The organism is Salinarimonas chemoclinalis (genome assembly GCF_041514305.1).
GTDB classification, from domain to species: domain Bacteria; phylum Pseudomonadota; class Alphaproteobacteria; order Rhizobiales; family Beijerinckiaceae; genus Salinarimonas; species Salinarimonas chemoclinalis.
Window position 1 is genome coordinate 55,725 of sequence record NZ_JBGMWH010000009.1, and the last position, 99,715, is coordinate 155,439.

103 protein-coding genes, 2 tRNA genes and 1 pseudogene are annotated in these 99,715 nt (G+C 72.0%); 54 read left to right on the forward strand and 52 right to left on the reverse strand.

All coding sequences use genetic code 11. The features are described from left to right. Nucleotides 1-7: 7 nt before the first annotated feature. From AB9M23_RS14800 to rsfS, 5 genes are all read right to left on the reverse strand, one after another. Nucleotides 8-1,267 (reverse strand): divergent polysaccharide deacetylase family protein, encoded by a 1,260-nt coding sequence (locus tag AB9M23_RS14800; RefSeq protein ID WP_372425329.1) that lies wholly within the window; start codon nt 1,265-1,267, stop codon nt 8-10. Nucleotides 1,268-1,416: 149 nt separating this feature from the next. Beyond that, complete coding sequence (locus AB9M23_RS14805) at nt 1,417-2,742, reverse strand: S41 family peptidase (RefSeq protein ID WP_372425330.1); 1,326 nt, start codon at nt 2,740-2,742, stop codon at nt 1,417-1,419. After that, entirely contained in the window at nt 2,742-4,139 is a 1,398-nt protein-coding gene (locus tag AB9M23_RS14810; RefSeq protein WP_372425331.1) for a murein hydrolase activator EnvC family protein, read from the reverse strand. Before AB9M23_RS14810 ends, AB9M23_RS14805 begins: the two co-directional genes overlap by 1 nt. After that, nucleotides 4,136-4,624, reverse strand: a complete 489-nt coding sequence (gene rlmH / locus AB9M23_RS14815; protein WP_372425332.1) for a 23S rRNA (pseudouridine(1915)-N(3))-methyltransferase RlmH — start codon at nt 4,622-4,624, stop codon at nt 4,136-4,138. Before rlmH ends, AB9M23_RS14810 begins: the two co-directional genes overlap by 4 nt. Nucleotides 4,625-4,630: 6 nt before the next feature. Continuing rightward, nucleotides 4,631-5,050 carry a ribosome silencing factor gene (rsfS, locus tag AB9M23_RS14820; protein WP_372425429.1) on the reverse strand — a complete coding sequence of 140 codons (420 nt, stop codon included), beginning with the start codon at nt 5,048-5,050 and terminating at the stop codon, nt 4,631-4,633. Nucleotides 5,051-5,429: 379 nt separating this feature from the next. Between rsfS and rpsT the strand changes: the two genes are divergently transcribed. Continuing rightward, nucleotides 5,430-5,708, forward strand: a complete 279-nt coding sequence (rpsT, locus tag AB9M23_RS14825) for a 30S ribosomal protein S20 (RefSeq protein ID WP_372425333.1) — start codon at nt 5,430-5,432, stop codon at nt 5,706-5,708. A gap of 847 nt (nt 5,709-6,555) precedes the next feature. Continuing rightward, nucleotides 6,556-8,124: a chromosomal replication initiator protein DnaA gene (gene dnaA, locus AB9M23_RS14830; RefSeq protein WP_372425334.1), complete on the forward strand. Its 1,569-nt coding sequence runs from the start codon at nt 6,556-6,558 to the stop codon at nt 8,122-8,124. Between the two features lie 351 nt (nt 8,125-8,475). On the opposite strand, the gene AB9M23_RS14835 is transcribed toward dnaA, so the two are convergent. Further along, nucleotides 8,476-9,645, reverse strand: coding sequence for an aminotransferase class V-fold PLP-dependent enzyme (locus tag AB9M23_RS14835; RefSeq protein WP_372425335.1), 1,170 nt, complete (start codon nt 9,643-9,645; stop codon nt 8,476-8,478). Nucleotides 9,646-9,735: 90 nt separating this feature from the next. Here AB9M23_RS14835 and kynA point away from each other — a divergent pair, with 90 nt between their 5' ends. After that, nucleotides 9,736-10,554 (forward strand): tryptophan 2,3-dioxygenase, encoded by an 819-nt coding sequence (gene kynA, locus AB9M23_RS14840; RefSeq protein WP_372425336.1) that lies wholly within the window; start codon nt 9,736-9,738, stop codon nt 10,552-10,554. A gap of 10 nt (nt 10,555-10,564) precedes the next feature. Here the strand turns inward: kynA and AB9M23_RS14845 are convergent, their stop codons facing one another. From AB9M23_RS14845 to AB9M23_RS14855, 3 genes are all read right to left on the reverse strand, one after another. After that, the gene (locus AB9M23_RS14845) at nt 10,565-12,409 is read right to left on the reverse strand and encodes an ATP-dependent nuclease (RefSeq protein WP_372425337.1); all 1,845 of its coding nucleotides are present in this window, start codon (nt 12,407-12,409) and stop codon (nt 10,565-10,567) included. Between the two features lie 85 nt (nt 12,410-12,494). After that, nucleotides 12,495-12,902 carry an acyl-CoA thioesterase gene (locus AB9M23_RS14850; RefSeq protein ID WP_372425338.1) on the reverse strand — a complete coding sequence of 136 codons (408 nt, stop codon included), beginning with the start codon at nt 12,900-12,902 and terminating at the stop codon, nt 12,495-12,497. Nucleotides 12,903-12,985: 83 nt separating this feature from the next. Beyond that, a complete protein-coding gene (locus tag AB9M23_RS14855; protein WP_372425339.1) occupies nt 12,986-13,477 on the reverse strand; it encodes a YciE/YciF ferroxidase family protein in 492 nt (163 codons plus the stop codon). A gap of 435 nt (nt 13,478-13,912) precedes the next feature. Between AB9M23_RS14855 and AB9M23_RS14860 the strand changes: the two genes are divergently transcribed. The 3 genes from AB9M23_RS14860 to AB9M23_RS14870 all read left to right on the forward strand — a co-directional run bounded on the left by AB9M23_RS14860 (nt 13,913) and on the right by AB9M23_RS14870 (nt 16,206). Beyond that, the gene (locus tag AB9M23_RS14860) at nt 13,913-14,260 is read left to right on the forward strand and encodes an ArsR/SmtB family transcription factor (RefSeq protein ID WP_372425340.1); all 348 of its coding nucleotides are present in this window, start codon (nt 13,913-13,915) and stop codon (nt 14,258-14,260) included. 308 nt (nt 14,261-14,568) lie between these two features. Beyond that, complete coding sequence (locus AB9M23_RS14865) at nt 14,569-15,936, forward strand: condensation domain-containing protein (RefSeq protein ID WP_372425430.1); 1,368 nt, start codon at nt 14,569-14,571, stop codon at nt 15,934-15,936. Nucleotides 15,937-15,960: 24 nt separating this feature from the next. After that, the gene (locus AB9M23_RS14870; protein ID WP_372425341.1) at nt 15,961-16,206 is read left to right on the forward strand and encodes a hypothetical protein; all 246 of its coding nucleotides are present in this window, start codon (nt 15,961-15,963) and stop codon (nt 16,204-16,206) included. Between the two features lie 45 nt (nt 16,207-16,251). On the opposite strand, the gene AB9M23_RS14875 is transcribed toward AB9M23_RS14870, so the two are convergent. Continuing rightward, nucleotides 16,252-16,326: transfer RNA gene (locus tag AB9M23_RS14875), tRNA-Glu, on the reverse strand. A 154-nt stretch (nt 16,327-16,480) separates the two neighbouring features. Between AB9M23_RS14875 and AB9M23_RS14880 the strand changes: the two genes are divergently transcribed. The 3 genes from AB9M23_RS14880 to AB9M23_RS14890 are packed head-to-tail and all read left to right on the forward strand — an operon-like array spanning nt 16,481 to nt 18,871. Further along, entirely contained in the window at nt 16,481-16,753 is a 273-nt protein-coding gene (locus AB9M23_RS14880) for a zinc-finger domain-containing protein (RefSeq protein ID WP_372425342.1), read from the forward strand. A gap of 7 nt (nt 16,754-16,760) precedes the next feature. Further along, nucleotides 16,761-17,987, forward strand: coding sequence for an FAD-dependent oxidoreductase (locus AB9M23_RS14885; RefSeq protein ID WP_372425343.1), 1,227 nt, complete (start codon nt 16,761-16,763; stop codon nt 17,985-17,987). A gap of 56 nt (nt 17,988-18,043) precedes the next feature. Further along, nucleotides 18,044-18,871, forward strand: coding sequence for a metallophosphoesterase (locus tag AB9M23_RS14890; protein WP_372425344.1), 828 nt, complete (start codon nt 18,044-18,046; stop codon nt 18,869-18,871). Between the two features lie 91 nt (nt 18,872-18,962). Here the strand turns inward: AB9M23_RS14890 and AB9M23_RS14895 are convergent, their stop codons facing one another. Further along, nucleotides 18,963-20,060 (reverse strand): peptidoglycan DD-metalloendopeptidase family protein, encoded by a 1,098-nt coding sequence (locus AB9M23_RS14895; protein WP_372425345.1) that lies wholly within the window; start codon nt 20,058-20,060, stop codon nt 18,963-18,965. Between the two features lie 128 nt (nt 20,061-20,188). Next, nucleotides 20,189-20,893: a protein-L-isoaspartate O-methyltransferase family protein gene (locus AB9M23_RS14900; protein WP_372425347.1), complete on the reverse strand. Its 705-nt coding sequence runs from the start codon at nt 20,891-20,893 to the stop codon at nt 20,189-20,191. 172 nt (nt 20,894-21,065) lie between these two features. Between AB9M23_RS14900 and AB9M23_RS14905 the strand changes: the two genes are divergently transcribed. From AB9M23_RS14905 to AB9M23_RS14920, 4 genes are all read left to right on the forward strand, one after another. After that, nucleotides 21,066-21,584: a hypothetical protein gene (locus AB9M23_RS14905; protein ID WP_372425348.1), complete on the forward strand. Its 519-nt coding sequence runs from the start codon at nt 21,066-21,068 to the stop codon at nt 21,582-21,584. A 70-nt stretch (nt 21,585-21,654) separates the two neighbouring features. Further along, nucleotides 21,655-22,500, forward strand: a complete 846-nt coding sequence (locus AB9M23_RS14910) for a 23S rRNA (adenine(2030)-N(6))-methyltransferase RlmJ (RefSeq protein WP_372425349.1) — start codon at nt 21,655-21,657, stop codon at nt 22,498-22,500. 79 nt (nt 22,501-22,579) lie between these two features. Then, nucleotides 22,580-23,179 (forward strand): glutathione S-transferase family protein, encoded by a 600-nt coding sequence (locus tag AB9M23_RS14915; protein ID WP_372425350.1) that lies wholly within the window; start codon nt 22,580-22,582, stop codon nt 23,177-23,179. Between the two features lie 88 nt (nt 23,180-23,267). After that, nucleotides 23,268-24,032, forward strand: a complete 765-nt coding sequence (locus tag AB9M23_RS14920) for an SDR family oxidoreductase (RefSeq protein ID WP_372425431.1) — start codon at nt 23,268-23,270, stop codon at nt 24,030-24,032. Between the two features lie 16 nt (nt 24,033-24,048). Here the strand turns inward: AB9M23_RS14920 and pgeF are convergent, their stop codons facing one another. Genes pgeF through lgt form a run of 3 tightly spaced genes read right to left on the reverse strand, consistent with a single transcriptional unit; the run spans nt 24,049 to nt 26,776 of the window. Beyond that, nucleotides 24,049-24,819, reverse strand: a complete 771-nt coding sequence (gene pgeF, locus AB9M23_RS14925; protein ID WP_372425351.1) for a peptidoglycan editing factor PgeF — start codon at nt 24,817-24,819, stop codon at nt 24,049-24,051. Next, nucleotides 24,813-25,916, reverse strand: a complete 1,104-nt coding sequence (locus AB9M23_RS14930; RefSeq protein WP_372425352.1) for a class I SAM-dependent methyltransferase — start codon at nt 25,914-25,916, stop codon at nt 24,813-24,815. Before AB9M23_RS14930 ends, pgeF begins: the two co-directional genes overlap by 7 nt. Continuing rightward, nucleotides 25,913-26,776: a prolipoprotein diacylglyceryl transferase gene (gene lgt, locus AB9M23_RS14935; protein WP_372425353.1), complete on the reverse strand. Its 864-nt coding sequence runs from the start codon at nt 26,774-26,776 to the stop codon at nt 25,913-25,915. Before lgt ends, AB9M23_RS14930 begins: the two co-directional genes overlap by 4 nt. 179 nt (nt 26,777-26,955) lie before the next feature. Here lgt and AB9M23_RS14940 point away from each other — a divergent pair, with 179 nt between their 5' ends. Then, nucleotides 26,956-27,219, forward strand: coding sequence for an accessory factor UbiK family protein (locus AB9M23_RS14940; RefSeq protein WP_372425354.1), 264 nt, complete (start codon nt 26,956-26,958; stop codon nt 27,217-27,219). A gap of 2 nt (nt 27,220-27,221) precedes the next feature. Here the strand turns inward: AB9M23_RS14940 and AB9M23_RS14945 are convergent, their stop codons facing one another. After that, nucleotides 27,222-27,692, reverse strand: a complete 471-nt coding sequence (locus AB9M23_RS14945; RefSeq protein ID WP_372425355.1) for a hypothetical protein — start codon at nt 27,690-27,692, stop codon at nt 27,222-27,224. Nucleotides 27,693-28,064: 372 nt separating this feature from the next. Here AB9M23_RS14945 and AB9M23_RS14950 point away from each other — a divergent pair. After that, nucleotides 28,065-28,259: pseudogene (locus AB9M23_RS14950) on the forward strand (DUF6894 family protein); the annotation flags it as partial. Between the two features lie 34 nt (nt 28,260-28,293). Here AB9M23_RS14950 and AB9M23_RS14955 read toward each other — a convergent pair. Beyond that, nucleotides 28,294-29,682, reverse strand: coding sequence for a glutamate--cysteine ligase (locus tag AB9M23_RS14955; protein WP_372425356.1), 1,389 nt, complete (start codon nt 29,680-29,682; stop codon nt 28,294-28,296). Between the two features lie 146 nt (nt 29,683-29,828). Further along, on the reverse strand, nt 29,829-30,410 hold the full coding sequence (locus AB9M23_RS14960) for a YqgE/AlgH family protein (protein ID WP_372425357.1): 582 nt from the start codon (nt 30,408-30,410) through the stop codon (nt 29,829-29,831). 239 nt (nt 30,411-30,649) lie between these two features. Here AB9M23_RS14960 and AB9M23_RS14965 point away from each other — a divergent pair, with 239 nt between their 5' ends. Further along, on the forward strand, nt 30,650-31,489 hold the full coding sequence (locus tag AB9M23_RS14965; RefSeq protein ID WP_372425358.1) for a protein-disulfide reductase DsbD domain-containing protein: 840 nt from the start codon (nt 30,650-30,652) through the stop codon (nt 31,487-31,489). A 36-nt stretch (nt 31,490-31,525) separates the two neighbouring features. Here AB9M23_RS14965 and AB9M23_RS14970 read toward each other — a convergent pair whose 3' ends face one another. Beyond that, nucleotides 31,526-31,912, reverse strand: coding sequence for a DUF4168 domain-containing protein (locus AB9M23_RS14970; RefSeq protein ID WP_372425359.1), 387 nt, complete (start codon nt 31,910-31,912; stop codon nt 31,526-31,528). Nucleotides 31,913-32,058: 146 nt separating this feature from the next. Between AB9M23_RS14970 and AB9M23_RS14975 the strand changes: the two genes are divergently transcribed. Together AB9M23_RS14975 and AB9M23_RS14980 are read left to right on the forward strand one after the other, a co-directional pair. Further along, complete coding sequence (locus tag AB9M23_RS14975; protein ID WP_372425360.1) at nt 32,059-32,553, forward strand: RNA polymerase sigma factor; 495 nt, start codon at nt 32,059-32,061, stop codon at nt 32,551-32,553. 50 nt (nt 32,554-32,603) lie between these two features. Continuing rightward, a complete protein-coding gene (locus AB9M23_RS14980) occupies nt 32,604-33,104 on the forward strand; it encodes a hypothetical protein (RefSeq protein ID WP_372425361.1) in 501 nt (166 codons plus the stop codon). A 29-nt stretch (nt 33,105-33,133) separates the two neighbouring features. On the opposite strand, the gene AB9M23_RS14985 is transcribed toward AB9M23_RS14980, so the two are convergent. After that, complete coding sequence (locus AB9M23_RS14985) at nt 33,134-34,351, reverse strand: MFS transporter (protein ID WP_372425362.1); 1,218 nt, start codon at nt 34,349-34,351, stop codon at nt 33,134-33,136. A 204-nt stretch (nt 34,352-34,555) separates the two neighbouring features. Here AB9M23_RS14985 and AB9M23_RS14990 point away from each other — a divergent pair, with 204 nt between their 5' ends. Further along, complete coding sequence (locus AB9M23_RS14990; protein WP_372425363.1) at nt 34,556-34,978, forward strand: universal stress protein; 423 nt, start codon at nt 34,556-34,558, stop codon at nt 34,976-34,978. A 10-nt stretch (nt 34,979-34,988) separates the two neighbouring features. Here AB9M23_RS14990 and AB9M23_RS14995 read toward each other — a convergent pair whose 3' ends face one another. The 4 genes from AB9M23_RS14995 to AB9M23_RS15010 form a co-directional block, all read right to left on the reverse strand. Beyond that, entirely contained in the window at nt 34,989-35,621 is a 633-nt protein-coding gene (locus AB9M23_RS14995) for a hypothetical protein (protein WP_372425364.1), read from the reverse strand. A gap of 41 nt (nt 35,622-35,662) precedes the next feature. Further along, the gene (locus tag AB9M23_RS15000) at nt 35,663-37,051 is read right to left on the reverse strand and encodes an ABC1 kinase family protein (RefSeq protein WP_372425365.1); all 1,389 of its coding nucleotides are present in this window, start codon (nt 37,049-37,051) and stop codon (nt 35,663-35,665) included. A 229-nt stretch (nt 37,052-37,280) separates the two neighbouring features. Continuing rightward, complete coding sequence (gene dksA, locus AB9M23_RS15005; RefSeq protein WP_029031665.1) at nt 37,281-37,700, reverse strand: RNA polymerase-binding protein DksA; 420 nt, start codon at nt 37,698-37,700, stop codon at nt 37,281-37,283. Between the two features lie 211 nt (nt 37,701-37,911). Continuing rightward, complete coding sequence (locus AB9M23_RS15010) at nt 37,912-38,346, reverse strand: flagellar assembly protein FliX (RefSeq protein ID WP_372425366.1); 435 nt, start codon at nt 38,344-38,346, stop codon at nt 37,912-37,914. Between the two features lie 259 nt (nt 38,347-38,605). Here AB9M23_RS15010 and AB9M23_RS15015 point away from each other — a divergent pair, with 259 nt between their 5' ends. The 4 genes from AB9M23_RS15015 (at nt 38,606) to AB9M23_RS15030 (ending at nt 41,097) form a co-directional block, all read left to right on the forward strand. Next, complete coding sequence (locus AB9M23_RS15015) at nt 38,606-39,748, forward strand: flagellar basal body P-ring protein FlgI (RefSeq protein ID WP_372425432.1); 1,143 nt, start codon at nt 38,606-38,608, stop codon at nt 39,746-39,748. Continuing rightward, on the forward strand, nt 39,748-40,101 hold the full coding sequence (locus tag AB9M23_RS15020) for a rod-binding protein (protein ID WP_372425367.1): 354 nt from the start codon (nt 39,748-39,750) through the stop codon (nt 40,099-40,101). Before AB9M23_RS15015 ends, AB9M23_RS15020 begins: the two co-directional genes overlap by 1 nt. A 1-nt stretch (nt 40,102) precedes the next feature. Continuing rightward, nucleotides 40,103-40,609 carry a hypothetical protein gene (locus AB9M23_RS15025; protein ID WP_372425368.1) on the forward strand — a complete coding sequence of 169 codons (507 nt, stop codon included), beginning with the start codon at nt 40,103-40,105 and terminating at the stop codon, nt 40,607-40,609. 101 nt (nt 40,610-40,710) lie between these two features. Continuing rightward, on the forward strand, nt 40,711-41,097 hold the full coding sequence (locus AB9M23_RS15030) for a flagellar protein FlaG (protein WP_372425369.1): 387 nt from the start codon (nt 40,711-40,713) through the stop codon (nt 41,095-41,097). 51 nt (nt 41,098-41,148) lie between these two features. Here AB9M23_RS15030 and flaF read toward each other — a convergent pair whose 3' ends face one another. The 13 genes from flaF to AB9M23_RS15095 form a co-directional block, all read right to left on the reverse strand. Beyond that, nucleotides 41,149-41,517, reverse strand: a complete 369-nt coding sequence (flaF, locus tag AB9M23_RS15035) for a flagellar biosynthesis regulator FlaF (protein ID WP_372425370.1) — start codon at nt 41,515-41,517, stop codon at nt 41,149-41,151. A 90-nt stretch (nt 41,518-41,607) separates the two neighbouring features. Further along, nucleotides 41,608-42,003: a flagellar biosynthesis repressor FlbT gene (locus tag AB9M23_RS15040; RefSeq protein WP_372425371.1), complete on the reverse strand. Its 396-nt coding sequence runs from the start codon at nt 42,001-42,003 to the stop codon at nt 41,608-41,610. A 152-nt stretch (nt 42,004-42,155) separates the two neighbouring features. Beyond that, entirely contained in the window at nt 42,156-43,001 is an 846-nt protein-coding gene (locus tag AB9M23_RS15045) for a flagellin N-terminal helical domain-containing protein (protein ID WP_372425372.1), read from the reverse strand. Between the two features lie 197 nt (nt 43,002-43,198). Continuing rightward, complete coding sequence (locus AB9M23_RS15050) at nt 43,199-44,446, reverse strand: glycosyltransferase family 2 protein (RefSeq protein ID WP_372425373.1); 1,248 nt, start codon at nt 44,444-44,446, stop codon at nt 43,199-43,201. Between the two features lie 19 nt (nt 44,447-44,465). Next, nucleotides 44,466-45,878 (reverse strand): GlcNAc-transferase family protein, encoded by a 1,413-nt coding sequence (locus tag AB9M23_RS15055; RefSeq protein WP_372425374.1) that lies wholly within the window; start codon nt 45,876-45,878, stop codon nt 44,466-44,468. Between the two features lie 52 nt (nt 45,879-45,930). Further along, entirely contained in the window at nt 45,931-46,782 is an 852-nt protein-coding gene (locus AB9M23_RS15060; RefSeq protein ID WP_372425375.1) for a flagellin N-terminal helical domain-containing protein, read from the reverse strand. A 130-nt stretch (nt 46,783-46,912) separates the two neighbouring features. After that, nucleotides 46,913-47,488, reverse strand: a complete 576-nt coding sequence (locus tag AB9M23_RS15065) for a transglycosylase SLT domain-containing protein (protein WP_372425433.1) — start codon at nt 47,486-47,488, stop codon at nt 46,913-46,915. Continuing rightward, nucleotides 47,424-48,770: a flagellar hook-length control protein FliK gene (locus AB9M23_RS15070; protein WP_372425376.1), complete on the reverse strand. Its 1,347-nt coding sequence runs from the start codon at nt 48,768-48,770 to the stop codon at nt 47,424-47,426. Before AB9M23_RS15070 ends, AB9M23_RS15065 begins: the two co-directional genes overlap by 65 nt. Continuing rightward, nucleotides 48,767-50,083 (reverse strand): MotC family chemotaxis protein, encoded by a 1,317-nt coding sequence (locus AB9M23_RS15075; protein ID WP_372425377.1) that lies wholly within the window; start codon nt 50,081-50,083, stop codon nt 48,767-48,769. Before AB9M23_RS15075 ends, AB9M23_RS15070 begins: the two co-directional genes overlap by 4 nt. After that, complete coding sequence (locus AB9M23_RS15080) at nt 50,080-51,555, reverse strand: MotB family protein (RefSeq protein ID WP_372425378.1); 1,476 nt, start codon at nt 51,553-51,555, stop codon at nt 50,080-50,082. Before AB9M23_RS15080 ends, AB9M23_RS15075 begins: the two co-directional genes overlap by 4 nt. Before the next feature lie 13 nt (nt 51,556-51,568). Continuing rightward, nucleotides 51,569-52,327 (reverse strand): hypothetical protein, encoded by a 759-nt coding sequence (locus AB9M23_RS15085; protein WP_372425379.1) that lies wholly within the window; start codon nt 52,325-52,327, stop codon nt 51,569-51,571. Between the two features lies 1 nt (nt 52,328). Beyond that, entirely contained in the window at nt 52,329-53,999 is a 1,671-nt protein-coding gene (fliF, locus tag AB9M23_RS15090) for a flagellar basal-body MS-ring/collar protein FliF (protein ID WP_372425380.1), read from the reverse strand. 115 nt (nt 54,000-54,114) lie between these two features. Further along, nucleotides 54,115-54,378: a SemiSWEET transporter gene (locus AB9M23_RS15095; protein WP_372425381.1), complete on the reverse strand. Its 264-nt coding sequence runs from the start codon at nt 54,376-54,378 to the stop codon at nt 54,115-54,117. Nucleotides 54,379-54,562: 184 nt separating this feature from the next. Here AB9M23_RS15095 and AB9M23_RS15100 point away from each other — a divergent pair, with 184 nt between their 5' ends. From AB9M23_RS15100 to AB9M23_RS15115, 4 genes are all read left to right on the forward strand, one after another. Then, a complete protein-coding gene (locus tag AB9M23_RS15100; protein ID WP_372425382.1) occupies nt 54,563-54,952 on the forward strand; it encodes a DUF3775 domain-containing protein in 390 nt (129 codons plus the stop codon). A gap of 120 nt (nt 54,953-55,072) precedes the next feature. Further along, nucleotides 55,073-55,978, forward strand: coding sequence for a TIGR01459 family HAD-type hydrolase (locus AB9M23_RS15105; RefSeq protein WP_372425383.1), 906 nt, complete (start codon nt 55,073-55,075; stop codon nt 55,976-55,978). Between the two features lie 58 nt (nt 55,979-56,036). Next, nucleotides 56,037-56,417: an MbcA/ParS/Xre antitoxin family protein gene (locus AB9M23_RS15110; protein ID WP_372425384.1), complete on the forward strand. Its 381-nt coding sequence runs from the start codon at nt 56,037-56,039 to the stop codon at nt 56,415-56,417. Further along, entirely contained in the window at nt 56,377-57,147 is a 771-nt protein-coding gene (locus tag AB9M23_RS15115; RefSeq protein WP_372425385.1) for an RES family NAD+ phosphorylase, read from the forward strand. Before AB9M23_RS15110 ends, AB9M23_RS15115 begins: the two co-directional genes overlap by 41 nt. Before the next feature lie 7 nt (nt 57,148-57,154). Here the strand turns inward: AB9M23_RS15115 and AB9M23_RS15120 are convergent, their stop codons facing one another. The 3 genes from AB9M23_RS15120 to AB9M23_RS15130 are packed head-to-tail and all read right to left on the reverse strand — an operon-like array spanning nt 57,155 to nt 58,372. Beyond that, nucleotides 57,155-57,784, reverse strand: coding sequence for a GNAT family N-acetyltransferase (locus AB9M23_RS15120; RefSeq protein ID WP_372425386.1), 630 nt, complete (start codon nt 57,782-57,784; stop codon nt 57,155-57,157). A gap of 32 nt (nt 57,785-57,816) precedes the next feature. Beyond that, a complete protein-coding gene (locus AB9M23_RS15125) occupies nt 57,817-58,131 on the reverse strand; it encodes a hypothetical protein (RefSeq protein WP_372425387.1) in 315 nt (104 codons plus the stop codon). Next, nucleotides 58,073-58,372 carry a BrnT family toxin gene (locus AB9M23_RS15130; protein ID WP_372425434.1) on the reverse strand — a complete coding sequence of 100 codons (300 nt, stop codon included), beginning with the start codon at nt 58,370-58,372 and terminating at the stop codon, nt 58,073-58,075. The genes AB9M23_RS15125 and AB9M23_RS15130 overlap by 59 nt, the downstream gene beginning before the upstream one ends. A gap of 192 nt (nt 58,373-58,564) precedes the next feature. Here AB9M23_RS15130 and motA point away from each other — a divergent pair, with 192 nt between their 5' ends. The 7 genes from motA to AB9M23_RS15165 are packed head-to-tail and all read left to right on the forward strand — an operon-like array spanning nt 58,565 to nt 63,969. Next, nucleotides 58,565-59,467 carry a flagellar motor stator protein MotA gene (gene motA, locus AB9M23_RS15135; RefSeq protein ID WP_372425388.1) on the forward strand — a complete coding sequence of 301 codons (903 nt, stop codon included), beginning with the start codon at nt 58,565-58,567 and terminating at the stop codon, nt 59,465-59,467. 1 nt (nt 59,468) lies between these two features. Then, nucleotides 59,469-60,413 carry a flagellar motor switch protein FliM gene (locus AB9M23_RS15140; protein ID WP_372425389.1) on the forward strand — a complete coding sequence of 315 codons (945 nt, stop codon included), beginning with the start codon at nt 59,469-59,471 and terminating at the stop codon, nt 60,411-60,413. Continuing rightward, nucleotides 60,394-60,858 carry a hypothetical protein gene (locus AB9M23_RS15145; protein WP_372425390.1) on the forward strand — a complete coding sequence of 155 codons (465 nt, stop codon included), beginning with the start codon at nt 60,394-60,396 and terminating at the stop codon, nt 60,856-60,858. The genes AB9M23_RS15140 and AB9M23_RS15145 overlap by 20 nt, the downstream gene beginning before the upstream one ends. Before the next feature lie 46 nt (nt 60,859-60,904). Continuing rightward, complete coding sequence (fliN, locus tag AB9M23_RS15150; protein ID WP_372425391.1) at nt 60,905-61,330, forward strand: flagellar motor switch protein FliN; 426 nt, start codon at nt 60,905-60,907, stop codon at nt 61,328-61,330. A 14-nt stretch (nt 61,331-61,344) separates the two neighbouring features. Then, complete coding sequence (locus AB9M23_RS15155; protein ID WP_372425392.1) at nt 61,345-62,382, forward strand: flagellar motor switch protein FliG; 1,038 nt, start codon at nt 61,345-61,347, stop codon at nt 62,380-62,382. 27 nt (nt 62,383-62,409) lie between these two features. Further along, a complete protein-coding gene (flhB, locus tag AB9M23_RS15160; RefSeq protein ID WP_372425393.1) occupies nt 62,410-63,486 on the forward strand; it encodes a flagellar biosynthesis protein FlhB in 1,077 nt (358 codons plus the stop codon). A gap of 15 nt (nt 63,487-63,501) precedes the next feature. Beyond that, the gene (locus AB9M23_RS15165) at nt 63,502-63,969 is read left to right on the forward strand and encodes a BspJ family T4SS effector nucleomodulin (protein WP_372425394.1); all 468 of its coding nucleotides are present in this window, start codon (nt 63,502-63,504) and stop codon (nt 63,967-63,969) included. Between the two features lie 25 nt (nt 63,970-63,994). On the opposite strand, the gene AB9M23_RS15170 is transcribed toward AB9M23_RS15165, so the two are convergent. Further along, the gene (locus AB9M23_RS15170) at nt 63,995-65,047 is read right to left on the reverse strand and encodes a threonine aldolase family protein (protein ID WP_372425395.1); all 1,053 of its coding nucleotides are present in this window, start codon (nt 65,045-65,047) and stop codon (nt 63,995-63,997) included. Between the two features lie 569 nt (nt 65,048-65,616). Between AB9M23_RS15170 and gltB the strand changes: the two genes are divergently transcribed. From gltB to AB9M23_RS15215, 9 genes are all read left to right on the forward strand, one after another. Further along, nucleotides 65,617-70,314, forward strand: a complete 4,698-nt coding sequence (gene gltB, locus AB9M23_RS15175) for a glutamate synthase large subunit (protein ID WP_372425396.1) — start codon at nt 65,617-65,619, stop codon at nt 70,312-70,314. A gap of 5 nt (nt 70,315-70,319) precedes the next feature. Beyond that, a complete protein-coding gene (locus AB9M23_RS15180) occupies nt 70,320-70,535 on the forward strand; it encodes a hypothetical protein (RefSeq protein ID WP_372425397.1) in 216 nt (71 codons plus the stop codon). A gap of 3 nt (nt 70,536-70,538) precedes the next feature. After that, a complete protein-coding gene (locus AB9M23_RS15185; protein WP_372425398.1) occupies nt 70,539-70,859 on the forward strand; it encodes a BrnT family toxin in 321 nt (106 codons plus the stop codon). Then, the gene (locus tag AB9M23_RS15190) at nt 70,771-71,073 is read left to right on the forward strand and encodes a BrnA antitoxin family protein (protein ID WP_372425399.1); all 303 of its coding nucleotides are present in this window, start codon (nt 70,771-70,773) and stop codon (nt 71,071-71,073) included. The genes AB9M23_RS15185 and AB9M23_RS15190 overlap by 89 nt, the downstream gene beginning before the upstream one ends. A gap of 14 nt (nt 71,074-71,087) precedes the next feature. Beyond that, on the forward strand, nt 71,088-71,285 hold the full coding sequence (locus AB9M23_RS15195; protein ID WP_372425400.1) for a hypothetical protein: 198 nt from the start codon (nt 71,088-71,090) through the stop codon (nt 71,283-71,285). A 56-nt stretch (nt 71,286-71,341) separates the two neighbouring features. After that, on the forward strand, nt 71,342-72,769 hold the full coding sequence (locus AB9M23_RS15200) for a glutamate synthase subunit beta (RefSeq protein ID WP_372425401.1): 1,428 nt from the start codon (nt 71,342-71,344) through the stop codon (nt 72,767-72,769). A gap of 135 nt (nt 72,770-72,904) precedes the next feature. Next, the gene (locus AB9M23_RS15205) at nt 72,905-73,573 is read left to right on the forward strand and encodes a DUF1007 family protein (protein WP_372425402.1); all 669 of its coding nucleotides are present in this window, start codon (nt 72,905-72,907) and stop codon (nt 73,571-73,573) included. 13 nt (nt 73,574-73,586) lie between these two features. Continuing rightward, a complete protein-coding gene (locus AB9M23_RS15210; protein ID WP_372425403.1) occupies nt 73,587-74,615 on the forward strand; it encodes a nickel/cobalt transporter in 1,029 nt (342 codons plus the stop codon). 156 nt (nt 74,616-74,771) lie between these two features. Beyond that, nucleotides 74,772-75,479, forward strand: coding sequence for a hypothetical protein (locus tag AB9M23_RS15215; RefSeq protein WP_372425404.1), 708 nt, complete (start codon nt 74,772-74,774; stop codon nt 75,477-75,479). 355 nt (nt 75,480-75,834) lie between these two features. On the opposite strand, the gene AB9M23_RS15220 is transcribed toward AB9M23_RS15215, so the two are convergent. After that, complete coding sequence (locus AB9M23_RS15220) at nt 75,835-77,436, reverse strand: gamma-glutamyltransferase family protein (RefSeq protein ID WP_372425405.1); 1,602 nt, start codon at nt 77,434-77,436, stop codon at nt 75,835-75,837. A 203-nt stretch (nt 77,437-77,639) separates the two neighbouring features. Between AB9M23_RS15220 and AB9M23_RS15225 the strand changes: the two genes are divergently transcribed. The 3 genes from AB9M23_RS15225 (at nt 77,640) to amtB (ending at nt 81,187) form a co-directional block, all read left to right on the forward strand. Then, complete coding sequence (locus tag AB9M23_RS15225; RefSeq protein WP_372425406.1) at nt 77,640-79,085, forward strand: NAD-dependent succinate-semialdehyde dehydrogenase; 1,446 nt, start codon at nt 77,640-77,642, stop codon at nt 79,083-79,085. Between the two features lie 369 nt (nt 79,086-79,454). Next, nucleotides 79,455-79,793: a P-II family nitrogen regulator gene (locus AB9M23_RS15230; RefSeq protein ID WP_372425407.1), complete on the forward strand. Its 339-nt coding sequence runs from the start codon at nt 79,455-79,457 to the stop codon at nt 79,791-79,793. A 47-nt stretch (nt 79,794-79,840) separates the two neighbouring features. Continuing rightward, nucleotides 79,841-81,187, forward strand: a complete 1,347-nt coding sequence (gene amtB, locus AB9M23_RS15235) for an ammonium transporter AmtB (protein WP_372425408.1) — start codon at nt 79,841-79,843, stop codon at nt 81,185-81,187. Nucleotides 81,188-81,279: 92 nt separating this feature from the next. Here the strand turns inward: amtB and AB9M23_RS15240 are convergent, their stop codons facing one another. The 5 genes from AB9M23_RS15240 to AB9M23_RS15260 all read right to left on the reverse strand — a co-directional run bounded on the left by AB9M23_RS15240 (nt 81,280) and on the right by AB9M23_RS15260 (nt 87,952). Next, complete coding sequence (locus AB9M23_RS15240; RefSeq protein ID WP_372425409.1) at nt 81,280-82,881, reverse strand: peptide chain release factor 3; 1,602 nt, start codon at nt 82,879-82,881, stop codon at nt 81,280-81,282. 827 nt (nt 82,882-83,708) lie between these two features. Then, entirely contained in the window at nt 83,709-85,229 is a 1,521-nt protein-coding gene (ggpS, locus tag AB9M23_RS15245; RefSeq protein ID WP_372425410.1) for a glucosylglycerol-phosphate synthase, read from the reverse strand. Further along, entirely contained in the window at nt 85,226-85,987 is a 762-nt protein-coding gene (locus tag AB9M23_RS15250) for an HAD family hydrolase (RefSeq protein WP_372425411.1), read from the reverse strand. Before AB9M23_RS15250 ends, ggpS begins: the two co-directional genes overlap by 4 nt. Beyond that, nucleotides 85,984-87,117 (reverse strand): NAD(P)H-dependent glycerol-3-phosphate dehydrogenase, encoded by a 1,134-nt coding sequence (locus AB9M23_RS15255; RefSeq protein WP_372425412.1) that lies wholly within the window; start codon nt 87,115-87,117, stop codon nt 85,984-85,986. The genes AB9M23_RS15250 and AB9M23_RS15255 overlap by 4 nt, the downstream gene beginning before the upstream one ends. Nucleotides 87,118-87,451: 334 nt before the next feature. After that, complete coding sequence (locus AB9M23_RS15260) at nt 87,452-87,952, reverse strand: MarR family winged helix-turn-helix transcriptional regulator (RefSeq protein WP_372425413.1); 501 nt, start codon at nt 87,950-87,952, stop codon at nt 87,452-87,454. 178 nt (nt 87,953-88,130) lie between these two features. Here AB9M23_RS15260 and AB9M23_RS15265 point away from each other — a divergent pair, with 178 nt between their 5' ends. Then, nucleotides 88,131-89,123, forward strand: coding sequence for a DMT family transporter (locus AB9M23_RS15265; protein WP_372425414.1), 993 nt, complete (start codon nt 88,131-88,133; stop codon nt 89,121-89,123). 7 nt (nt 89,124-89,130) lie between these two features. Beyond that, a complete protein-coding gene (rnd, locus tag AB9M23_RS15270; RefSeq protein WP_372425415.1) occupies nt 89,131-90,285 on the forward strand; it encodes a ribonuclease D in 1,155 nt (384 codons plus the stop codon). 6 nt (nt 90,286-90,291) lie between these two features. On the opposite strand, the gene AB9M23_RS15275 is transcribed toward rnd, so the two are convergent. Further along, a complete protein-coding gene (locus AB9M23_RS15275; protein ID WP_372425416.1) occupies nt 90,292-90,585 on the reverse strand; it encodes a hypothetical protein in 294 nt (97 codons plus the stop codon). A 91-nt stretch (nt 90,586-90,676) separates the two neighbouring features. Here AB9M23_RS15275 and AB9M23_RS15280 point away from each other — a divergent pair, with 91 nt between their 5' ends. Continuing rightward, nucleotides 90,677-91,069 (forward strand): MGMT family protein, encoded by a 393-nt coding sequence (locus AB9M23_RS15280; RefSeq protein ID WP_372425417.1) that lies wholly within the window; start codon nt 90,677-90,679, stop codon nt 91,067-91,069. Nucleotides 91,070-91,210: 141 nt separating this feature from the next. Here AB9M23_RS15280 and AB9M23_RS15285 read toward each other — a convergent pair whose 3' ends face one another. Genes AB9M23_RS15285 through tsaD form a run of 3 tightly spaced genes read right to left on the reverse strand, consistent with a single transcriptional unit; the run spans nt 91,211 to nt 93,718 of the window. Beyond that, nucleotides 91,211-91,624 (reverse strand): EVE domain-containing protein, encoded by a 414-nt coding sequence (locus AB9M23_RS15285; RefSeq protein WP_372425418.1) that lies wholly within the window; start codon nt 91,622-91,624, stop codon nt 91,211-91,213. A 28-nt stretch (nt 91,625-91,652) separates the two neighbouring features. Next, on the reverse strand, nt 91,653-92,642 hold the full coding sequence (locus tag AB9M23_RS15290) for an NAD(P)H-dependent glycerol-3-phosphate dehydrogenase (RefSeq protein WP_372425419.1): 990 nt from the start codon (nt 92,640-92,642) through the stop codon (nt 91,653-91,655). After that, nucleotides 92,639-93,718 carry a tRNA (adenosine(37)-N6)-threonylcarbamoyltransferase complex transferase subunit TsaD gene (gene tsaD / locus AB9M23_RS15295; protein ID WP_372425420.1) on the reverse strand — a complete coding sequence of 360 codons (1,080 nt, stop codon included), beginning with the start codon at nt 93,716-93,718 and terminating at the stop codon, nt 92,639-92,641. The genes AB9M23_RS15290 and tsaD overlap by 4 nt, the downstream gene beginning before the upstream one ends. Nucleotides 93,719-93,866: 148 nt before the next feature. Between tsaD and hemC the strand changes: the two genes are divergently transcribed. Continuing rightward, the gene (gene hemC / locus AB9M23_RS15300; protein ID WP_372425421.1) at nt 93,867-94,832 is read left to right on the forward strand and encodes a hydroxymethylbilane synthase; all 966 of its coding nucleotides are present in this window, start codon (nt 93,867-93,869) and stop codon (nt 94,830-94,832) included. Then, nucleotides 94,829-95,593 carry a uroporphyrinogen-III synthase gene (locus tag AB9M23_RS15305; RefSeq protein ID WP_372425422.1) on the forward strand — a complete coding sequence of 255 codons (765 nt, stop codon included), beginning with the start codon at nt 94,829-94,831 and terminating at the stop codon, nt 95,591-95,593. The genes hemC and AB9M23_RS15305 overlap by 4 nt, the downstream gene beginning before the upstream one ends. 80 nt (nt 95,594-95,673) lie before the next feature. Here AB9M23_RS15305 and AB9M23_RS15310 read toward each other — a convergent pair whose 3' ends face one another. Continuing rightward, nucleotides 95,674-96,168: a hypothetical protein gene (locus tag AB9M23_RS15310; protein WP_372425423.1), complete on the reverse strand. Its 495-nt coding sequence runs from the start codon at nt 96,166-96,168 to the stop codon at nt 95,674-95,676. A gap of 157 nt (nt 96,169-96,325) precedes the next feature. On the opposite strand from AB9M23_RS15310, the gene AB9M23_RS15315 reads away from it, so the two are divergent. From AB9M23_RS15315 to AB9M23_RS15325, 3 genes are all read left to right on the forward strand, one after another. Further along, nucleotides 96,326-97,333 (forward strand): hypothetical protein, encoded by a 1,008-nt coding sequence (locus tag AB9M23_RS15315; RefSeq protein WP_372425424.1) that lies wholly within the window; start codon nt 96,326-96,328, stop codon nt 97,331-97,333. A gap of 13 nt (nt 97,334-97,346) precedes the next feature. After that, a complete protein-coding gene (locus AB9M23_RS15320; protein WP_372425425.1) occupies nt 97,347-99,518 on the forward strand; it encodes a heme biosynthesis protein HemY in 2,172 nt (723 codons plus the stop codon). 113 nt (nt 99,519-99,631) lie between these two features. Beyond that, nucleotides 99,632-99,707 (forward strand) — tRNA-Thr (locus tag AB9M23_RS15325). Nucleotides 99,708-99,715: the final 8 nt, after the last annotated feature.

Consider the following 99,715-nt stretch of genomic DNA (forward strand, 5'->3'; position numbering starts at 1 on the left):
CGATCGATCATCCACCCGGCGTCGCCAGCGCGGCGGAGACCGGCACGAGCCGCACGCCGCGCTGCTCGGCCCGCGCGGCCCAGGCCGCGATGCGATCGACCGTCATCGGCAGGGCGCTCGCCGTCGCGACCGCGATGCCGCGCTCGCGGGCGAGCCGCTCGAGCCGGGCGAGCTCCGCGTCGATGCGGTCGGGATCGGGCACCGTGTCGAGCACCACGTCGCCGACGGCCAGCGGCATGCCGGCCTCGGCGGCGAGCGCCGGCGCGCGGCTGCGCGAGGACGTGCCGTCGTCGACCCAGGCGAGCCCGCGCCCGCCGATCTCGGCGACGATCGGCTGGAGACTCGCCGCGTCGCCGGTGAGCTTCGCGCCCATGAAGTTGACGACTCCGACATAGCCGGTGAACCGCCCCATCACCCAGTGCAGCCGATCGCGGTTGTCCTCGACGGACGCCTCGGTCGTGAGCGTGTGCGGGCCGGGGTCGCTGCGGGGATAGTCGAAGGGCTCCATCGGCACCTGGAGGAAGACCTCGTGCCCGTTCTCCCGGGCACGCGAGACGTGGCGGTCGAGATCGCCGCCGTAGGGCGCGAAGGCGAGGCTCACGTCGGGCGGCAGGCGATCGACGGCGCGGGTCGTGCCGGACTGGCTGATGCCGAGCCCCGTGACCAGGATGGCGACGCGGGCGCTCTCGGAGAGGCTCATCGGCGTCGGCGGGCGGGCGTAGACCCGCGCGGGCGTCGACCCGTCCTCCCCGACCCGCGGCAGGAGACCGTAGCGGGTGCGCTCGACGAGGCGCGGGTCCGGCGCGGGCGCGAGCCCGCCGGACGGCGCGGCGCCGGAGGGGGTGGGCGGGGTCCCCTCCCCCGGCGGCACCTGGATGATCAGCGCGCCGGGCTCCGTCGCGCCACCGGGCCGCGTCACGGAGACGCCGGACGCCCGCTCCAGCTCGGCCGCGGTCGTTCCCGCGCCGGAACCGGGGGGCGGCATGTCCTGGATGAGGGCGAGACCGCTCTGTGGCGCGCCACCGGCGGCCGGACCGCCCGGCAGGGGCGTGGCCGGAGGCGGGCCGTCGCGGATGTCGACGACGACCTGCGGGTCTCCGCCGCCGGGGTCGTTCACCAGCGCGAGATAGCCGCCGATCAACGCCGCGAGCACCATGGCCGCGCCCGACGCGACGCGCCCGAGCGGCAGGCGCGCGAGCAGGGACCGCCCGCGCTCCTTGCGCTCGGTGCCGAGCGGTGTCGTCAGGTCGTCGGACGCGCTGGACACGTACCCCGTCTCCGATCCTCGTCTCGAGACATCCGTCTCGGAATGCCCGTCTCGAGATGCCGCCCGCCCGAATCGCGACGGCCCGCCTCCAATGTCGAGCATCGGAGGCGGGCCGTCGAGTGGCGGATCGCGTGCCGCGAGGCCCGATCTCAGTTCGGGACCGTCTCGGCCGGGGGCGCGGGCCGCGCGGCGGAATCGACCCGCTCACCGCGCAGGAGCGCGAGGGCGGCGGCGATCTGCACGTCGTCGGCCGGATCCGGCGGCACGTAGGCGGAGGACGCGCTGCGCTCCTCGTCCTCGTTGGCGAGATGGCCGCGCAGGCCGGCCTCGCCCTCGACCGCGTCGCGGCCCCGGAGTTCCTCGGGCACGTCGGGCAGGACGATGATGTTCGGCTCGATGCCGCGGGCCTGGATCGAGGTGCCGCTCGGCGTGTAGTAGCGCGCCGTCGTCAGGCGCAGGGCGCCCGAGCCGCCGAGCGGGATGATCGTCTGGACCGACCCCTTGCCGAAGGACCGCGTACCGATCACCGTCGCGCGTTGGAGGTCCTGGAGCGCGCCGGCGACGATCTCCGAGGCCGAGGCCGAGCCGCCGTTGATGAGCACCACGACGGGCTTGCCGTCCGTCAGGTCGCCGGAGCGGGCGTTGAAGCGCTGCGTCTCCGACGCGTTGCGGCCGCGCGTCGAGACGATCTCGCCGCCGTCGAGGAAGGCGTCCGACACGTTGATCGCCTGGTCGAGCAGGCCGCCGGGATTGTTGCGCAGGTCGAGCACGAAGCCCCTCAGTCGCTCCTCGCCGATCTCGTCGGTCAGCTCGGCGATGGCGCGCTCGAGGTTCGGCGAGGTCTGCTCGTTGAACTGGGTGATGCGCACGTAGCCGACGTCGTCCTCGACGCGCCAGCGTACCGGGCGGACGCGAATCACGTCGCGGGTGATCGAGACCTCGATCGGCTGGGCGCCGCTGCCGCGCCGGATGCGCAGCTCCACCGCCGAGTTGACCGGGCCGCGCATGCGGTCCACGGCCTGGTTGAGCGTGAGGCCCTGGACCTCCTCGCCGTCGATGTGCGTGATCAGGTCGTTGGCGAGCACGCCCGCCTTGGCGGCCGGCGTGTCCTCGATGGGGCTCACCACCTTGACGAGCCCGTCCTCCATCGTGACCTCGATGCCGAGCCCGCCGAACTCGCCGCGGGTCTGCACCTGCATGTCGCGGAAGCTCTTGGGGTCGAGATAGCTCGAATGCGGGTCGAGCGAGGTGAGCATCCCGTTGATGGCCGCCTCGACGAGCGCGGCGTCCTCGGGCGCCTCCACGTAGTCGGTGCGGACCTTCTCGAAGACGTCGCCGAACAGGCTGAGCTGGCGATAGGTCTCCGCGGAGGCCGCGATCGCGCTCGAGCCCGGGAGCAGCTGCGGCTGCGAGACCACGGTCGCCGCGCCGGCGCCCATCGCCGCGCCGATCATCAGAAGTGAAAGCTTGCGCATTATCCGCGAACCTCTTCGCCTTCGGTTGCCTGCCACCAGGGAGACGGATCGATCGACCCGCCGTCCTTCTTGAACTCGACGTACAGAACCGGGTCCGTCGTCTCCACCACACCGGCGGCCGGCGAGAGCGCGGACGTCGCGCCCATCGTCCCGATCGGCTCGCCCGCCAGCACGAACTGCCCGACCTCCACCGTGATCGTCTCCATGCCCGCGAGCAAGAGATAGTAGCCCTCGCCCGCGTTGATGATCAAGAGACGCTCGAACGAGCGAAACGGCCCCGCGAAGGCCACCCACCCGTCCGCGGGCGCGCTGACGATCTCACCCGGACGTGTCGAAACTGAGATTCCCCGGGTGCGTCCGCCATAGCCGTCGGGTGCGCCGAATGCGCGCAGCGTCTCCCCCGCCACCGGCCTCGGCAGCAGGCCGCGGGCCTCGTCGAAGGGCAGCGCCGGCGCGAGCCGGGCGGGATCGCGGAAGGCGGCCTCCTCGAAGCGGGCGCGGGTGCGCGCGACCCGCGCCTCGCTCGCCGCCCGCGCCGACGCCGCGGCCTCGCGGGCCGCGGCGATCTCGCGCTCCATGCCGGCGATCAACTCTTCGAGAGTGGCCGCCCGCTCGGCGAGACCCGCGGCGCGGGCGCGCTCGGCCGCGGCGTCCTGGCGCGCGGCGGCGAGCCGCGCCTGGCGGGCGTCGACGAGCGCGGTCAGCCGCGTGCGTTCGGCGGCGAGCGCCTCGAGCTCGGCGGCGAGCGTCGCGCGGTCGGTGGCGATCGCCTCGCGCAGGCGCACGAGTTCGGCGAGGTCGGCGGCGAGCGCCTCCGTCTCCGCGCGCAGCTCGGGCACGACCGAGCCGAGCAGCATCGAGGTGCGCACCGCGGCGAGGATGTCCTCGGGCCGCACCAGGACCGCGGGCGGCGGGCGGCGCCCCATGCGCTGGAGCGCGGCGAGCACCTCGACGACGACGTCGCGCCGGCTCTCCAGCGAGCGGCGGATCGCCGCCTCCGAGCCGAGCAGGACGGAGAGCCGCTCCTCCAGCTCGCCGGCCCGGCCCTCCAGCCCGCGGATGCGCGCCGTCGTGTCGATCAGCGCCTGGGCGAGGCGCGCGCGGTCCTCACCGAGCCTGGCGATCTCCTCTTCGAGGGCGAGACGCTGCGAGGCGGCGCCGTCGAGCGCCGAACGCAGCGCCTCGAGCTCGGCCGCGCGCGCGTCGCGCTCCGCCCGTGTTTCCTCCGCACGCGTCTCGAGCGTGCCGGGATCGACGGAGGGCGTCTCCGGCGTCGCCTCCGGAGCCTGCGCGCGGGCCCCCCCCGCGCCGGGGGCGAAGGCGAGAGGGAGCACGAGGGCGAGCACGAGGACGAGCGCGAGCGCGCCGGGACGTCGGGGCGGGCGGCGCGTGGTCATCGTTCGCCCCCGCGGTGATACGGATGGCAGGAGAGGATGGTGAGCGCCCGGTAGATCTGCTCGGCGACGAGGCCACGCACGATCTGGTGGGGAATGGTCAGGGCCCCGAACGAGAGCACGAGGTCTGCGCGCGCGCGGATCGCCTCGTCGAGCCCGTCGGGACCGCCGACGACGAAGCTCGCGGCGGGGCGTCCCGCGTCGCGCCAGCCGCCGAGGCGGTCGGCGAAACCCGGGCTGTCGAGCGCGCGGCCGCGCTCGTCGAGGACGACGAGCACGCCGTCGGGCAACCGCGCGGCGAGCGCCCCGGCCTCCTCGGCGCGGCGATCGGCGTCGCGCCGGGCGCGCGACTCGGGCAGCTCGGCGACCTCGGGTCCCGACAGCCCGAGCGGGCGGGCGAGCGCGCGGGCGCGCTCGACGTAGCGATCGGCGAGCGCGCGCTCGGGGCCGGCCTTCAGCCGGCCGATCGCGACGAGCCCGAGCCGCACCCGCGCTCAGCCGTCGACGCGCTCGGCCGGCCGGTCCGCGCCCCACATCTTCTCGAGATTGTAGAAGGAGCGGACCTCGGGGCGGAACACGTGCACGATGACGTCGCCGGCGTCGATCAGCACCCAGTCGCACGCGGGCATGCCCTCGACACGCGGGGTGCCGAGACCGTTGTCCTTGAGCGTCTGGATGATGCGGTCGGCGATCGCGTTCACGTGGCGATCCGAGCGACCCGTGGCCACCAGCATCGTGTCGGCCACCGACGTCTTGCCGACGAGATCGATCTCGACGACCTCCTCGGCCTTCATGTCGTCGAGACACGTGCGGGCCACGGACAGGATTTCCCCGTCGGCCGAGGCGGAAACCTCGGGACGGGCGGGAAGCGGCGCGGTTTCCGCTTCGCGCGGAGACACTTGAGCCAGCGTCATGTCCTCTCTGCGTTCGCGACGGCAGGAATTGCCGACGCCCCCAAGATGCGCCTCCGAGCCCCGGATTTCAACGACGATCTCGGACGATCTCGGACGATCTCGGACGATCTCGCCGCTGCCCGCCGTCGCCATATATAATGACTCGACCCACTCTCCGGAGGGGCCGCGCCCCGGCGGCCCCGACGCCGTCCCCTCCGCCTGCGCGGCGCATCGATGGGGCGTTGACGCGGGAGCCGTGCGCGACTATACACCCGGCTTCACGGGCGCGCGCCGGTTCCGCGGCGGGTCGCCCATGGGTTCCTGAGACATCAGCCGATCCCTGCTGCGCGGGCCTCCACGGCCTCGCCGATCGGCGCATCCGAACGGGGTTCTACAAGCCATGGCCAATACGCCCTCGGCCAAGAAGATGACGCGCAAGATCGCCCGTCGCACGGCGGTCAATCGCATGCGTCGCTCGCGCATGCGCACCTTCATCCGCAAGGTCGAGGAGGCCCTCGGCTCCGGTGACGCCGCCGGTGCGCGCAGCGCGTTCGCCGTCGCGGAGCCGATCATCATGCGCTCCGCCCAGAAGGGCGTCACGCACAAGAACACCGCCTCCCGCAAGGTCTCGCGCCTCGCCAAGCGCGTGAAGGCTCTGGAGGCCGGCGCGAGCGCCTGATCCGCAAGCGCCGCCGACGCGCGAGCGTCGACTCCCCCGACCTTCGATGGACTGCCCGAAAGCCCGGCCTCGTGCCGGGCTTCGTCGTTCGTCGCGTGGTCGCGGCTATTTTGCGACGACTTAGCGAGACTTGATGGGCGACAGAAGACGTTCGGGCACGGCATGCGGTCGAATGCGGAGTTGAAAGCGGTTCTTCTAACGTTCTGCTTGACTCCGGTGCGCGAATTCCGGGTGGAAACCTTCGACTGCCGGCACTCGAGCGCGCAGACAAACGCTTTAGCCGTCAGTATCTTAGGGGGCAAAGCACGGGAGGCCCCGGAATCGTGGCGACCCGGAGGCGGAAACGAGGTCGCGATACAATGCAGGCGACGCGCCCCGAATCACGGCCGCAGGGGCCGGCATCCTCAACAAAAGGTTAAGAGCGACAGCGACTTATCGGCCCTCAGACGGGTCCACCGAGGCCCGCACGCCCCCCCGCGTCGCACGAGGCGACTCCTTTCTGTTGCGCCCCCCGGGGGGCCTGTGTAAGGTCTCAGGACTTCGGGGGCTCCTCGAAGTAACTCTTCAGAAATCCAAGGTCCAACCTCAGGAGCGGGGGGTCACGCGGTGTCTATCGTCGGCAAAGATATGCAAAAGCGCCTGATGATGACGCTCGCCCAGACCACGCACGACGCCCTGTAGCACGACCTCGACATACCAAACATCACGAAGACTTTCGGTGCCTCGGATCGTTTCGGGGCAGCGCGGCGGTATTTCGTCGCGCGATACGGCAATTACTGGACGGGACGGGCGGTGTCGGCTTGCGGCGGCGGTCGACGTGCCCGAGGCGCGGAAGAGGAGGGCTGAGATGTTCCATGGGGGCGAGGAGCGCGCGAAGGCACTCGCGGCGGCGATCGGGGCGGAGCCCGGTGCGCGCATGAGCTGCGCCGCGGGCGAGCCTGGGTCGGACGCGCCCGGCGCGGCTCCGGTCGCAGCGCCGGCCGGGACCGACGCCAGGACCGGGGAGGCCTGGGCTCGCGTGCGCCGGCGCCTGCGCGCGGAACTCGGCGAGGACGTCTTCACCTCCTGGTTCGCCCGCCTGGAGCTCGAGACGCTCGCCGACGGCTGCGCCCGCCTCACGGTTCCCACCCGCTTCCTCAAGAGCTGGATCGAGGCCCACTACCTCGACCGCGTCCTCGACATCTATCGCGCCGAGGAGCCCGCGGTGGAGCGCATCGCGCTCGCCGTGCGCGGCACGACCTCCCGCGACGGCCCGCGGCGCATGGAGCCTACCCCGGCGACCCGCTCGGACGCCGCGCCACGCCGCGAGGCGCCCGCCGCCGCAACACCCGCCGCGGCACCCGCGCCACAGGCCTCGATCGGCCCGGCCGACGGCGACATCGCCGGCGCACCGCTCGACCCGCGCCTGTCCTTCGAGAGCTTCGTCGTCGGCCGCTCGAACGCGCTCGCGCACGCCGCCGGCGACCGCGTCGCCCGCCACGACGGCCCCGCGCTCTACAATCCGCTCTACCTCCACGCCGGCGTCGGCCTCGGCAAGACGCACCTGCTCCACGCCGTCGGCCACGGCGCGCGCGCCCACGGCAAGCGGGTGATCTACCTCACCGCCGACCGCTTCATGTACGGCTTCGTTTCGGCCCTGAAGGCGCAGACCTCGCTCGCCTTCAAGGAGAAGCTGCGCGGCATCGACCTCTTGATCATCGACGACGTGCAGTTCATCCAGGGCCGCACCATCCAGCAGGAGTTCGGCCATACGTTGAACGCCCTGATCGACGCCGGCCGCCAGGTCGTCATCGCCGCGGACCGCCCGCCGGGAGACCTCGAGAGCCTCGACGAGCGCGCCCGCTCGCGGCTCGCCGGCGGCCTGGTGGTCGAGGTCGGCAACCTCGACGAGGATCTGCGCCACGCGATCCTCGGCGCGCGCATCGCCGCCGTGCGCCAGGCGCATCCCGGCTTCGACGTCGCGCCCGACGTGATCGCCTGGGTCGCCCGCCAGATCACCACCAACGGCCGCGACCTCGAAGGCGCCGTGAACCGCCTCCTCGCCCACGCCACGCTCACCGGCGCGGCGGTGACACTCGAGACCGCCGAGACCGCGATCCGCGATCTCGTCAGGAACCGCGAGCCCAAGCGCGTGAAGATCGAGGAGATCCAGAAGCTCGTCGCCTCGCGCTACAACGTCTCGCGCTCCGACATCCTCTCCGAGCGCCGCACCGCCGCGGTGGTCCGCCCGCGCCAGATCGCCATGTACCTCTCCAAGACCCTGACTCTGCGCTCGCTGCCCGAGATCGGCCGGCGGTTCGGCGGCCGCGACCACACGACGGTGCTGCACGCCGTGCGCAAGATCGAGAAGTGCATCGGCGAGGATACCACGCTCGGCGAGGAGGTCGAGCTCCTCAAGCGCATGCTCCAGGAGTGAGGACCGGGGGCATGCGCCCCCGCGCCTACCGCCGTCTCGCACCGCTCGCGCGACGATGCTCATGCCTCGGGCACGTGTCGAAGCCGGTCTTGCCGGACGTCTGGTGCAGGCCTTCTCCTTCCCTGCAGGGGAAGGTGGATCGACGGCGCAGCCGGCGAGACGGATGGGGCGCGGCGCGCGAGCGACGCGTTCCGCGAAGCGGAAACCTCCGCGTCCGGCATTGGTCCGGCCTTTCGGCTCCGCCGAACGCGCGTTCCGCGCGCCCCATCCGTCTCGGCTTCGCCGAGCCACCTTCCCCTACAGAGAAGGACCAGGGGGCGTTTGCGTGCCCCGGACCTCTCCGCAGCCCTCTCAAGCGAGCGCCGCCGCCACCCGCCGCGCGGCTTCCGGCATCTCCCGCTCGGCGTGGTACAGCCCGAAGCCGAAGCGCAGCACGTCGGCGCGCACGTCCGTGACGATGTCCGCCGCCTTCAGGCGGGCGTGGAGGTCCGCCGCGTCGGGGCGCCGGAAGGCGAGGAAGTTGGCGCGGCGCGGATCGTCGAGGCCGATCAGCAGGTCGGCGCGCGAGAGCGGCGCGCCGGCCTCGTCCAGCGCCGCGACGAAGGCCCGCTGGCAGGCGTGGGCATGGGCGTGCGCCGCCGCGGCGTCGATGCCGAGGCCCGCGAGCCAGTCCATCACCGCGTTCAGCCGGTAGAGCGCCGTCGGGTCGAAGGTCGCGCCCATGAAGCGGAAGCCGTCCCGCGCATACGCCACGCCCCCGTCCTGGCGCGCGGCGAGCGTGCCGAAGGCGGCGTACCAGCCGGTGGCGCGGGGCCGTGTCCCGTAGCCGGGCGGGCAATGCATGAAGGCCGCCCCCTCGCCGCTCATCACGTACTTGTAGCCGCCCGACATGTAGAACACACGGTCCGCGAGCCGCGACAGGTCCGTCGGCAGGGCGAGGAAGCCGTGGTAGCCGTCGATCACGACGAAGGTCTCCCGGTCCGGCACCGCGGCGACGAGCCCCTCGAGATCCGCGACCACGAATCCCGAGCCGAACAGGACCTGGCTGAACAGCACGATATCCCACCCGCCCCGCGCGGCCTCCTCGGCGAAGCGGGCCTCGAAGGTCGCGAAGGGCTCGACGGGGACGGTGACGAGCGTGATCAGCCCGTCCTCGGCGAGGCGGCGCGACAGCCGGGTGAAGGAGTGGAACTCCCCGTCCGTCGCCAGCACCCGTGCGGGGCGGTCCGTCGGCATGCAGGAGAACAGGCGCAGCCACAGCTCGAACGTGTTCTGCGCGAAGACGACCGTGCGCGGGTCGGACAGGCCGAGCACGCCCGCGACGTGGCCCTGCGCCTGCGGCCAGACGGTGCCGAGCACGTGCTCCCACTTGTGGTCCGCGAGCCGTGCGGCATCGTCCCACGCCGCCTCCTGCGCCGCGCGTGTCACGTCCGGCCAGGCGTGGTGGCTGTGCGCGGCGAGATGGAGGCGCTCCGGCGCCGCGGCGCGGGTGCGGGCGAAGTGGTCGCGCAGGTCGAGCATGGGCCGTTTCGTCCTCGTGAAGCGTCGGGGGAGCTTGTGCCGGCGCGCGAGATATTTCAAGCTTCAACCATTCAGCGGAGGGCCACCGCGATGGCGGACGACGGCGTCAAGACCGACTTCTCGAACGACATGTCCTACGGCGACTATCTCGGGCTCGACACGCTCCTGTCGGCCCAGCGCCCACAATCGTCCGAGCACGACGAGCCCCTGTTCATCGCCATCCACCAGGTGCAGGAGCTCTGGATGAAGCTCTTCATCCACGAGCTCGACGCGGCGACGGCGGCGGTGCGCGCCGACCGGCCACGCCCGGCCTTCAAGGCGCTGGCGCGCTGCGGGCGCATCCAGGAGCAGCTGGTCAGCGCCTGGGACGTGCTCTCCACCATGACGCCGGCGGACTACCTCGCCTTCCGCGAGCGGCTCGGCGCCTCCTCGGGCTTCCAGTCCTTCCAGTACCGGATGATCGAGTTCAAGCTCGGCGCCAAGAACGCCGGCCTGATGAAGCCCCACGCCCACGCGCCCGCGCGCCACGCGCCGCTTCTCGCGGCCCACGAGGCGCCCTCGATCTACGACGAGGCGATACGGCTCATCGCCCGCCGCGGCCTGCCCGTCCCCGCCCATCAGCTCGAGCGTGACCTGCGCGAGCCCCACGTCTACGATCCGGCGCTCGAGGCCGCGTGGGAGCAGGTCTACCGCAAGTCGGAGGAGCACTTCGACCTCTACGAACTCGCCGAGGAGCTCGTCGACCTCGAGGACCTGATGCGCCAATGGCGCTTCCGCCACGTGACGACGGTGGAGCGCATCATCGGCTTCCGCCGCGGCACGGGCGGCTCGGCGGGGGTGTCGTATCTCAAGGGCGTGCTGGAGAAGCCGTTCTTCCCGGAATTGTGGCAGCTGCGGACGAAGCTTTGAGGACTTGCCCTTAAACCGCCCTTGCTTTTCCAATCAACCTAAAGTCACTCGAAACACCATTTGCTTCTGCCCAAGCGGTCAATTCGCTAAGTAAACATGTTAAACAATCAGGATCTTTTAGATTGATGTGATCAAACTCACCATCCCTCAGCTCTTCAAATAGCTTCTGAACGTTCACTGATAGAGTTTCATCGCTGCTCACACGCAGGTAGGCCTGCAATGGCTTATCTTTCCCCAGCTCACTACCACCAAGCCATCTTTCAAAGTCGGGAAAGCTAATCCTATGCCTCACCGACAATCCATCGTTGCGACAAGCTTCTACAGATTCCCTGATAGTCCGATTTACGGTCCACATTGGATTTGAGTTTTCTCCGTTGTTTGTGAAAGGGTAATCAGAATCGTGGACGACGCCGAAATTGACCTTAAAATGCCGAAGCATCCCGATAATAGCAGGAATTATTGCCTTGCCTCGTGCTCGCAAAATCGAAACCTGAGTCGTCAAGATGTGCTCTATCTCTACAACGGCCGCGATAAACGACGCATGTTCTGTGTCGCCCTCGACAATAATTGGGTAAGAACCGAAGAATACCTCAGAGAAAGAGGGATCCATTGTTTGTAAAGCTTGAAGCTGGCGCTTTTCGTCTCCCCTAAACGTTATCTCATCAGCTCTATATATTTGCGGCGAAACCTTGTTGCTTTCACGATGAAGGCGCACGATCGTTGTATGATCTGCGAATGGATCAACGAAATACGGTGAGTGAGTGGTGAGCATCACCTGCCAGTTTTCGTCTTCAGCGAGCTTATAGAGGTACTTCTGAGCCGCTCTCGCTGCCATTGGATGAAGTGCATTTTCAGGCTCATCAATCAAGAGAATGTACCCAGGGAGGGCTGGATCATCTGCATCCAATGCGGCGGACGCACACGCACTCGCGCCTTCTGTCTTTCCCCTTGAGCCTCTTTTGCTGGCTTTTGCAGAAGTATCTTCCTTTCTTTTAAGGTCATTGTAAGCTTGAAGTACCGACCAGAAAAGGGCTCGTCGAGCACCTGAGCCTTGTTGATCTAGGCCGCCTTCATGCGCTCCATCTGAAATGATTATCTTCGAACCAGACTTAATCAAATCTTCAAATTTGAGAGTCGGAGTGCCAACACCGGGACGCACTGATGCGGAAAGGTCGGGGAAGACGCCCTTGAACGCCTGATCAATAGCTGATGATACCTGCTCGACTTGTTCATTTAATTGCGTGAACTCATCGGAGACGGCAGTTCGCAGTGCAGCGAGAGCCTTTCCGATTGGATGATCGAGCTTGTCCTTAGCTTGGTTAAGTCCCTTCCCAAGCGAAGAAAACACTAATGATATTAGATTCTTTTCTGCTTCGTCTGCGTCTTGCAACGATCCTATCCTGATGGGAATCGGTAAGCGACTCTTGAAAACTGTGTCAGCACCACCGGCTTTGCCGTCGTCCGACCAGCCTGCCACCTTTGGGGACCAAGTCTTTCTAGTTGCCTTTCCGTCAGCTCCCCAGGTCCAGAGGCTCCTTACCACGAGATACGGACCTTCTGCTGCCTTCCACTCAGCAGCGATGTTCGCGATTCCTTCAGGAATGTGTATTGCCAGCTCCACCTGCGTCTCGGCTTCCGGTGGTGAACTCTGGCAAAAGTCGCGTCCTCGATCATAACTGACATAGCCCTGCGCCAGCTCATAAGCGCGAAGGACGTTCGACTTGCCCGAATTATTGCGTCCTACCAAACATACAATGTTGTCTAGCTCGACCCGCAATCCTCTGGGCCCCACGCAGCCAAGATTGCGGATCTCCATCCAAAGCAGCTTAGAACGGTCAGCCATCATCGCCCCCATGCTTGGAAGCGAACATTCCTTATGGATCACAAATATGCAAGTTATAGGGGCGTCAGTATAAATACCGTTCGTTCCGGTAGCGCACTCACACCGCCGGTATCGCCCGCGGCCGCCCCTCGTCGTCGATCGCCACGAAGGTGAACGTCGCCACCGTCACCTTCTCGCGCCGGTTGGTCATGAAGCGGCGGGCCCAGGCCTCGATGTGGATCTTCATCGAGGTGCGGCCGATCCGCTCGATCTCGGTGTAGACGCACAGGACGTCGCCGACCTTCACCGGACGGATGAAGGTCATCGCCTCGACCGCGATCGTCACGACGCGGCCGCGGGCGCGCTCGACGCCGGCGATGCCGCCGGCCTGGTCCATCTGCGAGAGCACCCAGCCGCCGAAGATGTCGCCGTTGGCGTTGGTGTCGGAGGGCATCGCCAGCGTGCGGACCGTCAGCTCGCCGCGCGGCGCCTCGGCGCCCTCCGTCTCGATCGTCTCGTCCGCCATGTCCGCCTCCAGCAGCGCATTCCTGATGCGCCACCGGAGGCGGGTTGGCAAGAACGACCGATGAGCTCGCGCGCGCGCGCGCTTCAGGCGGCCTTCTGGTTCGCCGCGGTCTCGGCGAGCTTCGTCAGCATCGCGTCGGTGCGGCTCTCCTCCTCGAGGGTCTCGCCGAGGAGCTTCGCCGCGTCCTTCATGCCGAGCGCGGTCGCCCAGGCGCGCAGCGTGCCGTAGCGCGAAATCTCGTAGTGCTCCATCGCCTGCGCGGTGCCGATCACGCCGGCGTCGAGGGCGATCGAGCCCTTGAAGTCGGAGAGGATCTCCTTCGATTCCTCGACGAGCCCCTGCATCGCCTCGCAGGGCTTGCCGCGGGCGGGCTTGCCGAGCATCTCGAAGATCTTCTCGAGCCGCTCGACCTGCGTCTCGGTCTCGTCGCGGTGCTGCTCGAGCGCCGCCTTCAGTTCGTCGGACGCGACCGCCTTGACGATGCGCGGGTAGGCGCGCAGCGCCTGCTTCTCGGCGTGGTAGACGTCCTTGAGCGTGTCGAGGAAGAGATCCTCGAGGGTCTTGTCGTTGGCCATGGAAGCTGAACTCCGGTTGCGGGAGCCTTCGCAACGGCGCTCGCGCGACGAGGTTCCGGCGCCCGCACTCGCCCGCACTCGCCCGCGCCGCGAGGCGCACGAGATGCTCGTTCGCGCGCCCAGCTCGTTCGCGCGCGAACCCCGGTCGCGCACCCCCGGCATGCCCGCGAGGGCGGCATCCTGCCTCGTGGGAAGCAGTCCCGGGCCGGCGGCTGCGCCGTCTCGACCTCGGGTCGGCGGCGAACCGGTGCGGACGGTCTTCGGCATGCTTCGTGCTTCATCGCCTCGGGCTCCGAGAACGCCCGACCGCGGCGGGGTTCGGGCCACCGGCCGCGATCCGCACCCGCACCGCCCGCGCCCTTCCCAAGCGCTCGCTGGCGCGTATATACGAAAGGGTTCCCCCGGAACCGTTCGACCGAGCCGAAAGACGCATCGATGACCGCCGTCCCGAAGATGCTGGATGACACCGCCCCGGCGGCGATCGACGTGGACCGGCTGCTCGCGAACGCCCGCCAGGCGAGCGAATTCCTCAAGGCGCTCTCCCATGAGACGCGGCTCATCATCCTGTGCGTGCTCATCGAGGGCGAGAAGTCGGTGACGGAGCTCGAGGAGATGCTCAACATGCGCCAGCCGGCGGTGTCGCAGCAGCTCGCCCGTCTGCGCGCGGACGACCTCGTGGCGAGCCGCCGCGACGGCAAGAACATCTACTATTCCCTCGCGCGCCCCGAGGTGATCGAGGTGATCGGCGCCCTCCAACGCGCCTTCTGCCCCCCGGAACCCTGAGACGTCGGCGCGCGCGGCGCCGAGCCGGCCGACACGACGCGGTGGCCGCGAAGCGCGGCCTCGCGCGGGACGCGCGCGCGGCCCCGAAACGGCGTGGGATCTGCCCGTCGTTGACACCTCTAGTGGCATGATCTAACCTTACCCTTGGTTGATAACAACACGCGAGAGACATCGACAGCTGTCGATACGGCTTCGTGTCCGGGAGGCGGGGTTTCCCCTCGCCTGGGAGGATCGTTCATGGGCCATCCGACGGACGTCGCGCCGGCGACGTCCGAATCCTGCCGCTCGGGATCGCGCGCGTGACGGAGATGGCGGCCGTCCCGACCGGATCCGGCCACGACGACTCGCGGCGCAGGTTGCTCGCGCGGCGCCTCGCGGGACTCGCCACGGTCGGGCCCGCCATCCCGCGCCGCGCCGCGAGCGCCGCCGAGGCGCCGCTCTCGCCCCAGCAGCTGCGGCTCTGGCGGCTCCACCGCCGCGACCCGAGCGATTCGGCACTGGTGGCCGCGCGGGCCTTCCTGCTGGAGGGTCGACTGCGCGGGTCCCTGGCCGCGGCGCTCGCCGCGGTCGTCGGGCGCCACGAGACGCTGCGCACGCGCTACGTCCTGCGCGGGGACGGGCCGGTGCAGGCGATCGATCCCGCGGCCGCGCCCGACCTCGAGATCCGCGATGCCGCCGCGCACCCGCCGCGCGCCGACGCGCTCGCCGATCGGGTCTCGACCTGGGCGCGGCGGTCCTTCGACCTCGCACGGGAGCATCCGATCCGCGCGCTCCTGCTGCGCCTGGGCGCGGAGCGGCACGTGCTGGCGATCGCCGTACACCGCATCTGCGCGGATGCGCGCGGGCTCGATCGGCTGGTCGAGGACCTGCGGCTCGCGTGGGAGGCGACCGCCTCCGGTGCCGCGCCGGACACGGGCACGCTTCCAGCCCTTCCGGTGCGCTATGCGGACTACGCGGCGTGGCGGGTCGACGATCGACGGGAGGCGGTCGCGGATGCGGGGGACGACGCGGGCCTCGATCCGCCGATCGCCGGAGACCCGCCGGACGGGCCTCGCGCCGGCGTCTCGTCGAGCCGACCGCTCGCACCCGCCCTCCTCGCGGACCTGCGCGCCTCGGCGCGCGCCCGGCACACGGTGCTGGCGGTGCCGCTGCTGGCGGCCTTCGGCGCCCGGCTCTGCCGGACCGGCGGCACCGAGGAGGCGATCGTCGGCCTCGTCCGCCACACCCGCGAGCGCGCGGAGCTCGACCCGCTCGTCGGTGCGTTCGCGCAGACGATACCGATCCGCATCCGCCATGCGGCGGGCGAGCCCTTCGAGCGGCTCGTCGATCGCCTCGCGACATGCGTCCCGCTCCGCCTCGCCGGCATGCCGTCGCCGGAAGAACCCGTTGCCGGACCCGCGACCCCACCGCTCCGGGCCGTCCTCGACGTCCGGCCGCCGGCGGCGCCCTGGCCTTCGCGCCGGGACCTGCGCGTCACGCCGCTCGACCTAGGCCCCGGCGCGACGGAGCACGACCTCGAGCTGCGGGTGGTGCCGGGGGCCGAGGCGTGGAGGATCACCTCGATGAGCCGTCGGGGCCTGCCCTCGGCTTTTCGTTCGAACGCGCTCGCGGACGGCCTCCAAGCGACGCTGCGCGCGGGCGCGTGCGGCGCTGGACGGGATGCCGACGGCTTGTAACACTCCCGGACGAGGGAGGGCCGCATGTTCGTTCGATCGGGGTTCGTCATCGCCTGGCTGGCGATGGTTTTCGGTGCGATCAGGATCACCATCGGCCTCTTCGTCGCCAGCATTGGGGACGCCGCGGAGCGTGCGGCCGCAGCAGCGTACCGGCTCGGGTCGAGGTCGTCGGGCGAAGCGATAGACCAGGGGATCATGGTCTTCGTCTTCGGCGTCGCCCTCGGCCTCCTCGCCGAGATAGCCAAGGCCGTGAAGCAGAAGCAGCCGTGATGATCGCCTGCGGGAGGCGGAACCCCGCCTCGGCGAAGGACCCGATGGCGCGCCCTGCGGGAATCGAACCCGCCTCTTCAGCGTGAAAGGCTGATGTCCTAACCGATAGACGAAGGGCGCCCGGGCCGCGGGGGAGCCTGTCCGCCGCGGTTCGGCCCTCATAGAGGGCTTCGGCGCGGCTCGCAAGCCTCCCGTGCGCCGCATTCGCGCTGGCCCTCGTCGCCGCGGCGCACTATGGTCCGCCGCGCCGAGAGACCGGGACCACGGACACGAGATGGCCGAGAAGACGACCCCCCACTTCGCCAACGACGCGGGCGTGCCGATCATCCACATCGGGGCGAAGGAGTTCATGTGCATCGGGGCCGAGCCCCCCTTCGACCACCCCCACGAGTTCCTCGACATGGGGGCCGAGGACGAGATCATCTGCCCCTACTGCTCGACGCTCTTCCGCTACCGGGGGGACCTGACGGTTCGGCAGTCCGACCCGCCGGAATGCCTCTGGACCGGCGGCGCGCGCGACACCGCCGCGGCCCGGACCGGCCCTTAGCGCCGAGATGACCCGCCCGTCGGTCGCGGTCGCCGGGGCCGGCATCGCGGGCCTCGCCGCCGCGCTCGCGCTCTCGCGCGCCGGCCATCCGGTGACGCTGGTGGAGCGGCGCACTGGATTCTCGGAGGTCGGCGCCGGCCTGCAGCTCTCCCCGAACGCGAGCCGCATCCTCGTCGATCTCGGGCTCGGCTCGGCCCTGGCGCGGCGCGTCGGCGAGCCGCGGCGGGTCGTCGTGCGCGACATGGCGCGCGGCCGCACCCTCGCCGAGATGCCGCTCGGGGAGGCGATGCGCACGCGTTTCGGCGCGCCCTATTGGGTGATCCACCGCGCCGACCTGCAGACGATCCTGCTCGACGCCGTGCGCGCGCGCCCGGACGTGCGGCTCGTCGTGGGCCGCACCGTCGAGGACGTCGAGGAGACGCACGGCGGCGTCGCGCTGTCCCTCGCCCGCGAGAACGGTACGCGCGAGACGCTGCGCGCGGACCTCGCGCTCGGCGCCGACGGGGTCTGGTCGAAGCTGCGGCGCGCGGTGGAGGGGCCGACCGGTGCGGTTCCCCCGCGCTACCAGGGCTACGTCGCCTGGCGCGCCACCGTGCCGCGCGACGCCGCACCCGAGGCGCTCGCGGGAGACGAGACCGGGCTGTGGCTCGGGCGGCGCGCGCACGTGGTGCACTATCCCGTAGCCGCGGGGGCGCTCGTGAACGTCGTGTGCGTCGTGCAGCGCGCCGAGCCGGTCGATGGCTGGGCGACGCCGGGCGAGGCGTCGGCGCTGCGCGCGGCGCTTCCCGCCACGGCCGCGCCGCTCGCCGCGCTGATCGACGCCGCGACCGGCTGGCTGCTGCGGTCGCTGCACGATCGCCCGGCGGGGCGCATGGCGCGCGGGCGCGTCGCGCTCCTGGGGGACGCGGCGCACCCGGTGCTGCCCTTCCTCGCGCAGGGCGCGGCCCTCGCCATCGAGGACGCCGCCTGCCTCGCGCGTGGGCTGTCCGCTGCCGAAGTCGCGGGCGCCGCGGATGGCGGACGGCCCGCGGATCCGATCGCCGCCGCCCTCGCCGGCTTCGCGGCGGCGCGCGCCCCGCGGGCACGGAGGGTCCAGGACGCGGCGCGGGCGAACGGACGGATCTACCACGCCGGCGGCCCGATCGCGCTCGGACGCGATCTCGTCCTGCGCCGGATGGGCGCCGCGGGGATGGCGGAACGCTACGCATGGCTGTACGGCTGGCGTGACGGCTGAGCCTTGGCGCGCTTCTTGCTGCCGGGACGCGGACGGATGCGACGGCCCGGGACACGATGCTCATTGCCCATATCAGCGACCTCCACGTTCCCGCGACGGGCGAGCCCGTCCCCGGGGCCATGGACGTCAATGCTGCACTGCACAAGGCTTTCGTGGCCCTGCAGGCGCTCTCCCCCCGGCCCGATCTCGTGATCGTATCCGGCGACGTCGCCGATGCCGGCCGTGCGCGGGCCTACCGCCGGGCCGCCGAGATGCTGAAGGGCATGCGTCGATCCGTGGTTGCGGTCCCCGGAAACCACGACGATCCGGCGGAATTCGCCGCCTTCCTACGCCTGATCGGCGGGGAAAGCCGCCTGCCCGCCCCCGACCTGTGCAGCGTGCGCGACTTCACGGCGCTCAGGGTCGTCGGTCTCGCCTCGAACCTGCCCTACACCAGCGCCGGCGGGCTCGACGACGCGCAGCTCGACTGGCTCGACGCGACGCTCGCCGACGCGCCGGCGCGCCCGACGCTGATCGCCGTGCACCACCCGCCCTTCCGCTGCGGCGTGGGCTTCATGGACCGGATCCGGCTCGTGGAGGGCGCGGCGCGGTTCGAGTGCATCGTCGCCGCCCACCCGCAGGTGCTGGCCGTCCTGTGCGGCCACCATCACCGCGCGATGGAGACGCTGTTCGGCGGGCGGCCCTGCTATGTCGCGCCCTCCCTCGCCTACGGCGTGAGCCTCGACATGCGCCCCGGCGGCGACGGCGGCTTCGCCCCCGAGCCCGCCGCCTACCGGCTCCTGCACTACGACGGGCGCCGCCTCGTCTCCCACCTCGCCTTCGTCGAGGGCGCGGGCGCCGCGCGGCCGTTCCGGCTCGCGGAGGTGGTGGGGGCGCGGGCGTGAACGAAGAACGGGCGGAGGGGCTGCCCCCTCCGCCCGCCCGAGCCGTACGACGGGTCTCGAGGCGACGTCGCCGGTCGGTTCCGGAAAGGCTTCAGTTCGTCAGGTAGGGCATCGGGTCCACCGGGTCGGCGCCCTGGCGGATCTCGAAGTGGAGCTGGGGCGAGGTGACGTTGCCGGTGCGCCCGGAATGGGCGATCACCTGGCCGCGCCGCACGGCATCGCCGCGGTTCACCAGGAGCTCGGAATTGTGGGCGTAGGCGGAGACGTAGCCGTCGTCGTGGCGCACGAGGACGAGCTTGCCGTAGCCGCGCAGCTCGTCGCCGGCATAGGCGACGGTGCCGCTCTCGGCGGCGCGCACCGGCGTGCCTTCCGGCACGGCGATGTTGATGCCCTCGTTGCCAGCGGTGCCGAAGCCGGAGATCACCCGCCCGCGCGCCGGCCAGCGGAAGTCGAGCCCGGTCGCGGCCGGCAGGCTCGCCACCTGCGTGGGCGCCGCCGCGGGCGCGGAGGGCTGCTGCGCCGGCGCCTGCGCGACGGGCTGGGTGGGCTGCAGGGCGGGAGACTGGGCGGGAGATTGGGCGACGGGCTGGCCCGCGGACGCGACCGGGGCCGCGCTGCGCGCCGGTGCACGCGGCGGCAGCGGCGCGCTCGCGACGACGGTGCCGGTCTGGATCGGGACGGGGCCGGCCGCCGTCCGCGGCGGCGACGGCTGGGCGGACGGGGCGATCGGCGCCGCGGATGCGACCTGGGTTCCGCCCGCCGCGTTGAAGACCGGGACGACCACGGCGCGGCCCGGCTGGACCTCGGCCGCCGAGGCGAGGCCGTTCACCCGCAGGAGGGCGTCGACCGGCACGTTGTAGCGTCCCGCGAGCGAGGCCGCGGTCTCGCCCTGGCGCACGATGATCGGCGTGCCGCCGAGGGCGCTCCAGCCGGGCGGGCCGCTCGGCGCGGGCGCCTGCGTCGCGGCGACCGTGGCGGGCCCCGTCGGCAGCGGGGCGACGGCGCCGGGCGCCGCCAGCGGCGCGCTCGCCACCGCCGTCGTCGGCGCCGCCGCGGCGGGATCGACGCTGCCGGTCATCACCGGGTCCCGGCCCTGCGTGGCGAACGGATTGCCGAAGGGATCGGCGAAGCGCATCGTGTCGGCGCTGCACGCGCCGAGCGCGCCCGCCGCCAGCGCGACGAGAGCCACCCTCGCAGCGCGGGAGGAACGACCGTGACCCTGGAGAGCCTGGGGGTAGCGCATCGACGCACCTGATACTCGAAACGACCTGATACTGCGATTAAAAGGGCATTCAGGTTAAGCAAGCGTTGCGCGCGTCACGCTCCTGTCGCGCGCCCCCCGGACGCCCCGCCCGCCACCAACGGCGCGATGCGCACGCTGGCGCCGAGCCGGCGGTGCATCACCCCGTCCGCGTCCTTCTCGACGATCGCCAGACGCGGGAATCCGTCGATGCTCAGCGCGCCGACGAGGCGCCCGGCGGGGGCGAGGCGCTCGAGCAGCGTGTCGGGGAAATCCGCCAGCGCGCCGTTGACCAGGATTCGCGGGAAGCGCTCGCGATTGCGCCGCGGGGTGAGCCCGTCGCCGACGCCCAGCGCGATCCGGTCCGCGATCTCGAGCTGGCCGAGCCGCAGGGCGGCGGCGTCCGCGAGCGCGTCGATGCGCTCGACGCTCTCGACCGCGCCGCCGAGCCGCGCCATCAGCGCGGCGACGTAGCCGGACCCGGTGCCGACCTCGTAGACGGCCTGGCCCTCCTCCAGGCCGAGCGCGACGAGCATCGCCGCGACCGTGGTCGGCGAGGACATCGTCTGCCCGAAGGGCAGCGGCAGCGCGACGTCGGAGCGGGAGAGATCGGCGAAGCGGGGCGGCGCGAACAGCGTGCGCGGCACGCGCTCCATGGCGCCGAGCACGGCCTTGTCGCGGAAGCCCTTGGCGCGCAGCGCCAGCACGAAGGCGGCCGTCTCCACCGCCTCCGCGTCGAGCGTCGGATCGCCCTCGCTGAGCCCTTGCCGATCGACGCGCATTTACCCTCCGTCGGCGCCAGCATAGAGCGATCGGGTTAACCGATCCTTCACCCTGTCGCCCGGCGGACACGCCCGGCGTCCACGTGACGCGCGGCGGGCCGGCCCGCTTGATTTCGCGGCGCGCCTTGCGCATCGTCGCGCACGATCGGGACGACGGCGGAGGAGCGCGGCGATGCGCGGGACGATGACGGCGGTGACGGCGGCGCTCGCCGCGACGGTCGCCGGCATGACCTTCGCGGGGGCCGCGATCGCGGCGGATTACGGCGCGCGGGGCGCGCCCGACGATCGTCTCGGCGGCTGGTTCTCCGGCGCGCCGCCGGCGGAGGAGCGGGTGAGCCCGTTCTCCGGGGCGGTACCCGCCTGCGACGCGCCGACGGTGCTCGCGACGATCTCGGCGGAGTTCGACCGGCGCGAGGCGCGCTTCTGGGATTCGGAGCTGCGTGTCGTCGGCATCGAGCGCGTGCGCGACGTCGCCTTCCGTCCCTGGTCCCAGAGCTTCGTCCCCCGTCGCTACTGCACGGCCACCGCCGCCGTCGCGCACGGGCCGGTCGTGCGGCATCACCGGGTGAACTACCTCATCCGCGAGGAGCTCGGCATCTTCGCCACCTCCTCGCACGATGTCGAATGGTGCGTCGTCGGCGTCGAGCGGCACCTGCACGCCGCCCCCAATTGCGAGATGATGCTGCCCTGAGCGCGCCCCTCCCTTCGCCGCCGCGCCGACGCGCGCGCGGCGCCGGCGCATCGGGTGCGAGAGCGGCCCCATGAACTATCGCCACGCGTTCCACGCCGGCGGCTTCTCCGACGTGATGAAGCACGCCGTCCTCGCCCGCCTCCTCGCCTACCTGGCGCGCAAGGAGGCGCCCTACCGCTACATCGACACGCATGCCGGCATCGGCCTCTACGACCTCTCGGCCGACGAGGCGCGCCGCACCGGCGAGGCGGATGGCGGCATCGGACTGATGGACGCGCCCTTCGCGCCGGAGGTGGAGGAGATGCTCGCGCCCTGGCGCGCCGCGCTCGCCGCCGTGCGCGCCCGCCACGGTGCGACCGCCTATCCCGGCTCGCCGGCGCTCGCGCGCGAGATGCTGCGCCGGCAGGACCGCGGCGTCTTCGTCGAGCTCCATCCCGCGGACCATGCGACGCTGTCGGCGCGCTACAACGCGGTGGCGAACCTCAAGACCCTCGCGCTCGACGGCTGGACCGCGCTCGGCGGGCTGATCCCGCCCAAGGAGAAGCGGGGCCTCGTGCTGATCGACCCCGCCTTCGAGGCGCAGGGCGAGCTGGAGCGGCTCGCCCGCACGCTCGCGGCCGCGCAGAGCAAGTGGCCGACCGGCGTCTATGCCGGCTGGTACCCGATCAAGGATCCGCGCGAGATCGACCGCGCGGCGGCGCTGCTCGAGGGAATCGCGCGCCCGGTACTGCGGCTCGAGCTCCACGTCGACGACGCGCGCCGCGTCGATCGGCTCAACGGCTGCGGCCTCCTCGTGATCAACCCGCCCTTCACGCTCGAGGCCGAGGCGGGCCTCCTCCTCCCCGCGCTCGCGGAGCGGTTGGGGCGCGCGGGGAAGGGCGCGGCGCGGGTCGTGCGCATCGGCGCAGCGCCCTAGCCCGCTTCCCCGGCTTGCCCATCGATGGCGCCGCGTGGGAGACATGGGACGACGCGCAACAGAGCCAAGGACGAGACCCATGATCCTGCGTACGTCGCCGGCCTCCCCGTTCGGCCGCAAGGTGAAGATCGCCGCCGCGGTTCTCGGCCTGTCCGAGCGCATCGAGATCGTGCCCGCCGACACGACCGACCCGTCCGACGACCTGCGCGTCCACAACCCGCTCGGCAAGATTCCGGTGCTCGTCACCGAAGACGGCACGGCGCTCTACGATTCGCCGGTGATCGTCGAGTATCTCGACCACCTGGCCGGAGGCGGGCGGCTCATCCCCGCGGGCACCGCGCGCTTCGAGGTCCTCACGCTGCAGGCGCTGGCCGACGGGTTGATCGACGCCGCGATCATGCAGGTCTACGAGGTGCGCTTCCGGCCGGAGGAGCGCCGCGAACCGACCTGGGTCGACTATCAGGCGCAGAAGGTGACTCGCGCGCTCGACCGGCTCGAGAGCCGCGCAGGCGCCATCGGCGACGCCCTCGACGCCGGCACGATCGCGCTCGCCTGCGCACTCGGCTATCTGGACTTCCGCTTCGAGGGGCGCTGGCGGGAGAGCCACCCCGCCCTCGTCGCCTGGCTCGACGGCTTCGCCGCCCGCGTCCCGGCCTTCGAGAAGACCCGCCCGAACTGAAGGCCGCCGAGGCCTGCCGGGGAAGCGCCCGGCGGGTCCCCGCGCATCCGTTCGCGCCGCTCGCGCGTAGATCTCCGCGATCATGGAGGTGCGGATGACCCCGAAGGCGGCCCTGGTGACCGGCGGTGCGAGGCGGATCGGGCGGGCGATGGTGGAGCGGCTCGCGCGCGAGGGCTGTCGCGTCGCGATCCATTGCAATACGTCCGTCGGCGAGGCGGAGCGGCTCGCCCACGACATCGGCGCGGCGGGCGGGCGGGCGTGCGTGGTGCGGGCGGACCTCGCGGACGCCGATGCGGTGGCCGGGATGGTCGCGGCGGCGACGACCGCGCTCGGGCCGCTCGACCTCCTCGTCAACAGCGCGAGCGAGTTCGAGGACGACCGTATCGAGAGCCTCGACCTCGCCCGCTACGGGCGCACGCTCGCGGTGGACCTCACGGCCCCGCTGATTCTCGCGCGCGACTTCGCCGCGCAGCTGCCCGAGGGCGCCGAGGGGCTCGTCGTCAACGTGCTCGACCAGCGCGTCTGGAAGGAGACGCCCCTGTTCTTCTCCTACCAGATCGCGAAATCCGCCCTGTGGACCGCGACGCGCACGATGGCGCGGGCGCTCGCCCCGCGCATCCGCGTCAACGCCATCGGCCCGGGCCCGACGCTGGCGAGCCCGCGCCAGGGCGAGGCGGACTTCGCGCGACAGGCGGCGGCCGTGCCGCTGCGGCGCTCCTCCTCGCCGGACGAGGTCTGCGACGCGCTGATGTACCTCGTCGGCGCCCGTAGCGTCACCGGCCAGATGCTCGCGCTGGACGGCGGCCAGCATCTCGCCTGGGAGACGCCGGACGTGATCGGCATCCGGGAATAGCGGCGCGCGGGCGACGTCACGCGGCGAGCGCGATCGCCGAGACGAGGCGGCCGTAGTCCGGCTCGCCGCGATGGGTCGCGCGGCGGTAGGAATAGAACCGGGCCTCGTCGGAATAGGTGCAGCGGCGAAGGTCGCGCGCCGCGCCGATATCGGCTCGGGCGAGGCGGGCGAGGATGTAGCCGGGCAGGTCGAACTGGAACTTCTCGTCCCGCGCGCCGGGCGCGAAGAAGCGGTCCGCGCCCGGGTCGTCCGCGACGGCCGCGCGGCGCAGCTCCGCACCCACCTCGTAGGCCCCCTGCCCGATCGTCGGCCCGAGCACCGCGACGATGCGCCCGCGCCGCGCGCCGAGCCGCTCCATTGCCTCGACCGTCGCCTCGGCGATGCCGGCGAGGGCGCCGCGCCAGCCGGCGTGGGCGGCGCCGATCACGCCCGCCTCGGCGTCGGCGAAGAGGATCGGGCCGCAATCGGCGGTGAGGATCGCGAGCGCTAGGCCCGGCCGGTCCGTCACCATCGCGTCCGCTTTCGGCCGGGCGTCGGGGGCGATCGGCCCCTCGACCACGACGACGTCCGGCGAGTGGACCTGATGGACGCTCACCAGCGCGTCCGGCGCGACGCCGAGCCGCTCGGCCATGCGCGCGCGGTTGGCGAGGACGGCCTCGCGCGCGTCCGCCGAGCCGAGGCCGCCGTTGAGGCTCGCGTAGAGCCCCTGCGAGACCCCGCCGTCGCGGGTGAAGAAGGCGTGGCGGACGCCGTTCCCGGCGTCGAGCGCGTCCGACGTGATCAGCATGGTTCCTCGTCTCGGATGAAGCCGGCGCAGGCGGTGAGCCGCGGATGCGCGACCGCCAGCGCCTTGAACAGAACGCCCATGTCCGCGTCGCGCTCCCCGGTGAGCCGCACGAGCGCCGCGCCGATCTCCTCGGACTGCGTCGCGCTCGCCCGCGCCGCGAGCGCCCGCGCCCGCGCCTCGATGCCGAGCGCGCGCAGGAAGGCGCCCTGCGTCACCGGGCCGAACACCCGCGCGCCGGCGGCCCCCGCAGCGGTCGCGAGCTGGGCGAAGTCGACGTGGGCCGTCACGTCCGCCTCGCCGGGGTCGACGAGCGGGTCGGCGAAGGCGTGGCGGCGGATCGCCTGGAGCGTGTCGGCGAAGCCGGTGCGGGCGTGGCCGTAGTCGATCGCGAGCGCCGCCCCGCCGGCGGCGACGATGCGCCCGGCGAGCGCGCGCATCACGGCGGTGCCGGCCGCCGCGATCTCCAGCACCGCGCCCTCCGGCGCCTCCCAGGAAACCGACGGGTCGGCGTCGGGGGCGAGCCCGAAGCCGAGCGCGCCGCCGGCGTCCAGCCCGACGAGGCGCTCGCGCCAGGCGCCACGGTCGCGCACCATCTGGCGCACCGGCAGCGCGTCGAAGAACTCGTTGGCCAGCGCGATCAGCGGCCGGTCCGGCACGTCGTCGAGGCGCGCGTGCCAGTGCACGCCGCCCGCGAGCGCCGGCGGCGGCGAGGCGAGCGCGGCGCGCTGGCGCTCGCGCAGGACGGGGCTCGTCTCGACGAGGTGCACGGCCGCGGCCTCGAGGAAGCCCGGGGCGACCTTGGCCGCGCGAAGCGCGTCCGCCATCAGCGTGCCGCGGCCGGGGCCGAGCTCGACGAGGGCGAAGGGCGACGGGCTCCCCAGGTCGATCCACGTCTGCGCCGCCCAGAGGCCGACGAGCTCGCCGAACATCTGGCTGATCTCTGGGGCGGTGACGAAGTCCCCGGAGAGCCCGATCGGATCGCGGGTCATGTAGTAGCCGTAGCGCGGGTGGCCGAGGCACAGCGCCATGTAGCGCGAGACGGGGATCGGGCCCTGCGCGGCGATCAGTTCCCGGATCTCGGCGCCGAGCGGCGTCATGCGGAAGGCGCCTCCCGGTCCACGAGCGCGCCGCGGCGGGTCGTGCCCGCGCGCGCGAGCGCGACGAGGACGATGCCGCCGACGAGGAGCGGCAGCGAGAGCAGCATCCCCATCGTCACCCCGCCCGCGAGCACGTCCACCTCGCGCCCGAACAGGAAGCCGAGTTGCGGATCGGGCTCGCGGAAGAACTCGGAGAAGATCCGCGCCAGCGCGTAGCCGATGGCGAACACCCCGGCGATCAGCCCGGGCCGCCGGAAGCCGGCGAGCGCGACCGCGACAAGCATCACGGCGAAGAGCAGGAGGCCCTGCGTGCCCGCCTCGATCAGCTGGGACGGATAGCGCGGCACGTCGCCGGCGAAGGGGAAGACCACGGCCCAGGACACGTCCGGCGCGGGCCGGCCCCAGAGCTCGCCGTTGACGAAGTTGGCGATGCGCCCGAAGAAGAGCCCGATCGGCGTCACGACGGCGACGACGTCGAAGATCGGCAGTGCCGGCAGCCGGCGCGCGCGGGCGAAGAGCAGCATCGCGACGAGCGCGCCGAGGAGCCCGCCGTGGAAGGCCATGCCGCCCCGCCAGACCGCGAGGATCTCGAGCGGGTTCGCGAGGTAGGCGTCGAGATCGTAGAACAGGACGTAGCCGAGCCGCCCTCCCAGGATGAGCCCGATCGCCACCCATACGACGAGGTCGTCGATCGCGATCGCGTCAGGCCGGCGCACGTCGCCCCAGAGCCGGTCGGAGCGCACGAGCCGGCGCGCGCCCCACCAGCCGAGCAGCAGCCCCGCGATATAGGCGAGCGCGTACCAGCGGATGGCGATGGGGCCGATCGCGATGGCGACCGGGTCGATCTCGGGAAAGGGCATGCGGCCTCGCGCGCGTTCGCCCGCTTCGCGGGCGCGAATCGGATGGTCGCGGAGGTGACGGGTTTAGGCAAGGGCGTCAAGAGCCGGCGACCGGTTGCGTCCCGATGCCGACGGCGCCATGTATCGGGCGCGGCGCGGCGATCGCGCCGACCCGAACGGCGCAAGAAGGACGGCGACCCATGAACCAGAACCGCATTCTCGACGACCTCTCCCGCCTGTTCTCGGACGCGGCCGGGGCCGCGGGGGGTGTGCGGCGCGAGATCGACGCCGTGATGCGCGCCCAGCTGGAGCGGATCGTCAAGGACATGGACGTGGTCTCGCGCGAGGAATACGAGGCGACCCGCGAGATCGCCATCGCCGCGCGCGAGGAGTCGCAGAGGCTGGCGCTGCGTGTCGACGAGCTCGAGGCACGACTCGTCAAGCTGACGAGCCGGCCGGACTGAGGTCAGGGCACGATCCCGTCAGGCGCGGCGGCGAGCGCGCGCCGAAACCGCGTCGCGGCGTCCGCCAGCGCCGCCGCGGCGTCGGCGAGATCGCGGGCGAGCGCGCCCATCGTCTCCAGCACGTCGGTCTCGAGGCTGGCCGAGCGGCTGGCGTCGAAGCGCTGGAGCGCGCGGCCGTAGGCGATCAGCGCCCGATCGAGATCGTGCGCGACGTCCTCGGCGCGCGTGCCGATGACGGCGCTCTCCAGCGCGAAATCGAGCGCGTCGTCGGCGACGCCGAGCGCGCGCAGGCGCATGCACAGCACGTCCACCGCGTGCCGGCACCAGGCTTCGCGGGAGAACATGGCGCACGAGCAGGCGAGCTGCACGCCGCCGCCCACCTCCCGCGCCACGGTGAGCGTGTGCTGATGACCCTCGGCGCCCGTGACGGTGAGCGTGACGGGATCGTCGGGCAGGTCGGTCCGCGTGAGCATCCTGTCGTTCCCCCACCGGGCGCAGCCCCTTCCCGAGGCCCGGCCACCCGAAATTCGACCGCGACGAGGCGGCCGGCATGTCGCGGGAGAGCGCTCTTTCCGACGCCGGTCTCCTCCCGCCACGCTAGAATAGGGATGCGATCGGCGGCGGGCAACGGCCCGAGCGCACGACCCACATGCATCGCGCCGCGGCTGCGTAGTCGGCGAACTGCGGCGCGCGCCTCGCAACACCCCTGTGGATAACGGGGAAGGCGGGGAGAGTGCACGAAAGCGACTCCCGAACGCGTGCATTCCACGTCTCGCGGCCGAATCGTGGGAGGAACAAGCCGCACGCGGGGGCGCGTCGAGGACGTAGAGCCAACGGAGGCATCCGTGAACGTCCATTACCTACACGCGAGCGACGGTGTCCACCTCGTCGTCGATCGGGAGGGACGGCGGTCCCGGCGGGCGGGCGAGATGCGCGCCGGCGCCATCGCCTTCGCCCGGGAGATGATGGCCCGGCTGCCGCACTATCCGCGCTGGGACGAGTGGTCGGTCTACGTCTACGACCATGCCGGCGAGTGCGACCGGGTCTCCTTCGCGGAGGCTCGGGACGCGAGCGTCACGCGGGCTCCGGAGCGGGCAGCGCACACGCCTCGAACGCGGGCGCGACGGAACCGCCCCACGCACCGTGATACAGGTCGAGCAGAGCGCGCGCCCGCGGCCGCCCGCTCGCGGCGATCTCCTCGAGAGGATCGAGGTACGACGTCTCGTCACGACGAAGCCCGTCCGTGATCCCGCGCCGGGCGAGGCCCGAGCGCGCGATGGCGAGCGCGTCGCGGGCGATCGCCGCGGCTGAGCGCCCGGCGATCGTGGCGTCGAGGCCGAGCCGCGGGGCGTCCGTGCGCAGCCGCTCGCGCTCCTCGGCGGTCCAGCCCTTCACCAGATCCCAGCCCGCGTCGAGCGAGACGGGGTCGTAGAGCAGGCCCACCCAGAAGGCGGGCGCGGCGAGCAGGTGGCTGCGCGGGCCGGCGTCCATGCCGCGCATCTCGAGGAAGCGCTTGAGGCGCACCTCCGGGAAGACGGTGGAGACGTGGTTCGCCCAGTCCGAGCGCGTGGCGCGCTCGCCCGGCAGCTGCGGCAGGCGTCCCGCAAGGAGGTCTCGGAAGCTCGCCCCGGCGACGTCGTGGTAGGCACCCTCGCGCTTGACGAAGTACATCGGCACGTCGAGCAGCCAGTCGACGTAGCGCTCGTAGCCGAAGCCGTCCTCGAAGGCGATCGGCATCATGCCGGTGCGGTGCGGGTCGGTGTCGGTCCAGATGTGCGAGCGCATCGAGAGGTAGCCGTTGGGCCGCCCGTCGGTGAAGGGGGAGTTGGCGAAGAGCGCGGTGGCGATCGGCTGCAGCGCCAGCGAGACGCGCAGCTTCCTCACCATGTCCGCCTCGCTCGAGAAGTCGAGGTTCACCTGCACGGTCGCGGTGCGCAGCATCATGTCCAGGCCGAGCCGCCCGACCTTGGGCATGTAGCCCATCATGATGCGGTAGCGGCTCTTGGGCATGATGGGCGTCTCCTCGCGACGCCAGACCGGGCTCATGCCGAGGTCGAGGAAGCCGATGCCGAGCGGCTCGGCGACCCGCCCGGTCTGCCCGAGATGCTCGTCGAGCTCGGCGCGGGTCTCGTGGACGTCCGACAGGAGCGCGCCGGAGAGCTCGAACTGGCCGCCCGGCTCGAGCGAGACGGCGCCGCCGCCCTCCCCCTCGAACAGGCCGATGAGATTGCCGCCGTCCTCGATCGGCTCCCAGCCCGTCGCGGTGCGCAGGCCCGCGAGGATGGCCTCGATGCCGGCGGGGCCGGCGAAGGGCACGGGGGCGTTCCCGGCGCGGTAGAACGGGATCTTCTCGTGCTCGGTCCCGATCCGCCAGGCCGCGCGCGGCTTCTCGCCCTGGGCGATCCACGCGACCAGCGCGTCGCGTGCGGTGATCGGCGTCGCATCGGAAACGTCGCGGGCCATGCGGGAACCTCGTGGGAACGGAACGTGGCCCGCGCGCGAGCCCGGCGGTGTAGATAGGCCGTCCGGCCGGGTGCCGCAATCGCGCGGCCGGCCCGCGCGCGCCCATGGGGATCGGCACCCGCGCAGGGTGGGCGGGCACCGCGCGCTCAGGCGTTGCCGGCGATCGGCGAGAGCATCACGGGATCGATGCCGATCGCGCGCAGCGCACCCTCGTAGCGCGTCTCCGCCGGCACGCCGAAGACGATCTCCGGGTCCGCCGGGCACGAGAGCCAGCCGTTCTTCTGGATCTCGGTCTCGAGCTGGCCCGCGCCCCAGCCGGCGTAGCCGAGCGCGAACATCGCCCGGTCCGGCCCGTCTCCCCGCGCCATGGCCCGCAGGATGTCGACCGTCGCCGTGAGGCAGATGCGCCCGTCGATGGGCAGCGTCGACTGGTCGATGAAGAAGTCGGGCGTGTGCAGCACGAAGCCCCGGCTCGTCTCGACCGGGCCGCCCTTCATCACCTTCATCGCGCCGACGCTGCGCGGCAGGCGGATCGCCTCGTCGGCGGGGATGACGTCGAGCTGCACGAGCAGGTCCGGCAGGCTGACGTCGGTGGTGGGCTTGTTGATGACGATGCCCATCGCGCCGTCCGCCGAGTGCGCGCACAGGTAGATCACGGTGCGCTCGAAACGTTCGTCCGGCATGCCCGGCATGGCGACCAGGAGGTGTCCGTCGAGATAGCCGGCCATGGGCGAGATCCCTCCTCGAGCCGTGCGTTCGTGCGACCATGCTACGCTGCGACGCGCGCCGCGGGAAGGGCTCGCACCGGCCTTCGCGGACCCCGCGACCGCATGTGATCGCGGCTCACGCGAACGTGGGTGGCGAAACGTCGCCACGATGCCGACATTGAAGCGGCCGAGACACCGCGAGTTCCACCTCCCCGAGTACCAAGTCCCTGCGCTCGAGACACCGAGAGCCTCCCGACACCATGCCCAACCTCGCCATGCCGATCCTCGCCAACGTCCTCGTCGCCGCCGGCGCGCTCCTCGCAGCCGCCGCGCTGGTGCCCGCCGCCGAGGCGGCCCCGACCGGCGTCTCGCCCTGGTCGGACGACCACGCCTCGCGTGCTCGGCTGCTCTCCGGCGACGCCACGCCGCAGGAGCGCTGGGCGGGGCTCGAGATCGAGATGGAGCCCGGCTACCGCACCTACTGGCGCACGCCCGGCGATTCGGGCATCCCCGCCGAGCTCGACTGGTCGGGCTCGCGCAACGTCGCGTCGGTCGAGGTCGAATGGCCGGCGCCGGCGCGCTTCGCCGACCCGTACGGAGCCTACTACGGCTACGAGGACCACGTCGTCCTGCCGCTTCGGGTGACGCCGGAGGATCCGTCCGCGCCGGTGAGCCTGTCGCTGTCGCTCTTCTACGGCGTCTGCAAGGAGATCTGCATCCCCGCGACCGCCGAGGCGGCGCTCACCCTTCCGCCCGAGCCGGTGGGCGGCACCCCGGCGATCGCGCGGGCCCGCGAAACCGTGCCCGCACGGGTCGCGCTCGGGGAAGCCGCCCGGGGTCTGGCGGTCCGGGCCGTCGCCGCGGCGGGCGCGGATCGCCTCGCCGTCACGGTCGCGGCGCCGCCCGGCGCCCTTCTGCTCGCGGAGGGCCCCGACAGCGGCTGGTTCCTCGCGGCCGACGAAGCGGCGGACGCCCACGGCGTGGTCGCGATCGAGATCGTCCACCGCCCCCGCGACGCGACGGGCGAGCTGCCGCTGCGCCTCACCCTCGTCGCACCCGACGGGGCGATCGAGGTGGAGACGCTGGTGGCGCTGGACTAGACGCGGTCCCCCCGCGGCGAGCCCGCCCGCGGCGCGTCACCGCATCTGCTGGACGAGCGCTTCGTTGATCGTGTCGGCCAGCGCGCCGTCCTCGCGCGCCGCGGTGGCGATCGCGTTGTACTCGTCGATGCTGATCCCGTCGACGCGCTCGACCGCATCCATCATCGCGAGGTTCGTCGCCGCCATGAGCCGCTCGCGCTCTTCCTCGGTGTCGATCCGAGCCGCCTGCTCCTCGTAGACCCGGTTGATCTCCGCGAGGGCAAGGGTGGCCACCGCGAACGCCTCGACCTTCTCCTCGGTGATCTCCACGGGGGCTTCCGCACCCGTTTCCTGAGCCGCGGCGGCCTGGATCGAGACGCCGGGAATCGCCAACAGGAACGCGGCCGCCAGGATGGGGAGTAGCTGTTGCATGCGCGTCTTCATGTAGAACTCCTCGTTCGATGGTTGGCCCAGCCCACGGACAAGGACGACGCGCCGCTGCGGAAATTTCACCGACCGGCCCTACTTTCATGTCGAAGCCATGTTTCGCGATCATCGAGAGGCATCCTGCCGGGCTCGGAAGGGAAACGATGACGGACTTCGACGACGCTCTCGTTCGCGAGCTTCCCAGGCTCGCGCGCCTCGCGCGGCGGATCACCAGGGACGACGATCACGCGCGAGATCTCCTCCACGACGTCGTGGAACGCGCTCTGGCGAAGCGGGGCACGTTCGCGGGCCAGGGCACGCTCGGGGCCTGGCTCAACTCCATCATGCGGAACACCGCGATCGACGGACACAAGCGGGCGCGCAGATCGCCGCCGATGGCTCCGCTGGAGCAACTCGGCGACCCACCGGTGGAGGCGCACCAGGAGCAGGCGCTCGTATGCGCCGACATCCTGCGGGAAATCGACGCGCTCCCGCGAGGGCGCCGGGAGGCGTTGCGCCTCGAGATGAGCGGGGAAGGTGCGCAATCGGCGCGAGCGGAGCGGATGGGCATTCCGCTCGCGACCTATCGCACGCGCGTCCACCGCGCACGCCTGGATATGCGCGAAAGGATCGAAATCAACGATGATGAACAATTATAAGGAGAACGAAGGCCTTGACCCCCGCCCCGACCAGCGGATACCGAAGATCGATGAGAAGCAGACCCCGCATCCGTCCGCCGTCCCTGGCGCTCCTGCTCGTTCTCCCCCTCGCCTCGTGCGGCGACGCGCCTGAGTCCGAGCCCGAAGGCGACGCTCCGCAGGAGATGGTCGAGGCTCCGGCGCCGGCGCTGCCGGAGCAGTTGCCCGTCGCGCGACAGCCGTCCATTCCCCCTCCGAGTGCGCACATCGCGCTCAATCCCGGCGTCTACCAGGCCGACGGCATCACGCTCGGGCTGAGTGCCCTGCGCTTCGAGCTCGAGCTGCCCGCGAGCGGTGTCTCCGCCGAAGGCAGCTACGAGGTCATCAACGGCGTGCTCCAGCTCACCGCGACCGCCGGAGAGACGGGCGATGTGGGCTTCCCGCTCGAGTGCCGGCTGTCGCGTGCGGGGCCGAGCATCGCTCTGGAGGACACCGAGCCGGGGGCCTGCGGCCCCCTCGCCGGATCGCTGATCCAGCGCGACACGCGACCCGGCGCGCTGGACGCGGACTGACCCCGATCCCCGGCGCCGGCACGCGGGCCCTACTGCGCCGGCATCGCCGCGGCCGCGGGCCGCGACAGCACCGTCTCGCGCCCGGCGTCGGGGTGGCGCGGCACCAGGAAGGCCAGCGCGAGCGAGGCGCAGGCGATGCCGGCGCCGATGAGGAAGACCGCAGAAGGATCGCTCATCCAGATCACGCCGAAGGTCACCGGCATCGCCACGGCGGCGATGTGGTTGATGGTGAAGGCGACCGACGCCGTGGGCGCGATGTCGGCGGGGTCGCCGATCTTCTGGAAGTAGGTCTTCTGCGCGATCGTGAGCGTGAAGAACACGCCGTCGAGCACGAACAGCGCGCCCGCCACCAGGCCCGAGCCGGTGAAGGCGTAGCCGAGGAAAACGAGGACGAGCACCACGTTCTCCGCGAGGATCGTCGCGCGCTCGCCGAAGACTCCGATCGCGCGCCCGAGCAGCGGCGCGGCGACGACGTTGATGGCGCAGGTGAGGAACAGGAGCTGCGCCAGCGTCGAGACCTCGTAGCCGAAGCGCTCGACGAGGAGGAAGGCGCCGAAGGCCATGAATATCTGCCGCCGCGCTCCCGACAGGAAGGTGAGCGCGTAGTAGAGCCAGTAGCGCCGGCGCAGCACGATGCCGCGGTTCTGCTTCGTCTCGCCCTGGAAGCGCCGGAACCCGGCCATCGCCAGGATGCCGAGCGCCACCGTGGCGCCGCCGGCGATGAGGTACATCGCCTCGTAGCTGGGCGTCATCAGCAGGAAGGCGCCCGCGATCGCGCCGTAGGCGACGAGCTGGGCCGCGGCGGCGGCCCCGTAGATCTTGCCGATTCCCCGCGGCGCCTCCTTCTTGGTCAGCAGCTGGAGGGAGAGCGCCTGGTTCGCCGTCTCGAAATAGTGGAAGCCCACCGACATGATGGTCGTCGTCAGGATCAGCCCCCAGAACGAGGGCAGATACCCCGTCAGCGCCACGCCGACGCCGAGCATCAGGATCGAGAGGTAGGCGAGCGTCTGCTCGCGCATGATCATGAACAGGAAGACGGCGGTGAAGGCGAGGAAGCCGGGGATCTCGCGCACGGACTGGAGCACGCCGATCTGGAAGCCGTCGAACCCCGCCGCGTCCTTGGCGAAGTTGTTGAGGAGCGCCTGCCAGCTCGCGAAGCCGAGCCAGTTCACGAAGGCGAGCGTCATCAGGAAGACGACGGGCGAGGCGACTGCGTGGCGCAGGCGCGAGGGGACGTGTGGCGGCAACGCGGCGGCTCCGGGCGGGCGATCACGCACGAGACGCCAATGCGGCCGCGACGTCAAATGGCGAGGACGCCCGCATCGTCTGCGCACCACCGCCTCGCGTCGCGAGCCGGGCCTTGCGCTCGATCAACGTGAACGCGACCCGTGACGCCTACGTTTCCCTGGAAGGCCGCACGCGAGGCGCGGGCGGCCGCGAGGAGGTCCCCCATGTACAAGACGATCCTGGTCCCCGTCGATCTCGCCGAGCCGAAGGCCTCCGAGGGCGCGCTCGCGACCGCGGCGCGCCTCGCCGAACCCGGGGACGGCACGATCCGGCTGATCTACGTGCGCCCGCTGATGCCGGTGACCTACATGGAATACGTCCCCGCCTCGTTCGAGGCGGACCAGCAGCGCGAGGCGGAGGAGAGCCTCGGCGACATCGCGGCCACCGTGCCGCTGCCCAAGGAGCGGGTCTCGGCCGTGGTGCGGCTCGGCTCGATCTACCACGAGGTGCTGGCGGAGGCCGAGGAGGCGGGCGCGGACCTCGTCGTCGTCGGCTCGCATCGCCCGACGATGGCGACCTACCTGCTCGGGTCGAACGCCACGACGATCGTGCGCCACGCCACCTCGTCGGTGCTCGTCGTCCGCTGAGGGCGCCGGCTCACGGCCGCGGGGCGAGACTCTCGGGCGGATCGTCCGGGGGGAAGTCCCGCGGCTTGTTGAGGCGCACCATCGGCTCGAGCTGCCAGATTCCGAGCAGCGCCACCGCGACGGCGACGAGCGCGATCGCGGTCTCGCCGATGCGGTAGATCTCCAGCGCGAAGACCGCCAGCGCGCCGACGATCAGCAGCGAGACGACCGCGAGGACGATCCAGATCGGCCACGGCCGGCCCGCGACGAAGCGGGCCTTCGGCGCCGCCTTGGCCGTGCGGCGCAGGAGCTCGCGCAGGAACCGGCCGTAGGCCGCGTCCTGCCGGCGGGCGTCGAACATGGCGCGGTAGGTGACCGACGAGATGGCGACCGAGCGTCCGTCGTCGAGCTTCAGCTTGGCCTCGCGCCGGCCGGGGGCGAAGGAGGCGGGGGCGTAGGACAGGCGGACCTCCCGCACCCGCTCCAGCGGCAGACGGTCGACGCGCCCCATCCGCTCGACCTCGAGCGCCTTGCCCCTGAGCCGGAAGGCGATCGGAAAACCGACCGGCCGCGGCGTCTGCTCGTAGGCGAAGGCCTCGCGGCCCGCCTCGCCGGCGGGCTCGGGACTGGGCTCGGGAGGGGTCTCGGGGGCGACGCGCGTCATGGCGGTTCCATGGACGCGTGCGCGGGGAAAGGCAAGCGGCCTCAGCCCGGCGGCGGCGCGAGACCCGCGATCGCGAGCGCCTCCGCCTGGCGCGCGGCGAGCGCGTCGAGGTCGAAGCGGGCGATCTCCTCCTCGAAGAGGCGATGGTAGTTCAGCTCCGAGCGCAGGTGCAGGTACACCGCGCCGAGCCCGATCGCCGCGCGGTCCATGAAGACGAACTCGCGCGGCACCGTCACCGGCCCCTTCTCCTTGAGCGCCTTGTGCACCTCGAAGGCCTCGCGCCGACCGTAGGCGCCGGGCGAGACGCCGTCGGCGATGGTGCGGGTGCGATCCTCGAGCAGCGGCCCGTAGATGAAGCGCGCCCAGATGTTGAGGATGTCGATCAGCTCGTCGTTGAGCCGCTTGAAGCCCCAGGTCTCGTAGGCGTGGACCATCCGGGCGCGGTCGTTCTCCTGCAGGCCGCGATAGAGGTCGACGACGCCGCCGACGAACTTCGGCGGGAAGATACGCACACAGCCGTAGTCGAGCAGGTTGATGCCCCGCGCCTCGCCGTCCTCCTCCCAGACGGAGTAGTTGCCCAGGTGCGGGTCGCCGTGGATCATCGCCCCCGACGAGAAGGGGTGCCACCAGGCCTTGAACATCGCGATGGCGAGGCGGTTGCGCACCTCGACCGGCTCCTCCTTGTAGCCGAGGATCTTGTTGCCCTGGAGCCAGCCCAGCGTGAGGAGCCGCTTCGTCGAGAGGTCGTCGACGATGTCCGGCACGCGCACCTCGGGCACGGAGGCGAGCGTGTGGGCGTAGATGCGCGCGTGCTTGGCCTCGCGCACGTAGTCGAGCTCCTCGCGCACCCGCTCGGCGATCTCCTTCTTGATCTCGCTCGTGTCGATCGCCGGATCCATGCGCTTGTGCAGCGCGAAGACGAAGTCGAGCTGGCGCAGGTCCGCCTCGACCGCGGACTGCATGTCCGGGTACTGCAGCTTGCAGGCGACGTCCCGGCCGTCGAGGGTGGTCGCCCTGTGGACCTGGCCGAGCGACGCGGCCGCCGCCGGCTTGAGGTCGAACTCGCCGAAGCGCGTCCGCCAGCCCTGGCCGAGCTCGGCCTGCATCCGGCGCTTGACGAAGGCCGCCCCCATGGGCGGCGCCTCCGCCTGGAGCTTCTGGAGCTCCGCGGCGTATTCGGGCGGGACGACGTCCGGGATGGTGGCGAGCAGCTGCGCCACCTTCATGATCGGGCCCTTCAGGCCGCCGAGCGCCTGGGCGAGCGCGGCGGCGCCCTGCGCGTCCTCGCGCCCGAGCATGCGCGCGCCGGCCATCCGCGCGGCCACGCCGCCCATGTTCGCGCCCACCCGCGCGTAGCGGGCGGCGCGGGCGGAGAAGCGGTTGGCCTCGCGGTCGCGGCCAGCGGGCTCGCGGTCGTCTCGATCGCTCATGGGCTGCGCGTGTCCTCGCCGTCGTCCATGACGAAGGATGTATGGCGCGCCACCCCGTCCGCCACCTCCGGCGGGGGAGGCTCAGCGCCGCAGGGGCGCCGGCGTCGCCCCGCCGCGGGTCGAGGGCGATACGACGCGCCGAGGGTGAGGCGACGCACGGCGCGCGGGACCGGCCGTCGCGCGCCGCGCGCGCATGAAAAACGCCGCTCGAGGGCGGCGTGGAGAACGGTCAGTCGTCGCGGTGGACGCGTTCGTTGCGCTCGTGGCGCTCCTGCGCCTCGAGCGAGAGCGTCGCGATCGGTCGGGCCTCGAGGCGCTTCAGGGAGATCGGCTCGCCGGTCTCCTCGCAATAGCCGTACGACCCGTCCTCGATGCGCGAGAGCGCCGCGTCGATCTTGGCGATGAGCTTGCGCTGGCGATCGCGGGCGCGCAGCTCGATGGCGCGATCGGTCTCCGAGGAGGCGCGATCGGCGATGTCGGGGTGGTTCTCGTTCTCGCTCTGGAGCGTGGCGAGCGTCTCGGAGGACTCGCGGATGATGTCCTGCTTCCACTGGAGCAGCTTGCGCCGGAAGTACTCGCGCTGGCGCTCGTTCATGAAGGGCTCGTCCTCGGTCGGACGGTACCCTTGGTCGATGAGGGTGTTCGACATGTCGGACCTTCTCGCTGCCGCCGCGCCCGAGCCTGCGCACTTCGAACCCGCCCTCGGGCGCGGCTCCTTATAGCGGAGCGGTCGCAGCGGGACAATCGACAAAAGCCGGGGATTTTCGACGGCAATCGAGAGGTTTGCGGCGTACGAAACAGCGCCGTTCGCCGTTCAACCGATTCGCATTCCGCATTCGCGGAGAATCGTCGCCGGCGGGTCAGGCCCGCGCACCGCGACCGTCGCGGGCCGCGAGCTTGGCGATCTCCACCTCGGCGCGCAGCTCGATCTGGGAGAGGATGGCGTCGAGGAGCGGGTCCCCGCTCGCCTCGCGGCGCTCCGCGAGGCGCGAGGCGACGCGCTTCATGTCCTCGGGCGGCACCCGCCCGCCGAGGATCGCGGCCTTGAGCCGGTCGAGGTCGTCGAGCATGTCCTGCCCGCGCCGTGCCGCGCGGCGGCGGCGCTCGGCGGGGTCCTCCTCGCCCTGGAGCGCGAGGATGGCGTCGAGGCTCGTCGTCGGGCCGACGGAGGAGGCGCGCGGGCCGGAGGCGGTGCTCGGCCCCTCGTCGGCGACGGCGAAGCTCGCCCCTCCCTCGCGGCGGCGCGTTCCCGAGACCGACGGCAACGGCACGCCGGGCTTGCCCTCGATGCGCATGATCCACCCTCCGCTCCCGCCGACGACGCCCCGGAGGATGACGCGATCATGGTTAACGAAGGATTGACGGCCCGGCAGGAACTGCCCGGCGCGGGACGATCCTGCCGTGCCCGTGCGGGACCCCGGCGGCGTGCCGGGGCGCCGATCCCTTGCGCCGCTTGGGCTGCGCGGCTGGCACGGGCTTCGCGTGGGCGGAAACGTCCAGGAGGAGGACATCATGGTCCCGTCGGCCTCGCGTCTCGCCGCTCTCTCGCTCGCAATGCTCCGCACGACGCGCCGCGCGGTCCTCGCGCTCTGCGCGCTCGCGCTCGTGCTGCCGCCCGTCCCGGCGGCGGCGGACGCGGTGCGCCCGCTCACCACGCTGTCGCGGATCAAGGATCTCGCCGACGTCGAGGGCGTGCGGCAGAACCAGCTCGTGGGATACGGCCTCGTGGTCGGCCTCAACGGCACCGGCGACGGGCTCAACAACTCCCCCTTCACCCGCCAGTCGCTCACCGCGATGCTCGAGCGGCTGGGCGTCAACACCCGCGGGCAGAACCTGCGCACGGCGAACGTCGCCGCGGTGATGGTGACGGCGAACCTGCCCGCCTTCTCGACCCAGGGCACCCGGCTCGACGTGACGGTCTCGGCTCTGGGCGACGCCTCCTCGCTCCAGGGCGGCACGCTGCTGGTGACGCCGCTGCTCGGCGCCGACGGCGAGGTCTATGCCGTGGCGCAGGGCCCCGTCGCCATCGCCGGCTTCGCGGCACAGGGCGCCGCCGCCTCGATCACGCAGGGCGTGCCCACGGTGGGGCGCATCGCCAACGGCGCCTTGATCGAGCGCGAGATCGAGTTCGCCCTCGACGCCCAGCGCGGCCTGCGGCTCGCCCTGCGCAACCCGGACTTCACCACCGCCCGGCGGATGGCCGCGGCGATCAACGCCTTCATGGGTGCCGGCGTCGCCGAGCCGCTCAACCCCTCCTCGGTCGCGATCATGCTGCCGCAGAACTATCCCGGCAACATCGTCTCGTTGCTCACCGACATCGAGCAGCTGCGCGTCGAGCCCGATCAGCCCGCCCGCGTCGTCATCGACGAGCGCTCGGGCATCATCGTGATGGGCCGCGACGTGCGGGTCTCGACGGTGGCGGTGGCGCAGGGGAACCTCACCGTCACGATCAGCGAGCAGCCGCAGGTCGCCCAGCCCGACCCGCTCTCGCTCGGCGAGACGGTCGTCGTGCCGCGCACCGGCGTGCAGGTCGACGCGGACGGCGACCAGCGCCTCACCATCGTCGACACCGGCGTGTCGCTGCGCGAACTCGTCGACGGGCTCAACGCGCTGGGCGTCGGCCCGCGCGACCTCATCGCCATCCTCCAGGCGATCAAGGCGGCGGGCGCGCTCCAGGCCGAGATCGAGGTGATGTGATGAACCCGACCCTGTCCGCCTACGCCGCGACCCAGACCAGTCTCGCCGGTCGGCTCGAGACGGCCCGGTCCGGGCTCTCCGACGCCGCCTCGGCGGGTCGCGTGTCCCCCGAGCGCGCCTCCCGCGCGCGGGAGACCGCCCGCGAGTTCGAAACGATGATGCTCGAGGAGATGCTCGGGCGCGTCTTCGAGAGCGTCGGCGAGGTCGGCCTGTTCGGCGAGGCCGGGCCGGGCGCGGGGATGTACCAGTCGATGCTCGTGAAGGAATACGCCGGCAAGATCGCCGAGCGCGGCGGGCTCGGCCTCGCCGACGGCGTCTATGCCGAGATCCTCAAGCTGCAGGAGGGCGCCTGACATGTGGGCCGATCAACAGGACGAGCCGGCCGAGCCGGTGCCGCACGTCGGCACGAAGGCCGCCGCGGAGGCGCTCGTCGCCGAGGTGCGGGGGGTCATGCAGGAGCTCGAGAAGCTGCTCGAGGTGGAGACCGCGCACGTGCGGGCCGGGCGCATCCGCGACGGCCTCGCCCAGGAGGCGCGCAAGAGCGCGCTGACCTCGCGCTACGTCCTCGGCCTGGAGGCGCTCAAGGCGAACGCGATCGCCCTCGCCCGCTTCGTGCCGGACGCGCTGGAGCGGCTCAAGGCCGAGCACGACGCCTTCCAGCGTACGATCGAGACGAACCAGATCGTGCTCGCCACCGCCCGTGCGGTCTCCGAAGGGCTCGTGCGCTCGCTCTCCGGCGAGCTCGGCGGCGGCACGAGCGCGGCGGGATACGGGCCGGGCGGGGCGCGCGCGGCGGGCGGCGGCTACGGCGCGCCTGTGGCGAGCGGCAACGGCTCGCTCGTTCTCTCCCGCAGCCTGTGATGCGATTCGTCGATGCGTTTACCGTTTCCTTAAACCTCCGATTCAGCGGACCGCGCTAGGGTCCACGACGGCCGGGAGGCTGTTTGGACAGGAGGTCCGTCATGGACGTCGGCAGCGTTCAGAAGACGCCCGCCGTCGCGAGCGCGCGGCAGGCTGCGAGCCAGACCGTCGTCGCTGCGGTGCAGCGGCCGGACACCGCCACGCCGGCGCGGCCGGTGGCGACGGTGCTCGATCCCTCGCGCAGCGTCAGCCAGATCGCGGAGAGCGAGGCCGTGCGCCTCGACACGAGCCCGGGCGCCGAGGATCGCGCCGCGCTCGACGAGGCGATGAAGCGCGTGCTCGCGCGGCGTACGGACATCGACGAGGCGACCCGCGCCGTGGTGACGCGCACCGTCGACACGGATTCGGGCGAGGTCGTGGATCAGGTCCCGGCCGAGATGCTGCTCAAGCTGCGCGCCTACATCCGCGGCGCCGAGCCCGGCCGCTGAGGCCGGGAGCGCCCGCGGCGCTCCCGCTCCCGCGAGGCGCGGGAGGATCGATCACGCCGCCTGGCCCCGGAGGCCGGCGGCGATGTCGACGTTGATGGACACGAGGATGTCGAGGCGCTCGGCCGCCGGCTTCTCGTAGATCTCGTCCATGCGCCGGAACACGAAGACCCCGAGGCTCGCGAGGTTGCCCTTGAGCTCGATCGGCAGCGGATTCGACTGGTCCACGATCGAGGGCAGGAAGACCGACCAGATCCGCTTGTTGTAGTCGAGGGCCTCCTCGCGCAGCTCGGGCTCGGAGAAGCGCTCGCGCGCGGCCTGGAGCTTCGCGGCCGCACGCATGAAGAGGTTGGCCTCCAACTCGCGCTGGTCGACCGTCGCCGTCTTCGCCGTGCTGGCGTAGGCCTGGGCGGCGTTGTTCATTCCTCTAACCCCCGGACTGCGTGTCACGAAGATCGTGATCGATCGATGTTAAGGTTGAGTTGCCGTCGTCACCACGGGTCGAGACGATCCTCACGCGGCCCGCGCGTGGGCGATGATCGAACTCTCGTAGGCGATCAGCTTGCGGCAGATCTTGAGGGCGCCGTAGAGGTTCTGCGTCACGAACCGCTCCGTGATCGCCTCGAGGAAGCGCTTCGTGCTCGGCGCCGCCCCGACGATCTCGGCCGCGAGCGCCTGGAACGCGGGCGCGGCCTCCTCGAAGGACAGCTCCTCGAGATAGACCCGCTCGATGACGAGGTAGAGCTTCTTGCAGACCGTGTCCGCCTGCTCGGGCGTGATCACGTCCTTGCACCGCAGGATCGGCGCGCGACCGTCGACGACGAAGGTCGTGCGCGTGGGCCCGTTGGTGAGCGCCACCTTGCCGATGATGATCCGTTCGTTCGGCTTGAGCTCGATGCGCAGCGCCATCTCGGCCTCCGTGGGATCCGCCTCGAGGAGCTTAGGGGCGACGTGGTTAAGCAATGCTTAAACGGCGAGCGCCGCGCCCCTCGCGGGGCGCGGCGTCTGGTTTTCCCGCCCCTCGCGGGGCGCGGCGTCGGATCTCGCGCCGACGTGCGCGATCAGAACAGTCGCAGGACCGACTGGTCGCGCTGGGAGGCCAGCGCCAGCGCCGTCTGGGCGATCTGGTTGCGGGTGTTGAGCGAGGTGAGCTTGGCGCCCTCCTCGTTCAGGTCCGCGAGCGTCCAGTCGTCCGCGCCGGCGCGCAGCGTGTTGATCATGTTGGAGGTGAAGTCCTGGCGCGCCGTGACGATGGCGTTGTTGGCGCCGAGACGGCTCGCCTCGGAACGCAGCGTCGTGATCGCCGTGCGGATCGAGGTGAGCGCGGTGGCGATGTTGGCGTTGCCGGCCGTCGACGTCGTGTCGGCGTTCGACCAGCTGCCCACCGCGCCCGTCGTGACGCCGAGCGTGGCCGCGTTGAGCACCGTGCCGCTGTTGACCGACAGCGCCAGCGAGGCGGTGGTGTCGCTGGCGTCGAAGCGGACGTTGAGCGTGCCGCCGTTGAGCAGGTTGACGCCGCCGTAACCGGAGTTGCGCATCAGGTCGTCGACCTGGCGGACCACCTCGTTGAACTGCGTCTGGAGGGTGTCGCGCACCGCGCCGTCCTGCTCGGCGGCGGCCTGGTTGGCGAGACCCTGGGCGGTCTCGAACAGCTTCTTCATGCCCTCGATGCCGTTCGTCGCCGCGGAGATCGTCCGCGTCGCCTGCTGCATCGAGTCCTGGAGGCCGGCGAGGTCGTTCGACCGGTCGCGCAGGCCCGCCGCCGAGAAGAAGGCGAGCGGGTTGTCGATGGCCGAGTTGACCTTCAGGCCGGTGGCGAGACGCTGCTCGGCCTGGTTCGCGTTCCGGGTGGTCTGCTGGATGGTGAGCAGCGTGTTGCGGATGCCCGAGGAAAGTGCGATCTGCATGACGAACTCCTTCTGTGTCGCCGACGAGGCTCTTCTAGCCTCTGGCGCAGACTGCACGATCGCGAGTAAAGGACCGGTTCAAGAACGTGCCTAACGCACGTTAAGACTTCAGCGGGCGCATGAAAAAGGCCCGCACGAGGCGGGCCTTCGAGAAAGCGGCGAACGAAAGCTTGCGACGAACGCCGCAAGTCGAACGATCAGGCGGAGATGCGCCGCATCACGGCCGCGACGTCGATGACGAGATCGTCCGGGTGGTCGCCCGGCTCGCGCCGGCGGTTCATGCCGAGGAAGGCCGTGCGACCGCGACGCGCGCCCTCCCAGTCCGACGCGCAGATCGGCTCGACGCCGTGGCGCTCCAGGTCGACGACGTTGAGGTAGATCGAGAACAGCTCGTCGGAGAGGACGACGTCGCCAGCCCCGAGCAGCGTCGCCTCGCGCAGCGCCGCGTCCATCGCAGCCAGCGAGAGGAGCTCGTGCATCGTGCTCTCGGCCACGACGGAATGCGCGTAGGCCCCGAGCCGCCGGCAGAGATACCAGGCCTTCTCCCAGGCGCGGGCGCCCAGCAGCATGTGGACGGCGACGTGCATGCGGTCGATGACGAAGGCGTCGAGTCGGCGAAGCGCCTCGCTCCAGTCCGCGCCCGGCTCCGCGTCGCGGGCGCGGCCGAGCAGGAACTCGAGGCCGCCGCGATACATGTCCCAGCCGCTCGCGGTCTCGCTGTTGCCCTGGTGCTTGCCGTGGCGCGAGATGCCCGTGACGATCGCGTGCGGGCGGTCGGAGAACACGACCCGCCCGGCCTCGACGGCGCGCGCGAGCGTCACGAAGAAGTGGTAGGCGGTGGGGTCCGCGGGGCCGATGATCTCGGGGACGAGATCGGTGCGGATCGCGAAGACTTCCGGGAAGATGCGCTTCTCGAGCACGAGCTCGATCGCCCGGCGATAGTCGCCCCGCGCGATCTCCACAGGGCCGTCGAGCGTGTAGGCGGCGCCCATGATCTTGTTGCGCTCGCGCTCGTTCATCACGAACCACGGCGCCTGGACCATGACGAGCTCGGGATCGGCGTCGAACATCGCGACGTAGGCCGCGACGCTCTCGGGGATGAGGAGATCGTCGTCGCCCGTCGTCACCACGATGCGCCCGGCCGCGTGGCGATGCCCGTAGTAGAAGTTGCCGAGATAGCCGAGGTTCTTCGGCTGCGTCACGCAGCGCACGCGCGGGCTCTTCTCGCACCAGCGCGCGATGACGGCCTTGGTCGCCTCGCCCGAATCGTTGTCGCAGACGAGGATCTCGTAGTCGAGGCCGGCGGCGTCGAAGTGCGAGACGTGGTGCTTGAGGCAGGTCTCGAGGTAGGTCGGACGCTCGTACGTGGGCAGCAGGATCGTCAGGTCCGGCCGCTCCCCGCCCCGCGCGGTCGGCGCCGCCGGCGTGCTCTCGCGCGTCTTCATCGGCGGATCTCCCCGGCCGTCAGCCGCCGGATGCGGCGAGGCCCGCCTGCATCTCGTCGAGCGTGTTCATGAGGTGCACCGTGTAGGACAGCTTCGCCAGCTCGCAGGCGAGCGCGTAGCGGTCCCAGGTCTCGAAGTCGGCGAGCAGGCGGGCGCGATCGGGCTGGAGCCGCGCGTGCGGCGGCTTGCCCTCGCGGGCGACGCGGTGGCGGTCGAGCTCGATGAGGAGATCGACGAGCTCGGCGGCGAGCGCCGGGACCTCCCAGGCGGAGAGGACCTCGCGCAGCCGCATCTCCTCGGGCTCGACGAGCGCGGGGCGCACCGTCGTCGGGTCGTCGAGGACCGGCACCGGGAAGGAGGCGATGGCGTCGATGTCGGGGATGAAGCGGGCACGGGCGCAGTCGACGGTGATGCGCTTGTAGCGGAAGTCGACGCCGGCCCAGGCCTCGAACTCGGGAAGCCCGCGCGCCTCGCCGAGCCCGAACAGGTCGAGGTCGACGAGGATCGGGGCGTCGAGCACCGTGGTATGCCCGGTCAGGTGGTTGAAGCGGTGGAAGGCGCGGGCCGTCCACTCGTTGTTGCGCATCGTGAAGGAGAGGTCCGTCATGTCCCCGCGCTTCACCCGGTTGTCGCGCTTGTACTGGTGCCAGATCGAGCGGCGCGGCGCCGCATAGACGTCCCAGCCGTGCGTGAACAGACGCAGCGCCCAGCTCACCTCCTCCGTCGAGAAGGCCGCGTAGGGGTCGTAGGGGACCTCGGCGATCAGCCGACCCGGGGCGAAGAGGCAGCCCGCGAGCAGGAAGGGCATGCGCACGTAGCGCTCGAGCGGGGCCGGCAGCCAAAGCCCGGTGAAGCGCAGCGCGCCGCTCGGCTCGAAGCCGTCCGTGCGCAGCACGCCGGGGAAGAGGTCGGAGAGCGTGTCGCCGGGCGTCAGGTAGGGCGGCGGCGCGGAGGCGAGGACGCTGTTCTCGGACGGGCAGCCGGCGAGGTCGCCGATCAGGATCTCGTCCCAGCCCGGCTCGAAGCGCATGTGCGAATCGATCTGGAGGAAGTAGTCCTCGCCGCGCCAGAGCGCCTGCGCCAGGAAGCGCGCCCAGCACACGCCGAGCGCGTCGCGCCAGTGGACCCGGATCTCGCGAACCTGGCCGGCGCGCGCCGGCTCCGGAGCGAGGTAGGCCGTGTCCTCGATCGGGTCGTGCTGGCGGACCAGCCCCACGTGGACGCGCTCCGGGCGCGCCGCCTTCGCGAACAGGTCGATCAGCGTCTTCTGGCACTCGGGGTCGCGGAAGGACACGACCGAGACGAAGATGCGGCCGGCCCCCCAGCCCGCGTCGAAGGCGTCCGGATCGGCGGGCGCACGCAGCGCCCGCGCCTCCTCGTACTGCGCCTGCAGGGCGGGGTCGTCCAGCGGGTGAGCGAGGTCGAGCGACATCGTGCGGTCTCCTTCGTCTCGCCCGGCGTCTCGCCGAGGCGCCCGCGGCCGATCAGCCGAACAGTCGCAGGACCGACTGGTCGCGCTGCGAGGCCAGCGCCAGAGCCGTCTGGGCGATCTGGTTGCGGGTGTTGAGCGAGGTGAGCTTGGCGCCTTCCTCGTTCAGGTCCGCCAGCGTCCAGTCGTCCGCGCCGGCGCGCAGCGTGTTGATCATGTTCTCGGTGAATTCCTGGCGCGTCGTGATGATCGCGTTGTTGGCGCCCAGACGGCTCGCCTCCGAGCGCAGGGTCGTGATCGCCGAGCGGATCGAGGTGAGCGTCTGGTTGATCGCCACGTCGCCCGCAGTCGACGTCGTATCGGCGTTCGACCAGGAGCCCACCGCGCCGGTCGTGACGCCCAGCGTCGCGGCGTTGAGCACGGTGCCGCTGTTGACGGTGAGCGCCAGCGAGGCGGTGGTGTCGTTGGCGTCGAAGCGGACGTTGAGCGTGCCGCCGTTGAGCAGGTTGACGCCGCCGTAGCCGGAGTTCCGCATCAGGTCGTCGACCTGGCGGATGATCTCGTTGAACTGCGTCTGCAGCGTGTCGCGCACCGCGCCGTCCTGCTCGGCGGCCGCCTGGTTGGCGAGGCCCTGGGCGGTCTCGAAGAGCTTCTTCATGCCCTCGATGCCGGAGTTGGCGGCCGCGATGGTGCGCGTCGCCTGCTGCATCGAGTCCTGCAGGCCGGCGAGGTCGTTCGACCGATCGCGCAGGCCCGCCGCCGTGAAGAAGGCGAGCGGGTTGTCGATCGCCGAGTTGACCTTGAGGCCCGTGGCGAGACGCTGCTCGGACATGGTCGCCGACCGCGTCGTCCGCTGGATCGTCAGAAGGGTGTCGCGGATACCCGCGGACAGAGCAACTTGAGACATCGGCGCACCTCGATGACGCACGGAAGGGCTATTTCCATTAAGGTTGACCGAAATGGTAAAGATTCCGTTTCGCAGCGATTTCGATTCACCATGTCTCGCCCTTTTTGCGCACCGTCGGCCCTTCCGGCCCTCAGCCGCAGAAGGCGCGCGCGTTCGGGGTCCAGGCGCCCATGCCGCTCGAGACCATGTGGCGGATCACGGCGCAGACGTAGCGCTTCTGCGCCGGCGTGTTGCGCGGGCCGGCGTGGTAGCGGGCGACCGCCAACGTCCAGGAGCCGTGACGGGCGCGCAGCCGCTCGAGGAAGAGCGCGGCGTAGGTGACGTTCTTCTCCGGGTCGAGCATGTCGGCGACGGTGTCGAACTCCTGCCCGTGCCAATAATGGTTGATCTGCATGCAGCCGAGATCGATCAGCTTCACGCCCGCCGCCCGCGAGCGCTCGAACTCGGCGAGCGCCTCCTCCCGGCTCGTCCCGAAGAAGGAGCGCCCCGCGATGTTGAGCGCGTAGGGATGCAGGTTCCCGCGCCGGCCGGTCTCGGTGAGGCCGACCGCGAACAGGACCGCCAGCGGCACGTCGTGCGCGGCGGCCGCCCGGATCATCTCCGCCTCGCAGACGTTCTCCTCCGCCGGGGCGGGGGAGGCGTCAGAGATAGACCCCGCCGCCAGCGTCGCCGCCGCGACGAGGGTGAGCAGCGTTCGGCGCAGCATCATCGTCGGATCTCCTCTCCAGTGTGAAGCTCTCGGGGCCCGGGCGGCCGCCCTCGCCGCGGGTCTCTCCACGGGCCTGGCCGCCGGCGGAGCCGCCGCTCGCCTGCCCGCCCGCTTGGCCGTCGCCGCGCCCGGCGGGATCGCCGCCCGAGCCGGCTTGCGCTTGAGGGGCGGCGCGCTGCGCGTCCGCAGTGTGGATGGCCACGACCTCGCCGGCGAGGCCGGTGCGGCGCACGGCGTCGACGATCAGCTTCTCGTCGGCGCGCAGCATCGCCGCCGCCTTGGCGTCCGCCGCCGTGATCTCCATCGCGACTCCGTCGGCGGTGAGCCGGAGCGCGATCGTCACGGTGCCGAGCGAGATCGGCTGCAACTGGACGGTGAGCACCTTCACGGGCTTCGCCGAGAGGCTCGCCTGGGCGCCGGCGGCGGCGAGGTCGGGCGGGAAGGCGAGGCCCGCGCGGCCCGATCCCTCGCCGCGGCCCTCGCCCAGCAGCGCCGACGCGCCATCGACGATCGCCGCGAGGTTCGCCGTGCCGAGCGCGGGCGGCAGATGCGTCGCCTGCGAGACCACGGTCGCCTTGAGAGCCATCCCGACGCTCGGCTCCGGCTTCGTCGCCAGCGCGAGGTCGGCACCGCCGGGGAAGAGCGCACGGCCCCGGGAGGCGGGAACGTCCCTCGCATCCGCGGTGCCGTCGGCGGCCGGATCGCCGGCGCGGGCGGCCTCGGCCTGCGCCCGGGCCGCAGCGACGGCGGCGCCGCCGCGGGCGAGGCCGTCGCCGGGCGCCGCCGGTGCGGCGAGTGCGGCACGACCCGCATCGCCCCGGACCGTGATGCCGGCGAGCGCGGCGAGCAGGCTGGCGGGATCGCGCGCCGCATCCGCCCCCTCGCCTCCGTCGGGGGACGGCGCACCGTCGCGCCCGGTCGGCGCCTCGGGCTCGCCCTCGGCCGGCGTGCCGCGCGCCTCCGCCCGCGCCTGGAGCGCGAGCGCGCCGGGTCGGATCGGCAGCGAGCCCTCGGCCGCGAAGAGCGAGCGGAGCGCGCCGTCGTCCGCCTTGCGCGCGGGGCTCTCGTCGGTGCCCTCCCGCGCGGTCGCGTCATCGGCCGCGGGACGGCCCCCCTCCCGGGCGCGCTCGCCGACACCGTCGAGCGCCGCGCCGAACAGGGCGCCGAGCCCGGCGCGGCCCCGTCCTTCGGCATCGCCCTTGCCGTCGAGCCCGCCCTTGGCGGCGGCGCGCTCGCCGCCGGGCGGCGGCGCGAGGGCGGAGAGATCGGCTCGGATCATCGGCGTGCCTCCGTCAGAAGGGCATCGATCGCGGCGAGCGCCGCCTCGGCGCGCCGCATGGCGGGGGTGGCCTCGGGCGGCGCGAAGGCGGGGTCGTCTGGTGCCGGAACGTCGGGTGCCGCATCGGCGGGGAAATCGGCGACGGGCGTCTCGACCTCCGGCGTCTCGCCGTCCGCCACCGCCTCGACCAAGTCTTCGATCACGTCCGTCGGCGGCTCCTCCGCGATCGGGATCGGCGCGCCGACCTGCACCGCGAGGTCGATCACCGTCTCCAGCAGCGCGACGTCCGGCGCCGGCAGGCGGGCGGGGTCGACGTCGGCGAGGGTCTCGGCGGCGAGGGCGAAGCGGTCCGTCGTCACCTGCGAGGCGGCGGCGTAGAAGGTCGCGCGCCATTCCGCGTCGGAATCGCCCGCGGCGAGCCCGTGCGCCAGCGTCGCCGCGCGCCGCGCCACCTCGGGCCGGCCATGGACGAGGGAATGGCGGGCGAAGAACAGGTAGAGGTCGCGCCGGCTCTCGCCGTCGAAGCGCTCGAGCATCGCCTCGAGCCGCCCGAAGCGGTCGAGGTCGCCGTGGAAATCGAGCGCGGTCAGCAGCGTGGCGAAGCGCTGGCGGAAGTTGCCGGCGTAGATCGAGTGGCGGAAACGGCGCAGGTACTGGATGGCCAGGAATTCCAGCCGCTCCACCTCGCCGCTCTGGCCGGCGACGAAGACCTCGCGGCGCAGGGCCGCCTCCTCGATCAGCGTGCCGGGCGCGAGCAGCCGCGCCACCGCGAGGAGCCGCATCGCCTCCGCCGGGTCCTCGCGCACCGCGAGCGCCGACTGGGCCAGCGCGAGCTGCCCGCCGAGCATGCCGCCCACGGTGAGCGGATCGGCCTCGCGCCAGGCCTCCCGCGCCTCCACCTCGCGCCCCTGCAGGAAGGCGAGCGCGCCCTGCGCGAGCGTGCGCGGCGCACCGAACTCCGCGCCCGAGGCCAGGATCGCCTCGAGGCTCTGCGGCGGGCCGCCGCCCAGCACGAATGCGATCGCCGCCCGCGCGTTGCGCGCGTCCGCCCAGGCGGACGGCGGCGCCGCCTCGAAACCGAGGGCGATCCGGCCGATGAGCGCCCTCTGCGCGCGGTGCGCCTCGACGTCGCCGTGCGCCACGCGCTCCTGGAGCGCCTGGAGCGTGCGCACCAGAGCGTAGGGCTCGGGGACGGCGGCCGGCGCCGCGGGGGTCTCGACCGTCGGCACGGGCGGATCGGGCTGCGCCGACGCCGGCGCCGCGGCGAGGAGGCAGGCGAGCGCGAGCGGAAGCCGGAAACTGGGGCGGATCACGAGCGCGCCTCCCGCAGCAGGATCTCGATGCGCCGGTTCTCGTCGGCGTAGGGATCGTCCGCGACCTTGAGCATGCGATCCGCATGACCCTCGACGCGCAGGATGCGCTCCTCCGCGAAGCCGCCGCGCACGAGCATGTAGTAGGCCATGTGGGCGCGCGCGGAGGAGAGCCGCCAATTGTCGTAGGTCTCCGAGCGGAAGGGCCGCGCGTCGGTGTGGCCGCGGATGACGATGGCACCGGCCTCCGCGGCGAGGATCGGCGCGATCTCCTCGACGACGCGCACCAGCTCGGGACGCGGCTCGGCGGAGCCGATGGCGAACATGCCGAAGTCCGCGTCGTCGGTGAGGGAGACGAGGAGGCCCTCCGGCGTGGCCGAGACCTCGATCGCCGGCACGTTCTCCGGGGCGGCGGCGCCGGTCGCCTGCGCCATCGCGGCCGATATGCGCGCGCGCAGGGCCGCGGCACGGACGAGGGCGGGGTCGAGCGCCTCCTCCTCGGTGGAGGGCGCTTCGGTGGAGGGCGCCTCGGCGGTGGGCTCCTCGGTCGAGGGCTCCTCGGTCGAGGGCGCTTCGGGCGATGGCGCTTCGGGCGATGGCGCTCCGGCGGGTGCATCGTCGCCCGTCGCCGCGATCCGGACGGGCGCGGGCTGCGGCGCGCCGCCCGCATCGGCCTCGTCGACGGCTGCGACCGCGATCGCGGCCTCCTGCGCGGGCGGTTCGTCGATCGCGACGACCGCGGCCGGCACGGCGGCGGCGCCGGCCACCGCCCGCGCCTCGACGTCGAGCGTCGGGACGTCCAGCGTCGGGGCGGCGAGCGCCCGCGCGTCCGAGCCGGCGGGGCCGCCGAGGCCGAGGGGCGCGGCGGCGTCCGGCAGGCCCATCGGCCCGCCGGTCCCGTCGCCGTCGGCGCGGCCCACCGCCGGCTGCGGGGCGAGCTGCCAGTAGACCGGATCGAACGGATCGCGGAAGGCGTCGCCGCCCACGAGCCCCGGCTCGCCCCGCTCGCCGGGTGTCGGATCGATGCCCGCGGCCGGCGTCGCGGGCGCGAACGCGGCCTGCGCGGAGAGCTCGGCGAGGACGGCGTAGGGGTCCTGGAACAGGGCCGTCTCGGAATAGCGCCGCGCGACGGGCTGCGGCGTGTGCCGCGCCTCCACGTGCTCCGCGTCGGCCTCGGTGACGGGCGCGTCGGAGCGCTCCTCCAGGTCGACGCCCTGGGAGGAGGCGTCGGGATCGCGCAGGCCCTTGCGGTCGCTCGTCGCCTCGGCGAGGCGGATCGGGTTGAAGTAGGTCGCGACGACCTCGCGGGTCTCCTGGTCGGTGGCGTTGATGAGCCACATCACCAGGAAGAACGCCATCATCGCCGTCATGAAGTCGGCGTAGGCGATCTTCCAGACGCCGCCCTTGGGCTCGTCCGCCTCCGGGTCCGGGCGGCGGCGGATGATGACGAGCTCGTGGCCCTGGTTCTCCTGCACGGCGCGCGCTCCTTCAGGCGGCCTCGGCGGCGACGCGCCGGGCCCATTCCGACAGACGGGTCTCGATCACGACGTCCTCGCCCTCCACGACGATGTCGGGCGTCTCGGCGGGATCGAAGCGCACGGCCGAGGCCGCGTCGCCGAGCCGCGCCAGCAGCGCCTCGCCGAGATCGGCGGGGCCGCGGGCGACGAGGACGAGGGCGGGCTCGGCCCGCAGCAGCGTCGCGACGCTGGACGCGAGGGCGGCGAGCGCCTTGTCCCGCGCGGCGGCCTCGAGCAGGGGCGCCAGCGCACGGGCCGCGGCCTCGGCGATCCGCTCCTCGATGGTCGCGAGCCCCTCGCGCACGCCCTCCGCCAGCCGTTCGCCCTCCTCCCGCGCCCAGGCGGCGCGGGCATCGGCGAGGACCGCCTCGCGGGTGGCGAGCGCCTCGGCGCGCTCGGTCTCGAGCGCCTGCGCCCAACGCGTCTCCACCTCCTCGCGGGCGGCGGAGGCGGCCTGCGCCGCGGCGTCGGCGATGCGCGCCTCGATCTCCTCTGGGCTCGGGCCGCGGGGGGCAAAGGCGGGGGAAACGGCGCGCGCCGTCTCGGGCCGGGGCCCTGCTCGCCCCTGCGGCGGGACGTCCGCGTTCGGCGAGCCCACCTCCGACGAGAGCACCACCGACGAGAGCACCTCGGGCGGGAGCACCTTGCGAGAGACCACCTCGGGGAAGACCGCCGGCGCCGACCGGCGCGGGTCGATCTCGGCGAGGACGTCGATCAGGGAGGACGGCATGTCAGGCGTTCTCCCCGTGCATCCACTCCTTGAGGATGTTGGCCGCCTGGTCCTCGTTGCGGGTCACGATCTGCTCGAGGCGCTTGATCGTGGCGGCGCTGATCGAGGTCGGCAGGGCCGCGATCGCGGCGGTGGCCGCCTCGATCTGCGCGGCGTGCGGCTCGCCCCGGCCGGAGGCGTCGGCGATCGCTGCCGTCGCCTGCCCACCCTCCCCGGCCTGGCCGTCGGCGAGCGCGGGCATCGTCTCCTCGATCTGCGTCGCGGGCTTGGGCCGATCGAGGATGGCGGCGAGCGCGGGGCGCAGGCCGAACCAGACGAGCGTGAGCGCGACGAGCAGGATGGCGAGCGCGTTGACGATGTTGCCGGCCTGCGCCATCAGCACGTCGCGCACGCCGACCTCGGGCACCGGCTCCATGTCGACGCCGCCCGCGAGGAAGCTCACCGCCGACACCTTCACCGTGTCGCCCCGCGCGGCGTCCGCGCCGGCGGCGGTGGCGGCGAGCGCCTCGATCTCGGCGATCTCCGCCTCGAGTTGCTCGGGCCCGGCGTCCGGGCCGAGGGCATCCGCGAGCCGCGCGCGGTTGACGAGCACCGCGATCGAGAGGTGCTCGACGGCGAAGCCGTCCGACGAGACTTGGACCTGGCGCGAGGAGATCTCGAAGTTCGTCAGCTCCTCGCGCCGCTGCATCTCCTCGCTCGACTGCTCGCCGCCGTCCGCCGCGACGTTCTCCTCCGGGAGGTTCTGCTCGACGGTGACGGGGGTCTGGCGCGAGAGGTTCGTCGACGCCTCGTTCTCGCGCACGACGCGGATCGAGCGCTCGACCCGGCTCTCTGGGTCGAAGATCGTCTCGCTCGTCACCCTGCGGTCGGTGTTGATGCGCGCCGCGACGCTGACCTGGAAGTTCTCGAGCCCGAGATAGGGCGCGAGCGTGCGGCGCACCGAATCCTCCAGCTCCTGGTTCACTTCGCGGTTGAGCGCCGTGATCCGCCCGGTCGCCGCGCCGGCCGCGTCGTCGCCCGAGGCGAGCAGCGTCCCGTCCGAGGAGAGGATCGTGACGCCCGCGACCGTCATCCCCGGCACGGCGGCGGCGACGAGGTGGCGGATCGCCTGCGCCTGGCCGGCGACGTCGGCGGTCTCCGCCCGAACCACGACCGAAGCCGAGGGCTGGCGGGCCTCGCGCCGGAAGGAGCCCGGATCGGCGAGCACGATGTGCACGCGCGCGGCGACGATGCCGCGCATCTGCTGGATGGTGCGGGCGATCTCGCCTTCCAGCGCACGCACGCGCGTCACCTCCTGCATGAAGGAGGTGATCCCGAGCGAGCCGAGATTGTCGAACAGCTCGTAGCCGGAGTTCGCCGAGAACGGCAGGCCCTTCTCGGCGAGCAGCATGCGCGCCCGCGCGGTCTGCGCGTGGCGCACCATCACCGCGTCCCCCGCCGAGGAGACGTCGAAGTCGATGCCGGCGTCGTTGAGCGCCGAGCCGATACGCGAGACGTCGTCGCGCTCGAGCCCGGCGTAGAGCACGGTCATCTCGGGCCGGCCGAGATAGTAGGCGCCCGCGACGACCGAGACGATCACCGCGATGCCGATCGCGGCGAGCGCGAGGAGGCGCTTCGTGCCGAGCTCCAGGAGGTTGCCCCACAGGCGGTCGGCGTGCTGATAAGCGGTCATGTCCTGCCCTGGTGTCCTCGACGGCGCGGCGCACGGCCGCTCTCGTCGGGAACCCTGGCGGGCGAAGCTTGCCCGAGCCTGACACCCGGGCGCAACGGCGCGCGCGGGCGACGCGTCAGCCGTAGCGCAACTTCAGGGCGAGGATGGTCGAGACCAGGAGGAAGGTGAGCGCGTTCGCCACGATGATCGGCCAGGAGCCGATTGCGAGCCCGTAGACGAGCCACAGGGCGAGGCCTACGGCGAAGATGCCCTGCGTCAGGGCGGAGATGGCGCGGGTCTCGCGGGTGCGGATGGTGCGCACGGCCTGCGGCAGCCAGCAGATCGTGGTCAGCGTCGCGGCGAGCGCACCGACGATCTCGAACGACGGAATGAGGGTCATGGAGGTCGTGCCTCGAGGGGCGGCGAAGCCTCCTCAATCGGGCCGTTCGCGCCGGCGCGCAAGCGGCGCGGAATGCGCGTCTTCCATGCGTCGCACGCGGGACTGGCGAACCGCCCTCCCCCCTCGGTCGTTGCCGTGGCGACTTCGTTTCCAAGCACCCTTTCCAAGCACCCGAGGTGACCCCATGGAGATCGCGCTCGAGAAGGTCTGCGACCTGATCGTCCACGCCCGCGCATTCGACGTGAAGGAGGGCATGACCGACCCGCGATCGGGCTCGAACGAGACCGACGACCGCAACTTCGGCTCGCTCGCCGAAAGCGGCACGGACCGCGGCGAGGAGGAGATGCGCCTCGTCATCGACGGGCTCAACACCGACGAGGCCGCCTCGCTGATCGCGCTGGTCTTCGTCGGGCGCGGCGACATGGAGGCCGCGGAATGGCCCGACGCCTACCGCCTGGCGCACGAGCGCATGGCGAGCGGCGCGCTGTCGCCGGCGGACTGGCTGATGGGTATCCCCAACCTCGGCGATCTCCTCGAGGAGGGGCTCGCGGGGCTGGGCATGAGCTGCACCTGAGGTCGCGCGATCCTCGACGCGACCCTCGACGCGACCCTCGGCGCGGTTGACAGGACGCCGCCCGGCGCCTACCCGCCGAAGCATCCTCCCCGCGCCCGCGCGCCCGACGACGAGCCCCCGATGCCCGAAGCGAACGCCCCCGCCGCCCGTGCCGCCGTCGAGGCGGTCGCCTTCATCCCGGGCTTCTCGGCCATCGCGGAGCGCTACGACGTCGTGCTCTGCGACGTCTGGGGCGTCGTTCACAACGGGCTCGCCGCCTATCCCGGTGCCTCGGACGCGCTCACCCGCTTCCGCTGCGCCGGCGGTACGGTGATCCTGGTCTCGAACGCCCCGCGCCCCGGCGTGACGGTGATGGACCAGCTCGACCGGCTGGCCGTGCCGCGCACGGCCTACGACGACGTCGTCACCTCGGGGGACCTCACCCGCATGGCCGTCGAGGCCCGCCTGTCGGACCCGGTCTTCCACATCGGGCCGCAGCGCGACCGCCCGATCTTCGACGGCCTGCCGGTGCGCTTCGCGCAAGCCGAGGACGCGGCCTACGTCGTCTGCTCGGGCCTGTGGGACGACCGGGCGGAGACGCCCGACGACTACCGCCCGCTCTTCGCGCGCCTGAGGGAGCGCGCCCTGCCGATGATCTGCGCCAACCCGGACATCGTCGTCGACGTCGGCGGGCAGCTCGTCTACTGCGCCGGCGCCCTCGCCACGCTCTACGAGGAGATGGGCGGGTCGGCGACCTGGATGGGCAAGCCGCACGCGCCGGTCTACCGCGAGGCGCTGGCCCGCGCCGCGCGCATCCGAGGCGCGGACGACCTGCCCGTCTCGCGCACGATCGCCATCGGCGACGCGATCCGCACCGACATCGCCGGCGCCCGCGGCATCGGCGCCGACGCGCTGTTCATCGCCAAGGGCATCCACGCCGAGGAGCTGCGCCTCGACGGCACGGGCCTCGACCCGGCGGTCGCCGGACCCTGGTTCGACGGCCAGCCGCATCGGCCGACCGCGGCGATGGAGGTGCTGGCGTGGTGAGTTTCCCTGGAGAGAAGGACGTGCTATACATTCTGTAGAGCATGAGGGAGCCTATCCGATGGCCGTCACGGCACGAGCAGCGCCCAGCCCCGATCCGGGCATCGTCCTGACCAAGGCCGTGGTGAAGGCCGCGGCCCGGCTCGGCCTCTCGGCGCGGGCGCTGGCCCGCGTCATCGGCGTGAGCGAGCCGACCGTCTCCAGGATGAAGGCCGGCGCGTATCGGCTGGACCCCGGCGGGAAGCCGTTCGAGCTCGCGGTGATGCTGGTGCGTCTCTACCGGTCGCTCGACGCCATCGCCGGCGGCGACGACGCCGTCTCGCGCGCCTGGCTCCACGGCGCCAACACGGATCTCGCCGGCGTGCCGGCCGAGCGGATCGCCAGCGTGCAGGGTCTCGTGGATGTCGTCGCCTACCTGGACGCCCGACGCGCTCGCGTCTGAGCGCCGCCCCTACCGCGGGCGGATCTGGCGGGTGGTCGAGTCCCAGTCGCTGGTCTCGACCATGAAGCTCGTCGACACCCTCGACGAGCAGGCGGTTCTGGAGGACCTCGTCGAGGCGGCGAAGCCTCCCGTGCCCGAGCGGTGCCGCGGTCTCCACTACCTTCTCGCCACGCCGTTCCGGTACGATGCGCCCTATCCGCGCGGGTCGCGCTTTCGCCGTGCCGGGCGCACCCCGGGCGTCTACTATGCCGCGGAAACGGCGCGGACGGCGCTGGCCGAGACGGCGTTCTACCGCATCCTGTTCTTCGCGGCCTCTCCCGGTACGCCGTGGCCGGCGAACCCGACCGAATTCACTCTCTTCGCCGTGGACGTCGAGACGGACGCGGCGCTGGACCTCACGGCTGCGCGGCTCGTGCGTGATCGCGCCAGGTGGACCGACCCTGTCGCGTACGATGCCACGCAGGATCTGGCGGCTGCGGCACGCGAAGCGACGCTGCGAATCGTCCGGTACGCGTCCGTCCGCGATCGAGACGAAGGGGTCAACGTCGCCGTGCTGGCATGCGAGGCGTTCTCGACCTCCACCCCGACCGAGACGCGAACCTGGCGTCTGCATCTCTCGGCTACGGGGGGCCAGGCGATCTGCGCGTTCCCGCCCGATCGGATCGGTTTCGCGCGCGACGCCTTCGCAGACGACCCGCGGCTCGCAGGAATGGTCTGGGAGCGGCCCTGAACGACGCTCACCCCGCCACCCGCGCCAACCACACCGTCGCGGCGTCCGGCAGCGCCTCCGGCGCCGCGATCGGCGCGAAGCCGCAGGCGGCCCAGAAGGCGAGCGCGCCCGTATTGGCGGGGTGGACGGCAACGTGGACGCCGATCGGTCCGTCCGCCGCCCCGTCCGCCGCGCAGAGCCCGAGCCAGGCATCGGCGAGGCGCCGGCCGAGGCCGCGCCCGCGGGCGCGCGCCAGGAGGTTCAGGTGCATGTGCGCCGGGTGGCCGGCGACGACGGCGACGGGGGCGACCCGCGGCGCGTGGAAGCGGGCGATGCGACGGGCGTCGGCGTCCCAGCTCGACGGGTCTCCCGTCGGTCTGGGGTGGGCCGCGCGCAGGGCCGGCCACCAGTCCCGCTCCAGCCGCGCCTCGAAGGCGCGCGTGTCGCGCGTGCCGACCGCGAAGCCGACGACCCCCGCCTCGTCCTCCGCGACGAGCGCCGAGCCGGGCTCGAGCGCCAGGTAGGGCGCGGAATAGATCAGGCCGATCAGGTCCCCGTCGCGATGGAGAGGCGCGGCGTCGCCGCCCGCGTCGCCCGTGGCGAGCGAGATCGCGAGGAGCGCCTCGCGGTCAGCGGGACGGGCGGGCCGGATGCGCATCGGCCTCGATGTCTCGCCGTCGAGGCAGCCCGTCATCGCCGCCGGGAGTGCCGAGAGGTCTCCGCGGCCCCGCGGGAGCGGGCGAGATGCTCTCGAAGAACCTGCTCGATGCAGCGCTGCCAATCCTCGGGCCGTTCGCGCTGGATCGCCTCGACGACCTCGCGGTCGAGGCTGACGGTCACGGCGTCCGGGCCGGGCGGGCCGGCATCCGCCTCTCCCGCGAACGCCTCCTCCCAATCGTCCTCGTCGAAGGCCGGGCCCTCCCGCGCGTCCGCGAAAACGCGAACCTCACCGCGCCGGCGCATCTCCTCGATCTCGCCCAGCGAATAGCGCCTGATACCGCTCATGGTCCGATCTCCTCGCCTTCCAGGCCGTGATCGAGCGTATCGCCTCGCCGCGCACGGCAAAGACGATGACATGAAGGACGCCGCCCGTCGGCCCTTGCGCCCTGAAGCGGATCTCGCCGTACGAACCTCGACGATCGATCCGCGTGATCATCGGACCCTCGAATGCGGGGGCGAGATCGCGGAGGTCGACCTCACGTGTGCGCAGGACGTCCAGTCTCTTCCTCTCGTCCCATTCGAACATCGGCTCGGCCACGGTTACGCCCCCCCGGCTTCGCGAAGATCACGTCTCCGAGATTGCATGGATCGATGCAGTTGAGCAAGAACAAATCAAATACATCGTGCGATCGTCGCCCCCTTCTCCCCCCACCACCCTCGCACAAGCTTGCCCCCCTACATCTCTCCCCACGCTGCGCACCAAAGGGGAGCTTTCGCCTTGGCAGTCTTCATCGGCATCGTCATCACGATGGCCTCGCTGCTCGGCGGCTTCGCCGCCATGGGCGGGCACATCCCGGTCATCTGGCAGCCGTGGGAGTTCGTCATCATCGGCGGCACCGCGGTGGGCACCTTCATCATCGCCAATTCGCTCAAGACCGTGCGCGACACCGGCCGCGCCACGGTGGAGGCGCTGCGCGGGCAGATCCCCAAGTCGCGCGACTACCTCGACCTGCTCGGGCTCCTCTACGTGCTCACGCGCGAGATCCGCGCCAAGGGCCGCAACGAGGTCGAGCCGCACATCGACGCGCCGCAGGACAGCGAGATCTTCCAGCGCTTCTCGCGGGTGCTCTCCCGCCCGGAGCTGACCGGCTTCGTGTGCGACTACGTGCGCCTGATGATCATCGGCAACGCCCGTCCCCACGAGATCGAGGCCCTGATGGACGAGGAGATCCAGACGCAGCGCCGCGAGAAGCTCAAGCCCTACTTCGCTCTGATGACGGTGGCCGAGGCGCTGCCGGCGCTCGGCATCGTCGCCGCCGTGCTCGGCGTGATCAAGGCGATGGGCGCGCTCGACCAGTCGCCGCAGCTGCTCGGCTCGCTGATCGGGGCGGCACTGGTGGGCACCTTCGCCGGCATCTTCATGAGCTACGGGCTCGTCGGCCCGCTCGCGCTCAAGATCAAGTCCACGCGGGAGCACCAGATGCGGCTCTACCTCATCACCAAGCAGACGCTGCTCGCCTTCATGAACGGCGCGCTGCCGCAGATCGCCGTCGAGCACGGCCGCAAGGCGATCGCCGCCTCCGACCGCCCGACCATCGACGAGGTCGAGAACGAGACGATCTCGCAATCCGCCCGCGGTGCGCCCGCGAACGACCGCGCCGCCATGCAGGGAGCCGCGTGAGATGAACGTCGAGAGCTTCCAGACCGCGGCCGCCGCCGGCGGCGTGTCCGACCGCCTGCTCGACGCCGCCGGCATCACCATCGACCGGCTGCCGATGCTGCACGTGATCTTCGATCGCGTGGCCACCTACTGCGCGGACGGGCTTCGCCACATGTCGGCCTCGCCCTCCTACTTCTCGGTGTCGAACATCGAGAGCGGGCGCATCGGCGACATCCTGGAGGACTACGAGTCGAACGCGGTGGCGGCGATGTACCACGCGGTCGACTGGGACACGCGCATCCTCGTGGGCTTCGACCGGGACTTCGTGTTCACGATGATCGAGGTCCTGTTCGGCTCGGACGGCTCGGAGCCGCCGGTGGACGACGAGCGCGGCTTCTCCAATATCGAGATGAAGGTCGCCCAGGCGCTGTTCGAGGAGGCCGGCAAGGCCGTCCAGGCGGCCTTCGCGCCGATCTCGCGCACGCAGCTCAAGCTCGAGCGCACCGAGACGCGCATGGACTTCGCCATCATCGGGCGGCGCAACAACCTCGCGGTCGTGGCGAAGCTGCTGATCCAGGCGCTCGGCCGCGGCGGCGAGATGTTCGTCATCATCCCCCAGTCCGCGCTCTCGCCCATGCGCCAGAGCCTCGCCCACGTCGTCTCCGGCGACGTGGCGACCGCCGATCCGCGCTGGTCGAAGCAGATGCAGTCCGAGGTCTCGCGCACCTCGGTCTCGCTCGAGGCCGTGCTCGAGGAGCGCACCGTCGACCTCGGCGAGGTCGCGTCCTTCGAGGTCGGGCAGGTCATCGAGCTGCAGGCGACGCCGCGCACGAAGGTGCGGCTCGACTGCAACGGCCAGGCGCTGTTCCGCTGCCGGCTCGGCCAGTCGCAGGGCGCCTACGTGCTCGAGGTCGAGGACGTGATCGACGAGGACCAGGAGTTCATCGATGACCTCGCTTCCGATTGAGACGCTCACCCTGCTCGATCTCGTGCTCGTCGCGGCTCTGCTCGCGACCGTCGCCTACGCGATCGGCCTGCGCCGCGAGTTCCGGCGCTTCCGCGGCTACAACGCCGACTACGCCGCGATCCTCGCCCAGACCGGGCGGGCGGTGGAGGGCGTCGAGCGCGCCGTGGAGAGCGTGCAGACCGAGGGCGCGTCCGTCCTCGCGGCGCTCGGCGAGCGCATCGAGGAGGCCCGCGGCGTGATGGAGCGGCTCGAGGCGGCGCGTGACGCCGCGCCGACGGCCGCCCGCGCGCCGGCGGCGGCTCCCGCGACCTCGAGCGAGCCGATCCGCCTCGCCGGCGAGGAGCCCGCCGAGACGCCCCCTCCCTACCGGCCGCGCCCGGACCAGAGGCCCAAGCCCTTCGCCTGGCCGACCGTCGTCGTGAAGCGCCTGCCCGACGGCGCCTGAGCCGCCGGCGCCGAAAGACCACCCGTTTTCGCGAGAGAGACCCGCCATGCCCGTGAAGAAGACCACCGCCAAGCCCGCCGACCTCGCCGCCGACTTCGGCGCCGACGCCTCCGAGACGGAGGCCCACGAGACGATCGATCTGGGCAAGGACGCGTCCGGCAGGACCCGCACCGGCGAGACCGCCGCCGACACGATCGGCCTGGGCCGCGCCCACGGCAATCTCGACGCCATCATGCGCATCCCCGTCTCGCTCCAGGTCGTGCTCGGCTCGGCGACGATGCCCGTCGCCAACCTGATGAAGCTCGGCCGCGGCGCGGTCGTGCCCCTCGACCACCGCGTGGGCGAGCCCGTCGACGTCGTCGTCAACGGCCGCGTCGTCGCCCGCGGCGAGGTGGTCGTGGTGGAGGACGACAATTCCCGCTTCGGCGTCTCGCTCACCGAGATCGTCGGCACGCCGACGCCGGGCGCCTGAGGGGGAGGACGACGATGGCGATGCCCGCGACGATGACCGGCGACCTCCCCGGCCCGCGCGTCCTGCAGGGTCCCGAGAAGGTCGCGGCGCTGCTGCTCGCGCTCGGCAAGGACGTGGCGGGGCGCCTCCTCGCCCGCTTCGACCCCGAGGAGCTCAAGAAGATCTCCCGCGCCGCGGCCGATCTCGGGCCGATCTCCGCGCCCGAACTCGAGAGCCTCGTGGAGGAGTTCGCCTCCGACATCACCAACGGCACGAGCCTCTACGGCACGGCCCAGGAGGTGGAGCGGCTGCTCACCGGCGTGCTGCCGCCCGACCAGGTCTCCGAGATCATGTCGGACGTGCTCGGCAACGCCAACCGCTCGATCTGGGAGCGGATCTCGGGCGTGTCCGAATCGATCCTCGCCGCCTACCTGCTGAAGGAGCATCCCCAGACGGCGGCGATGATCCTCTCCAAGGTCAAGCCGAGCTGCGCGGCCAAGGTCATGGGTCTCCTGCCGCACGACATGCGCAACTCCCTCATGCGCCGGATGCTGTCGTTCAAGCCCGTCGTCGAGGACACGATGCGCATCGTCGAGAAGACGTTGCACGAGGACTTCATGCTCAACTTCGCGCGCAACATGGGCACCGACACCCACGCGCGCATGGCCGACATCATCAACAAGATGGAGCGCGAGCAGATGGAGGACGTCCTCACCTCGCTCGCGGACACCCGGCCGAAGACGGCGGAGGTGCTCAAGGGCCTGCTCTTCACCTTCGAGGACGTCATCAAGCTCACGCCGCGCGCGCGCATGGCGATCCTCGACCAGATCGCGACGGACCGGATCGTCACCGCGCTCAAGGGCACGGACGCCTCGTTCCGGGACGCGATCCTCTCCTCGCTCGGCTCGCGGGCGCGGCGCATGGTCGAGCACGAACTCGTCTCGGGCGAGCCCGTGCCGCAGCGTGACGTCATCGAGGCGAGGCGCGCCATCACCGATCTCGCTCTGGAGATGGCCGGGCGCGGCGAGATCGAGCTCAACGCCGACCAGGAGGACCGCGCCTTCTACTCGTGACGGCACGGCGCGCGGGCGGAGGGGGCGATGGCGGACGACGAGGACAAGAGCTCCAAGACCGAGGAGCCCAGCGAGAAGAAGATCCGGGACGCGCTCGAGAAGGGCAACGTCCCGGTCTCCAAGGAGGCATCGACCTTCGCCGCGGTGCTCGCGGCGCTCGCGCTGGGCCACTTCGTCGTCGCCGAGGACGCGCGGGAGCTGGTGGAGCTCCTCGCGCGCATGATCGACGATCCGGGAGGGCTCGCGCTCCATGACGGGACCGACGCCACGCAGCTCATGCACGTCGTCGCGCTCGGCGGGGGGGCCTTCCTCATGCCGATCGTCGCGGTGCTGTTCGTCTTCGGCCTGTCGGCGAGCGTGCTGCAGAACGCGCCGCGCTTCGCCAAGGACCGCATCCAGCCCAAGCTCTCGCGGCTGTCGCCCGCCCAGGGATTCAAGCGCATCTTCGGCGCCCAGGGTTGGATGGAGCTCGCCAAGGCCCTCTTCAAGTTCCTCGTCGTCGCCGCCGTCCTCGCGCTGCTCGCGCGTACCGACGCCTGGCGCGTGGTGAGCGCCATGTACGCCGACCCGACCCAGATCCCCGAGATCATCCTCTCGCTGACGATCCGCCTGCTCGCCGCCGTGTGCGTGGCGATCGTGCTCCTCGTCGTCGCCGACATCGCCTTCTCGCGCTTCAAGTGGCGCAAGGACCTGCGCATGTCCAAGCGCGAGCTCAAGGACGAGCACAAGCAGGCGGAGGGCGACCCGCTGGTGAAGGCGCGCATGCGCTCGCTCGCCCGCGACCGCGCCCGCCGACGGATGATCGCCGACGTCCCGCGCGCCACCATCGTGATCGCCAACCCGACCCACTTCGCCATCGCGCTGCGCTACGTGCGCGAGGAGGGCGGTGCGCCCGTGGTCGTGGCCAAGGGGCAGGACCTCGTGGCGCTCAAGATCCGCGAGATCGCCGAGAGCCGCGGCATTCCCGTGATCGAGGACAAGCCCCTGGCAAGGTCCATGTACGACGCTGTGGAGGTGGACCGGCCGATCCCGGCCGAGTTCTACCGCGTCGTTGCGGAACTCCTGTACTTCTTCTACTATCGCAACAGCGAGAGAGCGAGTTGAGAAAGCGTTGACTCCATGAGTGGCAAGCGGCCGAGGTTGAAGGAGCGCGAGAAGATCCTCGCCGACGCCGTCCAGGGCGTCGCGGCCGAGCTGCGCCTCGTGGACCTCGCCGTGCTCGCCCGCTACGTCCATGCCGAGCAGCACGGCAACATCGACGACCTCGTCGCCTCCTCCACCGAGCTGTTCTTCAAGCCGGGCACCCTGCGCTACGGGCTGCGCGCCGACGTCGACCTGCGCTGGGGCGGCATGCCCGCGGTCTCGCTCGACCTGGAGTTCGCGCACCAGGACGTGACGGTGTTCTTCAACCTCGTGCTGGGCTCGCTCAACGCCGGCATCGACATCCAGGCCGTCACCTTCGAGGGCCCGCCGCGCTCCCCGCAGGAGAACACGCGCCGGCTCGCGGACGCGCTCGCGGACGCGCGCATCGCCCCCTGGCCCGCGGGCGCCGCGAACCAGAACGAGGGCGACGGAGACCGCGCCTGAGGGCGCGGTCGCGCGCGCGCCGCCGTCACCCCCGCGCGACCGAGAGAAACGCCTCGATCTCCTGCTCGGTCGTCGCGAAGGACGTGACGAGCCGCACCAGCATCTCGTGGGGCGCAACCCGTTCGCCGGCCGAGAGCGAGCGCGCGGACCAAGGGTGGAACATGGCGCCCGCCGCCCGCAGCCGCGTCACGGTCTCGCGCGGCAGGACGGGGAAGACCTCGTTCGCCTCGCACGGAAAGCCGAGCCGCGCGCCCGGCAGTGCGACGACGCCCTGCGCGAGCCGCGCGGCCATGGCGTTGGCGTGGCGGGCGTTCGAGAGCCAGTGGTCGTGCGCGAGGTAGCCCTGGAGCTGCGCCCCCAGGAGCCGACCCTTCGACAGCGTGTGGCCGGAGCGCTTGCGCAGGAAGCGCATCGCCTCGGCGCGGGCGGGGTCGAAGAACACCACCGCCTCCGCCGCGAGGCAGCCGTTCTTGGTGGCGCCGAAGGAGAGCACGTCGACGCCGAGCTTCCAGGTCGTCTGCGCCGGCGTGAGGCCGCTGGCCACGAGCGCGTTGGCGAAGCGCGCGCCGTCCATGTGGACGGACAGCCCCGCCTCCCGGGCGATGTCGCACAGCGCGCCGATCTCGGAGGCGTCGTAGACGAGCCCGCCCTCGGTCGCCTGGGAGATCGACAGCGCGCGCGCCGGCATCTCCTTCTCGTGGCCGGAGCGGGCGGCGAGCCAGTCGGAGAGCGTGCGCGGCGCGATCTTGCCGCCCACGCCCGGAACGCCCGCCAGCTTGGCGCCGCCGGTGAAGAACTCCGGCGCGCCGCACTCGTCGTCGATGACGTGCGCCTCCGCGTGGCAGATCGTCAGCCCGTAGGGCGGCACCAGGGCGGAGAGGGCGAGCGCGTTGGCCGCCGTGCCCGTCGCCACCAGGAAGACGGCGCAGTCGCGCTCGAAGATCTCGCAGAGCATCGTCTCGACCGCCCGGGTCGCGTCGTCGCCCCCGTAGGCGGGCTGGGCGCCCGCGTTGGCCGAGACGAGCGCCTCCAGGACGGGGCGGCTCGCGCCGACGATGTTGTCGCTGGCGAAGTTCATGGATCGGGTCTCCTGTCGCGCGCACGGGAACAGGCTCGGCGCGCGCGCGTCAAGCGCGCGGCTGCGCACGTCCGGCGGCATGCATGGGCCCGCGTCCGCAAACTTGCCCAGGGTCGGCATCGTCCGATGCATTGTTGCGCGCGCTGTCGTCGCAGGGCAACGATCGTTCTCGAACGCCTCCAAAATGCACTTGTGCGGCGGGGCGAAATCTGGCAACGTCCGGCACAACTAGGACAGCAAGGCTGTCCCATCCCGACGGCGCGCCGTCGGCCGGTCTCGAAGGCATTACTTTCTCGAAGGCGAGAACGACGATGAACGCCCGCGCCCCGCGCGACCGAGATCAGAAACCCGACGCCCGCGCGACGACGCGGGCGACGCGGGCGCGCCGCGGCTGAACCTCAGCCGCCGGTCGCCCGCCTGAGGTGCGGGCGCCCCCTCCCCCGGCTTCCGCGCCTCCACGTGACGAGCGGCCCGCCCGGCAGGTACGATCCGGGCGGCAGGGTTCCGCCGTATGGCGGGTGACGGCGACGGGGCGCTGCGGCGGCCCCGGTCCGAGCGAGGATCGAACGATGACGAACATCACGATGAGCTTCGGCAGCGGCAAGACGCACCAGGTTGCGAATTGGCTGCGCGCCGTCCGCGACCCGGGCCTTCCCGCGGCACGGGGCCTCTACGATCCCCGTCACGAGAAGGACTCCTGCGGCGTCGGCTTCGTCGCGGACATGAAGAACCGCCGCACGCACGCGATCGTCGAGATGGGCCTCGACATCCTGCGCAACCTCGACCATCGCGGGGCGGTGGGCGCCGACCCGAAGATGGGCGACGGCTGCGGCATGCTGACCCAGATCCCGCACCGCTTCTTCGCCGGCGAGTGCGCCAAGCTCGGCATCTGGCTCCCCGAGCCGGGCGCGTACGGCGTGGGCATGCTGTTCATGCCGCGCGACCCGGAGGGCTACGAGATCGTCCGCGAGATCGTCGAGCGCGCCATCCACGACGAAGGCCTGGCGCTGCTGGGCTGGCGCGAGGTGCCGGTCGACCCCACCGACCTGTCCGAGACGGTGAAGCAGACCGAGCCGCTGCACCGGCAGGTCTTCGTCGGCAAGACCAAGGAGGAGGACGAGGCCGCCTTCGAGCGCCGGCTCTTCCTCGCGCGCAAGGTGATCTCGAACGCCGTCTACCGGCTGGAGGACCCGCGCTGCGCCGGCTACTACCCGGTCAGCATGTCCTCGCGCACCATCGTCTACAAGGGCATGGTGCTCGTCACGCAGCTGGGCGCCTACTTCAGGGACCTCGTCGACCCGCGTTTCGAGAGCGCGCTCGCCCTGGTGCACCAGCGCTTCGCGACGAACACCTTCCCGACCTGGCAGCTCGCGCACCCGTATCGCATGGTCGCCCACAACGGCGAGATCAACACGCTGCGCGGCAACGTCAACTGGATGGCGGCGCGCCAGGCGAGCGTCGATTCGGAGCTGTTCGGCAACGACATCTCCAAGCTCTGGCCCATCTCCTACGAGGGCCAGTCCGACACCGCCTGCTTCGACAACGCGCTCGAGTTCCTGGTGCAGGGCGGCTACTCGCTCGCCCACGCCATGATGATGCTCATTCCCGAGGCCTGGGCGGGCAACCCGCTCATGGACGAGGACCGGCGCGTCTTCTACGAGTACCACGCCGCCCTGATGGAGCCGTGGGACGGCCCGGCGGCGATCGCCTTCACCGACGGCCGCCAGATCGGCGCGACGCTCGACCGCAACGGTCTTCGCCCCGCGCGCTATCTCGTCACCGAGGACGACCTCGTCGTGCTCGCCTCCGAGATGGGCGTCCTGCCGATCCCCGAGGAGAAGATCGTCGAGAAGTGGCGCCTGCAGCCCGGGCGCATGCTGCTCATCGACCTCGAGCAGGGCCGCATCGTCGCCGACGAGGAGATCAAGAAGCAGCTCGCCGCGGCCAACCCCTATCGGGAGTGGTTGAAGCACACCCAGATCGTGCTCGAGGACCTCAACCCCGTCCAGCCGCGCCAGTCGCGCACGGACGTGTCGCTGCTCGACCGGCAGCAGGCCTTCGGCTACACCCAGGAGGACCTCAAGATCCTCATGCAGCCCATGGCCGTCACCGGCCAGGAGGCGGTGGGCTCGATGGGGGCGGACACGCCGATCTCCGCGCTCTCCGACAAGGCGAAGCTGCTCTACACCTACTTCAAGCAGAACTTCGCCCAGGTGACGAACCCGCCGATCGACCCGATCCGCGAGGAGCTCGTGATGAGCCTCGTGTCGTTCATCGGGCCGCGGCCGAACATCCTCGACCTCGAGGGCACCGCGCGGCGCAAGCGCCTCGAGGTGCGCCAGCCGATCCTGACCAACCAGGACCTCGAGAAGATCCGCTGCATCGGCCATTTCGAGGACCGCTTCGACACCAAGACGCTCGACATCACCTACCCCGCCGAGCAGGGCGCGCACGGCATGGAGGGCGCGCTCGAGCGCCTGTGCGACCGCGCGGAGGCCGCCGTGCGCGGCGGCTACAACATCATCATCCTGTCCGATCGGCAGCTGGGCCCCGATCGCATCCCGATTCCGGCGCTGCTCGCCACGGCCGCCGTGCACAGCTACCTGATCCGCAAGGGGCTGCGCACGTCGGTCGGCCTCGTCGTCGAGACCGGCGAGGCGCGCGAGGTGCACCATTTCGCCTGCCTCGCCGGCTACGGCGCGGAGGCGATCAACCCCTACCTCGCCTTCGACACGCTGGCCTCGATGATGGACGAGATGCCGGCGGAGGTGGATTCCACCGAGGTGGTGCAGCGCTACATCAAGGCGATCGACAAGGGCCTGCTCAAGGTCATGTCCAAGATGGGCATCTCGACCTACCAGTCCTATTGCGGCGCGCAGATCTTCGACGCCGTGGGCCTCTCCTCGGAGTTCGTGGCGACCTACTTCTTCGGCACGGCCACCACGATCGAGGGCGTCGGCTTGCCCGAGGTGGCGCAGGAGGCGGTCTCGCGTCATGCGGACGCCTTCGGCGACAGCCCGATCTACCGCGACAGCCTCGACGTCGGCGGCGAATACGCCTTCCGCCTGCGGGGCGAGACGCACGCCTGGAACCCGGACACCGTCGCCACCCTCCAGCACGCCGTGCGCCTGAAGGCGGACGACCGCTACCGTGACTACGCGCGGCTCGTGAACGAGCAGGAGAACGCCTTCAAGACGGTGCGCGGCCTGCTGCGCATCAGGCAGGCGGAGGAGACCGGGCGCCGGCGCGTGCCGCTCGAGGAGGTCGAGCCGGCGGTGGAGATCGTCAAGCGGTTCTCGACGGGCGCCATGTCCTACGGCTCGATCTCGAAGGAGGCGCACGAGACGCTGGCCATGGCCATGAACGAGATCGGCGGCAAGTCGAACACCGGCGAGGGCGGCGAGGAGCCGGAGCGGTACCGGCCGCTGCCGGACGGGCGCTCGAAGCGCTCCGCCATCAAGCAGGTGGCGTCCGGTCGCTTCGGCGTGACGACGGAGTATCTCGTCAACGCGGACATGATGCAGATCAAGGTGGCGCAGGGCGCCAAGCCCGGCGAGGGCGGGCAGTTGCCCGGCCACAAGGTCGACGCCAAGATCGCCAGGGTCCGCCATTCGACGCCGGGCGTCGGCCTGATCTCGCCGCCGCCGCACCACGACATCTACTCGATCGAGGACCTGGCGCAGCTGATCTTCGACCTCAAGAACGTCAACCCGGCGGCGGACGTCTCCGTGAAGCTCGTCTCCGAGGTCGGCGTCGGCACGGTCGCGGCGGGCGTGGCCAAGGCGCGGGCCGACCACATCACGATCTCGGGCTTCGAGGGCGGCACGGGGGCCTCCCCGCTCACCTCGATCAAGCACGCCGGCTCGCCCTGGGAGATGGGGCTCGCCGAGACGCACCAGACGCTGGTGATGAACCGGCTGCGCGGGCGCGTGGCGCTCCAGGTCGACGGCGGCCTGCGCACGGGGCGCGACGTGGTGATCGGCGCGCTGCTCGGGGCCGACGAGTTCGGCTTCTCGACGGCGCCGCTGATCGCGGCGGGCTGCATCATGATGCGCAAGTGCCACCTCAACACCTGCCCCGTCGGCGTGGCGACGCAGGACCCGGTGCTGCGCAAGCGCTTCAAGGGCCTGCCCGAGCACGTGGTGAACTACTTCTTCTTCGTCGCGGAGGAGGTGCGCGAGCTGCTCGCCGAGATGGGCTACCGCTCGCTCGCGGAGATCGTCGGCCAGGCGGACCTCCTGACGAAGCGCGAGGGCGTGAACCACTGGAAGGCGCGCGGGATCGACTTCTCCCGCATGCTGACCAAGCCCGACGTGGGCGAGGGCGTCGCCATCCGCCACGTCGAGCGCCAGGTCCACCCGATCGCCGACGTGCTCGACCGCCGGCTGATCGCCGAGGCCGAGCCCGGGCTCGCCCGCGGCGAGGCGGTGACCATCGAGGCCCGCGTCAAGAACGTCGACCGCACGGTGGGCGCCATGCTCTCGGGCGAGGTCGCCAGGCGCCACGGGCACGAGGGCCTGCCCGACGACACGATCACCGTGAAGCTGAAGGGCACCGCCGGCCAGAGCTTCGGCGCCTGGGTCGCCTGCGGCGTCACCCTCGAGCTCGAGGGCGAGGCCAACGACTACGTCGGCAAGGGGCTCTCGGGCGGCAAGCTGATCATCAAGCCCGCGGCCGAGACCAAGGCCGTCCCCGAGCGCTCGATGATCGTCGGCAACACGGTGCTCTACGGCGCGATCTCCGGGGAGTGCTACTTCCGCGGCGTCGCCGGCGAGCGCTTCGCCGTGCGCAACTCCGGCGCGATCGCGGTGGTCGAGGGCGTCGGCGACCACGGCTGCGAGTACATGACCGGCGGCGTCGTGGTGGTGATCGGCCAGACCGGGCGCAACTTCGCGGCCGGCATGTCCGGCGGCATCGCCTACGTGCTCGACGAGGCCGGCGACTTCGGCAAGCGCTGCAACCTGTCCATGGTCGACCTCGAGCCCGTCGAGGAGGAGGAGGACCTGATGCGCCGCCTCCACCATCACGGCGGCGACCTCGAGACCAAGGGCCGCATCGACGTGATGGCGAACATGTCGGGCAAGGACGAGGAGCGCCTGATGCAGCTCATCGCCAACCACCTCCAGTACACGGGCTCCGCCCGGGCGAAGGCCATCCTCGACGACTGGGCGACGTACCGGACGAGGTTCGTGAAGGTGATGCCGGTGGAATACCGGCGGGCGCTGCGGGAGATGGAGCGGGCGCGGATGCCGGCCGCGGCGGAGTGAGGGTGATGGCGATGTCCGATCCGGAAGAGCCGATCGACGACGACGACAATCCGGAGTGGACGGAGGAGGACTTCGCCAAGGCGCTTCCGTACGACCAGCTTCCGGAGGAGATCAAGCGGGTCTTCGGCCGAGCGCCGGAAAGGCGACCGGTTGCGGTGAGGGCGCTCGAACACGAGAATGACGCCGAGGGCTTGACGCCGAATAAGCGTGGATACAAATAATCCATGCGGATCGACTACGACCCGGCGAAGCGGCTGCGTACCTTGGCCGAGCGGGGGTTGGACTTCGACGACGCGCTCGCCGTGTTCTCCGGCAGAAGCCTCAGCTTCGAGGATGACCGCCAGGACTACGGCGAGACGCGCATCGTCACGATCGGCTTTCTGGGCGGTCGAATGATGGTGGTCGTTTGGACACCGCGGGAAGATGTCAGGCACGTCATCTCGATGAGGAAGGCCAATGGGCGGGAACAAGCACGTTATCAAGAGCGACTTGGCGCGGATCGACCGACACGAGATCACGGCGGAGGAATACGCGGAGATTCCTGAGCTCGACGACGAGTTCTTCGAGCGAGCCGACCTCTACGAGGGCGATCGCTTGATCAAGCGCGGACGGCCCAAATCGGAGGCTCCCAAGGTGCCGATCAACATTCGGCTGTCCCCGGACGTGGTGGAGCGCTTCAAGGCCTCGGGTCCGGGCTGGCAGACGCGGATCGACGCGGCGCTCAAGGTCTTCATCGAGGAACACCCGGAACGGGTCTGACGAGGTGGATGTCGATGGACGAGCGCAAGCGACCCGACGGCACGCACGCGGATGGAATTGCAAAACCTGGCGAGCCCTGGCGCGATCCCGACGACAGCCCGGAATGGACGGACGCGATGTTCGAGCGCGCCGACATCTACGAAGGCGATCAGCTGATCCGCCGTGGACGCCGGGCGAACGACGACGACGAGACGCATCCCCAACGGGTGTGAGGAAACGAAGAGCGTGGCCGGGGGCGCCGATCGCGCGGGGACGAGGACGAGAGACGATGGGTAAGGTCACGGGCTTTCTCGAGTACGATCGCGCCGAGCAGAAGTACGAGCTCGCCGGCGATCGCGTGCGCCACTTCAAGGAGTTCACGTTGCCCCTCGACGAGGGCGACCTGAAGAAGCAGGCGGCGCGCTGCATGGATTGCGGCATCCCGTTCTGCCACGGGCCGAACGGCTGCCCGGTGCACAACCAGATCCCGGACTGGAACGACCTCGTCTACCAGGGCGACTGGGAAGCGGCCGCGCGCGACCTGCACTCCACCAACAACTTCCCGGAATTCACGGGCCGCATCTGCCCCGCGCCCTGCGAGGAGGCCTGCACGCTCAACCTCGAGAACCAGCCGGTCGCCATCAAGACGATCGAGCAGGCGATCGCCGACAAGGCCTGGGACATGGGCTGGGTGAAGCCCGAGCCGCCCAAGCACCTCACCGGCAAGCGCGTGGCGATCATCGGCTCGGGGCCGGCCGGCCTCGCCGCCGCCCAGCAGCTCGCCCGCGTCGGCCACGAGGTGCATGTCTTCGAGCGCCAGGCGAAGCCCGGCGGGCTGCTGCGCTACGGCATCCCCGACTTCAAGATGGAGAAGTACCACATCGAGCGGCGCGTGAAGCAGATGGAGGCCGAGGGCGTCGTCTTCCACTGCAACGTCGAGATCGGGAAGACGCGGTCCTTCACCTCGCTGCACAACGAGTTCGACGCCGTGCTGCTGGCGGCGGGCGCCGAGAACCCGCGCGACCCGCAGCTGCCGGGGCAGGACCTCGACGGCGTGCACTACGCCATGCCCTTCCTCACCCAGTCGAACCAGCGGGTGAACGACGAGGGGATCCCGGAGGAGGTCGAGCAGGTCACCGCCGCCGGCAAGCACGTCGTCGTCATCGGCGGCGGCGACACGGCGTCGGACTGCATCGGCACCTCCTTCCGGCAGGGCGCGCTCGCGGTCACGCAGCTCGACATCCGCCCCAAGCCGCCGATGATCGAGGACAAGCTCACCGTCTGGCCCTACTGGCCCACGAAGTTCCGCACCTCCTCCTCCCAGGCGGAGGGCGCCGAGCGCGAGTTCCAGGCGGCGACGCTCGCGATCGAGGGCAAGAAGGGCAAGGTCACGGGCGTGCGCTGCGCCCGCGTCGACGAGAAGCGCCAGCCGATCCCCGGCACCGAATTCGTCATCAAGGCGGATCTCGTCTTCATCGCCATCGGCTTCGCCGGACCCGTGACGGAGGGGCTCCTCGCCGAGACCCAGGTGGCGCTCGACCGGCGCGGCAACGTCATGGCCGACGACCTGGACTACCGCACCTCGAGCGACAAGCTCTTCGTCGCCGGCGACATGCGCCGTGGCCAGTCGCTCGTGGTCTGGGCGATCCGCGAGGGGCGCCAGGCGGCCCGCGCCATGGACACGTTCCTGATGGGGTCCTCGACGCTTCCGCGCTGAGCGCGGGCGGTCTCGCCCGGCTTTCGCCACCTTCCCGGTGCACGGCAGGACGCGGACGGGCGGGGCCCGTCTTCAGCCTTCGTTAACCATGGGGGCGCAGCCTCCCATCCTGCGCCCCGAGGACGAAACCCGCCGATGACGCTCCGCAGGAGACAGGCCCGAGCCTCCGCAGCCCTCGCCGGGCTCGCCGCCGGCTGGGCGCTCGGAGCGTCGCCGGCCGCGGCGCATCCCCACATCTGGGTGGAGACGAGGACCGAGATCGTCTTCGACGACGCCGGCCGCGTCACGGCGATCGCACACGCCTGGACCTTCGACGAGGCGAACTCCGCGAGCATGGTCTTCGGCCTCGACGCGAACGGGGACGGCCGCTACGCGCGCGACGAGCTCGCCGAGATGGCGGAGCTCAACGCCACCAGCCTCGGCGACTTCGGCTACTTCACCTATCTCGTGGCGGACGGGGACGACCAGGCCTTCGCCGCGCCGAAGGACTACTTCCTCACGCACGACGGGACGGCCCTGACGCTGCACTTCACGCTGCCCCTCGAGAGCCCGACCCGGGCGGACACCGCCCTCGTGCTCGAGGTCTACGACCCCGAATTCTACATCTCCTTCCGCATGGCCGACGGGGACGATGCCGTGGCGCTCGCCGGGAGCCCCGAGGGCTGCGCGATCGACGTCTCCCGCGCCGCCGAGGTGCGGCTCGACCAGTTCGTCAATCTCAGCGAGGCGTTCTTCGAGGCGATCACGGCGACGGAATCGCTGGGGGTCGACATCGTCAACCGCGCCCTCGTCGCCTGCCCCTGAGAACGTGCCGCCGATGCCCGCGCCCTCCCCCGCCGCATCGCTCCCGCTCGCTGCCGCCGTGCCGCGCCCCTGGCTGCGGATCGCGCTCGCGATCGGCGCGGTCGTCCTCGTCGCCGGAGCCTGCGCGCTGCTGATCTGGGCCTTCCTGCCCCCCGCCCCGCCGCCGCGCCCCTCGCCGTTCGGCGTCGGCGTTCCCGAGGCGCCGCCGCGGACCGGGGCGCTCGCACGGTTGCTCGCGGTCTTCCAGAGCACGTTCTACGACGGGCTGCGCGGGGCGGTGAGCGCGCTGACGGAGAGCGGCGCCGCCTTCCCGGCGCTGGTCGGGCTGGGCTTCGCCTACGGCGTCTTCCACGCCGCCGGCCCGGGCCACGGCAAGGCGGTGATCGCCGCCTACCTCGTCGCCGACGGGCGCGCCGCCTGGAAGGGCTTCTCGCTCTCGCTGGCGGCGGCGCTGCTGCAGGCGCTCGTGGCGATCGCCCTCGTGCTGACCGCCGGCCTCCTCCTCGCCGCCACCGCGCGGGAGATGGACACGGCCACCCGGCTGATCGAGACGGCGAGCTTCGCCGCGGTGGCGCTGATGGGCGCCCTCGTCGTCTGGCGCAAGGCCGGCACGCTCGCCGGGCTCCTCGCCGCCGCCCGGGGCGGGGCGGTCGCGCCCGGCTGCGGCGACGGCTGCGCGCACCTGCCGGACCCGCAGACGCTCTCGCGGATGCGCGGCCTGCGCGAGCAGGCCGGCGTCGTCCTCGCGGCGGGCCTGCGGCCCTGCGCGGGGGCGATCGTGGTGCTCGTCTTCGCGCTGTCGCAGGGGATCGTCTGGGCCGGCGTCGCCGCGACGCTGGCGATGGCGCTGGGCACCGCGCTGACCACGGGTCTCATCGCCACCCTCGCGGTCCTCGCAAAGCGCCTCGCGCTCGGCCTCGCCGGCGGGCGCGGCTTGGGCGGGACGCTGGCGATCGGCGGGCTCGAGCTCCTCGCGGGCGCCTTCGTGCTCGTGCTCGGCCTTGCGCTGCTCGTCGGCGTGTCGCGGATCGGCGCGTTCTGACGCGCGCAGGCGCGCGAGTCCCCGGGCCAATCCCCACCCGGCGAGCGCGCCGAGCGCGCCGAGCGCGAGCGAATGCCCCGCCGAGAGCCGCGCCGGCCCCGCGCGCCGCCGCCAGGGCTTCCACGAGTCCTCCGCCGAGGCCGGATCGCCCAGGTGATGCGCCGCCGTGAGCGCGCCGAGCGGACCGGCGCGTCGCGGCCGCAGCCGCCGCAGGCGACGCTCCCCATCGAGCGCCTCGATCGCCGCCCCGAGCCCGCCCCTCGCCCGGCGCGCGGAGGCGACCTCCTCCGCGTCGCACCCGACGAAGTGCCCGACGAACCGATCGACCGCGCCGTCGATCGCCGCCCGCGTCGCGTCCCCGGCGGGGCCCGGCTCGGCCTCGACGGCGAGGTCGAGCTCGGTGTCGAAACCGAGCGAGCGGTTGTTCAGGTTGGCCGAGCCGATCCGCAGGAGCCGGTCGTCGGCGAGCGTCAGGCGGATGCGCGGATCGAGCCAGAGCGGCGCCCGCTGCGGGAAGAGGTCGCGCGTGACCGCGATCGGCAGCACCATGTCCCAGACGTGCAGGCGCACGTCGAGCCGCGGGTTGCGGGCGACGGCGGCGTTCAGCACGTCCCCGATCGCGTCCGGCTCCCCCGGTGTCGCGCCCCGCGGATCGAGCCGGGTGCGCGGGTCGAAGGCCCAGCCGAGCAGCAGGATCTGATGCTCGGCTTCCAGGATCGCGCGCTTGGCCAGCGCGAAGTAGCGCGCATTGTCGAGGACGATCGCCACCCGGCGCGCCCGCGGCGTGCGCCAGGCGGTGTCGCCGGCGCGCAGGAGGGGAACGGGAGCCGGGAGGGGCGAGGCGGGTGCGATCATCCGCTGTAGGACGCGCCGGACGTGCGGACGGTTCCCGGTACGCTTCCACCCGCCGATATCGTCCTCGCGCCTCTCGCCGCGAGAGCCGATCGACGCGCACCGGGCGGCTGGAACGGAGCCGCGCCGTTGCCGAAAGGCGATCGGGAACTCCCCTCTTCCTCGTTGAGAGGGGTGGGGGGTGTGGGGCCTCCAGGACATTGCTCGGTATCGATGCCGGCGGGCGTCGTCGGAGCGCTGCAACGGCCCGGGACCAGTCCTGCACGCCCCACACCCCCGGCCCCTCTCCACGAGGGAGAGGGGAGAGCTTCGGCGCTCCGCATTCGCCTCCGCCCGCCGCCGGCGCGCGAGGAACAGTGCGCTCCTCTCACCAGCCCAGCGCGCAGCCGTCCTTGCGCGGGTCCGAGGCGCCGACGAGGACGCCGCGGGCGCGGTCGATCCACACCGCCTGCGCCCCGCCGATGGGCGCGCCCGCGGCCTCGGGCGCGGCGCCGCGCGCGGCGAGCCAGGCAAAGGTCTCGGCGTCGAAGCCGGTCTCGACCTCCGTGCGGCCGCCGTAGCCGAACAGGCGCGGCGCGTCGATGGCGGCCTGCAGGTCGAGCCCCTCCTCGAACAAGCGGATCATCAGGTGGGCGTGGCCCGCCGCCTGGTACTGCCCGCCCATGACGCCGAAGGGCATCAGCGGCGCGCCGTTCGCCTCGACGAGACCGGGAATGATCGTGTGCATCGTGTGCTTGCCCGGCGCGAGCGCGTTCGCGTGGCCCGCATCGAGCGAGAAGCTCGCCCCGCGACAATGCAGCAGCACGCCGCTCCTCGGCGCGTAGAGCGTCGAGCCGAAGGGGTGGAACAGCGAGTTGATGAAGGACACGACGAGCCCGTCGGGATCGACGACCGACAGGCAGATCGTGTCGGTCTCCCACGGTATCGGGCCGAGGTCGCGCCCCGCACGCTCGGGTCCGGCGCCCGGCCCGGGATCGGCGGCGGCGCGCCGCACGAAGGCGACGGCCGCCTCGCCGAGGAACCCCTCGAGCGAGACCGGCATCGCGGCGGGATCGGTGATCGCGCCGTCGCGCAGGCGGTAGGCCGCGCGCGTCGCCTCCGCGTAGAGCCGCAGCCGCTCGGGCCCCCGTGCCGCGCGCCAGACGTCCCAGCCCTCGAGCGCCTTCAGGACGAGGAGCGCGGTGGCGCCCTGCCCGTTGGGCGGCGTCTCGACCACGTCGATCCCGGCGAAGCGGCTTCGGATCGGCTCGACCCAGCGTGGCTCGAAGCCGGCGAGATCCTCGTGCACGTGCGTGCCGCCGAGTGCGCGCAGCGTGCCGATCACGTCGTCGGCGACGGCGCCCTCGTAGAACCCGGCACGGCCCTCGCGCCCAATGGCGCGCAGCGTCGCGGCGAGCGCGGGCTGGCGGTGGACGTCGCCGGCGGCGAGGGGCCGCCCGTCCCGCAGGAAGGCCGCCGCGCTCTCCGGCCGGCGCGCGAGCCGCGCCGCATGCGCCGCCCAGTCGTAGGCGACGCGCGGCGCGATCGCGTAGCCGGCCTCCGCGACGCGGGCGGCGGGCTCCATCAGCTCGGCGAGCGGCAGGCGGCCGTGGGCGGCGTGGAGCGCGACCCAGGCGGCGACCGCGCCGGGCACGTTGACCGCGTGCGGGCTGTCGTCGGGGATCGCCGCGAGCCCGGCGTCCGCCACCGCCGCGCGGTCGACGCCCTTCGGCGCGGGACCGGAGCCCATCAAGGCGCGGGTCGGCGCGCCGGGCGGGGCGACGAGGGCGAAGCAGTCGCCGCCGATCCCGGTCATGTGCGGCTCGACCACGCAGAGCATGGCGGACGCCGCGAGCGCCGCGTCCGCCGCGGAGCCGCCACGCTTCATCGTCTCGACGCCGACGAGCGAGGCGAGCGGGTGGGAGGTCGCGATCATCGCGTTGGTGCCGAAGACGGCGGAGCGGCCGGGGGCCTGGAAATCGCGGAGCATCGCCGGTCCTCCTCGAGGGATGAAGCCTCTTCGTTGTGGGGCCGAACCGCGCGTCTGGCAAGCGCACGCCGCGCGCGGGCGATCGCGCACGAACGCACGGCGGCTGTGCTCGGCGCGGCTCCGCCGGACCCTCGCGCCCCCGCGCCCCGTTTGCTAGGAGGGAGGCGAGACGCAATCCCGAACGAGCCCGAGGACGAGAACCCATGCCCGACGTCGCCTATCCGAAGCTCGCCCTGCAGATCGCCGGCGCCTGGCGCCCCGCCATGGACGGGGCGACGCTCCCCGTGATCGACCCGGCGACCGGCGAGACGATCGGCGCGCTGCCGAAGGCCGGCACCGCCGATCTCGACGAGGCGCTCGCCGCCGCCGACGCCGGCTTCGCGGCCTGGCGCAAGGTCGGCGCCTTCGATCGCTACAAGATCCTGCGCAAGGCGGCAGACCTCCTGCGCGAGCGCGCCGAGACCATCGCCACCATCATGACGATGGAGCAGGGCAAGCCGCTGGCAGAGGCGCGCGTCGAGACGCTCGGCGCGGCCGACACCTGCGACTGGCTCGCCGAGGAGGGCCGGCGCGCCTACGGGCGGGTGATCCCGCCGCGCTCCGGCGACGTGCTCCAGCTCGTCATGAAGGAGCCCGTCGGGCCGGTCGCCGCCTTCACGCCCTGGAACTTCCCGATCAACCAGGCCATGCGCAAGGTCGCCGCGGGCCTGTCGGTCGGCTGCTCGGTGATCCTCAAGGGTCCCGAGGACACGCCGGCCTCGTGCATGGAGATGGTGCGCTGCTTCCTCGACGCGGGCGTGCCCGGCGAGGCGCTGCAGCTCGTCTTCGGCGTCCCGTCCGAGATCTCGGAATACCTCATTCCCTCGCCGGTGATCCGCAAGATTTCCTTCACGGGCTCGACGGCGGTGGGCAAGCACCTCGCCGCGCTCGCCGGGCAGCACATGAAGCGCGCGACGATGGAACTCGGCGGCCACGCCCCCGCGATCGTGTTCGAGGACGCCGACGTGAACAAGGCGCTCTCGGTGCTCTCCGCCAACAAGTACCGCAACGCCGGCCAGGTCTGCATCGCGCCGACCCGCTTCCTCGTGCACGAGACGGTCTACGACCGCTTCGTGGACGGCTTCGTCGACATCTCCAGGAACCTGACCGTCGGCAACGGCCTCGACCCGCAGACCAAGATGGGTCCCCTCGCCCACGCCCGGCGCATCGAGGCGATGGAGACGCTCGTCGCCGACGCGGTCGAGAAGGGCGCGACGCTGCGCACCGGCGGCAAGCGCATCGGCAACCAGGGCTTCTTCTTCGAGCCGACCGTGTTCACCGACGTGCCGCGCGACGCGCGCATCATGAACGAGGAGCCCTTCGGGCCGGTCGCCTCGATCAATCGCTTCAGGGATCGCGACGAGGCGATCGCGGAGGCGAACCGCCTGCCCTACGGGCTCGCCGCCTACGCCTACACCAGCTCCGCGCAGACCGCCTCGGCGCTGGCGGCGGGGATCGAGAGCGGCATGGTCTCGATCAACCACCACGGCGTGGCGCTGCCGGAGACGCCCTTCGGCGGCATGAAGGATTCCGGCTACGGCTCGGAAGGCGGCGTCGAGGCGCTCGACGCCTACCTGACGACGAAGTTCGTGACCCAGCAGGGTCTCTGATCGGGTCTGCGATCGGGCTTTCGACCGGATATCCGGTCGCCCTCCGCCCGGGACGCCGCCGCGTGCCCCGGGCCCTCCGACGATGCCGCCGAACCTGACCTCCGGCTGCTCTTTCTGCCCATTTTTCGAGCAGCCATAGCTGCCTTCGTTTTCATCAAGCCCGCCGCCCGCCGACCCGCCCGGGCCGCCCCTGCCCCCGCCCTTCGAAAAGTTCCGCCGCAACGCGAGGATTCGGATTTTCCCGGACACCGCGGCGGACTTGGCACGCCCCTTGATTAACGAGACGCGACCACCCGGGGCCGCCGTGCCCCGTGGTTCGCGCAACCGGCCGGCGGGGAACGTCCCGTCGGGATCCAAGGGGGCTTGCCCATGAAGATCGTGATGGCCGTCATCAAGCCGTTCAAGCTCGAGGAGGTGCGCGACGCGCTCACCGCTCTGGGCGTGCACGGCCTTACCGTGACCGAGGTGAAGGGTTACGGCCGGCAGAAGGGACACACCGAGATCTACCGCGGCGCCGAGTACGCCGTGAGCTTCCTGCCCAAGATCAAGATCGAGGTGGCGGTCCCCGCCGACCTCGTCGCCTCGGCGATCGAGGCGATCGCCAACGCCGCCCGGACCGGCCAGATCGGCGACGGCAAGATCTTCGTCGTGCCGCTGGAGAAGGCGGTGCGGATCCGCACCGGCGAGACCGACGGCGACGCGCTCTGAGCGCGCGCCCCGCGCTCGTTTCCCATTCGATCGGAGGAGTTTTCCGAATGATACCTTCCATCCTGACCAAGGCGGCCGCCTCGACGCTCGCGCTCGTCGTGCTCGCCACGGCCGCCGTCGCGCAGGACGCCGCACCCGAAGCCGCCGAGGCGGTCGAGTACGCGGTCGCCGGCGACACGGCCTTCGTCTTCAACACGCTGCTGTTCCTGATCGGCGGCTTCCTCGTGATGTGGATGGCCGCGGGCTTCGCGATGCTCGAGGCCGGCATGGTGCGTTCGAAGAACGTCTCCATGCAGTGCCTCAAGAACATCGGCCTGTACTCCATTGCCGGCCTGATGTTCTGGGTGGTCGGCTACAACCTGATGTACGACGGCGTCGACGGCGGCTTCTTCGGCTCGTTCACGCCCAAGTCGATCCCGGCTCCCGACGCCGAGGTCGCGGGCGACGGCTACGCCGCGGCGTCCGACTGGTTCTTCCAGATGGTGTTCTGCGCGACGACCGCCTCGATCGTGTCCGGCACCATCGCCGAGCGCACCAAGATGTGGCCGTTCTTCATCTTCGTGGCCGTGCTCACGGGCATCATCTACCCGATCACCGGCTCCTGGCAGTGGGGCGCGGGCTGGCTCTACGAGATGGGCTTCTCCGACTTCGCCGGCTCGACGCTGGTGCACTCGGTCGGCGGCTGGGCCGCGCTCGCGGGCGCGCTCATCATCGGCGCACGCACGGACAAGTACACGGCCGACGGCAAGGTGATGCCGCTGCCGGGCTCCTCGATGCCGCTCGCCACGCTCGGCACGTTCATCCTCTGGCTCGGCTGGTTCGGCTTCAACGGCGCCTCCCAGCTCGCCCTGGGCACGATCTCCGACGCCTCGGCGGTGGCCAAGATCTTCATGAACACCAACCTCGCCGCCGCGGCGGGCGTGGTGGCCGCGATGATCCTCTGCCAGATCGTCTACAAGAAGGTCGACCTCACCATCGCGCTCAACGGCGCGCTCGCGGGCCTCGTCTCGATCACCGCCGGCCCGCTCGATCCGTCGGTGCCCCTGGCGATCCTGATCGGTGCCGTCGGCGGCGCGATCGTGGTCTTCGCGGTGCCGCTGCTCGACAAGCTGAAGATCGACGACGTGGTGGGCGCCATCCCGGTCCACCTCCTCGCCGGCATCTGGGGCACGATGGTGGTGCCGCTGTCCACCGAGGGTACGAGCTTCGTCACGCAGCTCATCGGCGTGGTCTCGATCGGCGCCTTCGCCTTCGTCGCCTCGGGAATCGTCTGGTACGTGCTCAAGATGGCCACCGGCCTGCGCGTGTCGAAGGAGGAGGAGATGGCGGGCCTCGACAAGCTCGAGGTCGGCGTCGAAGCCTACCCCGAGTTCGCGGGCGCCGGTCGCGCCTGATCCGAACCCGGTCCGAGCCTTCTGCTCGAACGACGAACGCCGCGCCCCTCGGGGTGCGGCGTTCCGCATTTCGGAGCCGGGGAGCGCGCGGCTCAGGCGGCCTTCTTCTGGTAGTCCTTGATGTCGGTGAAGCGGATCTGCGGCCAGCGCTCCTCGTCGTAGCGCAGCGAGAAGGCCGAGGGCGCGAGGAAGACCGGCGCCCCGTCGAGATCGTCCGCCATGGCCGAGCGGTTGGCGGTCATGAACTCGTCGAGCTTCCTCTCGTCGTCCGACGCGATCCAGCGGCACACCGAGAAGCGGGTCTGCTCGTAGTCGATCGGCAGGGAGTATTCCGCCTGGAGCCGCTCCTTGAGCACGTCGAGCTGCAGTGCACCGACGACGCCGACGATGGCGCCGGAGCCGTCGTGCGGCACGAAGAGCTGGACGACGCCCTCCTCGCCGAGCTGCTGGAGCGCCTCCTTGAGCTTCTTCGCCTTCATGGCGTCGAACAGCTTCACGCGGCGCATGATCTCCGGGGCGAAGGACGGCACGCCGCGGAAGACGAGATCCTCGCCCTCGGTGAGCGTATCCCCGATCCTGAGCGTTCCGTGGTTGGGGATGCCGACCACGTCCCCCGCATAGGCCTCGTCCGCCACCGCGCGATCCTGCGCGAAGAAGAACTGCGGCGCCGACAGCGTGATCGGCTTGCCGGTGCGCACGAGCTTCGCCTTCATGCCGCGCTGGAGCCTGCCCGAGCACACCCGCATGAAGGCGATGCGGTCGCGGTGGTTCGGGTCCATGTTCGCCTGGATCTTGAAGACGAAGCCGGTCATCCTCGGCTCGCTCGCCTCGACCGCGCGCCCGTCCGCCTCCTGCGCGCGGGGCGGGGGCGCGACGCGGCCGAGGGAGTCGATCAGGTCGCGCACGCCGTAGTTCCGCAGCGCGGAGCCGAAGAAAACCGGCGTCAGGTGCCCCTCGCGGAAGGCCTGCAGATCGAAGCGCTTGAGGCCCTCGCGGGCGAGCTCCACCTCTTCGCGGAAGACCGCGCGCTCGGCCGCATCGGGCAGGAGCGCGTCGAAGAGCGAATCGTCGGGGCCGGTGACCGGGGTCGGCGTCACCTCGTCGTCGAGGCGGCGAACGGTATTCGCCACGAGGTCGTAGGTGCCCGCGAAGGCGCGTCCGCGCCCGATCGGCCAGGTCACTGGCGCGATGTCGAGCGCGAGCGTCTTCTCGATCTCGTCGAGGAGGTCGAAGGGGTCGCGCGTCTCGCGGTCCATCTTGTTGACGAAGGTGACGATCGGGATGTCGCGCAGCCGGCAGACCTCGAACAGCTTGCGCGTGCGCGCCTCGATGCCCTTGGCGGCGTCGATCACCATCACGGCGGAGTCGACCGCGGTCAGCGTGCGGTAGGTGTCCTCCGAGAAGTCCTCGTGGCCCGGCGTGTCGAGCAGGTTGAAGACGTGCCCGCCGTACTCGAACGTCATCACCGAGGTGACGACGGAGATCCCGCGGCTCTTCTCGATCGCCATCCAGTCCGAGCGGGTGGAGACGCGGTTGCGCTTGGCCTTCACCTCGCCGGCGAGCTGGATCGCGCCGCCGAACAGGAGGAGCTTTTCCGTCAGCGTCGTCTTGCCCGCATCCGGGTGCGAGATGATGGCGAAGGTGCGACGCGCCGAGGCGGGATCGGCGGCGGCGGGGCGTGCGGCATCGGTCATCGGTGGAGCGATCGGGCTCGTGGGGAACGTGGCGTCTCAGATGGGGCAGATCGCGGCGAAACGCAAATCAGGTCACGCCGTCAGCGACAGCGGTCGAAACACCATATGTCGACTGAACTGCGAAAGTGCTACTTCTCGGCTGGCATGACCCAGGCGGTGCGGCTAAGCTCGCCTCGTCGAGCGGAACGCCAAGGACGGGCCAGCGTCCTGCGGCGGGAGATCGGCTCCCGCCGCCTGCGGGCGACAGCCTCGCTCGATCCATGGAGGATGTGCGATGATGTGGGACTTCCCACGCATCAGCGTGTCCATCACCCTGCGCCGCATGCGGAAGACGAGAATGGCCCTCGTCTTCCGCTTAGCGCTGGAGTGGTGAAAACGGGGGAGGAGAGGAAACTCTCCTTCCCCACTCCGGGCCGAAGCATAGCACGGACGACGCTGGCGGCAAACTCCACACGCCGAATACGCGTCGAAAATCGACGGAATTGCGCGCTCCGTCTGGCCATGCAGAATTGGAACGACTACGTTCGCGCAATCGAGCGGAAGGCCAAGGACGGGCCAGCGTCCCGCGGCGGGGTATGGGCTCCCGTCGCCTGCGGGCGACTGCCTCGCTCGATCGATGGAGGATATGCGATGATGTGGGGCTTCCCACGCGTCAGCGTGTCCATCACCCTGCGCAGGACGCGGAAGACGAGCTGGAGCCTCGTCTTCCGCTTGGCGCTAGGGCGATGAAAACGGAGGGGGAGAGGAAACTCTCCTCCTCCACTCCACGACCGCAATATAGCCTCGAAACGCACCCGCGGCAACGCCGCCGCGCATCGCGGCCGGGCTCACGCCGCCGCTTCAGCCGGCGCCTGTCCACGCAAGCGATCGATCTTCGTGAACTGCGCACGCGTCACGGCGGCCCAATGGCCGAGGTCGTAGGTCGCGACCTCCTTCGCCATGGCAGCCATCGCCGCCGCCGCCTCGTCCGCCGGGGTGGCGAGCGCGGTGTCGAGCGCGTTGTCGAGGGAGCGGTTGGAATACGGGTTCGTCAGCATCGCCTGCGGCAGCTCGACGGCGCAGCCGGCGAACTCCGAGAGGATGAGGACGCCCGGGTTGCCCGCCTTCGACGCCACGTACTCCTTGGCGACGAGGTTGAGCCCGTCGCGCAGGGGCGCCGTGAGGCACACGTCCGCGATGGCGTAGTACGCGACCAGCTTCTCGAACGGAATCGCCTGCCCGAACAGGACGACGGGCGTCCAGTCCAGCGTCGAGAAGCGTCCGTTGATGCGCCCGACGAGCCCTTCGATGTCGCGCTGCGTGCCCTCGTAGACGGTCATCTGCGCGGCGGCGCGCACCGACGTGGCGAGCATCTTCACCTTGCCGATCAGCTCGGGACGGCGCTCGAGCAGGCGCTCGAAGGCGCACAGGCTCTCGACCATGCCCTTGGTGTAGTCCGTGCGGCCCACCGTCATGATCAGGCGCCGGCCGTCGAGCTCGTCGAGGAGCTGCTTCTGCAGGTCCTGGTTCTCCGGCGTGGCCAGGATCGAGCCGACCAGCGACGCGTTGCATCCAACCGGCGCGACGCCCAGCAGAACGTCGCGGCCCTCGAACGTGACCTTCTCGGGCACGTCCGGCTCGGAGAGCGCCATGCCGGGTGTCGCGAGCGCCGGGTCGACGGGGATCGCCGCGCCCATCGTCGCGCCCATCAGGGAGCGGGCGACCTCGGCGAAGTTGCGCGCGTAGCGCGGCAGGTGGAAGCCGACGAGGTCGCAGTCCAGCAAGCTGTTGATGATCTCGCGCCGCCAGGGCAGCACGTTGAACACGTCCGGCCCCGGGAAGGGCGTGTGATGGAAGAAGGCGATCTTCACGTCGGGCTTGATCCGGCGCAGATAGAGCGGCACGAGCCACAGATTGTAGTCGTGCACCCACACCAGCCCGTCGTCGGCGACTTCCTCGGCGGCCGCCTCGGCGAAGGCGCGGTTCACCTCGCGGAACGTCTCCCAGTCCACATTGTCGTAGCGATAGCGATCCGGGAACGAGTGCAGGATCGGCCACAGCGCCTCCTTGGAGGTGACGTGGTAGAAGCTCTCCACCTGCTCCTTGGTGAGCGGCAGGCGCGAGACACGGTAGTCGCCGAACGGGTCCTCGACGGTCACGACCTTCTCGAAGTCGACGCCGACCTCGGGGTCGAACGTCTTCCACGCGACCCAGGAGCCCGCCTCCTCGCCGAGATGGTTGAAGAAGCTCTTGAGCGTCGGGACGATGCCGTTGGGGCTCTTGTTCGTGCGATAGTGGATCTTGCCGTCGACCGTCACCTCCTCGAGGGGCTGGCGATGATAGACGATGACGAGGGGGGATCCGCTCATGCGCGTTCTCCTGCCGTTTCTCCCGTGAGCTCGAAATGACGCAGCGCGTCGGCGATGCCGGCCGCGCCGGGATGGGGCGAGTGGTAGACGTGGGCGAGGCCCTGGATCGCGCGCACCAGCGGCTCCTCGGAGTTGCCGACGGCCACCGCGTTGAAGCCCTCCGCCAGCATGGCGTAGTCGTTCATCGTGTCGCCGGCGGCGAGCACCGTCGCGGGGTCGAGGCCGAGCGTGCGCACGAAGCGGCTGAGCGTCGTGCCCTTGTTGACGCCCTTGGGCACCACGTCGAAGAAGCGTCCTGCGGACACGATGCAGTCGAAGCCCGCCGCCTCGACCTTCGCCCGGCTCGCGGGGGTCAGCAGCGCGGGGTCGTAGTCGTAGCTGACCCGGTAGCGGAAGGGCGTGTCCTGGATCACCAGGCCCGGCTCGTCGGCCAGCAGCGCGCGCACGCGCGCGCCCGCGTAGCCCCAGGCCTCGCGGATCGGCGCCTCGAACTCCTCCCACGGCTGCAGCGAGACGCCGTCGTAGACCGACGTGCCGATGTCGCCGACGATGAAGTGCGGACGCGGCATGCCGGGCGTCTCGATCAGCTCGGCGATGAAGTCGATGTCGCGGCCCGTCACGAAGACGAGGAGCGCGTCCTCGCGAGCCGAGAGCTGCTCGTAGAGGGCGGCGCGCTGCTCGTCCGAGCCGCCGAGGAAGGTTCCGTCGAGGTCGGTCGCGAGGACGAGCGACGGGGCGGGGATCGTCGGGGCGTTCATGCGCAGTGGCGCTCCTCTTCTTCGTCGATGCGGGCGGGATGCGGAGTCGTCCAGTCGTCGCGTGCGCCCACGGCCTCCGGATGGAGATCGGCCAGCATGAGCTCCTTCATCGACGCGGAGACCGGAGCGCCGTCGAGGATGGCGAGCACGGTCTCGCAGACCGGCATCGGCACGCCGAGCCGCCGGGCGAGCGCCACGACCGACTGGGCGTTCTCCGCGCCCTCGACCACCGGGCCGTCGGCGCGGCGCACCGCCGCCTCGCCGGCGCCGAGCGCCTTGCCGTAGCTGAAGTTGCGCGATTGCGTGGACGAGCAGGTGAGCATCAGGTCGCCCGCGCCGGCGAGCCCGAGCAGCGTCTCGAGCCGCGCGCCGACGGCGAGCCCGAGCTCGGTGATCTCGGCGAGCCCGCGGGTGATGATCATCGCCCGCGCGTTCGAGCCGAGGCCGAGCCCCTCGGCGACGCCGCAGGCGATGGCGATGACGTTCTTGGCCGCCCCGCCGATCTCGACGCCGCGGACGTCGTCGGAGACCCAGGGCCGGAACGACTCGCTGGCGAAGGTGACGGCGACCCGCGCGGCGAGGTGGCCGTCGTGGAAGCGGCCGTCCCGGAAGCCGTCCTCGGTGGCGGCGATCGTGACGCCGGTCGCCATGTCCTGCGCGACCTCCCCGGCGAAGGTCGGCCCGGAGAGGACCGCCATCTCGCGGCCGGGCATCACCGCCTCGATCACCTCGCCCATCAGGAGCCCGGTTTCGCGCTCGATGCCCTTGGCGCAGATCACGACGGGAACCTCCGCCGGAAGCAGCGGCTCGACCCGGGTCGCCACCGTGCGCAGATGCTGCGAGGGGCTGACGAGCACGACGAGATCCGCGCCCGCGAGCGCCTCCTCCATCGCATTGGTGACGATGACGTCGTCGGGAATGTCGGCGTTCGGCAGGAAGGGGTTGCGGCGCTCGCGGGCGACCGCGTCGACCACGTGCTCCTCGCGCGCCCACAGCCTGACGCGCCGTCCGGCGCGCCAGGCGGTGAGCGCGAGCGCGGTGCCCCACGACCCGCCGCCGATCACGGCGATGGTGTCGAAGACCGCGGGCCGAGTCTCGTCGGGGCGGCGTGCTGCTGTGTCGAACGTCAAGAGGCGTATCTCCTCTGTGAGGCGCGCGCCGGCAGGCGCGCATCCGGCATGGACTCGCGCGGCCGGGATGCGGCGCCACATAGTCGTGGCTCCCCGTTGCGATGCGCGTGCCGTGATGATGGTGGTCTAGTTAGAGCATCGCACCGCAAAAGGCAAATCCACCCCGCCCACGGGATGAACGAGGGGTCACTGGCGCGGGGGAAATGATCGCGAATGAACTCCAAGGGAGCTTTCGATCCGCTTCGTTCTACGAACGCTCTTGCCTCGCCCACCGGTCCGGCTGCCGAAATGTTGCTTTCCATGCCGAAATATGTGGCAGCGCAACACGATGCGATCAGCCGGACTGCAGCCCGCGCAAGCCTCTCGCGGCGATCGCGGCGGAGGCCTCGTCGAGCCGCGCGAGGGCACCGTCGAGGGCGCGCCGCTCGGCGGCGGAGAGGCTCGCCTCGAGCGCCGATTCGATCGCCCCCGCCAGGCGCGCGATGTCCGCGAAGGCGTCGGCGCCCGCGCGCGTCAGGGAGAGGCTGGCCCGGCGGCGGTCGCGGCTCGCGCTCGCACGCGTGGCGAAGCCGAGCTTCATCAGGTGCGCGATCGCCCGGCTCGTCGCGAACTGGTCGAGCCCCGCGGCCCGCGCGATCTCCCCCGCGCTGAGCCCGGGCCTGTCCCCGATCACGGCGAGCGCCCGCCAGGACGCTTGCGTCAGGCCGTAGGTCGGCCCGTAGTGGCTCTCGAGCAGCGCCGCCACCCGGGCGGAGACGATGAAGAGCCGGTAGGGCAGCCAGGCCTCCAGCGCCAGCGGCGACGCATCGTCTCGGGGCGACGTCTCGTCGGTCATGGTGATTCGCGGCTCGTTTCTCGACTTCCCTGCGGGGGCGGAGAGAGCATGCCGCCGCGGGGGTGGTCATCGCAAGGGCAGAGGCTGCACGGCATTCGTGCTTTGCACGACACAAAACCTGCGATATATTTGCAATATGCTAGCTTATGGCGAGCGCCCCGTACCCAGGAACACCCCGATGCCGAAGGATCGTACGCAGCTCGTCGCAGCCCTGATGTTCGCCGCCACGGCGTTCCTGTGGGGCTCCTCCGCCATCGTCACGACGACGCAGGCCGTCGCGGTGCCCGCCGCGCTGTCGGTGGCGTGGCGCATGCTGATCGTCTTCGCCGTCATGCTCGCGCTGGCGGCGGCGACGCGCACGCGGCTGCGGCTCGAGGCCCGCGACGTGCCCTTCGTCGTCCTCCAGGGCGTGCTCTTCTTCGGGCTGAACTTCATCGCCTTCTACGAGGCGACGCGGCTCGTCCCGAGTGGCATCGCCGCGCTCGTCCTGTCGACGTCGGCGATCGTCGCGGCGCTGCTGGCCCGGCTGTTCCTGAAGGCGCCCCTCTCGTGGCGCGCGCTCGCCGGCCTCGCCTGCGGCGTCGGCGGGCTCGGCCTCGTCTTCGCGCCGGAGCTCGCCCGGCTCGACGCGGGCGCGTCCGGGAGCCTCGCGGGGCTCGGCTTCGCCTTCGTCGCCGCCGCCTCGACCGCCGCCGGCACGGTGGCCGGCGCGCGCAACCAGGCACGGGGCCTGCCGACGCTCGCGACCATGACGTGGGGCGCGCTCGCCGGCGCCGCCTTAGCCGTCGCCTGGACCGCCGCCGGCGCGGACCGCCCGATCGTGCTCTTCGACCCGAGCCCGGCCTGGATCGCGGGCCTGCTCCACCTCGCGCTCGCGGCCTCGTGCCTCGCCTTCCTGATGTACTTCGCCCTGGTGCGCCGCCTCGGGCCGGCGCGGGCCGCCTACACGCTGGCGCTCGCACCGCTCGTGGCCATCGTCGCCTCCGCGCTGTTCGAGGGGCTCGAGCCGACGCCGCTCGTCGTCGCCGGCGCGGCCGTGATCGTGGGGGGCAACGTGCTCGTGCTCGGCGGCGGGGCGCGCGAGGCATCGGCGGAGCCCCGGCGAGGGCGGGATGTCGCAACCCCCGCCCCCGCCACGACCCTTGGCGCGGGCGCGCGTTCTCCGCTATGACGCGTGCATGGAGCTGATCACCGATACCGACGGCCTCGCCGCCGCATGCACGCGTCTCGCCGCGAGCCCGTTCGTCACGGTCGACACGGAATTCATGCGCGAGACGACCTATTATCCCAAGCTCTGCCTGATCCAGATGGCGAGCCGGGAGGAGGCGATCCTCGTCGACCCGCTGGCGCCGGGCCTCGACCTCGCGCCCTTCCTCGCGCTGATGGCGAACGAGGCGGTGGTGAAGGTCTTCCACTCGGCGCGCCAGGACCTGGAGATCGTCTGGATCCTCGGGCGGCTGATCCCGGCGCCGCTGTTCGATACGCAGGTCGCGGCGATGGTCTGCGGCTACGGCGATTCGGTCTCCTACGAGCAGCTCGCCAACGATCTCGCCAAGGCGCGCATCGACAAGTCGTCGCGCTTCACGGACTGGTCGCGCCGGCCGTTGTCGGACGCGCAGCTCGCCTACGCGCTCTCGGACGTCACCCACCTCGTCGCCGTCTACGACGCGCTCGAGGCCAAGCTCGCCGAGACCGGGCGGCGCTCCTGGCTCGAGGAGGAGATGGCCGTCCTCACCTCGCCGGAGACCTACGCCGCCGAGCCGGAGACCGCCTATCGCCGGCTCGCCGGGCGCGTGCGCAAGGCGCGCGAACTCGCTGTCCTGATCGAGGTCGCCGCCTGGCGCGAGCGCGAGGCGCAGACGCGCGACGTGCCTCGCCAGCGCGTGATGAAGGACGACGCCGTCGTCGAGATCGCGGTCACCCAACCGCGCGACGCCGCCGCGCTCGGCCGCCTGCGCGCCCTGCCCAACGGTTTCGAGCGCTCCCGCGCCGCCGAGCCCGTGCTGGCCGCCGTGAAGCAGGGCCTCGACCGCGATCCCGCGACGGTCGTGATGCCCGAGCGCCGCGGCGGCCGCGGGCAGACCGGGGCCACGGTGGACCTGCTCAAGGTCCTGCTCAAGGCGGTGTGCGAGGAGGAGGGCGTGGCGACCAAGATCGTCGCCACCGTCGACGACCTCGAGGCCATCGCCGAGGACGACGCCGCCGACGTGCCCGCGCTCCACGGCTGGCGCCGCACGCTGTTCGGCGAGCGCGCGCTCGCGCTCAAGCAGGGCGGGCTGATGCTCGGCCTGCGCGACGGGCGCGTGGTGGTGGAGCAAGCCGCGGAGGCGTGAGGGCGCTCAGGGCTTGCGCATCTCCTTGTCGAACTCCTCCTTCGAGGGCGCGACCTTGCTCGAGCGCAGCCCGGTTTCGTGCTTCTCGACGAAGTCGTCGGTCTGCGGGCGGTCCGTGCGCGCCCCGGCCTGCGCATGGCGCTCGTTGTGCTCGCGCAGCTGATCCTCGCCGTGGAGCTGGTTGTCGCCCATGCGCTTCGACGCGAGCTCGTCCTCGCGCGTCACATTCTCGGGCACGTCCGCGACGTGCTGCGCGTGGCGGACGGTGTCGTGCCCCATTCCCTTGCCGGCCTTGGCCATGGCGGCCTCCTTCTCGTATCGTGGATGGTCACCGAGGCAACGGCCGCGCGGGGGCGGGGTTTCTCGCGATGATGGCCGATTGGGGGCGCCGATGGCATCGCCGTTCTATGCGCGGATCAAGACGGACGTGCTCGCCATCTCCCGGGCGATCCCCGAGGGGAGGCTCGCGACCTATGCGGACATCGGCGCGCATCTCGACGTGATGCCTCGCCACGTCGCCTACATCCTGGCGACCCTCGGCCCCTCGGAACGCGAGACCGTCCCGTGGCATCGCGTGGTCGCGGCGGACGGGACGCTGGGTCCGTCGAAGGCGGGCGGACGCGCGGCGGAGCAGCGAGAGCGGCTCGCCGACGAGGGAGTCGTCGTGGACCGAGGGGGCGCGGTCGCGGCTTTCGTGGGACGGGTGGTCGCGGTCTCGGACCTCGCGCACGGTGTTCCGAAGCAGACGCGGCCCGTGAATGCGCCGGGCGGCGCGCGGCGGTGACGGCGGGTGTGAACTCGTTCGCATCGTCGCGCGGACCTTTCGCGAGAGCAGATCCGTTGCGGTTCGTCCAGGCGCGAGCTCGGCGACGCGCTCGACCGCATCCCCACGCTCCGGCCCCGGCCGGCACGCGCCGCCCTCCCCTCACATTCCCCCCATCTCCCGCACGATCGCCCACTCCGCCTCCGTCACCGGCTGCACGGAGAGGCGGGAGTTGTTCACCAGGATCATGTCCTTCAGCCGCGGCTCGGCCTTGATCGCGTCGAGCGTCACCGGGCGCGGCAGGGGCTCGACGGCCTTGACGTCGACCATGCCGAACCTGCCCGAGGCGTCGGTGTGGTCGGGATAGTACTCCCGGATCACCTCGACGATGCCGACGATCTCCTTGCCCGTGTTGGAGTGGTAGAAGAAGCCGCGCTCGCCGACCTTCATCGCCATCAGGTTCTGCTTGGCGACGTGGTTGCGCACGCCGTTCCAGTGCGTGCCGGCGGCGCCGGCCTCGACCTGCTGCTGCCACGACCACACGTCCGGCTCGGACTTGTAGAGCCAATACGCCATCTCTCTCGCACCCCCCGTCGTCCCGGTTTCAATCCTCGGCCTTCAACGGCCGGCTCATCAGCGCGTCCATCGTCTCGTCGAGGCCCGCGCGCCCGGCGACGAGCGCGGCGACCGCCGCGCAGACCGGCATCTCGAGGCCGCGCGCCCGCGCCAGCGCGACGAGTGCGTCCGCGGTGGCGGCGCCCTCCACGAGCCTGCCGCCGGCGGCCTCCGTAACCGGCACGCCGCGCCCGAGGCGCTCGCCGAAGGCGAAGTTGCGCGAGTGCGGCGAGGCGCAGGTGAGCACCACGTCGCCGAGGCCCGACAGCCCCATCAGGGTCTCGGCCCGTCCGCCGTAGGCGCGCGCGAAGCGCATCAGCTCGGAGAAGCCGCGGGCGGTGAGCGCGGCGCGCGCGCTCTCGCCGAGCCCCCGGCCGATCGCGGCGCCGCAGGCGATGGCGAGCACGTTCTTGCCCGCCCCGCCGATCTCGACGCCGCGCAGGTCGAGCGCGTGGTAGACCCGCAGCGTCCGCCCCGAGAGCCGCGCCGCGAGGCCCGCGGCGAGCAGCGGATCGGGCGCGGCGAGCGTCACCGCGGTGGGCAGCCCGATCGCGACGTCGTGCGCGAAGCTCGGGCCCGACAGCGCGCCGACCGGCGAGCCCGGCCGCAGATCCGCCACCACGTCGGAGAGGAAGAAGCCGGTCTCCCGCTCGACGCCCTTGGCGCAGATCACGAGGGGCGCGTGGACCGGGAGGACCAGCGCGAGCGCGGTCGTGACCTCGCGCACCGCCTGGGCCGGCACGACGAGGAGGAGCGCGTCGCAGCCGGAGAGTTCGGTGAGCGCGCTCGTCGGGCGCACCGGGTCCGCGAGCGGGACGCCGGGTAGATGCCGGTCGTTGGTCCGCGTCTGCGCCATCTCCCGCGCGTGGTCGGGGTCGCGCGTCCACAGCACGACGGGCGCGCCCGCCGCCGCGGCGGCGTTGGCGAGCGCCGTGCCCCAGGCCCCGGCGCCGACGATGCCGAGCGGCGCGCCGGTCATGCGCTCCCCGCCTCGGGCAGGTCGGGCGCGGGCAGGTCGGGGGCGGGCGCGGTGGCGAGCGGCCAGCGGGCGCGCGCCGGCGCGTCGAGGTCGTCCGTGAGACCGAGGCGGAAGCGCTCGAGCCCGGCCCAGGCGATCATCGCGCCGTTGTCGCCGCACAGGTCGAGCGGCGGCGCGACGAGGCGCAGCCCCGATTCGGTCGCGAGCCGCTGCAGCCCGCGCCGCACCGCCCCGTTCGCCGCGACTCCTCCAGCGACGACGAGCGCGGACGGCCGCGGCGCGATCGCCTGGAAGGCGCGCAGCGCCACGCGGGTGCGGTCCACCACGACGTCGACGATCGCCGTCTGGAACGAGGCGCACAGGTCCGCGACGTCCTGGTCCGAGAGGGGCGCGATGCGCTCGGCCTCGAGCCGCACGGCGGTCTTGAGGCCCGAGAGCGAGAAGTCCGGCGTACGGCGGCCCGAGAGGGGGCGCGGCAGGGCGAAGCGCTCGGGATCGCCGGAGCGCGCCATGCGCTCGACCTCGGGCCCGCCGGGATAGGCGAGGCCGAGCAGCTTCGCGACCTTGTCGAAGGCCTCGCCGATGGCGTCGTCGATCGTGGCGCCCAGACGGACGTAGTCTCCCACGCCCCGCACGGCGAGGAGCTGGGTGTGGCCGCCCGACACGAGGAGGAGCAGGTAGGGAAAGGCGATCCCGTCCGTGAGCCGCGCCGTCAGCGCATGCGCCTCGAGGTGGTTGACGGCGATCAGCGGCTTGCCCGCGACGAGCGCGAGCGCCTTCGCCGTGGTCAGCCCGACGATCACCCCGCCGATCAGCCCCGGCCCAGCGGCGGCGGCGATGGCGTCGATGCCGTCGAGATCGGTGCCGGCCTTCGCCAGCGCCCGGGCGACGAGCCGGTCCGCCACCTCGACGTGGGCGCGCGCCGCGATCTCGGGGACGACGCCGCCATAGGCCGCGTGCTCGGCGATCTGCGAGAGCACCTCGTTCGAGAGCACGGCCCCGCGCCCGCCCTCGGCGAGGCCGACGACCGCGGCCGCGGTCTCGTCGCAGGTCGTCTCGATGCCCAGAACGCGCATGCTCGCCTCGCCGGTTCTCTCGCTCGCCCAAGACCGCTCGGTCGCGGGGCGGCGGATCGTGCCTTCCCCGAACTTCCGCACCCCGTGCGGCGCACCTATAGTCCCCGCCCGCGCCGATTGGAACGCGCGCGAGGGGAGAATACACGACATGACCACCGGCGCGGCGCGCGACAAGAGCACGGCCTTCGTCATCGGCACCCGCGGCAGCCCGCTCGCGCTCGCCCAGGCCCGGGAGACGCAAAGGCGGCTCTCGGAGGCTCTGGGCATCGCGCCGGAACGCTTGCCGCTCGAGGTGATCAAGACCTCGGGCGACATGATCCAGGACCGCGCGCTCTCCGAGGCCGGCGGCAAGGGCCTGTTCACCAAGGAGATCGACGAGGCCCAGCTCGCGGGCCGCGCCGACGTCACGGTCCATTCCGGCAAGGACCTGCCGAACGACCTGCCGCCGTGCCTCGTCATCGCCGGCTTCCTGCCGCGCGAGGACGTGCGCGACGCGCTGATCTGCAAGGGCGGACCCGCGGGCGCGACGTCGTTCGAGGCGCTGCCCGCCGGTACGGTCGTCGGCAGCGCCTCCCTGCGCCGCCAGGCGCTGGTGCGGCGGCTGCGGCCCGATCTCGAGGTGGCGCTCCTGCGCGGCAACGTCGGCACGCGGCTCGCCAAGATCGAGGCGGGCGAGTACGGCGCGACGCTGCTGGCCATGGCCGGCCTCAACCGGCTCGGCCTCGCGCACCACGCCTCGGCGGCGCTCGACATCGACGCCTTCCTGCCCGCGGTGGCACAGGGCGCCATCGCCCTCGTCGTGCGCGAGGGCGACGAGGCGGCCCATGCGGCCGTCGCCGCGATCTGCGACGCGCCGACGGGCGTGCAGCTCGCCGCCGAGCGCGCCTTCCTCGGCGTGCTGGACGGGTCCTGCCGCACGCCGATCGCCGGCCACGCGCGCCTCGACGGCGACCGCATCCGGCTCAAGGGCCTCGTCCTGCGCCCGGACGGATCGGAATCGGTCGAGGACGAGGCAGAGGCGCCGCTCGCCGACGCCGCCCGGCTGGGCGCCGAGCTCGGCGCGCGGATCAAGGCGCGGCTGCCGGCGGGGTTCTTCACGGGGCACGCCGGGTGACGGGAGAGACGCCGGCGCCGCCACTGGTCCTCGTCTGCCGCGCCGCGGAGGACGCGCGCCGCACCACCGCACGCCTCCGGGCGGAGGGCTTCTCCACGCTCTCCGCGCCGCTGATCGAGACCCGCGCCACCGGCGAGCCGGCCCCGACGGGGCCGTTCGACGCGGTGCTGGTGACGAGCGCCAAGGCGGCACCTTTCCTCGCGCGTGCCGGGCTCGATCTCGCGCGCACCCCGATCCTCGCGGTGGGCGAGCGCACGGCGGAGGCCGTGCGCGACGCGGGCGGCGTCGACGTGGCGACCGCGGAGGGCGACGCCGTGTCGATGATCGCGCGCGTGCGCGCGACGTTCGGCCCCGGCACGCGCTTCCTCCACGTCGGGGGGCGCGACCGCAAGGCGGAGCCCGACGCGAGCCTGCGCGCCGGCGGATACGCGGTCGCGGCCTGGCCCGCCTACGAGGCCGCGCCGGTTCCGCTCGACGCGGCCGCCGGCGCGGCGCTGGCGGCGGGCGCGGTCGATGCCGTGCTCCACTATTCCAGACGCAGCGCGACGCTGTTCGTCGAGGCGCTCGTCGGCGCCGGCCTCGCCGACCACGGGCGCTCGCTCCTCCATGCGGCGATCTCCGCGGACGCCGCGGAACCCTTGCGTGCGGCGGGCGCGACGCGGATCGCGGTCGCCGCGGAACCTTCGGAGGATGCGCTCCTTCGCGTTTTTGCGGACGCCGCGAGCGTGGCCTTTGGAGCAAGATGTCGCGCCGTGCGTTGAACCAATGCTAAGGTTCGAGGTGCCACCCGGGCATCCGACGGTGTAGACCGACGAGACGAGCCGCCGCGTTCCCCACGCGGTCATACCAGGCGGAAGGACGACGTGACGAAGAGACCCTCCTCCCGAGCGGGCCGCGACGAGCGGTCCCAAGGCAACGCGTCGCGCGAGCCGAAGGCGTCCGCGAGCGACACGGGCGCAGCCGAGGCCTCGACGGCGGGGAACGCCGCCGCGAGCCCGCCCGCCGACGGCACATCGGCGAGCAGCGCCTCGGCCGCCGGCACGGCCGCGGCGAACACGCCGGGCGCGCAGCCGGGCGCGGCCACCCCGTCCACGGCGACCCCGTCCACATCCGCCCCGTCCACGTCCGCGCGGTCGACGCCCCGGCCGTCCACGACCGTCATCGTCACCGACGAGAAGCGGATCGCGCCGGCGCCTCCCGCGGCGAAGCCGGCCGCTGCGACCGCCGAGCCCGCGGGGGAGAGGGCCGTCGAGGCGAAGCCCGTCGGTGCGCCGACGCCCGCCATCCGGGCGACGCGGCCGCCGGAGAGCGACGCGTCGCCGACGCCCACCCCCACCGCGCCCACCCCCACCGCGCCCGTACCGGCCCCGTCGGCCGCCGCGTCGACGGACGAGATCGCCGCCTCCGCGGCCGTCGAGTCGCCGCGTGCGGCCCCGGCCGAGGAGCAGGCTCGCGGCGGCTCGGGCGGCCTCGTCGCGGCCGTCGCCGCCGCCGTGCTGGTCGCGGGTCTGCTCGTCGCCTACGACGCCCTCTTCCGCGAGGGTGCCGACATGGCCGCGATCGAGGCGCGCATCGCCGCGGTCGAGACGCGGGCGACCCAGGCCGGCGAGAGCGCCGAGGCCGCGCGCCAGCAGGCGGAGACGGCCGTGCAGGCGGCGCCCGGGACCGAGGAGACGCTCGCCGCGCTCGAGGCCCGCCTCGAGGCGGTGGAGGAGACCGCCCAGGCCGCCGAGGAGATCGCCGCCGCGGCACCCGGCGTCGAGCGGATCGCGCAGCTGGAGGAGCGGCTCGCCGCGCTCGCCACCCGAATCGACGAGGAGATCGCCCCACGCCTGGACAGCTTCGGCTCGGAGGTCGGGCGCATCGACGAGGCGACGGCCGCCGCCGACGAGGCGCGCGCCGCCGTCGGCGAGGCGCAATCCGAGATGCAGGCGCTGCGCGAGAGCGTCGCCGCGGAGGGACAGGCCACCCGCCAGGCCTACCTCGCCATCACCGCTGCGAACGCGGTCGCGAGCGCTCTGCCGGCCGGTACGCCCTACGCGGGCGCCCTCGGCACGCTGCGGGAGACCGGCATCGACGAGGGGATCGTCGCCGATCTCGCGCCCTTCGCCGAGACGGGCGCCCCCACGGCCGAGGAACTGCGCGCCACCTTCGCCGAGGCGGGCCCACAGGTGCGCCGCGCGCTCACCCCCGAGGATCCGACGCAGGACGGCGTCGGCTCGTTCTTCGAGGGGCTGTTCGCCCGCGCCGTGCGCGTCGAGCCCGTCGAGGGGCTGGAGGCGCCCGGCGAGCCGGCGCTCGATCCCACCGCGAACGTCGCGCGCGCGCTGGCGCTCGGCGAGTTCGAGGCGGCGCTCGCCGCCTGGCGCGAGCTGCCCGAGGCCGGACGCGCCGCATCACAGGACTTCGCCGATCTGCTGGCGGCGCGCATCGCCGCGGGCGAGGCGGCCCGAGCGGCCGTCGAGGCGGCGAGCGCGGCGCTCGCGCCGCAGGCACAGTAAGGAAGGCCCGATCATGTGGCGCGTTCTCCTCTACCTCGCCGTCGTCGCCGCGCTCGCCGCCGGCGCCATCTGGCTCGCGGACCAGCCGGGACGGGTGGCCTTCGTCTGGGACGGCGTGAGCTATTCCGTCGGCCTCGCGGTCGCGGCGATCCTGCTCGTGATCGCGGTCTTCGCCTTCCTGCTGCTGGAGGCCGTCGTCCGCTGGCTGTTCCGGGCGCCCGAGAAGATGGCCGAGGCCTCCGTGAACCGGAAGCGCCGCAAGGGCCTCGTCGCGCTCTCGCGCGGCATGGTCGCCGTCGGCGCAGGGGACGAGGCGGCCGCACGCCGCTACGCCCGCGAGGTGCAGAAGTACCTGCGCCCGGACGAGCCCCTCGTGCTGCTGCTGCGTGCCCAGGCGGCGCAGATGAGCGGGGATCGCCGCGAGGCCGAGAGCGCCTTCCGCGCCATGGCGGAGAACGACGAGACCCGCGTGCTCGGCCTGCGCGGCCTGCACGTCGAGGCGCGCCAGCGCGACGATCGCGACGCGGCCCTCGCCTACGCGCAGGAAGCGTCCCGCCTCGCCCCGGCCGCCACCTGGGCGAACGAGGCGGTGCTCGAATCCCACGTCGCCCGGGGCGACTGGACGGCCGCCCTCGACGTCGTCGAGCGGCGCACGGCGCTGGGCCTCGTCGACAAGGCCGCCGCAAAGCGCCAGCGCGCGGTGCTGCTCACGGCGGACGCGCTCTCGCGCGGCGAGAAGGACGAGGAGACCGCACTGCAGAAGGCCAAGGAGGCGCTGCGCCTCGCGCCGGACCTGACGCCGGCGGCCGCGCTCGCCGGGCGGATCCTGTCGAAGCGCCTGGAATTGCGCAAGGCGGCGAAGATCCTCGAGACCGCCTGGAAGACCACGCCGCACCCGGAGATCGCGGACGTCTACACCCATTTGCGCAGCGGCGATTCCACCCACGACCGGCTCAGGCGCGCCGAGCGGCTCGCCACGCTCTCGACATGGTCCGTGGAGGGCCGCCTCGCGCTCGGCCGCGCCGCTCTGGACGCGCGCGACTTCGCCCAGGCGCGCCAGACCATCGAGCCGCTCGTCGGCGAGCGCCCGAGCGTGCGCGTGTGCCTGCTGATGGCCGACATCGAGCGAGCCGAGCACGGCCCCACGGTGAAGGTGCGCGAATGGCTCGCCCGCGCCGTCCACGCCCCGCGCGACAAGGCCTGGGTCGCCGACGGCATCGTCTCCGACCGCTGGGCGCCGATGTCGCCCGCGACCGGTCGTCTCGACGCCTTCGAATGGAAGCAGCCGCCGGAGGTGCTCGGTATGGTGGGGACGACGGTGGTCGACTCGGTCGTCGGCGATCTCGACCAGCGCCCGGACGACGCCCTCGCCTCGCTCGAGGCGCCCGTCTACCACGGCGCGACGCTCGCCCCGGTGGCCGAGGCGCTGCCGCCCCGCACGGAGGAGGCGCAGGTGCTCGCGCCGGAGCCTAAGCCGTCGGTGGAGCCTTCCGCCGCGCGTGCGCCGGAGCGTCCCACGGAGCCCGCGCCTTCGCCCGCGCCCGCCCCGGCGAAGGCGTCGCCGGTCGTCGCTCCGGCCGTCGTCGCCAGCGGTGTCGAGGAGCCCGTGCGCCCAGTCTCGCCTGCACCCGCGCCTGCACCCGCTCCTGCCCCGGCGCCCGCCGCGAAGCCCGCACCGGCGGCGACGGGCGCCTACGCCGCCCGGCTCGTCCCGCAGCCCCCGCCGGAGCCGGCTCCGCCGCCCCGCCCGCAGCCGGTCCACGTCGCGAAGCCGGCGCCCGCCCCGGCTCCGAAGCCCGCCCCCGCGACGGCTCCGGCACCCGTGGCGGGACCGGTCGAGGAGAAGCGCTTCGACCCGATCCGCCGCGAGACGCCGGCACCGGCCCCGTCCATCGTCACCACGGAGAAGGGGGAGCCGACCGCGTCCCCGCAGCCGGAGCGCCAAGCGAGCGCCGCCCCGGCCACGGGCTCGTCTCCGGGCTGGGTGAGCCGTGAGCGCGACGAACTCGCCTCGGCCATCGCCGCGGGTCGCCGCGTCGAGGAGACGCCGGCCCCCGCGCCCGTGCCCGCCACGACGGCGCCCGCGCCCGAGGAGACCGACGCGCCGCCGTTCGCAGGCCGCGCGCCGGACGATCCCGGCATCGAGGAAGAGCCCAGGCCGCGGCGCTTCCGCCTCTTCGGCTGAGCGCCCCGCCGCCCGCGGCGCGAAAAAGGCGCCGCGGGCCGCTTGCCAACCACGTCGGCTCCCTTTATGGAGGGCGCCTCGAAAGCGTACGGCCCCTCGGTGCCGCGCCTTCAGCCGCAATAGCTCAGGTGGTAGAGCACGTCATTCGTAATGATGGGGTCGGGGGTTCGAGTCCCTCTTGCGGCACCATTTTCCCG

Excerpts from the sequence above, each read along its gene's own strand:
- AB9M23_RS15145 (WP_372425390.1), top strand. The coding sequence starts at position 60,394 with ATGACCTCGCTTCCGATTGAGACGCTCACCCTGCTCGATCTCGTGCTC.
- rsfS (WP_372425429.1), bottom strand. The coding sequence starts at position 5,050 with ATGACGCTGGCTCAAGTGTCTCCGCGCGAAGCGGAAACCGCGCCGCTT.
- AB9M23_RS14970 (WP_372425359.1), bottom strand. The coding sequence starts at position 31,912 with ATGAAGACGCGCATGCAACAGCTACTCCCCATCCTGGCGGCCGCGTTC.
- AB9M23_RS14900 (WP_372425347.1), bottom strand. The coding sequence starts at position 20,893 with ATGCGCGTCGATCGGCAAGGGCTCAGCGAGGGCGATCCGACGCTCGAC.
- AB9M23_RS15225 (WP_372425406.1), top strand. The coding sequence starts at position 77,640 with ATGCCCGACGTCGCCTATCCGAAGCTCGCCCTGCAGATCGCCGGCGCC.
- AB9M23_RS15045 (WP_372425372.1), bottom strand. The coding sequence starts at position 43,001 with ATGCAGATCGCACTTTCCTCGGGCATCCGCAACACGCTGCTCACCATC.
- AB9M23_RS14860 (WP_372425340.1), top strand. The coding sequence starts at position 13,913 with ATGACCGCCGTCCCGAAGATGCTGGATGACACCGCCCCGGCGGCGATC.
- AB9M23_RS15180 (WP_372425397.1), top strand. The coding sequence starts at position 70,320 with ATGGCGATGTCCGATCCGGAAGAGCCGATCGACGACGACGACAATCCG.
- AB9M23_RS15030 (WP_372425369.1), top strand. The coding sequence starts at position 40,711 with ATGGACGTCGGCAGCGTTCAGAAGACGCCCGCCGTCGCGAGCGCGCGG.
- AB9M23_RS14865 (WP_372425430.1), top strand. The coding sequence starts at position 14,569 with ATGGCGGCCGTCCCGACCGGATCCGGCCACGACGACTCGCGGCGCAGG.
- AB9M23_RS15115 (WP_372425385.1), top strand. The coding sequence starts at position 56,377 with ATGTCGTCGCCTACCTGGACGCCCGACGCGCTCGCGTCTGAGCGCCGC.
- AB9M23_RS15155 (WP_372425392.1), top strand. The coding sequence starts at position 61,345 with ATGGCGATGCCCGCGACGATGACCGGCGACCTCCCCGGCCCGCGCGTC.
- AB9M23_RS14930 (WP_372425352.1), bottom strand. The coding sequence starts at position 25,916 with ATGACGCCGCTCGGCGCCGAGATCCGGGAACTGATCGCCGCGCAGGGC.
- AB9M23_RS14850 (WP_372425338.1), bottom strand. The coding sequence starts at position 12,902 with ATGGCGGACGAGACGATCGAGACGGAGGGCGCCGAGGCGCCGCGCGGC.
- AB9M23_RS14955 (WP_372425356.1), bottom strand. The coding sequence starts at position 29,682 with ATGGCCCGCGACGTTTCCGATGCGACGCCGATCACCGCACGCGACGCG.
- AB9M23_RS14995 (WP_372425364.1), bottom strand. The coding sequence starts at position 35,621 with ATGACGCGCGTCGCCCCCGAGACCCCTCCCGAGCCCAGTCCCGAGCCC.
- ggpS (WP_372425410.1), bottom strand. The coding sequence starts at position 85,229 with ATGAGCGGATCCCCCCTCGTCATCGTCTATCATCGCCAGCCCCTCGAG.
- AB9M23_RS15290 (WP_372425419.1), bottom strand. The coding sequence starts at position 92,642 with ATGACCGGCGCGCCGCTCGGCATCGTCGGCGCCGGGGCCTGGGGCACG.
- AB9M23_RS14905 (WP_372425348.1), top strand. The coding sequence starts at position 21,066 with ATGCGCGGGACGATGACGGCGGTGACGGCGGCGCTCGCCGCGACGGTC.
- AB9M23_RS14835 (WP_372425335.1), bottom strand. The coding sequence starts at position 9,645 with ATGCTCGACCTGCGCGACCACTTCGCCCGCACCCGCGCCGCGGCGCCG.
- AB9M23_RS15055 (WP_372425374.1), bottom strand. The coding sequence starts at position 45,878 with ATGTCGCTCGACCTCGCTCACCCGCTGGACGACCCCGCCCTGCAGGCG.
- AB9M23_RS14855 (WP_372425339.1), bottom strand. The coding sequence starts at position 13,477 with ATGGCCAACGACAAGACCCTCGAGGATCTCTTCCTCGACACGCTCAAG.
- AB9M23_RS15085 (WP_372425379.1), bottom strand. The coding sequence starts at position 52,327 with ATGCCGTCCTCCCTGATCGACGTCCTCGCCGAGATCGACCCGCGCCGG.
- AB9M23_RS15095 (WP_372425381.1), bottom strand. The coding sequence starts at position 54,378 with ATGACCCTCATTCCGTCGTTCGAGATCGTCGGTGCGCTCGCCGCGACG.
- AB9M23_RS14980 (WP_372425361.1), top strand. The coding sequence starts at position 32,604 with ATGAGAAGCAGACCCCGCATCCGTCCGCCGTCCCTGGCGCTCCTGCTC.
- AB9M23_RS15275 (WP_372425416.1), bottom strand. The coding sequence starts at position 90,585 with ATGGCCAAGGCCGGCAAGGGAATGGGGCACGACACCGTCCGCCACGCG.
- AB9M23_RS15200 (WP_372425401.1), top strand. The coding sequence starts at position 71,342 with ATGGGTAAGGTCACGGGCTTTCTCGAGTACGATCGCGCCGAGCAGAAG.
- fliN (WP_372425391.1), top strand. The coding sequence starts at position 60,905 with ATGCCCGTGAAGAAGACCACCGCCAAGCCCGCCGACCTCGCCGCCGAC.
- AB9M23_RS15100 (WP_372425382.1), top strand. The coding sequence starts at position 54,563 with ATGGAGATCGCGCTCGAGAAGGTCTGCGACCTGATCGTCCACGCCCGC.
- AB9M23_RS15220 (WP_372425405.1), bottom strand. The coding sequence starts at position 77,436 with ATGCTCCGCGATTTCCAGGCCCCCGGCCGCTCCGCCGTCTTCGGCACC.
- flaF (WP_372425370.1), bottom strand. The coding sequence starts at position 41,517 with ATGAACAACGCCGCCCAGGCCTACGCCAGCACGGCGAAGACGGCGACG.
- AB9M23_RS15170 (WP_372425395.1), bottom strand. The coding sequence starts at position 65,047 with ATGAACTTCGCCAGCGACAACATCGTCGGCGCGAGCCGCCCCGTCCTG.
- AB9M23_RS15140 (WP_372425389.1), top strand. The coding sequence starts at position 59,469 with ATGAACGTCGAGAGCTTCCAGACCGCGGCCGCCGCCGGCGGCGTGTCC.
- AB9M23_RS15010 (WP_372425366.1), bottom strand. The coding sequence starts at position 38,346 with ATGCGCATCGAGGGCAAGCCCGGCGTGCCGTTGCCGTCGGTCTCGGGA.
- AB9M23_RS14915 (WP_372425350.1), top strand. The coding sequence starts at position 22,580 with ATGATCCTGCGTACGTCGCCGGCCTCCCCGTTCGGCCGCAAGGTGAAG.
- tsaD (WP_372425420.1), bottom strand. The coding sequence starts at position 93,718 with ATGCGCGTTCTGGGCATCGAGACGACCTGCGACGAGACCGCGGCCGCG.
- AB9M23_RS14945 (WP_372425355.1), bottom strand. The coding sequence starts at position 27,692 with ATGCTCACGCGGACCGACCTGCCCGACGATCCCGTCACGCTCACCGTC.
- AB9M23_RS14845 (WP_372425337.1), bottom strand. The coding sequence starts at position 12,409 with ATGGGGGCGATGATGGCTGACCGTTCTAAGCTGCTTTGGATGGAGATC.
- AB9M23_RS15130 (WP_372425434.1), bottom strand. The coding sequence starts at position 58,372 with ATGTTCGAATGGGACGAGAGGAAGAGACTGGACGTCCTGCGCACACGT.
- AB9M23_RS15185 (WP_372425398.1), top strand. The coding sequence starts at position 70,539 with ATGCGGATCGACTACGACCCGGCGAAGCGGCTGCGTACCTTGGCCGAG.
- pgeF (WP_372425351.1), bottom strand. The coding sequence starts at position 24,819 with ATGCTGATCACGTCGGACGCGCTCGACGCCGGGAACGGCGTCCGCCAC.
- AB9M23_RS15110 (WP_372425384.1), top strand. The coding sequence starts at position 56,037 with ATGGCCGTCACGGCACGAGCAGCGCCCAGCCCCGATCCGGGCATCGTC.
- flhB (WP_372425393.1), top strand. The coding sequence starts at position 62,410 with ATGGCGGACGACGAGGACAAGAGCTCCAAGACCGAGGAGCCCAGCGAG.
- AB9M23_RS15020 (WP_372425367.1), top strand. The coding sequence starts at position 39,748 with ATGAACCCGACCCTGTCCGCCTACGCCGCGACCCAGACCAGTCTCGCC.
- AB9M23_RS14805 (WP_372425330.1), bottom strand. The coding sequence starts at position 2,742 with ATGCGCAAGCTTTCACTTCTGATGATCGGCGCGGCGATGGGCGCCGGC.
- rpsT (WP_372425333.1), top strand. The coding sequence starts at position 5,430 with ATGGCCAATACGCCCTCGGCCAAGAAGATGACGCGCAAGATCGCCCGT.
- AB9M23_RS15015 (WP_372425432.1), top strand. The coding sequence starts at position 38,606 with ATGCTCCGCACGACGCGCCGCGCGGTCCTCGCGCTCTGCGCGCTCGCG.
- AB9M23_RS15125 (WP_372425387.1), bottom strand. The coding sequence starts at position 58,131 with ATGAGCGGTATCAGGCGCTATTCGCTGGGCGAGATCGAGGAGATGCGC.
- AB9M23_RS14965 (WP_372425358.1), top strand. The coding sequence starts at position 30,650 with ATGCCCAACCTCGCCATGCCGATCCTCGCCAACGTCCTCGTCGCCGCC.
- AB9M23_RS15205 (WP_372425402.1), top strand. The coding sequence starts at position 72,905 with ATGACGCTCCGCAGGAGACAGGCCCGAGCCTCCGCAGCCCTCGCCGGG.
- AB9M23_RS15120 (WP_372425386.1), bottom strand. The coding sequence starts at position 57,784 with ATGCGCATCCGGCCCGCCCGTCCCGCTGACCGCGAGGCGCTCCTCGCG.
- AB9M23_RS15065 (WP_372425433.1), bottom strand. The coding sequence starts at position 47,488 with ATGCTGCGCCGAACGCTGCTCACCCTCGTCGCGGCGGCGACGCTGGCG.
- gltB (WP_372425396.1), top strand. The coding sequence starts at position 65,617 with ATGACGAACATCACGATGAGCTTCGGCAGCGGCAAGACGCACCAGGTT.
- AB9M23_RS15240 (WP_372425409.1), bottom strand. The coding sequence starts at position 82,881 with ATGACCGATGCCGCACGCCCCGCCGCCGCCGATCCCGCCTCGGCGCGT.
- AB9M23_RS15265 (WP_372425414.1), top strand. The coding sequence starts at position 88,131 with ATGCCGAAGGATCGTACGCAGCTCGTCGCAGCCCTGATGTTCGCCGCC.
- AB9M23_RS15050 (WP_372425373.1), bottom strand. The coding sequence starts at position 44,446 with ATGAAGACGCGCGAGAGCACGCCGGCGGCGCCGACCGCGCGGGGCGGG.
- AB9M23_RS15230 (WP_372425407.1), top strand. The coding sequence starts at position 79,455 with ATGAAGATCGTGATGGCCGTCATCAAGCCGTTCAAGCTCGAGGAGGTG.
- dnaA (WP_372425334.1), top strand. The coding sequence starts at position 6,556 with ATGTTCCATGGGGGCGAGGAGCGCGCGAAGGCACTCGCGGCGGCGATC.
- AB9M23_RS15210 (WP_372425403.1), top strand. The coding sequence starts at position 73,587 with ATGCCCGCGCCCTCCCCCGCCGCATCGCTCCCGCTCGCTGCCGCCGTG.
- AB9M23_RS14940 (WP_372425354.1), top strand. The coding sequence starts at position 26,956 with ATGAACCAGAACCGCATTCTCGACGACCTCTCCCGCCTGTTCTCGGAC.
- kynA (WP_372425336.1), top strand. The coding sequence starts at position 9,736 with ATGGCGGACGACGGCGTCAAGACCGACTTCTCGAACGACATGTCCTAC.
- AB9M23_RS14810 (WP_372425331.1), bottom strand. The coding sequence starts at position 4,139 with ATGACCACGCGCCGCCCGCCCCGACGTCCCGGCGCGCTCGCGCTCGTC.
- AB9M23_RS15195 (WP_372425400.1), top strand. The coding sequence starts at position 71,088 with ATGGACGAGCGCAAGCGACCCGACGGCACGCACGCGGATGGAATTGCA.
- AB9M23_RS15025 (WP_372425368.1), top strand. The coding sequence starts at position 40,103 with ATGTGGGCCGATCAACAGGACGAGCCGGCCGAGCCGGTGCCGCACGTC.
- AB9M23_RS15285 (WP_372425418.1), bottom strand. The coding sequence starts at position 91,624 with ATGGCGTATTGGCTCTACAAGTCCGAGCCGGACGTGTGGTCGTGGCAG.
- AB9M23_RS14870 (WP_372425341.1), top strand. The coding sequence starts at position 15,961 with ATGTTCGTTCGATCGGGGTTCGTCATCGCCTGGCTGGCGATGGTTTTC.
- AB9M23_RS15105 (WP_372425383.1), top strand. The coding sequence starts at position 55,073 with ATGCCCGAAGCGAACGCCCCCGCCGCCCGTGCCGCCGTCGAGGCGGTC.
- dksA (WP_029031665.1), bottom strand. The coding sequence starts at position 37,700 with ATGTCGAACACCCTCATCGACCAAGGGTACCGTCCGACCGAGGACGAG.
- AB9M23_RS15000 (WP_372425365.1), bottom strand. The coding sequence starts at position 37,051 with ATGAGCGATCGAGACGACCGCGAGCCCGCTGGCCGCGACCGCGAGGCC.
- rnd (WP_372425415.1), top strand. The coding sequence starts at position 89,131 with ATGGAGCTGATCACCGATACCGACGGCCTCGCCGCCGCATGCACGCGT.
- hemC (WP_372425421.1), top strand. The coding sequence starts at position 93,867 with ATGACCACCGGCGCGGCGCGCGACAAGAGCACGGCCTTCGTCATCGGC.
- AB9M23_RS15280 (WP_372425417.1), top strand. The coding sequence starts at position 90,677 with ATGGCATCGCCGTTCTATGCGCGGATCAAGACGGACGTGCTCGCCATC.
- AB9M23_RS14885 (WP_372425343.1), top strand. The coding sequence starts at position 16,761 with ATGACCCGCCCGTCGGTCGCGGTCGCCGGGGCCGGCATCGCGGGCCTC.
- AB9M23_RS14960 (WP_372425357.1), bottom strand. The coding sequence starts at position 30,410 with ATGGCCGGCTATCTCGACGGACACCTCCTGGTCGCCATGCCGGGCATG.
- AB9M23_RS15165 (WP_372425394.1), top strand. The coding sequence starts at position 63,502 with ATGAGTGGCAAGCGGCCGAGGTTGAAGGAGCGCGAGAAGATCCTCGCC.
- AB9M23_RS15040 (WP_372425371.1), bottom strand. The coding sequence starts at position 42,003 with ATGGCGCTGCGCATCGAGCTCAAGCCGAACGAACGGATCATCATCGGC.
- fliF (WP_372425380.1), bottom strand. The coding sequence starts at position 53,999 with ATGACCGCTTATCAGCACGCCGACCGCCTGTGGGGCAACCTCCTGGAG.
- AB9M23_RS15070 (WP_372425376.1), bottom strand. The coding sequence starts at position 48,770 with ATGATCCGAGCCGATCTCTCCGCCCTCGCGCCGCCGCCCGGCGGCGAG.
- AB9M23_RS15190 (WP_372425399.1), top strand. The coding sequence starts at position 70,771 with ATGGGCGGGAACAAGCACGTTATCAAGAGCGACTTGGCGCGGATCGAC.
- AB9M23_RS15320 (WP_372425425.1), top strand. The coding sequence starts at position 97,347 with ATGTGGCGCGTTCTCCTCTACCTCGCCGTCGTCGCCGCGCTCGCCGCC.
- AB9M23_RS14990 (WP_372425363.1), top strand. The coding sequence starts at position 34,556 with ATGTACAAGACGATCCTGGTCCCCGTCGATCTCGCCGAGCCGAAGGCC.
- AB9M23_RS15215 (WP_372425404.1), top strand. The coding sequence starts at position 74,772 with ATGCGCCGCCGTGAGCGCGCCGAGCGGACCGGCGCGTCGCGGCCGCAG.
- AB9M23_RS15260 (WP_372425413.1), bottom strand. The coding sequence starts at position 87,952 with ATGACCGACGAGACGTCGCCCCGAGACGATGCGTCGCCGCTGGCGCTG.
- AB9M23_RS14975 (WP_372425360.1), top strand. The coding sequence starts at position 32,059 with ATGACGGACTTCGACGACGCTCTCGTTCGCGAGCTTCCCAGGCTCGCG.
- AB9M23_RS14910 (WP_372425349.1), top strand. The coding sequence starts at position 21,655 with ATGAACTATCGCCACGCGTTCCACGCCGGCGGCTTCTCCGACGTGATG.
- AB9M23_RS14880 (WP_372425342.1), top strand. The coding sequence starts at position 16,481 with ATGGCCGAGAAGACGACCCCCCACTTCGCCAACGACGCGGGCGTGCCG.
- lgt (WP_372425353.1), bottom strand. The coding sequence starts at position 26,776 with ATGCCCTTTCCCGAGATCGACCCGGTCGCCATCGCGATCGGCCCCATC.
- amtB (WP_372425408.1), top strand. The coding sequence starts at position 79,841 with ATGATACCTTCCATCCTGACCAAGGCGGCCGCCTCGACGCTCGCGCTC.
- AB9M23_RS15060 (WP_372425375.1), bottom strand. The coding sequence starts at position 46,782 with ATGTCTCAAGTTGCTCTGTCCGCGGGTATCCGCGACACCCTTCTGACG.
- AB9M23_RS14890 (WP_372425344.1), top strand. The coding sequence starts at position 18,044 with ATGCTCATTGCCCATATCAGCGACCTCCACGTTCCCGCGACGGGCGAG.
- AB9M23_RS15250 (WP_372425411.1), bottom strand. The coding sequence starts at position 85,987 with ATGAACGCCCCGACGATCCCCGCCCCGTCGCTCGTCCTCGCGACCGAC.